At 59.3% G+C, this 92,009-nt stretch carries 84 protein-coding genes, 1 tRNA gene and 1 pseudogene; 48 read left to right on the plus strand and 38 right to left on the minus strand.

Going from position 1 to position 92,009, the window contains the following annotated elements; all coding sequences use genetic code 11:
* Window positions 1-68 precede the first annotated feature (68 nt).
* From H4684_RS12500 to H4684_RS21265, 3 genes are all read right to left on the minus strand, one after another.
* Window positions 69-1,457 carry a S8/S53 family peptidase gene (locus H4684_RS12500; RefSeq protein ID WP_192623987.1) on the minus strand — a complete coding sequence of 463 codons (1,389 nt, stop codon included), beginning with the start codon at window positions 1,455-1,457 and terminating at the stop codon, window positions 69-71.
* A gap of 4 nt (window positions 1,458-1,461) precedes the next feature.
* The gene (locus H4684_RS12505; RefSeq protein WP_192623988.1) at window positions 1,462-2,439 is read right to left on the minus strand and encodes an AAA family ATPase; all 978 of its coding nucleotides are present in this window, start codon (window positions 2,437-2,439) and stop codon (window positions 1,462-1,464) included.
* Between the two features lie 204 nt (window positions 2,440-2,643).
* Window positions 2,644-3,165, minus strand: a complete 522-nt coding sequence (locus H4684_RS21265; RefSeq protein ID WP_407644770.1) for a group II intron maturase-specific domain-containing protein — start codon at window positions 3,163-3,165, stop codon at window positions 2,644-2,646.
* 64 nt (window positions 3,166-3,229) lie between these two features.
* Here H4684_RS21265 and H4684_RS20655 point away from each other — a divergent pair.
* Window positions 3,230-3,387, plus strand: a pseudogene (locus H4684_RS20655) (integrase core domain-containing protein); the annotation flags it as partial.
* A 105-nt stretch (window positions 3,388-3,492) separates the two neighbouring features.
* Here the strand turns inward: H4684_RS20655 and H4684_RS12520 are convergent.
* The 3 genes from H4684_RS12520 to H4684_RS12530 form a co-directional block, all read right to left on the minus strand.
* Window positions 3,493-4,464, minus strand: a complete 972-nt coding sequence (locus tag H4684_RS12520; protein WP_192623990.1) for a Fic family protein — start codon at window positions 4,462-4,464, stop codon at window positions 3,493-3,495.
* Between the two features lie 111 nt (window positions 4,465-4,575).
* On the minus strand, window positions 4,576-5,418 hold the full coding sequence (locus H4684_RS12525) for a KilA-N domain-containing protein (RefSeq protein ID WP_192623991.1): 843 nt from the start codon (window positions 5,416-5,418) through the stop codon (window positions 4,576-4,578).
* Window positions 5,415-5,630, minus strand: a complete 216-nt coding sequence (locus tag H4684_RS12530; protein WP_192623992.1) for a hypothetical protein — start codon at window positions 5,628-5,630, stop codon at window positions 5,415-5,417. The genes H4684_RS12525 and H4684_RS12530 overlap by 4 nt, the downstream gene beginning before the upstream one ends.
* 647 nt (window positions 5,631-6,277) lie before the next feature.
* On the opposite strand from H4684_RS12530, the gene modB reads away from it, so the two are divergent.
* The 7 genes from modB to H4684_RS12565 all read left to right on the plus strand — a co-directional run bounded on the left by modB (window position 6,278) and on the right by H4684_RS12565 (window position 11,797).
* A complete protein-coding gene (gene modB / locus H4684_RS12535) occupies window positions 6,278-6,949 on the plus strand; it encodes a molybdate ABC transporter permease subunit (protein WP_192623993.1) in 672 nt (223 codons plus the stop codon).
* Window positions 6,950-6,996: 47 nt separating this feature from the next.
* Window positions 6,997-7,779, plus strand: a complete 783-nt coding sequence (locus H4684_RS12540) for an ABC transporter ATP-binding protein (protein WP_192624047.1) — start codon at window positions 6,997-6,999, stop codon at window positions 7,777-7,779.
* A 124-nt stretch (window positions 7,780-7,903) separates the two neighbouring features.
* Window positions 7,904-8,599 (plus strand): ATP-binding cassette domain-containing protein, encoded by a 696-nt coding sequence (locus tag H4684_RS12545; RefSeq protein ID WP_192623994.1) that lies wholly within the window; start codon window positions 7,904-7,906, stop codon window positions 8,597-8,599.
* An 8-nt stretch (window positions 8,600-8,607) separates the two neighbouring features.
* Window positions 8,608-9,321: a molybdate ABC transporter substrate-binding protein gene (gene modA, locus H4684_RS12550; protein ID WP_192623995.1), complete on the plus strand. Its 714-nt coding sequence runs from the start codon at window positions 8,608-8,610 to the stop codon at window positions 9,319-9,321.
* 3 nt (window positions 9,322-9,324) lie between these two features.
* Window positions 9,325-9,987, plus strand: a complete 663-nt coding sequence (locus tag H4684_RS12555) for a molybdate ABC transporter permease subunit (protein WP_192623996.1) — start codon at window positions 9,325-9,327, stop codon at window positions 9,985-9,987.
* A 19-nt stretch (window positions 9,988-10,006) separates the two neighbouring features.
* Complete coding sequence (locus H4684_RS12560) at window positions 10,007-10,729, plus strand: Rossmann-like domain-containing protein (protein WP_318779641.1); 723 nt, start codon at window positions 10,007-10,009, stop codon at window positions 10,727-10,729.
* 117 nt (window positions 10,730-10,846) lie between these two features.
* Window positions 10,847-11,797, plus strand: a complete 951-nt coding sequence (locus H4684_RS12565) for a transporter (RefSeq protein ID WP_192623998.1) — start codon at window positions 10,847-10,849, stop codon at window positions 11,795-11,797.
* A 58-nt stretch (window positions 11,798-11,855) separates the two neighbouring features.
* Here H4684_RS12565 and H4684_RS12570 read toward each other — a convergent pair whose 3' ends face one another.
* The gene (locus H4684_RS12570; protein WP_192623999.1) at window positions 11,856-12,992 is read right to left on the minus strand and encodes a TOBE domain-containing protein; all 1,137 of its coding nucleotides are present in this window, start codon (window positions 12,990-12,992) and stop codon (window positions 11,856-11,858) included.
* 171 nt (window positions 12,993-13,163) lie between these two features.
* On the opposite strand from H4684_RS12570, the gene modA (H4684_RS12575) reads away from it, so the two are divergent.
* Window positions 13,164-13,913 (plus strand): molybdate ABC transporter substrate-binding protein, encoded by a 750-nt coding sequence (modA, locus tag H4684_RS12575; RefSeq protein ID WP_192624000.1) that lies wholly within the window; start codon window positions 13,164-13,166, stop codon window positions 13,911-13,913.
* A 159-nt stretch (window positions 13,914-14,072) separates the two neighbouring features.
* Window positions 14,073-15,224 (plus strand): iron-containing alcohol dehydrogenase, encoded by a 1,152-nt coding sequence (locus H4684_RS12580; RefSeq protein ID WP_192624001.1) that lies wholly within the window; start codon window positions 14,073-14,075, stop codon window positions 15,222-15,224.
* A 130-nt stretch (window positions 15,225-15,354) separates the two neighbouring features.
* Here the strand turns inward: H4684_RS12580 and H4684_RS12585 are convergent, their stop codons facing one another.
* The 3 genes from H4684_RS12585 to hpsG form a co-directional block, all read right to left on the minus strand.
* Window positions 15,355-16,743 (minus strand): sigma-54 interaction domain-containing protein, encoded by a 1,389-nt coding sequence (locus H4684_RS12585; RefSeq protein ID WP_192624002.1) that lies wholly within the window; start codon window positions 16,741-16,743, stop codon window positions 15,355-15,357.
* A 163-nt stretch (window positions 16,744-16,906) separates the two neighbouring features.
* Complete coding sequence (gene hpsH / locus H4684_RS12590; RefSeq protein WP_192624003.1) at window positions 16,907-17,851, minus strand: (2S)-3-sulfopropanediol dehydratase activating enzyme; 945 nt, start codon at window positions 17,849-17,851, stop codon at window positions 16,907-16,909.
* 101 nt (window positions 17,852-17,952) lie between these two features.
* Window positions 17,953-20,445 carry a (2S)-3-sulfopropanediol dehydratase gene (gene hpsG / locus H4684_RS12595; protein WP_092191323.1) on the minus strand — a complete coding sequence of 831 codons (2,493 nt, stop codon included), beginning with the start codon at window positions 20,443-20,445 and terminating at the stop codon, window positions 17,953-17,955.
* A gap of 661 nt (window positions 20,446-21,106) precedes the next feature.
* Between hpsG and H4684_RS12600 the strand changes: the two genes are divergently transcribed.
* The 8 genes from H4684_RS12600 (at window position 21,107) to H4684_RS12635 (ending at window position 30,808) form a co-directional block, all read left to right on the plus strand.
* The gene (locus tag H4684_RS12600; RefSeq protein WP_192624004.1) at window positions 21,107-22,114 is read left to right on the plus strand and encodes a TRAP transporter substrate-binding protein; all 1,008 of its coding nucleotides are present in this window, start codon (window positions 21,107-21,109) and stop codon (window positions 22,112-22,114) included.
* Window positions 22,115-22,265: 151 nt separating this feature from the next.
* A complete protein-coding gene (locus H4684_RS12605) occupies window positions 22,266-24,164 on the plus strand; it encodes a TRAP transporter large permease (RefSeq protein WP_192624005.1) in 1,899 nt (632 codons plus the stop codon).
* A gap of 91 nt (window positions 24,165-24,255) precedes the next feature.
* The gene (locus H4684_RS12610) at window positions 24,256-25,095 is read left to right on the plus strand and encodes an amidohydrolase family protein (protein WP_192624006.1); all 840 of its coding nucleotides are present in this window, start codon (window positions 24,256-24,258) and stop codon (window positions 25,093-25,095) included.
* Window positions 25,096-25,423: 328 nt separating this feature from the next.
* Window positions 25,424-26,998, plus strand: a complete 1,575-nt coding sequence (locus H4684_RS12615) for a methyl-accepting chemotaxis protein (RefSeq protein WP_192624007.1) — start codon at window positions 25,424-25,426, stop codon at window positions 26,996-26,998.
* Window positions 26,999-27,093: 95 nt separating this feature from the next.
* Window positions 27,094-27,810, plus strand: a complete 717-nt coding sequence (locus H4684_RS12620) for a substrate-binding periplasmic protein (protein ID WP_192624008.1) — start codon at window positions 27,094-27,096, stop codon at window positions 27,808-27,810.
* 321 nt (window positions 27,811-28,131) lie between these two features.
* Window positions 28,132-28,845, plus strand: coding sequence for a substrate-binding periplasmic protein (locus H4684_RS12625; protein WP_192624009.1), 714 nt, complete (start codon window positions 28,132-28,134; stop codon window positions 28,843-28,845).
* An 89-nt stretch (window positions 28,846-28,934) separates the two neighbouring features.
* The gene (locus H4684_RS12630; protein WP_225940413.1) at window positions 28,935-29,681 is read left to right on the plus strand and encodes a sulfite exporter TauE/SafE family protein; all 747 of its coding nucleotides are present in this window, start codon (window positions 28,935-28,937) and stop codon (window positions 29,679-29,681) included.
* Window positions 29,682-29,788: 107 nt separating this feature from the next.
* Window positions 29,789-30,808: a nucleoside phosphorylase gene (locus tag H4684_RS12635; protein WP_192624010.1), complete on the plus strand. Its 1,020-nt coding sequence runs from the start codon at window positions 29,789-29,791 to the stop codon at window positions 30,806-30,808.
* A 258-nt stretch (window positions 30,809-31,066) separates the two neighbouring features.
* Here the strand turns inward: H4684_RS12635 and H4684_RS12640 are convergent, their stop codons facing one another.
* The 6 genes from H4684_RS12640 to H4684_RS12665 form a co-directional block, all read right to left on the minus strand.
* Complete coding sequence (locus H4684_RS12640; protein WP_092191313.1) at window positions 31,067-31,441, minus strand: iron-sulfur cluster assembly scaffold protein; 375 nt, start codon at window positions 31,439-31,441, stop codon at window positions 31,067-31,069.
* Entirely contained in the window at window positions 31,438-31,590 is a 153-nt protein-coding gene (locus tag H4684_RS12645) for a hypothetical protein (protein ID WP_153304608.1), read from the minus strand. The genes H4684_RS12640 and H4684_RS12645 overlap by 4 nt, the downstream gene beginning before the upstream one ends.
* Window positions 31,591-31,656: 66 nt before the next feature.
* Complete coding sequence (locus H4684_RS12650) at window positions 31,657-32,268, minus strand: response regulator transcription factor (RefSeq protein WP_192624011.1); 612 nt, start codon at window positions 32,266-32,268, stop codon at window positions 31,657-31,659.
* Window positions 32,253-33,506, minus strand: a complete 1,254-nt coding sequence (locus H4684_RS12655; RefSeq protein ID WP_143077861.1) for a PAS domain-containing sensor histidine kinase — start codon at window positions 33,504-33,506, stop codon at window positions 32,253-32,255. The genes H4684_RS12650 and H4684_RS12655 overlap by 16 nt, the downstream gene beginning before the upstream one ends.
* Window positions 33,507-33,511: 5 nt before the next feature.
* A complete protein-coding gene (gene rnk / locus H4684_RS12660) occupies window positions 33,512-33,934 on the minus strand; it encodes a nucleoside diphosphate kinase regulator (RefSeq protein ID WP_092191306.1) in 423 nt (140 codons plus the stop codon).
* Window positions 33,935-33,950: 16 nt separating this feature from the next.
* Entirely contained in the window at window positions 33,951-34,571 is a 621-nt protein-coding gene (locus H4684_RS12665; protein ID WP_192624012.1) for a hypothetical protein, read from the minus strand.
* Window positions 34,572-34,586: 15 nt separating this feature from the next.
* Here H4684_RS12665 and H4684_RS12670 point away from each other — a divergent pair, with 15 nt between their 5' ends.
* Window positions 34,587-35,660, plus strand: coding sequence for a lipid II:glycine glycyltransferase FemX (locus H4684_RS12670; protein ID WP_192624013.1), 1,074 nt, complete (start codon window positions 34,587-34,589; stop codon window positions 35,658-35,660).
* A gap of 187 nt (window positions 35,661-35,847) precedes the next feature.
* Here H4684_RS12670 and H4684_RS12675 read toward each other — a convergent pair whose 3' ends face one another.
* Entirely contained in the window at window positions 35,848-36,183 is a 336-nt protein-coding gene (locus H4684_RS12675) for a helix-turn-helix domain-containing protein (RefSeq protein WP_092191300.1), read from the minus strand.
* A gap of 291 nt (window positions 36,184-36,474) precedes the next feature.
* Window positions 36,475-36,960, minus strand: coding sequence for a FlxA-like family protein (locus tag H4684_RS12680; RefSeq protein ID WP_092191298.1), 486 nt, complete (start codon window positions 36,958-36,960; stop codon window positions 36,475-36,477).
* 308 nt (window positions 36,961-37,268) lie between these two features.
* Between H4684_RS12680 and H4684_RS12685 the strand changes: the two genes are divergently transcribed.
* On the plus strand, window positions 37,269-39,347 hold the full coding sequence (locus H4684_RS12685) for a methyl-accepting chemotaxis protein (protein WP_092191296.1): 2,079 nt from the start codon (window positions 37,269-37,271) through the stop codon (window positions 39,345-39,347).
* A gap of 202 nt (window positions 39,348-39,549) precedes the next feature.
* Here H4684_RS12685 and H4684_RS12690 read toward each other — a convergent pair whose 3' ends face one another.
* Entirely contained in the window at window positions 39,550-40,308 is a 759-nt protein-coding gene (locus tag H4684_RS12690; RefSeq protein ID WP_092191294.1) for a slipin family protein, read from the minus strand.
* Window positions 40,309-40,321: 13 nt separating this feature from the next.
* Window positions 40,322-41,779, minus strand: a complete 1,458-nt coding sequence (locus H4684_RS12695) for an NfeD family protein (protein ID WP_192624014.1) — start codon at window positions 41,777-41,779, stop codon at window positions 40,322-40,324.
* Window positions 41,780-41,925: 146 nt separating this feature from the next.
* On the opposite strand from H4684_RS12695, the gene H4684_RS12700 reads away from it, so the two are divergent.
* Window positions 41,926-42,588 (plus strand): class I SAM-dependent methyltransferase, encoded by a 663-nt coding sequence (locus tag H4684_RS12700; RefSeq protein ID WP_192624015.1) that lies wholly within the window; start codon window positions 41,926-41,928, stop codon window positions 42,586-42,588.
* 161 nt (window positions 42,589-42,749) lie between these two features.
* Here the strand turns inward: H4684_RS12700 and H4684_RS12705 are convergent.
* A tRNA-Leu gene (locus H4684_RS12705) sits at window positions 42,750-42,835 on the minus strand.
* A gap of 139 nt (window positions 42,836-42,974) precedes the next feature.
* Between H4684_RS12705 and H4684_RS12710 the strand changes: the two genes are divergently transcribed.
* Window positions 42,975-43,184: a hypothetical protein gene (locus H4684_RS12710; protein WP_092191288.1), complete on the plus strand. Its 210-nt coding sequence runs from the start codon at window positions 42,975-42,977 to the stop codon at window positions 43,182-43,184.
* On the opposite strand, the gene rsmG is transcribed toward H4684_RS12710, so the two are convergent.
* Window positions 43,155-43,799 carry a 16S rRNA (guanine(527)-N(7))-methyltransferase RsmG gene (gene rsmG / locus H4684_RS12715; RefSeq protein ID WP_192624016.1) on the minus strand — a complete coding sequence of 215 codons (645 nt, stop codon included), beginning with the start codon at window positions 43,797-43,799 and terminating at the stop codon, window positions 43,155-43,157. The genes H4684_RS12710 and rsmG overlap by 30 nt on opposite strands.
* A gap of 161 nt (window positions 43,800-43,960) precedes the next feature.
* On the opposite strand from rsmG, the gene H4684_RS12720 reads away from it, so the two are divergent.
* From H4684_RS12720 to htpX, 7 genes are all read left to right on the plus strand, one after another.
* Entirely contained in the window at window positions 43,961-44,884 is a 924-nt protein-coding gene (locus H4684_RS12720; RefSeq protein ID WP_192624017.1) for an ACP S-malonyltransferase, read from the plus strand.
* A gap of 12 nt (window positions 44,885-44,896) precedes the next feature.
* A complete protein-coding gene (argS, locus tag H4684_RS12725) occupies window positions 44,897-46,552 on the plus strand; it encodes an arginine--tRNA ligase (protein WP_192624018.1) in 1,656 nt (551 codons plus the stop codon).
* 21 nt (window positions 46,553-46,573) lie between these two features.
* Window positions 46,574-47,278 carry an SPOR domain-containing protein gene (locus tag H4684_RS12730; RefSeq protein ID WP_192624019.1) on the plus strand — a complete coding sequence of 235 codons (705 nt, stop codon included), beginning with the start codon at window positions 46,574-46,576 and terminating at the stop codon, window positions 47,276-47,278.
* A gap of 54 nt (window positions 47,279-47,332) precedes the next feature.
* Window positions 47,333-48,208 carry an agmatinase gene (gene speB / locus H4684_RS12735; protein ID WP_192624020.1) on the plus strand — a complete coding sequence of 292 codons (876 nt, stop codon included), beginning with the start codon at window positions 47,333-47,335 and terminating at the stop codon, window positions 48,206-48,208.
* Between the two features lie 2 nt (window positions 48,209-48,210).
* A complete protein-coding gene (locus tag H4684_RS12740) occupies window positions 48,211-49,380 on the plus strand; it encodes a class I SAM-dependent RNA methyltransferase (protein ID WP_192624021.1) in 1,170 nt (389 codons plus the stop codon).
* A gap of 91 nt (window positions 49,381-49,471) precedes the next feature.
* Window positions 49,472-51,226: a long-chain-fatty-acid--CoA ligase gene (locus H4684_RS12745; protein WP_092191274.1), complete on the plus strand. Its 1,755-nt coding sequence runs from the start codon at window positions 49,472-49,474 to the stop codon at window positions 51,224-51,226.
* A 264-nt stretch (window positions 51,227-51,490) separates the two neighbouring features.
* The gene (gene htpX / locus H4684_RS12750; RefSeq protein ID WP_192624022.1) at window positions 51,491-52,333 is read left to right on the plus strand and encodes a zinc metalloprotease HtpX; all 843 of its coding nucleotides are present in this window, start codon (window positions 51,491-51,493) and stop codon (window positions 52,331-52,333) included.
* A 77-nt stretch (window positions 52,334-52,410) separates the two neighbouring features.
* Here the strand turns inward: htpX and H4684_RS12755 are convergent, their stop codons facing one another.
* Entirely contained in the window at window positions 52,411-53,025 is a 615-nt protein-coding gene (locus tag H4684_RS12755) for a DUF3047 domain-containing protein (RefSeq protein WP_225940414.1), read from the minus strand.
* A gap of 94 nt (window positions 53,026-53,119) precedes the next feature.
* On the opposite strand from H4684_RS12755, the gene H4684_RS12760 reads away from it, so the two are divergent.
* Complete coding sequence (locus H4684_RS12760; protein WP_192624023.1) at window positions 53,120-54,661, plus strand: flagellar hook protein FlgE; 1,542 nt, start codon at window positions 53,120-53,122, stop codon at window positions 54,659-54,661.
* Here the strand turns inward: H4684_RS12760 and H4684_RS12765 are convergent, their stop codons facing one another.
* A complete protein-coding gene (locus H4684_RS12765) occupies window positions 54,662-55,477 on the minus strand; it encodes a diaminopimelate epimerase (RefSeq protein WP_318779642.1) in 816 nt (271 codons plus the stop codon). It abuts the gene before it with no gap.
* Between the two features lie 157 nt (window positions 55,478-55,634).
* On the opposite strand from H4684_RS12765, the gene H4684_RS12770 reads away from it, so the two are divergent.
* The 3 genes from H4684_RS12770 to H4684_RS12780 are packed head-to-tail and all read left to right on the plus strand — an operon-like array spanning window position 55,635 to window position 58,253.
* Window positions 55,635-56,426 (plus strand): undecaprenyl-diphosphate phosphatase, encoded by a 792-nt coding sequence (locus H4684_RS12770; protein ID WP_192624025.1) that lies wholly within the window; start codon window positions 55,635-55,637, stop codon window positions 56,424-56,426.
* A gap of 5 nt (window positions 56,427-56,431) precedes the next feature.
* Window positions 56,432-57,052, plus strand: a complete 621-nt coding sequence (locus tag H4684_RS12775; protein WP_192624026.1) for a class IV adenylate cyclase — start codon at window positions 56,432-56,434, stop codon at window positions 57,050-57,052.
* Window positions 57,042-58,253, plus strand: a complete 1,212-nt coding sequence (locus tag H4684_RS12780) for an aminopeptidase (protein WP_092191261.1) — start codon at window positions 57,042-57,044, stop codon at window positions 58,251-58,253. The genes H4684_RS12775 and H4684_RS12780 overlap by 11 nt, the downstream gene beginning before the upstream one ends.
* Before the next feature lie 21 nt (window positions 58,254-58,274).
* Here H4684_RS12780 and H4684_RS12785 read toward each other — a convergent pair whose 3' ends face one another.
* Window positions 58,275-58,625: an Hpt domain-containing protein gene (locus H4684_RS12785; RefSeq protein ID WP_192624027.1), complete on the minus strand. Its 351-nt coding sequence runs from the start codon at window positions 58,623-58,625 to the stop codon at window positions 58,275-58,277.
* 172 nt (window positions 58,626-58,797) lie between these two features.
* On the opposite strand from H4684_RS12785, the gene H4684_RS12790 reads away from it, so the two are divergent.
* From H4684_RS12790 to H4684_RS12830, 9 genes are all read left to right on the plus strand, one after another.
* Complete coding sequence (locus H4684_RS12790; RefSeq protein ID WP_192624028.1) at window positions 58,798-59,328, plus strand: metal-dependent transcriptional regulator; 531 nt, start codon at window positions 58,798-58,800, stop codon at window positions 59,326-59,328.
* Window positions 59,329-59,516: 188 nt separating this feature from the next.
* Entirely contained in the window at window positions 59,517-59,768 is a 252-nt protein-coding gene (locus tag H4684_RS12795) for a FeoA family protein (RefSeq protein ID WP_092191255.1), read from the plus strand.
* Window positions 59,752-61,929, plus strand: a complete 2,178-nt coding sequence (gene feoB, locus H4684_RS12800; RefSeq protein WP_192624029.1) for a ferrous iron transport protein B — start codon at window positions 59,752-59,754, stop codon at window positions 61,927-61,929. Before H4684_RS12795 ends, feoB begins: the two co-directional genes overlap by 17 nt.
* The gene (locus H4684_RS12805; protein WP_092191251.1) at window positions 61,929-62,183 is read left to right on the plus strand and encodes a FeoA family protein; all 255 of its coding nucleotides are present in this window, start codon (window positions 61,929-61,931) and stop codon (window positions 62,181-62,183) included. The genes feoB and H4684_RS12805 overlap by 1 nt, the downstream gene beginning before the upstream one ends.
* On the plus strand, window positions 62,180-62,881 hold the full coding sequence (locus tag H4684_RS12810; protein WP_192624030.1) for a TIGR04283 family arsenosugar biosynthesis glycosyltransferase: 702 nt from the start codon (window positions 62,180-62,182) through the stop codon (window positions 62,879-62,881). Before H4684_RS12805 ends, H4684_RS12810 begins: the two co-directional genes overlap by 4 nt.
* Window positions 62,882-62,884: 3 nt before the next feature.
* A complete protein-coding gene (locus tag H4684_RS12815) occupies window positions 62,885-63,547 on the plus strand; it encodes a TIGR04282 family arsenosugar biosynthesis glycosyltransferase (protein ID WP_192624031.1) in 663 nt (220 codons plus the stop codon).
* Window positions 63,535-64,491 (plus strand): phosphotransferase family protein, encoded by a 957-nt coding sequence (locus H4684_RS12820; RefSeq protein ID WP_192624032.1) that lies wholly within the window; start codon window positions 63,535-63,537, stop codon window positions 64,489-64,491. The genes H4684_RS12815 and H4684_RS12820 overlap by 13 nt, the downstream gene beginning before the upstream one ends.
* Window positions 64,492-64,616: 125 nt before the next feature.
* Complete coding sequence (locus H4684_RS12825) at window positions 64,617-64,958, plus strand: translation initiation factor (protein ID WP_092191243.1); 342 nt, start codon at window positions 64,617-64,619, stop codon at window positions 64,956-64,958.
* Window positions 64,958-68,152: a PAS domain S-box protein gene (locus H4684_RS12830; RefSeq protein WP_192624033.1), complete on the plus strand. Its 3,195-nt coding sequence runs from the start codon at window positions 64,958-64,960 to the stop codon at window positions 68,150-68,152. Before H4684_RS12825 ends, H4684_RS12830 begins: the two co-directional genes overlap by 1 nt.
* Before the next feature lie 76 nt (window positions 68,153-68,228).
* Here the strand turns inward: H4684_RS12830 and greA are convergent, their stop codons facing one another.
* The 3 genes from greA to ilvB all read right to left on the minus strand — a co-directional run bounded on the left by greA (window position 68,229) and on the right by ilvB (window position 70,884).
* The gene (greA, locus tag H4684_RS12835) at window positions 68,229-68,717 is read right to left on the minus strand and encodes a transcription elongation factor GreA (protein ID WP_092191239.1); all 489 of its coding nucleotides are present in this window, start codon (window positions 68,715-68,717) and stop codon (window positions 68,229-68,231) included.
* A 204-nt stretch (window positions 68,718-68,921) separates the two neighbouring features.
* Complete coding sequence (gene ilvN / locus H4684_RS12840; RefSeq protein WP_192624034.1) at window positions 68,922-69,212, minus strand: acetolactate synthase small subunit; 291 nt, start codon at window positions 69,210-69,212, stop codon at window positions 68,922-68,924.
* Window positions 69,205-70,884, minus strand: coding sequence for an acetolactate synthase large subunit (gene ilvB / locus H4684_RS12845; RefSeq protein ID WP_192624035.1), 1,680 nt, complete (start codon window positions 70,882-70,884; stop codon window positions 69,205-69,207). Before ilvB ends, ilvN begins: the two co-directional genes overlap by 8 nt.
* A 436-nt stretch (window positions 70,885-71,320) precedes the next feature.
* On the opposite strand from ilvB, the gene H4684_RS12850 reads away from it, so the two are divergent.
* Window positions 71,321-71,872, plus strand: a complete 552-nt coding sequence (locus H4684_RS12850) for a hypothetical protein (protein WP_092191233.1) — start codon at window positions 71,321-71,323, stop codon at window positions 71,870-71,872.
* Window positions 71,873-71,938: 66 nt separating this feature from the next.
* Here the strand turns inward: H4684_RS12850 and H4684_RS12855 are convergent, their stop codons facing one another.
* Together H4684_RS12855 and H4684_RS12860 are read right to left on the minus strand one after the other, a co-directional pair.
* Complete coding sequence (locus tag H4684_RS12855) at window positions 71,939-73,480, minus strand: NAD(P)/FAD-dependent oxidoreductase (RefSeq protein ID WP_192624036.1); 1,542 nt, start codon at window positions 73,478-73,480, stop codon at window positions 71,939-71,941.
* A gap of 25 nt (window positions 73,481-73,505) precedes the next feature.
* Window positions 73,506-74,171 (minus strand): HAD family hydrolase, encoded by a 666-nt coding sequence (locus tag H4684_RS12860; RefSeq protein WP_143077859.1) that lies wholly within the window; start codon window positions 74,169-74,171, stop codon window positions 73,506-73,508.
* A 156-nt stretch (window positions 74,172-74,327) separates the two neighbouring features.
* On the opposite strand from H4684_RS12860, the gene H4684_RS12865 reads away from it, so the two are divergent.
* The 4 genes from H4684_RS12865 to H4684_RS12880 all read left to right on the plus strand — a co-directional run bounded on the left by H4684_RS12865 (window position 74,328) and on the right by H4684_RS12880 (window position 79,171).
* Entirely contained in the window at window positions 74,328-74,639 is a 312-nt protein-coding gene (locus H4684_RS12865) for a J domain-containing protein (protein WP_192624037.1), read from the plus strand.
* 672 nt (window positions 74,640-75,311) lie between these two features.
* Complete coding sequence (locus H4684_RS12870; RefSeq protein WP_192624038.1) at window positions 75,312-75,863, plus strand: cytochrome c3 family protein; 552 nt, start codon at window positions 75,312-75,314, stop codon at window positions 75,861-75,863.
* Between the two features lie 34 nt (window positions 75,864-75,897).
* Window positions 75,898-77,283 carry a multiheme c-type cytochrome gene (locus tag H4684_RS12875; RefSeq protein WP_192624039.1) on the plus strand — a complete coding sequence of 462 codons (1,386 nt, stop codon included), beginning with the start codon at window positions 75,898-75,900 and terminating at the stop codon, window positions 77,281-77,283.
* Window positions 77,284-77,470: 187 nt separating this feature from the next.
* Window positions 77,471-79,171, plus strand: a complete 1,701-nt coding sequence (locus H4684_RS12880; protein ID WP_192624040.1) for a potassium channel family protein — start codon at window positions 77,471-77,473, stop codon at window positions 79,169-79,171.
* 53 nt (window positions 79,172-79,224) lie between these two features.
* On the opposite strand, the gene H4684_RS12885 is transcribed toward H4684_RS12880, so the two are convergent.
* The 4 genes from H4684_RS12885 to H4684_RS12900 all read right to left on the minus strand — a co-directional run bounded on the left by H4684_RS12885 (window position 79,225) and on the right by H4684_RS12900 (window position 82,764).
* Window positions 79,225-80,397 (minus strand): iron-containing alcohol dehydrogenase, encoded by a 1,173-nt coding sequence (locus H4684_RS12885; RefSeq protein WP_192624041.1) that lies wholly within the window; start codon window positions 80,395-80,397, stop codon window positions 79,225-79,227.
* Window positions 80,398-80,523: 126 nt separating this feature from the next.
* Entirely contained in the window at window positions 80,524-81,417 is an 894-nt protein-coding gene (gene epsC / locus H4684_RS12890) for a serine O-acetyltransferase EpsC (protein WP_092191217.1), read from the minus strand.
* Window positions 81,418-81,419: 2 nt separating this feature from the next.
* Window positions 81,420-82,349, minus strand: a complete 930-nt coding sequence (gene cysK / locus H4684_RS12895) for a cysteine synthase A (RefSeq protein ID WP_092191215.1) — start codon at window positions 82,347-82,349, stop codon at window positions 81,420-81,422.
* A 109-nt stretch (window positions 82,350-82,458) separates the two neighbouring features.
* Entirely contained in the window at window positions 82,459-82,764 is a 306-nt protein-coding gene (locus H4684_RS12900) for an HU family DNA-binding protein (RefSeq protein WP_092191213.1), read from the minus strand.
* Window positions 82,765-82,923: 159 nt separating this feature from the next.
* Here H4684_RS12900 and H4684_RS12905 point away from each other — a divergent pair, with 159 nt between their 5' ends.
* A complete protein-coding gene (locus tag H4684_RS12905; RefSeq protein ID WP_192624042.1) occupies window positions 82,924-87,489 on the plus strand; it encodes a glutamate synthase-related protein in 4,566 nt (1,521 codons plus the stop codon).
* An 82-nt stretch (window positions 87,490-87,571) separates the two neighbouring features.
* Here H4684_RS12905 and H4684_RS12910 read toward each other — a convergent pair whose 3' ends face one another.
* The 4 genes from H4684_RS12910 to H4684_RS12925 form a co-directional block, all read right to left on the minus strand.
* Window positions 87,572-87,886 (minus strand): hypothetical protein, encoded by a 315-nt coding sequence (locus tag H4684_RS12910; RefSeq protein ID WP_192624043.1) that lies wholly within the window; start codon window positions 87,884-87,886, stop codon window positions 87,572-87,574.
* On the minus strand, window positions 87,883-88,605 hold the full coding sequence (locus H4684_RS12915; RefSeq protein WP_192624044.1) for a GNAT family N-acetyltransferase: 723 nt from the start codon (window positions 88,603-88,605) through the stop codon (window positions 87,883-87,885). The genes H4684_RS12910 and H4684_RS12915 overlap by 4 nt, the downstream gene beginning before the upstream one ends.
* 200 nt (window positions 88,606-88,805) lie before the next feature.
* Window positions 88,806-89,534: a GNAT family N-acetyltransferase gene (locus tag H4684_RS12920; protein WP_225940415.1), complete on the minus strand. Its 729-nt coding sequence runs from the start codon at window positions 89,532-89,534 to the stop codon at window positions 88,806-88,808.
* Between the two features lie 924 nt (window positions 89,535-90,458).
* Entirely contained in the window at window positions 90,459-91,466 is a 1,008-nt protein-coding gene (locus H4684_RS12925; protein WP_192624045.1) for an MBL fold metallo-hydrolase, read from the minus strand.
* Window positions 91,467-92,009: the final 543 nt, after the last annotated feature.

Genomic DNA, 92,009 nt, shown 5'->3' on the forward strand with positions numbered 1-92,009 from the left:
GAAAAGCAAGTTCAATATACCGATATCATTGATTTATTTCAAGTGCAAAATGTTTCAAAACTGTATATTCAATGCAACTTTTTCACGGATTTAGGATTGTACTTAAATGATAGCCAATCCAACAACCTTGCCGTTGAACTCAAATATCTTATAAATGGTCGGGTAGGATCAGCTATTGACAAATTAATTATACGAATGGTCGGGGCAACAGGCGCCTCTCCATTTTCGCCTTCAAAAAGTCTTCGAACACAACTATGAATCAAATCTGTTAGTAATACATCTTCCGGAATATATTCTTCTGTCTCTCCTTTTAAAACATTCAGACGTGGCTTCATTATCGGACGCACATAAAGAGGACGCTTTAAAGATGAGCTTATACTATTTATGTCATCATTTAAAATGAGAGACGCCATAGATGTACCATGTTTGCAATCAACCGCACTATAATAATCGCCCCAGCCCATTGGATCGTCAACCAACAAACGCCCCTCAAGGCCAACATGCCCAACTAAAGGAAAACCATCAAATAAAGCTATCACTGGCTCAGTCAAGTAAGGCAAATAAGTATCTTTAACCAGAGGAATGGGTTGGCTCTCTGCGTTAGAGTTAAATGAAATGCTTTGTCCAACAGGCCTAAAAAACATTACTTGTTCACATTTAATTAATTTAAAATCCTCAAGATCACTCAAAATTTTTCTAGCTGCGGAGGCGGGCACATCCACAAGCAACGCGTGATACCTAATTTCTTGTATTGTAGAAATATTTCGAACTGTTCCGCCCTCCGACTCAACGATTAGTTGCAATTGGCGCTCAGCTAACTCCCGTGAAGTCCGGCTACTTCTGTACCAAAGCTCAATCTCAAATGGCAAATGTTCTTCCTTATGATCTAGGCGGAATTGAAGGTTCTCAAGAAAGCAAGTCTCTTTGATGCGATCTTGCACACTCCAACGGCGAATATCATATAAATATTTAAAAATATTTTTCCAAGAATTACGCCCGTATCCCAAATCAGCATCAGGATTATCACTGTACCTTTTCCATAAAGAAATCAGTGTTTGCATTGCACATTGGTTTGCCATTGAAAGGAAAAGTCGACCAGAAAGCAACTTTTCTTTATTTTTTTCGTCGTAAAAATCTTCATCAGGCTCTATTTCTACTTCATCAACATCAGATAGCCATTCAAGACCTTCTATATTATTACATGCGATTAGAAAAGTATCTACATTACCAATCGTTTCGAGTACGATCACATTTTCAGGAGAAATACCTCTAGTATCCTTTGATATTTCTGCTCGCTGTGTATTGAAGGCGCGATGAAGTTCATCAAGCTTGGGACCAATCCTTCGCGCTTGACGATGAGTGCTTGGAATATGTGGACTGGCTACAGGAAACCCTTTTGGAATTTCTCGGGCTGCTGAAGTCCGCTTGGGAAAAAAAAGAATCGGATATTCGGCCATATGTTTATTCGGACGTCAAATTTGTTAGAACTACCGAGCGATGTTTCCACTGCTCTAACCTCTTACCAACAATGGATTTTATATCACCTTGACAATTCGACAACACATATCGTCTACGTATATCAGAACAAAATTCTTCTATTTCAGCAAAGCTAAGATCTTGTAGAGTTCTTGCTAATGTGCTCAATTTAAATCCTAAAGGTTTATTGAATTCATCTTCAAACCTCTTTAACCATTCACTTATTTGACTAATTGTCGGATTAGGAAGGCTTAATCTGACTTGAAAACGCCTCCAGACAGCTTTGTCTAATAATTCCTGGTGATTGCTCGCAGCAATTACAACAACATAACTTGGGAGAGCATCTATTTGAAGTAATAGCGAGCTAACAACTCTCTTAATCTCCCCAGTCTCGTGTACATCCCCACGCTCTTTTCCAATTGTATCAAACTCATCAAAAAAGAGTACGCATTGGGTAGTTCGGGCATACTCAAATATTTGCTTCAGCCTGGAAGATGTTTCACCTAAAAAACTACCAATTAGCGACTCATATCGCACCACTAAAAAAGGCACCGCAAGTGAATAGGCAATCGCTTCTGCCAAACTTGTCTTCCCATTGCCGGGAGGTCCAGCTAAAAGCACTTTATGTCGAGGCTCAAGCCCGTAACTTCTTAATATTTCTCTCCTGTTCTGCTCTTCGACTAATTCATCACAGATCTGTCTGACTGTGTCAGACAGAATCATTTCACCAAGTTTTTTTTGTGGATTAATTTCAAAAAAAAGCCCTTTATTTTTGCTTTCACTAAAACCATTTCCTCTGGGTTGAGGAGAAATCTTCAAAGATTCTGCTAATCGATCTGCGAGAACAAAATGTTTATTAGCTTTTTCTTCAGCTATAATCGCTTCAGCAGCACTCCTAAAAGATGCTTGATCCCCTTTAACGCCAGCTATAATCAACTTGTTAAGCAAATCTGCACGTGCCATATATGTATTATCCAAATTCGACGGAGTGTTCTAACGCGTAAAAATTTATCCTAACCGCATACACATGGAGTTGGCAACTGTGAGCTTCTCTACGAAAAATCACCTCGCGTTTAGCGTAGGGTAGGAGCACCCTTTTTTCTCTTCCGGCCTTAAGCCTGCTGCACAATCAGATTCAGGATCATTCAGGGTGCTGCGAACAAGCTTTCAGCAAGCTGTCCCATGGGATGGAGTTAAGCGTTGCGGACTCGCCAGTCGAAAGACTTGGACTGCCAGATCGCAACGCGCGAGCACGAACCATCGCGCCAAGTCCATGAGCGGCTTGAAATCCCTATGCACGACACAGACATGGTTAGAGTAGGAAGCTGGCCCCATCGTTTTCCAGTGACTTCGCTTGACGCCTCGACGCACGCAGCTACTACGTGTCAAACAGGTCATCCGTGTCGCCAGCCTCCCCTCATCAAACCGTGCATGCAGTTTTTCCCGCACACCTTTCGTCCATCCGGCGGAGGTGGGCACTTTGTCCAATCCACACCTGCTGTAGAGCTCCCGATTGGGATATTCCTGGTAGCCTTCGGGCCGCTTCCGCTTGTGGCGCTTGCACAGATGTGTTCGCAACCGTTGTTCCATGTGCGCCCGAACAGGGGTCATGACGCGACTGCAATTCCGGAAGTGGAAGTAGTTCACCCAACCCCGCAGGGGGCATACGGCGTGAATTATCCCCTTCACCCCATCCGAAACCCAGGCTCTTGTCCGTTCCTTGCATAGTCTGCGCAACGAAACGATGGAATAGTTCCGGTGTCGGGCCGAGGCTAGGGTTGTGATTGAGGAATGGAGACGGCACTACAACTCCGTTCGTCCGCACTCAAGCCTCAACAACATGACGCCCGAACACTTCTGTCGGCAGTATGGAAAAAAAACTTGAACCGTGGGGAAACCCTCAAGAATTGAGTGGTCCGAAGTTTCCCGGCAGGTCATACCCATTTTTTCCGACTCAAATATGCATGACAAATTCATTTGCGACTCATTTTTTTGACAAAAGGAGTCGCAAAATCATTAAACCGCCCCTCTTTCTTCCATGCCTTCCGTAATGATGAGCAGCGCCTGGTATCCCAACACTGCCAGCTTACTCCCTACCTGTTCCTCCAAAATCATGAAGAAATCATTGTCACGCAGAACCTTCAGGATACGTATGGCCGTGGCTTTGGGGATGCCAGACTCGTTGTTGAAGGATGAGGAGGAGAAAATCGGTCGTGAAAAAATGAAGTCCATAGCTTTCTTGGCGTGCTGGGATCTGATGAGTTCCAGGGCACGATCCAAAGACTGCTCATACAGAACCAGAATCGCCTTGGCCTTGCGCAGGTTCTCCTCGGCCTGGGACTGCAAGGCCTCCAGGAAGAACTGGCACCAACCGGTCCAGTCTCCGACCCGAGAGACTGCCAGGAGTCGTTCGTAGTACTCGTCCCGCCGGGCCTCCAGGTAGGCGCTGATGTAAAACATGGGCCGCTGCAACAGATTGATGCTGCAAAGGTACAACGGCACGAACATCCGACCCAATCGCCCGTTGCCGTCCAGAAAAGGATGTAGAGCTTCGAACTCGGCATGCAATATGGCCAACTGCACCAGACGGTCCTGATAGTCCGCGTGGATGAACTGCTCCCACCGTCCCATGGCTTCAGGCAGCTTGTCCGCGGAAATAGGCACGTATTTGGCCTCTTCAATGGAACATCCATACGAACCAATCCAGTTTGGCACCTTGCGGTACTCACCCGGTGACTTGCTCTTCCCCCGCACCCCTTCCATGAGCACGGAATGGGCCTCCTTGAGCACCCGCTGGCAGAGAGGCAGATCGTCCATCAATTCCACAGCCCGGTGCATGGCCTTGCGGTAATTGAGCACTTCTTGAATGTCCGCCGTCCGCTCCGCCACTCGATCTTTGGGCTTGATCCCCGCCTCAAATTCCAGCACCGCCCCCATTGTCGCCTGCGTTCCCTCGATCCGCGAAGTCAGCACCGCCTCTTGGGTCATCGAATCTTGACCAATTCAAGAACCGCCAGCCCCACTCTCCCACTTCTGTTCTTGATCCGGCCCAGGCGCACAGAAAGTTTCATATTTTGCAACTTCCCGTAGCCCCGCCTGTCACTTTTGCCCTCTTCCCAACTGCTTTGCGATTCGTGCGGTGAGCGTTTGCATCTGGCGGATGGCAATTTGATTAAGCCGTTTCAAACGGTCGCCCTGAGGGAGTTCCATGTGGATAAACTCGGCGTTCATGTTTTCGAGGTTGGCGAGAACAAGAAGCTGTTCGAGGCTGGCGTGGTCGCGCATATTGCCGTCCTTGTCGGGATTGGCGTCCCGCCATTCGCGGGCGGTCTGGCCGAAGAGGGAAACATTGAGGAGGTCGGCCTCTTCGGCGTATGCGAAAGCGGCCTGTTTTGCGGTAACTTCCTTCGGGATGAGATGCGTCTGAATCGCGTCGGTATGGATGCGGTAGTTGATCTTGGCCAACGTGCGGTTGAGGTTCCAGGCAAGGGAAAGGCGACGATTTTCGTCCTCCTTGAGACGCTGGAATTCCTTGATGAGGTAAAGCTTGAATTCCACCGAGATCCAGGACGCAAATTCAAAAGCCACATCGGTATGGGCATAGGTTCCGCCGTAGCGTCCGGCTTTGGAAACAATCCCGATCGCGCCAGTTTGATCAATCCACTGTTTCGGAGTGAGCGTGAAACTGTTCAGTCCGGCCTGTTTTTTAATCCCGTCGAATTCGACGGGATTAAAACCATGATTGTGAAGTTGCTCCCATATGCCGAGAAACTCCAATGTATTGCGATTACGTAGCCAATTGCGAATGAGGTCGTCAGTGTGCTCCGGATTCTTCGACTTTGCGATGTCGGTGAGCGAGATGTAGTCCTCGTCCTGTCGACGAATCACGGTGATCTTGGTGCCCCGGACGTTGATTGTGGTGTCGGAGGTTTTCTTCTTCATTCCTTGGAACCCAAGTGTCCGAGAACACCCATCAGGGCCTCGTCAGTATGCCTGGCCGCCAGTTCAACGGCGTTTGAAACATGGTGCAGCACCAGCAAGAATGCTTCAGTATCCCCGTCTTCCAGACATGCATTGAGCATTCCCGCCGCCAAAGCGGGATCTTCCCGGTACATTCTGATGGCCACTTCATCAAAAGGCTTTGTAGCTCTCATTTCTTCCTCCGTTTATAGTCGGCCCTGTATTCCCTGGCCCGCTGATTTCGTGGCAAAAGGCTTCCCTCACGAGTCAAAACGCGCACCCTTTATCCACGGATTCCCGCAGGCACGGCATCCGTGACATTCCGTTGCATGGAGCGACTGGCGACCGCGATATTCATCTTCCACCTCCTCTGGCCAAAATTGCTCCGGTGAGCCGGAATGAAGTCCTGGATTTAATGAAGAAGCAAAGATATGGACATACGGCGCATCGTGTACCGCTGCGACACTGAAGCTACGAAGTTTGCGGTATGCGCAGGGCTGAAGTATGGGATACTTTGGAAGAGAATGACGCGGCATTGCAAAAATATTCGAAAATGCTCGATATCTGCAATCACAATATCTACGTTTATGTATCCTGCTGCAAATATGTAGCAATCCACATCGTATTCCGTCCAAAAATGAGCGGATATCATCGCATATCCCGGTCACGCTTTTCCGTGCTACCGTGACCGCCTTGTGGCCAACGGGCCGGAAAGCTAATGAATCCTATAGACTGATCAAGCGGCGCCGGGGACAACTCACCTGTCGGCCCGGTTGTTGCTTCAGAGCCGGCAAGCACCCACGGCGGAACACCGCCCAACCCTCGCCAACGGAACATGCGAATGGACATGACCTTTCTCTTCCCGGTGCAGCTCAGCCTGCGCGTGGCGGCTCTGGCCACCCTCACATCCCTGGTCTTCGGGGTGCTCTTGGGCTGGGTCTTCCACCGCTACCGTTTTCCGGGCAAGGAACTGCTCGATTCCATCCTGAGCCTGCCCATGGTGCTGCCGCCCACGGTGCTCGGCTATTACCTCATCGTGCTGCTCGGCCGGAACGGTTTCGTCGGGCGCTGGCTGGAATCGACTTTCGGCGTGACGCTGATCTTCACCTGGCAGGGCGCGGTGATCGCCGCCGCCGTGGTTTCCTTTCCGCTCATCTTCAAATCCTCCCGAGCCGCCCTTGGCGGCGTGGAACGCAAGTACGAGGACGCGGCCCGGACCATGGGATACCCTGAATGGCGCGTTTTCCTGCGCGTTTGCCTGCCGCTGGCCGCGCGCGGCATTCTGGCCGGGACCATGCTCGCCTTCGCCCGGGCCATGGGCGAGTTCGGAGCCACTCTCATGATCGCGGGCAACCTGCCCGGCCGCACCCAGACCCTGTCCCTGGCCGTGTACAGCGCCACCCAGGCAGGTCACGACGACCTGGCCGCGCAGCTCGTGCTGCTCATTTCCGTGCTCTGCACCCTCATCCTCTGGGTTTCGGGGCGGCTCCTGACACCACGATGGCAGGCCTGACCATGTTCGTGATCAGCCGCACCGCAAGCTCCCATCCCGAGGCATCCATGCACCCACGGACCGCACCGCAAGCAACGGCCCGGACCATCTCCTGCGACATCGACACGCGCGTGACCGCTCCCGGCGCCGAGTTTCGCCTGCGGGCCCGCTTCGAGGCGCCCGGACGACGCATCGCCCTCTTCGGCCCCTCGGGTTCCGGCAAGAGCCTGACCCTCATGGCCCTGGCCGGACTGCTGCGGCCCCAGCGCGGCCGCATCGAGGTCTGCGGCCGCACCTTCCTCGACACCGCCTCCGGCGTGAACGTCCCGGCCCGCAAGCGCAACATCGGCATGCTCTTTCAGGATTACGCCCTCTTCCCGCACCTGACCGTGCGCGACAACGTGTCCTTTGGCCTCAAGCCCATTTTCGGCCCCCTGAAGGCGGCGCACCGCGAGCGCGTGGACGAACTGCTGGAACTGTGCGGCCTGACGGCCCTGGAAGGCCGACGCCCCGCCCAGATCTCCGGCGGCCAGCGCCAGCGCACGGCCCTGGCCAGGGCCCTGGCTCCAAGCCCCGACCTGCTCCTGCTGGACGAACCCTTCACCGCGCTCGACCAACCCCTGCGCGAACGGATGCGCGCCGAACTCTTCGACATCCTGGAGCGATTCGACATCCCCATGGTCATGGTCAGCCACGACCTCGAAGACGTGAACCATTTCGCCCAGACCCTGGTCGCCTTCGGCCACGGCCGGGTGCTCTCCGTCATCGACTACGAATCCCGACGCAAATCGGAGTCCCCCCGCCAGATCCTCGACCCCCTTTTCCTGGCCGCCCAGACGCAGGCCGGCTGAGCGGTCACGTTTCCCTCCCCGTGCGTGACCTCGTTGCCGCGCGATCCCTTCTTGCCCTAAAGCACAGACAAACACGGTCCGCTTCCCTTTTCCGTCCTTCGGACCGCAAGCGCTGGAGCAATGCATGGGACTTCACATCAGTCTTCGCAAACGCCTGCCCCATTTCGACCTGCGCCTTGACCTGGGCTGCGCCCGGGGGGAGCTGACGGCCATCGTCGGCCCGTCCGGAGCGGGCAAGAGCACGCTCATCCGACTCGTCGCCGGACTGGAGACGCCGGACTGGGGCCGCATGGAGCTTGGCGCAAGGACCTTCTTCGACAAGGCGGCCGGAATCGACGTGCCCACCCGCGAGCGGCAAGTCGGCATGGTCTTTCAGGACTATCCCCTCTTCTCCCACCTCAGCCTGGCCAAAAACGTGGCCTTTTCCTGTGCGGACCAGGGCAAGGTGAACGCCCTGCTCGCACGCTTCGGCATCCGGCATCTGGCCCAGCGTAAACCAGGCACCGTCTCCGGCGGCGAACGGCAGCGCGCAGCCATGTGCCTGGCCCTGGCCCGCGACCCGGCCATCCTGCTGCTGGACGAACCGTTCTCGGCCCTGGACGCGCTCACGCGTTCCGATCTGCGCGGTGAGCTTCGGCAACTGACCAGGCAGCTGGGCATCCCCGTACTGCTCGTCACCCACGATCTGCACGAAGCCGCCGAGCTTGGCGACGCCATCTTCCCCATGACCGACGGCCGTCACGATCCGCAGTGGCTCAGCGATACCCTCTCGGGGGCGCGGCGCGCTTCCCAAAATCTTGCAACCCGCGTCTGCGCATAGGACCGACCATGAAAAAAACGCTGTTCACTCTTCTTCTCGTCTTCCTTGCCCTCCCCGCCCTGGCCGGAAACACCCTGCTCATCGCCTCGGGGGCGGGCTACAAAACCGTCGTCGAAGCCCTGTCCGAGGCGTACGCCAGGCAATCTGGCACCACGGTAGAGCGCATCTACGGCAACATGGGCCAGATCATCGGCCAGGCGCAAACCAGCGGGAAGGTCGACATGCTCATCGGCGAGGAGGGATTCCTGCGTTCTTCGGCCCTGCCCCTGGCCGAAAGCGCCCCTCTGGGCACGGGCAGGCTGGTCATGGCCTGGCCCAGCGGCAAGGAAGAACCGGCGGACCTGAAGTCCGCGACGGTCACGCGCATCGCCGTGCCGGACCCCAAACGGGCCATCTACGGCAAGGCCGCCAGGGAATATCTTGAAAACAGCGGGCAGGCAGACGCCCTGAAGGACAAACTCGTGGTCGTTGGCACCGTGCCGCAGGTCTTCACCTATCTGACGACGAACGAGGTGGACGCGGGGTTCATAAACCTCACCCAGGCCGTGGCGGTAAAGGACAAGATCGGCGGCTTCAGGGAGGTGGACCAAAGCCTCTACAATCCCATCGCGATCAGCTGCATCCGGCTTGAAACCTCCCCATCGCCCGACGCGGCCCGGGATTTCGCCAAATTTCTTGAAACCGGCACGGCCCGGAGCATCATCGCCGCCCATGGCCTGTAGGTCATGACGGAACTGTTGACCGATCCCAGGACCCTCGGCCCGCTCATTCTGTCCTTGAAGGTCCTGGCCCTGGCCGGCGGCATCCTGCTCCCTCTGGGGGTGCTGCTGGCGTATTTCCTGTGCGGCAGACCGTGCGCCGCGCGTTCGTTGGTCGATTTTCTGGTGACCGTGCCGCTGGTCTTCCCGCCCATCGCCACGGGCTTCATCCTGCTCATGCTGCTGGGACGAAACGGGCCTTTGGGGCGCGTGCTGCCCATCGACGTGGTCTTCTCCTTCCCCGGCCTGGTGCTGGCCTCGGTCATCGCCGGACTGCCCCTCATGGTCAAACCCGTGGAGGCCGCCTTGCGCAGCCAGGGCAAACGCCTCTCGGAAGTGGCGGCTGTTCTTGGAAAAACGCAATGGCAGACATTCGTCCTGGTCCTGCTCCCGGCCATACGCAGGCCCGTGCTGAGCAGCTGGCTCCTGGCCCTGTGCCGTTCCATGGGAGAGGTCGGCATCACGCTCATGCTCGGCGGCAACATCATCGGCAAAACCAACACCCTGTCGCTGGAAATCTACAATTGCGTCTTTACCGGAGAGCTGGATCGGGCCATGGTGCTGTGCGCCATCATCGCCACGCTGTCCGGCACGATGCTCTTCACCCTCAAACGCATGTCCGCAATCTGAACATGCCACGGAGAAAATGATGACTATTCTGGAACAGGTCCGCGCACGGGCAATCATTATATGGGACGCGGCCGGGCTCATGGATGAAAGCGTCGAGGTCACGGCCGCGCCGCTGACCGTCGAGCAGGCCATCGGCAAGCCGGAAGGACACGACTTTCCGATCCAGAAAGGCAAGGAAAAGCTCATGGAAGCATCCTTCAAGGGAGCAAAGGGACAGGCCTTCACCGACACCTACGGCGATTACCGGGGAAGTCTGCGCGACATCGCCAGTCTCGACCTTGCAAAACCCATGTCCCAGGCGATTTTCGTGGCCACCCTGAACGCGGTCATGCGCTGCGTGGGGCAAACCGAGTGCACCATCCACTGCAAGGACGCAGGCCCCGCCGAGTGTTCAAAGCTCATCGCCGGACACATTCGCGCCGCGCACGGCCAGCCGAAAATCGGGATGGTCGGATACCAGCCCGCCATGATCAAGGCCTTGAGCACCGAGTTTGAAATGCGCGTGCTCGACCTTGACCCGGACAACATCGGGCAGGTCAAACACGGGGCACTGGTCGAAGGCGGATGGGCCACCGAGGAAGTCATGCGCTGGGCGGACCTGCTGCTGGTCACGGGCACGACCCTGGCCAACGGATCCATCGACATGTTCCTGAATTCGAAACCGGTCATCTTTTACGGAACGACGATCGCCGGAGCGGCCAGCATCATGGGATGGGAACGTTACTGCCCGAAAAGCATGTAACGAAAACTGATGTGCATTTAAAAAACAGAATCACTCTTTCTCTTCAATTCGTGACGCAGTGGACTGAATCGACCTGAATGACGCATGTGTATCTCAACACTATAAAAGGAGATACACATGCGCATTTTTTTCCTGACACTGCTTTCATCTCTTCTCTTTTGCGGAACGAGCGCTCACGCCGCCAACGCAACATCGCCAAAGCCTCTTGCTCCGATCACACTTCAGGACGGCATCGTCTTCGCGCCCATGAAGTTCGCCGTTATCGGCAAATACAACTATTATGATCAGCATCGAATCTACACAGGCGCATCCCAGGACGATCCCGGTTTCGGAAAGCGCAGGCGTACGGCTCACGCCGGGCAACTGACCTTCCGCGCAGGACTTTTCGAGGGTTTCGAGGCGCTCCTGACGGCGACCGCCTTCAACAAGGAACTCAAACGCGAGAACGCCAAGGGGATGACCGACACGAGCGACGTCCAGGGTCTGGGCGACATCCAGATCATGGGGCGCTGGCAGGCCCTGTCGCAAAAGAAAGGCGATCCTCTGTCCCTGGCCCTGGGGCTGGGGCTTGAAATTCCCACCGGCGACAGCGACCACCGCAATTCATTCGGTCCCCAGCCGTACATGGGCCCTTTCCTGCAACTGAGCACTGGGTCATGGAACCCCAAGGCCACCGTGTCCGTGACGCGCGTCTTCGGCCGCTCCCGCGTTGACGGACAACTCATGTACACCCTCAACACGGAGGGAAGGCACGATCTGGAGAAGGGGGACCTGTTTCAATACAGTCTTGGCTACGGCTTCGCCCTGAACAGATACTTTACAGCCGGACTGGCCATGAACGGCGTACATCAGGAGAAAAACACACAGCAGGTTTCGCCCGGGGTGGTCAAGAAGGACTACAATTCAGGCTGTGACATGATTTTTCTTGGCCCGGAACTCAGCTGCAGGATCGAACCGCTGAACATGGTGCTGGGCCTGGCCGCGCCCATCCCGGTCTATGCCGACATGGGCGGAAGCCAGCCGGTGGAGGACTACCGCATCGTTGCCAAGATGGCGGTGCAATTCTGAAAAAAAGGGCCTGACGCCGCAAGACGTCAGGCCCACTCATCAAAAGGTGGCAGAGGTGTCATTCAAGAGTCAGGATAACCGAGAAGGCCTTGACCATGGCGCAGATGTCGTCGCCGACCTTGAGATCGAGATTGCTCACGGACTCGTCGGTGATGAGCGAAGTGATCTTGGTGCCGTCGGCAAGGTCCACCACCACCTCGGCCGCGATCTGCCCCGTGTTGACGGCCGAGATCCTGCCGCAGAACTTGTTGCGGGCGCTGGTCCTCAGCATGGAGTCCTCCTTGACCAGCACCACCCAGGGGGCCTTGACCGTCGCGATGACGGTCATGCCCATGGCCAGCCCCAGATTCTCGTAACTTTCCTTGGTGATGACGGACACGACCCTCAGACCCGAGGCGGTGGTCACCTCGACCTCGCTCAGAATCATTCCTTCGCGCACGGCGCTGATCTGACCCACGAACATGTTTCTGGCTGAAGTCTTCATCTTTTTTTCTTCCAAAATATAATGGTTCATGATGCGCCGGGTGTCGGCATCGGAAAAGCTGACGTACTGGGAGGACGGACTCTGGTGGCCGAGCATGGCGTCGACCACGACCAGCGGCACTCCGCCGCGCAGCAGCTCCACGGCCCTGGAATGACGGAGCACGCGAGGGTTCAAAAGCTCCCGGGGGATGCCAGTGCCAAGGCCACGTTCGGAGAACTTGCGACGCACGTACCCCTGGTCCATGCGAAAAATCTGCCCCCGCAGCTCCATGCTCATGGGATGCTCGAAAAAGAGGACCAGGGCGTCCACGACCTCGATCGGCAGGGGGATTTCGCGGGGCGCGTCGCCCCGGACCATGACCACGCCCCGGGCGAGGTCAAAGTCGGCGCAATCATCGAGGTCGAGGACCTCGCCAAGGCGCATGCCCGTGTAGCGCAAAAGAAGGAAAAGGAGCCAGATGCGAGTGCGCGCCTGACGGGTCCGCGAGTCGCGGGCCGCACGCAGCCATTCGCGAAAAGAGCGCGTCAGGGTTTCAAGCTGGCCGGGTTCGAGATACTTGACCGACTCGGGTACCTGAAAAATTCGGGCCGCCTTGGGAGCACGATTTACCACGCCCCCCGATTCGTCCAATCCCCGGCGCCTCATTTCCTCCTGCGCCAGAAAGGACAGCTGAATCAATGTATTCGGATCAAGTTGGTCCAATTTGTGCATTTCTTCTCCCGCCAACATATTTTTGCAAATCACAAAATATTACACATCGAGCGATGCACGAAACGCAGCGCCCTGATCAATACAGTCACGCTTTATCATGCTTGCGTGACCATATTGCCAAACAGGGGATCTTCAGGCCAGTAAAAATGCAATCAAAAAAAGGAGAGCCCCATGAATTTTAAATCGTTGCATACAATTTTGTCGCTTTGCATTGTCCTCATGTCCACTCCCGCCATGGCAGGGGATCTGCTGGTCTCGGCGGCCGCCAGCCTGACCAACGCCTTCACGGAAATGAAGGAACCCTTCGAAAAGGCTCATCCGGGAACCTCCCTGGTCCTGAATTTCGCCTCTTCCGGGGCGCTGCTCAAGCAGATGCAGCAGGGCGCGCCAGTGGATGTCTTCGCCTCGGCCGACCAGGCGACAATGGACAGGGCCGAAAAGCTCATCGACCCGGCCACCCGCGTCAATTTCGCGGGCAACGCCCTGGTCCTGATCGTGCCCGCCGAAGGTGGCCTGCCCCTGAACGACGCGGCCGAACTCAAGGGAAAAGAGGTCAAACTCGTGGCCATCGGCAACCCCGATTCCGTTCCGGCCGGGCGTTATGCCAAGGGCGCTCTGGAACATGCGGGCCTGTATGAGGCGCTGACCCCCAAATTTGTCCTGGCCGAGAGCGTGCGCCAGGCCCTCGACTACGTGGCCCGAGGAGAGGTCCAGGCCGGATTCGTCTACGCCACGGACGCAGCCCTGCGCGCCGACAAGGTCAAGGTTACGGCCGAGGTCGCCGGCCACAAGCCCATCACCTACCCCGTCGCCCTGCTTGGAACGTCCGGGGAAAAGGAAATGGGCCAGGCATTCATTGACTTCGTGAAGTCGGAGGAAGGCCAGGGCATCCTGAAGAAATTCGGGTTTAAAAGACCCTGAATTTCAGGATGAGCATACCCCCGCGCCAATGATCCGTTGCACCGGATCATTGGCGCGTCGTTTTTTTACGCGGCTCAATTCCTGAAAAATCTCAAATCCCCTGCGGCAGGCCTGAATCTTGCTTTGTCCTGAATCGATAAAAAACATTCTGGAGCAAGCATGATTCACACATTTCAAACGGTCGGCAAAATCATTCACGGCAGAGGTTCCTCGGCAAGAATCGGCGATGAGGTCATGCGCCAAGGAGCGTCACGCGTTTTCATCATAGCGGGCGGGAGCAGCATCCGAAACGACTGCCACAAACCGCTCGTCGAATCCCTGGCACGACACGACATCCCGGTAGAAATATTTTCTGGGGTCTCCAGCGAACCGACCCCGTCGCTGGTTGAAGAGTGCGCGGCCAGTCTCAGAAAGTTCGGCGCGGACGCCGTCATCGGACTGGGAGGGGGAAGCGTCCTCGACACCGCCAAGGCAGCCTCTTTGCTGGCCATAAACGGAGGGCCCCTTGAAAAATACTTCGGGGTCGATCTGATCCCCGCGCCGTGTCTGCCAACCTTCCTCGTTCCCACCACGGCCGGGACCGGGAGCGAAATGACCTCCATCAGCGTCGTGGCGGATGTCGCGTCGAATTCGAAAAAAGCCATCGTCAGCGACCATCTCTTCGCCAGGGCGGTGGTGCTCGATCCGGAGCTGACCGTCTCCATGCCGCCACGCATTACAGCCTCCACCGGCCTCGACGCCCTCGTCCACGCCATGGAGTCCTACGTCAATCTCAGCGCCAGCCCGTTCACGGACTGCCACAACGTGCAGGCCATGGGCATGATCGCGGCCAGCATCCGGGAAGCCTACTCAAACGGCGGCAACATCGAAGCCAGGGAAAGCATGCTCTACGCTTCGGCCCTGGCCGGGATGGGCTTTTCCAACACGCAGAACGGAGTCATCCACGCCATCGCCATGGCCGTCCCGGCGACGCATCACATCCCCCACGGCGTTCTCGTCGGCGCGTTGGCCCCCATGGGCATCGCCTTCAACTGCCTGGCCAGCCCCGAGAAATACGCCCGGATCGCCGAAACACTCGGCTGCGATGCCGCTGGAAAAAATCTGGACGAGCGCGCACAAAGCGCCGCCGACGGTTTCAAGAGGCTGCTCTTTGATCTTGGCGTCAAGCCTGGCCTTGAAGCCCATGGGGTGAAGCGTGAGGATATTCGGGGCATCGCGGAACGCGCGGCCGCGACGCGGCGACTGATGGGCAACAATCCCCGAAAGGGAACCGCCGATGAACTGGAGAAGCTTATCGAAAGGCATTTCTAGGCAGAAGCGCACTCCGCGCCGACCTTACGCGGCATCATCCGAATAACACGGACAAGGCAACAAGCCTGCCAACGGCGTGCGCCATGTCAGACAATGTCTGCGTCCGGATGCCGGGGCAAGCGCCCCGGCGTCACTTTTTCTGGACCTTCCTGAAAATAGTGCTGCGATCGACCTGGAAAAGATCGGCGACTTTCTGCACCGAACCGTGAACTTCAAGGGCCTGCTGCAGAAAATCCCGCTCGATGTCGGCCATGATGTTCTTCAGCGAGCGCCCGCCGGTCAGGATGTCGTCGGTGTAGCACCGCTCGCGCGCCAGGCCCTCGGAGACGGAGGCGGGAAGGTCGCGCGGGGACACGAGGGTTCCCTTGTGGGTTATGACCAGGCCATGGATCATGTTCTGCAGTTCCCGCACGTTTCCGGGCCATTGGTAGCGTGACAGGATGCCCATGGCGACCTCCATGACGGCCATGCTCTTGCCGTATTTGGAGGCATAATAGCGCAGAAAATGCTCGACCAGGGGCCGCACGTCGTCGGGCCGCTCGCGCAGCGCGGGGATGGTGACCGTGGCCACATTCAGGCGGTAGAAAAGATCGCGGCGAAAGGTCCCCGTCTCCACGCACTCGGCCAGATTCTTGTTGGTGGCGGCGATGATCCGGACGTCCACCTTGCTCGGACGGCTCCCGCCGACGCGCATGATCTCTCCGTCCTGCAAGACTCGCAACAGCCGGGTCTGCATGGACAGCGGCAGCTCGCCTATCTCGTCCAGAAAAACCGTGCCTCCGTCGGCCAGCTCGAAATAGCCGGCCTTGCCCTTGCTCGACGCGCCGGTGAAGGCGCCCGGCATGTAACCGAACATCTCGGACTCGGTCAGGGTTTCGGAGATGCCGCCACAGTCCACCTTGAGAAAGATCTTGTCCTTGCGCGAACTGTGGGCGTGCGTGAGGCGCGCGAAGACATCCTTGCCCACGCCGGTCTCGCCGAGCAACAGCACGGAGGCATCGGTGGGGGCGACGGTCTGAAGCATGTTCACCACGCCCTGCATCACCTCGCTCTCAAAAATCGGGGTCAGCGTCTTGCTGCGCTCCTGGGCGATATAGGCCATCTGCTCATGAAACTGTTCGATCAGATGGCGCTGTTCCTCCATCTGATCGTTGAGGCGCGTGATCATGGTGATATCGCGCACGAAGGTGACCACCAGACGCAGGGCCCCGGAATCATCGAATACGGGAAATCCCGACAGGACCAGCTTCTTCCCGTTCTGCAACTGCTGCACATGGGTGGCGGGCTTGCCGGTGCGAACTATTTCAGGATTCAGGATCTTGTCGAAGACTCCATTCTCGACAAGGGCGCGCACCTGCTTGCCCTGCACCTGCTCCTGCTTGAGCCCGGTGAGCTGCTCGTACATGCGGTTGACACGCAGGGTCACGCCCGAAACGTCCGAGATGAACACTCCATCGGGAAGAGCATCAAGTATGTATTCAAAGTTCTTTGAAAGAAAATCCATGGAACGGTTTGGCATGCAAAAAATCTCTCACGGCTTAAAAAAAAAGGCAACCCTGACGAGCTGCCTTTTCATACAATGCTATGTAAAATAAGAATATGACATCAAAATACCAACATAAATATCAATTTATGACGAAATGAATGATGCATAAATTCAAATCATAAATATTTCATCAATATTACTTAGTCACCTCAACCCTGTCTCCAAGAACGCTCCTGGCAGCATCAATCAGTCTCGGCATGACGGATTTATCCAGAGTGACTTCATCCATGGGCGGAACACGATCGAGAAAATGATATTTCTGTGTCCCAAGACGATGATAGGGAAGCATTTCATAGCGCACATTCGGGAATGGCTCCAGGAACCGCGCAATGGCGAGGATTGCTTCCTCCGAATCATTGAATCCGGGAATCACCGGAGTGCGGGCCAGAATCGTCTTGTTCGGGTCAAGCAGGGCGAGCTTCCTGAAATTGTCGAGAATCCACTCGTTGGAACATCCGGTCTGCGCTTCATGAATCCCGCTGTCCATATGCTTGATATCATACAAGACGTAATTCAGATATTCGGACGCGGCCTCCAGCGTCTTCCATGGAACCATGCCGCACGTCTCCACCGCCGTCTTGATCCTGCGACGACGCGCATCGCGCAGCAAAGCCAGGGCAAACTCGCCCTGCATGAGCGGCTCCCCTCCGGACAAGGTCAATCCGCCGCTGGATCTGGTGTAGAACGCCGCATCCTGCTCGACAACCCTCAGCACGTCATCGACGCTCCGCTCCTGCCCGTAGACGATAAGCCCCTGCGACGGACACGCTTCGGCGCAATTTTTCGGACATCCGTCACAAAGCGTGCGGTCTATGCGCAGCGTGTCGTCGGCCTCCCGTATGATCGCTCCGCGCAGGCAGGCCTGCAGACAGCGCGTGCATTTGGAGAACGTGAGGCAACGACCGGCATTGAAGGCCAACTCGGGTTCGCTTTTTTGCGACTCGGGATTGCTGCACCAGTTGCAGGACAGGGGACACCCCTTCAGAAACACGATGGTCCGAATCCCGGGGCCGTCGTGCACGGAATATTTCTGGATGTTGAACACCAGACCTTTCTTCTTTTTGTCTTCTAGCGCGCTCATGAGACTCCTCGATGGTTTACGCGATGGGGAGGACCGGCGGGCGGTCCCGGCGCCAATTCCTGGGGCGGAAAAAGGTCAGGGGGCCGAAGCCCCCTGTTTTTTTAGATGTCTCCATGCTCCGTACGGGCGATGAGGTCGTCCTGAAGGTCGGGGGAGAGATCCACGAAGTAGGCGCTGTAACCTGCGATGCGCACGATCAGGTTGCGGTACTTCTGCGGGTCCTTCTTGGCCGCGATGAGGGTGTCGCGGTTGATGACGTTGAACTGCACGTGCCATATCTTCAGGTCGCAGAAGGTGCGGATGAAGGATACGAGCTTTTCCGTGCCCTGCTCGCCCTCGATGCACTTGGGAGTGAACTTGATGTTGAGCATACGGGCCGCGCGGTCGCGCATGCCGTAGTTCTTGGTGTTGTAGTTCGAGAGCAGGATGGCGGTGGGCCCGTTCACATCCGCGCCGTGGGAGGCAGAGGAGCCGTCGGACAGCGGAGTGTACTGCTTGCGTCCGTTGGGAGTCGCGCTGACGACCTTGCCGAAGGGCACGTGGGAGGTGAAGGGCACGTAGCGCACGTCGTTGTGCATGCCCAGATCCTTGCTGTACTTGCCGCCGTATTCAACGGAAATCCTGTCGATTTCACGACCGATGCTGTCGGCATAGGGATCGTTGTTGCCGTAGCAGGGAGCGCTGCGCAGCAGGGCCTCGATATCCTCGTGCCCTTCGAAGTTGGCGTCGATGGCGTCGATGATCTGCTGCATGGTCAGCTTCTTGTCCTCGAAGACCAGCTTCTTGATGGCCGCGAGGGAGTCCACGACAGTGCCGAGTCCCATGTATTCGAAGTAGCCGAGGTTGATGCCCTCGGGGATCTGCTCCTGATGCAGGTCGATGCAATGCTTCATGCACAGGTCGTGCATGGCCGAGCCCATGGGCTGGGCGAAGCAGGTCGCGCGGATCTTGTTGATCTTGTACTGCTGCACGAAGGCGGCGCGCAGGAAAAGCAGGTGCTGCTGCACGTATGCGTTCCAGAACTCCTCCCAGGTGGCGAACGTGGTCGGATCGCCGGTCTTCAGGCCGAGCTCGGCATCGCCGTATTTCTTCATGCGGCCGTTGCGCAGCACCATTTCCACGGCGGCGGCGAAGTTGATGTACGCGCCGCCCGATGTGTAGGTGTCGCGGTTGGGCATACGCGCCTCGGTGCAGCCGGATACTGCGTAGTCATAGGCCTCGGCGAAGGTCGCGCCCTTGGAAACGTACAGCGGCACGATCTCCTCGTCGTTGATCAGCTTGGGGAAGCCCGAGCCGTCCTTGATGGTCTCGGCCACGTCCCACAGGTAGCTCTCGGGGGAGCGGCTGTGGATGCGGGCTGCAAGGTCAGGGTAATGCAGCGGGAATTCGCGCTTGGACTTCAGAATCAGGTGCGTCAGGTCGTTGGTGGCGTCACGTCCGTCCGGGGTCTGGCCGCCCACGGTCACCGCTTCCCAGTGCGCGTAGCCTTCGTTGAAGGCGCCGCCCGTGGGAGAGATGTACATGTCGATGAATTCGGCCATGCCGACCCACATGCACTCCAGAAGCTCCATGGCCTGCTCTTCGGTCAGCTTGCCCGCCTCGACATCCTGGGCGTAGTAGGGGTAAAAATACTGGTCCATGCGACCGTTGGAGATGGTCGTGCCGGTCTTCTGCTCGATGCGGGAGAACATCTGCGTGAACCACTGGCTCTGGCAGGCTTCCCAGAAATCACGGGCGGGCTCGCCGGGAACACGCTCGGCATTTTCGGCCATGCGGATCAGCTCCGCCTTGCGGGCCGGGTTGGTTTCCTTCTCCGCCACTTCACGGGCCAGCACGGCATGGCGCTTGGCCCAATGCACGATGGCATCGCAGACGATGACGATGGCTTCGAGGAAAGGCCTCTTCTCGCAGTTGTCCTTGGGGCTGAGCGGATCGAGGGCGTCCAGCTTCTCTTCGGCTTCGCGCTTGATGTCGTTGAAGCCGCGCTTCAGAATCTTCTCGAAGTCATGCACCCACTGGATGGAGGAACGGAACGAGGCGGTCTCGTTGACGATGAAGCGGGACATGAGCCCTTCCGGATCGTCGTAGGTCAGCTTGTGAACTTCCTCGGGCAGGGCGGCGTTGAGCTTCTCGTGGAAGGTCTTGCCCTTCCAGAAGGGAGCGATCTGCTCGACGACAATCTTTGCGTCCTCGGGAGTGATGGTCGCGGGAGACTGCTTACGAGTGGGCAGGTCGCGCACTGCGATATCCAGAAAGTCACCATCGAGTTCAGGATAGAGAATGCCGTAGCGGCCGTCGAAACCGGCGCGGCCCAGCAGAAGCTGATCTTCCTGAACGTAAACAGTCATGTTTTCGGCGATATGCTTCAGAGCCTTTGCCCAGCGCAGAACAAGAGGCTGTCCTTCAGTCTCTTGCATCGACTGCGTGAAATACAAGGCACGCTCAATATCGATGCGGGGTTTCTGTCCGTCAAATTTTTCCAGGAGCTTGAAGACACGACTGTGGGTCTTTCTGAATTTATCTTCCTTACCTTCAATCTGATTATAAAGGCGTTCTTCCTGAGGCGACATGCATCCACAAGTAAAGCGAGTCATGTTCTTACTCCTGATCTAAGTTTATTGATTGAATCTTATGAGAACTTAAATCCCGAAAAGTAGTCATCAGACTATTCTTAGCATCGTACTCAATTCTTCTTTTCACAGATATGCTTCGGGATTATTGAACTGTCTGCTCCTGAGCATTCTTTGTGCCAAACCTCATAACTAGATGAAAAGACACACTTTCCGGGATTATGGCGCCTTCCCGGTCTTTTGAGAAAAAAATAACGAAACGCACCTGTCGCAAATTTGCAACAATGCATGGAAAAACTTCTTTTGAGGTAAAAAAAGGGTTGCAAATTTGCGACGAGATGCTCAAAATTTACTACCAAAACGGTCGCAAAAACCCGAAGCCAACTTGAAGAGCTTACGAATGACACCGCTTTGTGATTTAATTCTCAAAAGCAGCGCATCTGACAAGAACCCTTCCCAGTAGTTGCAAATTTGCAACAACACCTCCCCAGCCCTGCCGCATTTATGCACTGCACAAACCCAAACACTTGAATTTAAATGATTTTAATGTGTCGCACTTTTATTTAACGGCTTTTTTCTTGGCATGCATTCTGCTTTTGGGTGTCCAATACCCGTGACCAGAGGGCGACAGCCGGAAACATTGCCAGGCAGTGCTGGTCAAAACTCAACACTTTCGGAGGAATACATGAAGAAGATCGTTTTAGCCGCGTTGGGCCTCATGGCCGCAGTAGCTTTGACCGGCCCCATCGACACGGCCCATGCCGGCAAACCCCTTACCTTGCGCATTGGCCATCCCATGGCCCCTGGCAACAATGTCACCCTGGGTCTCGAGAAGTTCAAGGAACTGGTAGAAGCCAAGAGCGACAAGAAGATAAAGATTCAGATCTTCGGCAGCGCCCAGCTCGGCAGCGACCGCGTGACCACGGAAGCGGCCCAGGCCGGCACTCTGGACATGTCCTCCTGCTCGTCCCCGAACATGGCCAGCTTCGGCAAGGCCTACATGGCTCTGGACCTGCCCTACATCACCTCTCCCAAATATCAGCAGAACCTCTACAAGGCGCTCGATGAAGGCGAGCTCGGCCAGGAACTGGAAAGAATTTCCAACGAAATCGGCCTGACCACCATAATGTACAGCCAGTACGGCTACCGCAACTTCGTCAGCACGAAAAAGCCCCTGAGAACCGTGGCCGACCTCGCCGGTCTCAAGGTCCGCACCACTGACTCCCCTGTCGAGGTCGAGGTGGCCAAGGCACTGGGCATGAACCCCGCTCCCGTGGCCTGGGGCGAAGTCTACACTGCCTTGCAGCAGGGCACCGTTGACGCGGAAGGCAACACCTTCTCCCTGCTCAATGACGCCAAGCACACCGAAGTGCTGAAGTACGCCATGGACTCCAACCACAACTACAGCATGCATATCCTGCTCATGAACAAGAAAAAGTACGACAGCATGACGCCGGAACAGCAGAAGATCATCCGCGAAGCCGCCCACGAAGCCCTCGTATGGCAGCGCGGCATCACCGACGAGCTCGAAAAGAAAGCCTGGGACGCCTTCAAGGAAAAGGGCATCGAAGTGACCATCCTGAGCGACGAGGAACGTGCCAAGCTGAAAGAACTGACCGCCCCCGTGCGCGACGAGTTCGCCAAGCAGGTGCCCGCAAACCTGCTGCAGTTGATCATGGACACCCAGAAGTAATTGAACCGTTCACCTGCCGCCGGACAACTCTCACTCTCCGGCGGCAGGCGGTTCCTGAATTTTTCAAAAGGAAAGAAGCATGCCTGTTCACCGCCTAGCCCAAGACTGGCCGATCGGTGCAGCCCGCTGCGGCAAGGCATAGGGAGATGACATGGAACAGAATATCAACTGCGGCACACTTCCGTTGAGCGTAGTGGACTCCGCCCCCGAAACCAGAAACATCTGGAACTGGATCGACGAGAATTTCGAAAAGATCTTTCTCGTAACCGGCCTGCTGGCGATCATACTTTTCATCACGTTCCAGACGACATACAGATACATTATCGTCCACTTTGCCAGCTCTGCGGGCGCTGCGGTATGGACCGAGGAACTGTCCAGGTTTGTCTTCATCTGGATCACCTACCTTGCCCTGGCCGTCGCCATCAGAAAACGCAGCTCCATCCGCATCGACATCATCTATGATCGGCTCCCGGCTCGGTTGCAGAATGCGAGCTGGATCGTCGTAGAGGTCTTCTTCCTGATCCTCACCCTGACCATCTGCTGGTTCGGCTGGACTCAGATCGAACGACTCAGGGAATTCCCGCAGGTTACCACCGCGCTGAGAATTCCTTACATCATTCCCTACATGATCCTGCCGCTGGGCTTCGGGCTCATGGCCCTGCGCCTGTTGCAGAACCTGGCCGCACAGGTGAAGATATGTGGTCCCCTGGACACTTTCCTCGCCCTGGTTTCCGCCGCCGCCGTCATCGCTCCCGCCGTGCTGGCCGAATACATCGAGCCCCTGCCGGCCCTGTTCGGCTACTTTGCAGTCCTTTGCTGCATAGGGGTTCCCATTGCCATCTCACTGGGCCTGTCCACCCTGGCCACGGTCATCTGCGCCGATACCCTGCCCATCGAATACCTGGCCCAGACGGCCTTTGCTTCCATCGACAGTTTTCCCATCATGGCCATCCCGTTCTTCATCGCCGCTGGCGTATTCATGGGTGCGGGCGGCTTGTCGCAACGGCTGCTCGCCCTGGCCGACGAAATGCTCGGAGGACTCTACGGCGGCATGGCCCTGGTCACCGTCGCCACCTGCATGTTTTTCGGAGCCATCAGCGGCTCCGGCCCAGCCACCGTCGCCGCCATCGGCGCGCTGACCATCCCGGCCATGGTCGAACGCGGTTACGACAAGTTCTTTGCCGGCGCCATCGTCGCGGCGTCGGGAGCCATCGGCGTGCTCATCCCCCCGAGCAACCCCTTTGTCGTCTACGGCATCTCCGCCCAGGTCTCCATCGGCGACCTCTTCATCGCAGGCATCGTGCCCGGCATACTGACGGGCCTGGTACTCATGGGGTATTCCTACTTCTACGCCAGGGCCCGCAACTGGCGCGGAGAAGCGCGCAAAAGAACCATGGCCTCCCTCTGGGCCGCCGTCTGGGACGCCAAGTGGGCGCTCATGGTTCCGGTCATCGTCCTGGGCGGCATCTACGGCGGCATCATGACCCCCACCGAAGCCGCCGCAGTAGCCGCATTCTACGGACTCATCGTCGGAGTCTTCGTCTACAGGGAAATCAACGTCCGCAGACTGGTGAACTGCTGCGTCGAAGCCTGCGAAACATCGGCGACCATCATCGTGCTCATGGCCATGGCCACGCTCTTCGGCAACATCATGACCCTGGAGGACGTGCCCGGCACCATCGCCCGAGCCATCCTCAGCTTCACCGAAAGCAAGATCGTCGTGCTGCTGCTCATCAACGTGCTGCTGCTCATCGTCGGCACCTTCATGGAGGCCCTGGCCGCCATCGTCATCCTCACGCCGATCCTGCTGCCCGTGGTCACGGGCGTGGGCGTCTCGCCCCTGCACTTCGGCGTCATCATCGTCGTCAACCTGGCCATCGGCTTCATCACCCCGCCCGTGGGCGTGAACCTCTTCGTGGCCAGCGGCATCTCCAAGGCCAAGCTGGAGTACCTGTCGCGAGCCGTCATGCCCATGCTGGCGCTCATGATCCTTGTGCTCCTCGTGGTGACCTACATCCCCGAAGTGCCGCTCTTCTTCATCTCGAAATAACGCACCCGCAACAAATGCCGCCGGACATTCCGGCGGCACTTTTCAAACCCGGCTGACGCACCCGTCAGGCCCGGATAAGGAGACTTTGTCCATGAAAATCATTGATTTCCGTTTCCGCCCCAACACTCCTGAAATAATCAACGGCATTAAAAACAGCGCCATGTTCAAGGCAGCCTGCAAGGCCATCGGGTTCGACGCCCGCCAGGCCCAGCCCCTGGACGAGATCGTGGCCGATCTTGACCGGCGCGGTGTCGAGCGCGCGGTCATCACCGGCCGCGACTGCGAAACCACCTACGGCTCCCCGGCCAACAACGGGAGCGTGCTGGAGTTCTGCAAGGCCTATCCCGAAAAATTCATCGGTTTCTGGGGCATCGATCCACACAAGAAAATGGCCGCCGTGCACGAAATTGTCAGGGCCGTCGAAGAGCTCGGCATGAAGGGCATCGCCATCGACCCCTACCTGGCCCACATCCCGGCCTGCGAGGCCCGGTACTATCCGCTGTACACCAAGTGCGCGGAACTGAACCTGCCCGTATTCGTGACCATGGCCCCTCCGCCGCAGGTTCCCGGCGCCATCATGGACTACGCCGATCCCCGTCACGTGGACCAGGTCGCCCGCGATTTCCCCGAACTGACCATTATCATGAGCCATGGCGGCTATCCGTACGTCAACGAAAGCGTCTACGCCTGCCTGCGCAACGCCAACGTCTACATGGATTTCTCGGAATACGAGCGCGCGCCCATGGCCGACGTTTTCGTGCAGGCCATGAGCACCATCATCCAGGACAAGGTCGTCTTCGCCAGCGCCCACCCGTTCATCGAACTCGAAGACGCGCTTGACGCCTACGCATCCTTCCCCCTGAGCGACGAAGTACGCCGCAAGGTCATGTACGAAAACGCAAGCCGCATCCTGGGCCTTCACCGCAGCTAGCCCCTTCCTGAAGCCCCCTGGGAATGACGCCACGGCGCTTCCCAGGGGCTCAAAGAGCGAACTGCCGGCGCAACCACAATCCTTTTGAGACCATCCGAACCTTCCTTAAAGTGCCATGAGCGTGGCGCTGTACTTCACTACGACTTTTTACAGGCGAAATGACTTAGACCAGAACCAACCATATAGAATATAAAAAGCACTGAAATAAATTGAAAAATACTTAAAAGAATAATAACTTAAAATTTATTATTTATTATAAGCACACAATTATAATAAGTTCAAAATGTTCTTGAAACACATAAACTTTAATACTCTTTAGGAACGTTCGATGAAAAAAAAACGCAGCTTGCAAATTCTTATGGTAGGCTTCACTGCAGCTATCGTTACTCTTGTTTTGAGCGGACTTGGAGCCATGGACTACATCCGTGAACGATCAGAACTGACATCATCACTGGATCAGGACATGCAAATCATCTCCGGAAGATTGGCTGTAAACCTGATTGCACCGCTCTGGGACATGAATGCGGATGGAGCCAAGGGCGTCCTGGAAAGTGAAATGACCAATCGGAATCTTTACGCCGCAACGATCATGCACAAGGACAAGCTCATTACCGGAGTGGTGCGGGATGAAGCCTGGAATACCGTCTCTCTTGAGAGTCTCGTGGAGCCTGGGAACTATGAAACAATCACGATTCCTCTGGTTTACGAGAAAAACGGCAAAAAGACCGACTTGGGCGAACTCACACTGTTCATGAGCAAAAGGTTCCTGAACGAGACGCTTCGCGAGACACTGCTGGCCACGATACTGCGCGTCATCGTGGTGGACGCCATACTGGTCCTTGGCATCGTGTTTTTCGTTCGGCGCACTATCACGCGCTCACTGCAGGGAATGATTGCCATGCTCAAGGATATCGCGGAGGGCGAAGGCGATCTGACCAGGCGCCTTGAAGACAAATCCGGAACGGAAATCCAGGAACTTGCGGACTGGTTCAACATATTCATCGATAAAATCCGAGCCATTATCGCCGAAGTGGTGGACAACGCCCAGCGCCTTGAAAAGTCTGCCCAAAACCTTCTGCAACTCTCCTCCACCCTTTCAACATCCGCCGAGGCAATGACCGGACAATCGAATAGCGCCTCGACATCATTGAACTCCATGAGCGGCAACATGAATTCCGTGGCTTCCGCGATGGAAGAGTTCGCGGTCAATATCGGCACGGTGGCCGCTTCTTCCGAGGAAATGAGTTCAACCATTCATGAAATTTCGCAAAACACCGCCAAGGCCAAGGACATCACGGGAAATGCGGTGCTCAAATCCACCGAGGCTTCAGCCAGAGTCAACGAACTCGGCAACGCCGCGCAGGAGATCAGCAAGGTCACCGAAACCATCACGGCCATATCCTCCCAGACCAATCTCCTGGCCTTGAACGCAACCATCGAAGCCGCCCGGGCCGGAGAGGCAGGGCGCGGCTTTGCTGTTGTGGCAAATGAAATCAAGGAATTGGCCATGCAAACCGCTCGGGCCACCGAGGAAATCCGGGAGAAAATCCAGGGCATTCAGAGCGCAACCGGAACCACTGTCGGCGAAATACATCATATCAGCCAGATCGTCGGCGACGTCGACCAGATCGTGGCCACCATTGCAGCGGCTGTCGAAGAACAATCCGTGACGACCCGCGATATCGCCGACAACGTTGGGCAAGCGTCCCAGGGCGTCAAGGAGGTGAACGAAAATGTTGCCCACGCGGACACTGTTACTCGTCAAATTGCACGAAGCGTTGACGATGTCAGCGGCACTTCAGGGGACATCTCCAACATGGCCGGGACAGTGCAGGAAAATTCCGAAGCATTGAGCGCTCTGGCGAAAAGCCTGAACTCTCTTGTCGGCAAGTTCAAAATCTGAAGGCCAAGGAGATCTCCATACCAAGGGGAATCCCAGGCATGATGATAAATCCAGTTTATCCATTCAACACGTTAACGTAACAACATGGAGGAAGAATGAAAAAGATCGCATTATTATTTCTTGCGGCGTGCATGCTCATCCCGGCAATAGGCATGGCAGCTCCGGAGTACACATTTGTCCGCATTGAAAACCTTCCAGAACAGGAGATCGGCGAACGCCTTCTCAAGGAAGTCTACAAACGCGCCGGAATTGAGATCGAAGTCGAAGCCATGTCCGGGGTCCGCGCCCTGGAAGCTGCGAGCTCCGGGGAAAAAGACGGCGAGGCCCTGCGCATCTGGAGCGTCGGCGAAAAATATCCTTCGCTGATTCGCGTTCCAACGCCACTGTCCGCGCTCACGACCCAGGCATTTGTCAGGAAAGACAGCAACATCACAATTTCAAGTCCTGACGAGCTCAAAAAATTCTCCATTGCCATCACGCGTGGCGTAGCCCACACCAAGGACATCACAGCCGGCCTGGAAAATGTGCACGAGGTGCCAAGCGAAGATTTGCTCATGCCTTTCGTCCAGGCAGGCCGCGCCGAAGTGGCCCTCACCAGCCTTGAAAACGGCATGGTCATCCTCAAAAATGCAGGGATCAATGACGTGATTCCCGTGGAAAAACCGCTCAAGGTTCATCCGCTCTACCATTATGTCCATGAAAAGAATAAGAATCTGGTGGAAAAGATCGATGCAGTAATCAAGGAAATGACTGCTTCCGGCGAACTTGAAAAACTTCAGAAACAGTACGCCGCAGACATTCTCAATAATTAGAAAGCTAAAAAGGGAGGCACCATGGCGGATAAGCCTGAAGCCTCCCTTTTTTACATCCGAAAATAAACCAAACATCACGTGTAATAATTTATAAATATTACAATACGACGCTACAAAAAAAAGAATAAGCCCCATTATTCAAGGAAATGACGACTTCTTCGTAATTATCTATTTCAAGATATTTCAGTATAAAGATTAAAATCAGACCGCATAAATATAAGAATTACAACATTAACATTCACTCATTACGACACAATAAAACATAAAAAAATAATAATAAAGTCAATTTATTGCTTTCAAATTATTAAATAAGGACTCTGTGTGAGAATGATAATTTCTCTTGCCTTGTTTATTTTATGCCATAATTTTGCACTTGCCGGGGGAAATTATACATTTGTTCGAATAGAATCACTCGCGGAACAGGACATTGCTGAAAATATTCTGAAACATATTTACAAAAAATCAGGGATGGACATCAATATAATTTCATTTCCAGGAAAGAGAGCGAACCTGGAAGTGACAACAGGGCGTGCAGATGGAGAGACCTCGCGCATATATAATTACGGCGAAATCAACACAGCCCTTATCAGAGTACCTACGCCATACGGAACTCTCAAAACTACCGCTTTTGCTCCACGTGAAAAAAAATTGGTCATCAAATCGATTGACGACCTGAAAAATTTCAGAATAGCCATCGTTCGCGGAGTCCAGCACACTGCGGACATTACCAAAGGCATGCAGAACATTGCGATCTTGAACGATATTTGCGCAATGATGATGTTCGTCAAAGTGGGCCGCGCCGACATTGCGTTGACCAACACCCTGGCAGGAATCGGCGCCCTGAAAAAACTGAAGATGGACGACATCGTCGCTGTAGGCACGTTGGAAGAACTGGATCTGTATCACTATCTCATCCCAAAACACCGAAACATGGTCCCGGTTGTCGATGCGGCAATCCGCGAAATGATCGCGACCGGAGAACTCGAAGAACTTGAGCAGCGGTATGAAAGGCAATATCTGGAAAATATCAGATAGCCCCGAGGCACGACCTGGAACAGCGCCTTCCCGTTCCCGGTTGAGAGACTGCACAAGCCCTAACACCCGAACCGAGCAGAGCTCCTCACATGAATATCGACTTTTCACACGCCTTTCTCACCACCATGTTCGGCTGGCTCCTTGGCGGCTTCGTCAACGGCATCGTCGGCTTCGGCGCGGCCCTGGTGGCCATGCCCATCGTGGCGGCTGGACTCGACATGCAGCTGGCCGTCTCCACCTGCGGGCTGGTGGTCCTTTCGCTCAACGTCCAGATGGCCTGGAATTACCGGCAACACCTTGACTCCTGCGGCATCCGCGCCCTGTTTCTGGGCGGACTGCCCGGCGCCGTCAGCGGCGTGCTGATACTGAAAAACGTCCCGGAATCCGGATTGAAACTCGGGCTTGGCGCCCTGCTCGTGGCCTATTCGATCTGGGGCCTGAGCGGCACGCAAGTGAACAAGCGGAAGCTGGCCGCGCCTTGGGGCATGCTGGCCGGATTCCTCTCCACGGGCCTCGGCACGGCCTTCGGATTCAACGGCCCGCCCCTGGCCGTGTATCTGTCCCTGCGCGGCGGCACGCAGCAGCAGATCAAGGCCGCCCTTGGCGCGTTCTTCATCGTCAGCGGCCTCTTCATCGTCGCGGCCCACGCCTTGGCGGGGCTGTACAGCGCGCACTCATTGACGCTCCTCGCGGTGGCCCTGCCTTCGGTATCCATCGGCGCGTGGGCGGGGATGCGCGTTTCCGGACGGATGCGGGATCTTATTTTTCAGCGGATACTTTTCCTGATGATCCTCATCATGGGTTTGAACATGGCCGTGAAGGCGCTTGGCGCATAATTCACGCCTGCGTGACCTGCCGTGCCCATGGCCTGCCGTGTCCTTGCCCTTCCGTTTCAATGGACGCGACACTGGCCAGCCGAAAAAAACTTGGATAGATGCCGGCCATGAACACGAAACCCGGTCTTTTCCCCGCCTCGCCCTGCTCCGCCGCCGACCTGCCCATCGATGCCGATGGTCGCATCTATCATCTTCAGATCACACCCGAGCAGCTCGCGCCGGACATCCTGCTGGTCGGCGACCCTGGTCGGGCCGAATTCATCGCCCGGACCTTCCTGCACGACCTGGAGGTCGAGCGGGAGCACCGGGGCCTGGTCACGGCCACGGGCACGTCCCGCGCCACAGGGGGCCGGGCCACGATCATCTCACCCTTGCGGACCACCGTTGCGACTTCGGGCATGGGCACCCCTTCCCTTGAAATCGTGCTCAACGAGCTGGTGGCGCTCTGCGAAATCGACTTCGCCACGCGCACGCCCAAGCCGCTCTTCCCCAGGCTGCACATCATCCGGGTCGGAACTTCCGGGGGCCTGCAGGCGTCGACGCGGCTCGGCACATCCATCATCACCGCCTACGCGTTAGGCATGGACAACACAGGCCTCTTCTACGAAACGCCCTGCCCGGACCAGACCTGCGCGCGCCTGGAACAGGAACTGGCGCACGTGATCGAGAAGGCGGCCAGGCCGGACTCGCGGTTCCGGGGAAAAATCCACCCCTACGTCTCCCGCGCCGAACCGGCTGTGGTCCGAGCGCTGACACAAGCCGCACAGGAACTTGGAGTTGCCGCCAGAACAGGCCTCACGGTCTCAAACAGCGGTTTTTTCGTGCCTCAAGGCCGCGACATCTCACGGCTGCGCCCAAGCACGCCGGAGCTGGACAGAATTTTCAGCGAATTCGATCCCGGTCTGGACGGAATGCGGGTCGAGAACATGGAAATGGAAGCAAGCTTTCTGCTGCACTTTCTCGGCGGGCTGGGGCACTGGGGAGGGGCAATCTGTCCGGTCATCGCAAACAGGCGCCACAACACCTTCGATCACGATTACCTGACCGCCATCGAGGGCGCGACAAAGACGGCGCTATTGGCCCTGGCCGCGCTTTCAACGCGTCGGGATTCAGCATTGCGGGACTAGAATGACGGAGTGGATCCCCGCCTGCGCGGGGATGACTTGCGGGCAGGCGGGGAGCGCGAATCAAGAGCGGTCCATGTCTGAATTTGGCTCAAAACGAACCAAAACATTACGAACAGCCTGTCAGGGTACACCGCAAACAAAAGTCGTCAGCCCCTTGAAGAAGGGGATCCATGAATTTTTAAGTATCTGAAAATAAAGAATTATCCTGATGGATAAATGATGTCTGCGGGGCTCTTGCGACTTTTGAAGTGGCCTTGGCTACGGCTCGGGCGAACAGGCCGTGATCGACCTCACGCCCGCGTCGACGCAGATTCTGAGGATGTCCTGCAAGGCGGCATCCTCACGCTTGGGGGAGGGAAAAAGGGCCAGGATGTCCTGCTCCCGCAGAGCCTGGGCTTCCTCCACGGTTTTTTGCAGCACCTCGTCGCAATAGGCCGATGCGCAGACAAGGCCGTCGCCGGGGATGTTGGTCAGAAAACCCACATCAATGATCCTGCCGTCGCGCACGGCCACGAAGATCTCCACGAACCGGCCGCAATCCTCCCAGCGCCCGGCCTGACAGGCCCAGCCGGGCATTCCCAGATGCGGGGGATCGAAGGCGCGCAGTTCAAGATCTTCAAGGCTCAAGCTCATCGTCGATTCTCGGAGTTTTTGCGGTTTATGAAGTCAAAATTGTCCGGCAGCGATCGGCTCGGGCTGCGCTTCCTTCCGCCCAGCATGAACAGCGACAACACCAATCCCAGAAAGCCTGCCAGTAAAAACAGTGTGCCAATCTCTTCCATGATTATCCTTGATTTGTAGCCTGTCCGGCGGGCCTTACGCAACCTTGTCGGATTTCTCCGACATGATCACATGCCTGCCGGACCATGTTCGAGCATGAAGCGAATGAGCCCGGAGGTGGTGCCGATGCCAAGTTTGCGCATGGCCCGGGTGCGATAGGTGCTGGCGGTCTTGACGCTGACGCCCATGGCTTGGGCGATGGCGGTCATGGTTTCGCCTTGTGCGAGCCTGCGCGCCACGTCGCGTTCCTGACGGGACAGGGTGTCCATGATCGTGGCCGGCCTGCGCGAGTCGAGCAGCGAGGGGTTGACGTAGATGCCCCCGTCCAGGATGGCGGTCATGGCCTCTTCGAGCTCTTCGGGGGCGGAATTCTTGCTCAGATATCCGCGCGCGCCCATGCTCAGGCACCTTTGGGCGTATTCGATCTCATGATGCATGCTGAGCATGATCACGGGCAATCCGGGATCATGCTCTCGTGCGAACTCCAAAAAATCGAGACCGCTTCCGTCGGGCAGTGAAATGTCCAGAATGACGAGATCAAAACGCGTGTCCCCGAGGACCAGACGCGCCTCATGCAGGGTGCCGGCTTCCGAGAATTCACAGTCCGGAAAACGGTCGATGATGATGTTCATGGTGCCGCGCCGCACCACCGCATGGTCGTCCACTATGAGCAGTCGCATGAGCCACTCTCCCCGGTCAGGGGCACCCTGACCAAAATTTCCGTTCCACCCTTGGGCAGCCGCGCGATGGCAAGACTGCCGCCCGCCAGCCGGACCCGCTCGCGCATCCCCAGCAGCCCCAACGACCCGGACGACTCGGCCTGGTCCGAAGTTATGCCCCGGCCATTGTCAGCCACGCGCATCACGAACTCGCCATCCCCGGCCTGCACGCTCACATGCAGGCGGCTGCAACCCGAGTGCCGCGCGGCATTGGTCAGGCACTCCTGCAGCACCCGGTACATGGCGGTGGCCAGATCGCCTGGCAGGTCGGGGAGATGGCCGAGCTGCTGGTCAACGCGAAGCCCGGAGGCCTGCGCGAAGGTCCGGATCTGCCAGGCCACGGCTTCGACGAAACCCAACTCGTCGAGCATGGGCGGACGCAGCTCCCGCGAAATGCGGCGCACCGTTTCAAGGGTCCCGGCCACCAGGGCGCGCAACTCCGCGAGCTGGGCGAGCCGCCCGTCGTCCGGGTCATGAAAGGAGCGTTCGAGGCGATGCAGGCCCATGTTCATGGCGGTCAGATCCTGCCCCAGAATATCGTGTATCTCGCGCGAGATGTGCGCACGCTCCTTCTCGATGCGGTCCTGCAGGTATCCGGAGAGGGCGCGGTATCTCTCGCGGGAAAGTTCCAGCTCGGCCGTGCGCTCGCGGACCCGCTCCGCAAGGTTCTGCCTGGCCTGGTCCAGGCAGATGCGGGTCTGCACCCGTTCCGTCACGTCCCGCAAGGACAGGCGCCAGCCCTGAAAACGACCGCGCGGATCAAAGACCCGGGTCGTTTCCTGGGACAGCCAGATACGGGTTCCATCCCGGCGGCAAATGCGAAAATCCATGGCCGGGATATCCTGTGCATGGCCGGTATCCATGGCCTGTCGCCATTTCACAAAATCATCGGCGTCGATGATCCGCGCGAAAAAATCCGCATCGCGCAGCGCTTCCCCGGCCGGATAGCCCGTCACCCGCAGACAGGACGGAGAGACATAGCGCAGCGGGCCGCCAGCCTCCATCCAGATCTCCAGATCATAGGTGAAATCTGCCACCGTGCGATACATGTGCAGCAGCGTTCGTTGGCGGGACCTGAGGCGCGGAATCAAAAGGCGGGATTTCATGGGTACCGTATGGATCAGAAGCGGCCGGGAAGCAAGCCCGGCCGCTTCCAAATCGCGGCGGCAAAAGCGCACCGGGCCTTGGCGATCGGTCACGGTGCTCAAAGATCGAATTCCCCGGCTCGTTCGGGCTGATAGACAATCTCCTCGATCCGCACCCGCAGCATTCCTCCGCCGGGTCTTGGCCACTGGATTTCATCGCCGATGGACAGCCCGAGCAGTGCGCTGCCCACCGGGGCCAGGATCGAAATCGTCGAGCCCGGCGCGTCGGCGGGACCGCTGGAACCGGGATAGACGAGCGTAAGACAGAACTCCTCTCCGGCGGGCATGAGCTTGAATTTGACGGTGGAGTTCATGGTCACCACGGTGGGCGGCACATTTTTCGGGTCGACGATGATGGCGCGGTCCAGCTCGTCCTCAAGATCGGCTTTGCCCGCAAATCCCCCCTTCGGCAGGGAGTCGAGAAGTATTTCAAGACGCTCGGCGTCAAGAGAGGTTATGGTGATACTTGGTTTTCTGTTCATGATTGTCCTTATGCACTCATTCTTTTTTTTGGCGCGTAGCGCATGCAGTCAACACAGATAAATCCGTGTTCATGCGACAGGCAGCGCGCGAAAGAAGACATTCGTCCGGAAAGATGAAAATCGTCAAGCTTGACAGAATATTCTTACAAATCGATTTCATTTTCTTGAAAAAAAAGCACTCGAATAAAAAATATGACGCACATATAATTTCATGTTGAAATAATTTTTCCGACAAATAATTCATCTCATTTTTTTTACTTTGCAATAAAACACGCATTTCTTTGAGAAAGGTTCTTGAAAACTGATTTTTGATAAAAAACGTCCAAGACAAAACAACCAGACTTGCATGAATGTAAAAATGCGTATAGTAGATCGCCATCTTTTGAATCCGGCATTCCCTGGGGGAGGCTTCCGCGCGGAAGCCTCCCCTTCGCTTTGCCCCTAACGGCTTGCCCGACGCCGAATCCCTGCCGAGGAGGAAACCATGGCCTTTCGAATCACAAACAGCCCCACTGCCAAAACCCGGCAGTTTCATCAGCGCATCTGAATCTGAATACCCTTGCAGCAATTGCCTTGGGGGGGGGATGCGTCGATGGCGCATCCCCCTTTTTGTTGCCCGAAAATCAACTAAAAACATCGACAGGAGCCTGAAATGCTGGATCTTTCCGTAAAAAAACCGGAGGCGCTTCTGCCTACCGACATCTTCTTCCAGACCCCCTACTGGGCGCAGGTCAAATCCCGGCAGGGATTCAAGCCCCTGGCATTCGACCTGGAATCCAGGAAATGCGGAGATGTCCTGGTGCTCTTGCAGCCCTTGGGCGACAAGAAGGTCGCCGTGGTCCCCCAGGGGCCGGAGTACGCTCCCGATGAGGAAAACTACGGCCCGTTTCTCGAGGATTTCTCCCTGGCTCTGGGCAAGGAACTGGGGCCTGAGGTGGCCTTCATCCGCTACGACCTGCCATGGAAGTCTCTCTATGCCGACGAGATGAGAAAGCGGGAATGGACCGCGTTTCCGGAGCCCAGAATCAGGGAGATGCGCATGAACATGGGCACCCGGCACTGGAATATCCGCAAAGCGTTCACGGATCTGACCGTGGCCAGCTCACTGGTGGTGGATCTCGACGGAAACGACGATGCGCTCCTTGCGCGCATGAAGGCCAAGACCCGCTACAACATAGGCCTGGCACAGCGCAAAGGCGTAACGGCACGCACGGTCAGCGCGGAGAACCTTCCGGAATTTCACGCCCTGTACTGCCAAACCGCGCAACGCAACGGGTTTGCGCCGTGCAGCTTCGAGAACTTCGCGGCCCTTTTCAAATGCCGACTGGCCGCAAGGGGCAATTCGGAGCTTGTCTTTCTGCTGGCCGGCCACGGGAAGGACAATCTGGCCGGGGCCATCATTGGCATCTCGGGCAAGGCGGCCAATTTTCTCTACGGAGCGTCTTCAAACCAGAAACGCGGCCTCATGGCTCCCTATCTCATGCACTGGACAGCCATGACCCTGGCCCGCGATCGCGGTTGCCTGACCTATGAGATGGGCGCGGTCTCCCCCGGCCTTGACCCCGCACACCCGTTTCACGGCATGTACCGCTTCAAGACCGGATTCGGCGGCAGGATCGAACTCAGAAGCGGCTCCTGGGACTTCCCCCTGGACCAGGATGCATACCGCAGCTTCTGCAACGCCGAGGGCCTGACCCGCTACCGGTCCACGCAACGCGCGTCCTGACACGGGCCGGGGCTTCAGGCACCTTGTTTTTGGATTTGTGTGGGGATGCGGATAAAATGGATCGCTGCGGAAGCAGGAATTGCTCAGGCTTTCATGACAACTGAAGGATTTGGCGGGAGCGATTCCGGGCGCGTTACCGACAGGCTCACAAGGGGCGCCGGAGAGAAATCCGGCCCCCTGTCTTTCGTCAGTCCAGAAACACTTTCCAGTTCATGTCCAGAGCTTCACCCAGTTTTTTGGCCATGCCCTTGCCTATGGGACGGGCGCCGCGCTCCATTCCGGAGATATGCGACTTGTGCACACCGATGACGGCGGCCAGGGCAGCCTGGGTCATCCCGCGCAAACCTCGGGCCCCGGCCAGCACCCTGCCCGCAGTGGACTCGGGGAACACCTCGTCGGCCGGAACATTGGCCTCTGCCGCGTCCACGATGGCCCTGGCCACGGCATCGACGCGATCAGCGGAGATGGCGGCACTGATGACCACCAAACCGTCAGTACGGAGCGTTTTCGTGAGTTCCAACATACATGATCTCCACAAGGACAGCTACTTTGTTGCGCACCTGCCACACAACCACATAAGAAGGGTTTGATTCGATTTTTCTTCTGGAATTATTGATGAGGCCCGGGAATATACCAAAAACGGATAATAATCTGTAAGAAACAGGCGTGTTATGGAAAAACCAATAGAATTATGTATCCGTTGCAACACCATGCGTACGGACTCACAGGCCAGCGATTTCATCCGTCACGCCCTGTCACCGAGAAGGGACGCCATCCCCTCCTCGGTGGCGAAACGCCGTTATTGGGCAGGCGGCTAGGCGTCCTGCAACTGCTCCGTCATGAGCTGCTGCAGCTGTTGCTGCAACTCCTGGATCTGCTGCAAATACGGGGCGGCCGCGCTTTGCTTCTGTTCGGGAGGCAGGTCGCTGTCCATGATGTGCTTGACCTTGTCCATGAGGGCCTTGATGCGCTTTTCGATATCCTCGACCTGGCTGCCCGACCCCGAATTGCTCGCTGCTCCGGAGCTTTCGCCGGCGTCGACGCCCTTGACCGACGTACTGGTCGTGCCATCAGATCCCTTGCCCACAGGCGCCGTTGCCGCGACGGAGGACGTCCCTTGCGAGTCATCCCGGTCCATGGCGCTGACCTGCTTGCTTCGGAAATACTCAAGCAGGCGCTTGGCCTCCGATGAAAGACTGACCGTATCCCCCTGACTTGCCTGTTTGTTTCCGGTTACGCGCTCCCGAGCCGGATAGCCTGTGCGCATGGTCATGACTGATTCCGTGCCGCCGATCTCCATGTTCCCTCCTTGCCGGCAGGAATATACTGCCGCATTGCGAACCAAATTGTCAGTTGAAGCAAAAATCGTGCATGAAGGCACAGGCCAGCAGCCTCGGTCGCGGCAATTTACCGGCGACTGCTCCGAAATCGCGGTTTGAGTTACAAGCGTATCTAAATATGGATTTTTTTATGACTACGTGTTTTATGTAGAACGCGCCGGACGCATCCATCGGCATCCCGCGTTCCGAAGACCCCGGCCATCAGGCCTGAAAACACCCGCCGCTCGTGGCTACCCAATTATCATCATGCTGAAACAAGGAGAAACGCATGCTGAACCGATTCAAACTGCGCTACAAAATTCTTATTCCCGTGGGCGTGGTTTCCGTCATGATTTTCGGTCTGATCATGTTTCTGGTGCAAATGCAGATCAAGGAAAAGGCCGTCCAGGACATCCGCAATCTTTCACTGGAGATCAGTCAGCGTTACGCGAACATGGTCAAGGGGGAACTCGACGCCGCCATCGGGGCCGCCAAGGCCATGGCGGCGGCGGTTGCCAACGAGCGCAGCCAGAACATCCCCGAGCGGCCGGTGGTGACGGGATTGCTGCGCAAAACCCTGGAGGCCTTCCCCGGAATTTTCGGGACATGGACGGCCTGGGACCCCAACGCGTTTGACGGCCGGGATCATGCGCACGTGAGTGCCGACGCCCTGCACGAGGAGTCGGGACGATTTCTCCCCTATTTCATCCGGGGACAAAAGGGGATCGAAGAGACCCACACCACCGCGTCCGCCTCTTCGAGTCGCGACGACGCCGACAAATGGTACTGGTATCCCTTGCAGAACGGAAAAATGCTCGTGACCGAACCTACGGTATATGAAGTCGCGGGCATGGACCGCATGATGATAAGCGTATGCGTGCCCCTGACCGAAGAGGGAACGGGCGTGGTCGGCCTGGACTTGAGCCTTGAGAACCTGCAGGACGTCGCCTCCCGCATCAAGGTTTTCGATGACGGATACGGCCTGCTGCTGTCGGACACGGGAATGATCGTGGCCCACCCGGACAAGGCCAGGATCGGCCAAAACTTCTCCGAATTTCTGGTCGGCGCCAACAAGGAAAGCGTCGCCAAGGCCCTCAAGGAAGGCTCCCAGGCCTTCTTTTCCCAGAAGTCCGAATCCTCCGGCCTGGACATGCTCTACTGCATGACTCCCGTGGCCCTGGAAGGAGCCGAGGGCGCCTGGAGTTTCGTGGTCGGCATTCCCGAGGACAAGATGTTCGAAAACGCCCGCAATGTGCAGCTTCTGCTATTGGGGCTGAGCCTGGGCGGCCTGGCCCTGCTGATCGGCGCCGTTTTCGTCATCACCAGGCAGATAGTCCTGCCGATTGGCCGCATGGTGACCATGCTCAAGGATATTTCCGAAGGCGAAGGTGACCTGACCAAACGACTGGAGGCCGACAGCAAGGACGAAATCGGCGAAATGGCCCGTTATTTCAACGCATTCGTCAGCAAGCTTCAAGGCATCATCGGTTCAATCAGCGATAATGCCGGAACCTTGACCTCGTCCGCCGCGGGCTTGTCGAACATCAGCGAAAAATCCTCCCGGGGCGTCCAGGACCTGGCATCCCGCACCACCACCGTGGCGGCAGCAGCCGAGGAATTGAGCGCCAACACCATCTCCGTGTCCTCCAACATGGAAGAGACCTCGACAAACCTGAGTTCCGTGGCTTCGGCCACCGAAGAGATGAGCACGACCATCAACGAGATTGCCGACAACACGGAACGCGCGCGCTCGACTACGGACACAGCTTCCAAGAAGATCGACACCTTCTCCGGAATGCTCCAGGATCTGGGCACTTCCGCCAACGAAATCGGCAAGGTCACCGAAGCCATCAACGACATCTCGGCCCAGACCAACCTGCTGGCCCTGAACGCCACCATAGAGGCGGCCAGAGCTGGTGAAGCGGGTCGGGGTTTTGCCGTTGTCGCCAATGAAATCAAGGAGCTGGCGCAGAAAACAGCTGCCGCCACCGACGACATCAGATCAAAGATCAGCGGCATCCAGACGGCAACGGGCACCGCCGTCAACGATATCCAGAGCATCGTGCAGGTCATTCAGGACGTGAACGACATCGTGACCACAATCGCCGCCGCCATCGAGGAGCAGGCCATGGCAACTCGCGAAGTGGCCACCAACATCGCCCAGGCCACGACCGGCGTTCAGGACGCCAATTCGCTCATCGCCCAGATGTCCACCGCATCGTCCGACATCGCGCAGGACATCACCAATGTGGATAATGTCACCAGCGAACTGCGCCAGGGCGGAGAACTCGTCCAGGAAAGAGCGCTGGAGCTGGCCCAATTGTCGGAGCAGCTCAAGATGCTGGTGGGGCAATTCAAGGTGCGCTGAGGCAATGACCCTGGCGGTGCCGGGATTTCCCGGCCCGCCCCTGCTTGAAGCGGACCAGGAGCCTGCCGTCAGAAAGAGGCCGGAACAAAAAGCCCTGCGACGATCAATTCCGGATCATCGCAGGGCCTTTTTCATGTTCGATCGCGAGTCGTCTCTGCCTCGCGCCCGCGTCCTCGGGACGGCAGTTCTGCCCGGAGAGGAGCTAGGACTTTCCGCCAAACAGGGACTTGAGCGTGTCGATGGGGACCGGGAAGACGATGGTCGAGTTCTTCTCTCCGGCTATTTCCCCAAGAGTCTGGAGGTATCTGAGCTGGATCGCGCTTGGGCTCTCGGAGAGCTTTTCCGCCGCCTCCACCAGCTTCTGCGCGGCCTGCTGCTCGCCTTCGGCGTGGATGACCTTGGCGCGCCGCTGCCGTTCCGCCTCGGCCTGCTTGGCGATGGCCCGGATCATGGATTCGTCGAGATCGACATGCTTGATCTCCACGTTGGAGACCTTGATTCCCCAGCCATCGGTCTGGCGGTCGAGAATCTTCTGGATGTCCTCGTTGAGCTTGTCGCGCTCGGCCAGGATCTCGTCGAGCTCATGTTTTCCGAGCACCGAACGCAAGGTTGTCTGGGCCAGCTGGCTGGTGGCGTCCATGAAGTGCTCGACCGCGATGATGGCCTTTTCCGGATCGATGACCCGGTAATAGACCACGGCGTTGACCCGCACGGAGACGTTGTCGTGGGAGATGACGTCCTGGGTCGGGACATCCATGACCACGGTGCGCAGATCCACCCGGACCATCTGCTGCACGAAGGGGATGAGGATGATCATGCCCGGCCCCTTGACCTTGTCGAACCGGCCCAGGGTGAACACGACTCCGCGCTCGTACTCGCGCAGAATCTTGATGGTATAGTAAAGTAGGACGACCAGCAGGATGACGCTGAAGGTCACGAATTGCAGAAAATAGGGATTCATGCGGTTCTCCTTGTCATTGGTTGCCGTTGCCGGTTGGCGCCGGGGTGACGGAAAGGACGAGCCCCTCGTCCTCCATGGCCACGATGCGCACCTTGTCGCCCTGGCGGATCGGATGCCCTGACCGGGCCGACCAGTTCTCGCCCTGCAGATGCACCCGTCCGAATCCGTCAATGAAATCCTGGATGGCTTCAGCCTCAAGGCCCACCATGGCCTCGCGGCTGCTCAGGCGCGGCTTGCGCAAGGTGCGCGCCGCGACCCAGACGATACCGCCGAAGACCAGGGCCGAACCAGCGCCCATGCCGGCGATGACGCCCGTGTTGATGCGGAATTCGGGAATATCGCCCTCGAACAGGATGACCGATCCGAACACCACGGCAACAATGCCGCCAATGCCCAGAATCCCGAAGGCCGGGATGAAAAGCTCCACCCCGATCAGCGCGAGCCCCAGCAGAATGAGGGCCAGCCCGGCATAGTTCACGGGCAGAATCTGGAACGCATACAGGGCCAGCAGCAGGCAGATGCCGCCGATGACGCCGGGCACCATGGCGCCCGGATTGTAGCCTTCGAGGATGAGGCCGTAGATGCCGATCATCAGCAGCATGTAGGCCAGGGTTGGGTTGGTGATGATGGCCAGCAGCTCGGTGCGCCAGTCCGTCTCGATCTCGACCACCGTCAGGCCAGCCGTATCGAGGGTGCGCGTGCCGTCTGCCATGCGCACCTCGCGCCCATTCATGGCTTCAAGAAGTTCGGGCAGGTCCGCGGCTATCAAATCGATGACGCCCTGCTCCAGCGCCTCGGACGAGGTCAGGCTGACGGCTGCCCGCACCGCGCGCTCGGCCCATTCGGCATTGCGTCCATGCCGCTCGGCCAAGCCCTTGATGTAGGCCACTGCGTCGTTGACGACCTTGCGGCCCATGGCGTCGTCCGGCAGGTTTTCGGGTTCCTCCGTGGCGTTCGAGCCCTCTGTGCCGTTCTTGTCCGCGCTCTTTCTCAAGGCATCCCTTGCGCGCTCCCAGGCCGATGGCGACTTGTCGGAATCACCGCCCCCGATCTGAACCGGTGTGGCCGAGCCGAGGTTGGTGGCCGGGGCCATGGCCGCGATGTGACTGGCGTACATGATATATGTTCCCGCGCTGGCCGCACGGGACCCTGACGGCGCGACCCAGGTCGCCACCGGCACCTCGGAGGCCAGGATCTTGCGGATGATGTCTCGCATGGAAGCGTCGAGCCCGCCGGGAGTGTTGAGACGCACCACGATCACCTCCGCGCCGTCCCGCTCCGCACGGGTTATGTTGCGCACGATGTGATCGCGGGTGGCGGGTCCGATGGCGTCGTCGATGGTCAGGACATAGGCTTTCCTTTGCCCCGTATCCGCCCACGGCGACATGACAGACCCTGCCAGCGCAAGAAGAATGATCCCCGCCAGCAAGGCGCCTGATCGCAAGAGATATGGGTGTATATAATTGCGCATGGTTTACTGATAAGGCTATTTCGACTTGGATTCAAGGCTGAAGGTATTTTTTCGGACGTCTGCGAAGCCCGTCACGCGGCGCTTTGAGATTCAGGCGTTTTGTACTAGCGAATTCAGGGCAACCGACAATCATAATGAGGAGCAGCATGGGCAACCCGAAAACCGAGACAATCCGCCTGGCCGAAACCTACGCCGCCAAGGGCGACCCCGATGGCTGGTTCGAGGAGTTCTATGACCGGGCAGGTGGCGACATCAACCGAGTGTACTGGGCAGATCTGGAACCCAATCCCCTGCTCCTCGACTGGGTCGACGCGCATCCCGTTCCGGCAGGCAGGCGGGCCGTGGTGGTCGGGTGCGGGCTGGGCGACGACGCGGAGGCGCTGCGGGAGCGCGGCTACTCGGTCGTGGGCTTCGACATCTCCCCTTCGGCCATCGACATGTGCCGCAGGCGCTACCCAGGCAGTTCCGTGGAGTACGTCACGGCCGACCTGTTCGACCATCCGGCTTCGTGGCGGCGCGGCTTCGACCTTGTCTACGAGTGCAACACCATCCAGATCCTCACGGGAGCCAACCGGGTCAGGGCGCTCAGCGCCATCGCCGAACTGGTCGCACCCGGCGGCGAGGTCGTCGTCTCATGCCGCAGCCGCGCAATTGACGACCACTCGCAAACCTTCCCCATCGCCCTGGACCGCCACGAAATCGACGGCTTCGTGCGCGCGGGCCTGACCGAGACGCATTTTCTGGCCTACGACGACCACCAGGACCCACCCGTCCCGCATTTTTTCGCGGTTTACAGACGTTTGGTCTGAGTGTTGGTTCAAAGACGCCGGGGCAATGCGATGAACGATCGTTCCTCGGACTATGGCAACTGGTTAGGATCCCATATCCATTCCAAGTGGGAGAAATGACTGGGAATTGAGCGTAAAAAAAGGGTCCGCGATCTTGTTGATCGCGAACCCTTGTTTTTGCGTGGTACCGGAGGCGAGACTCGAACTCGCAAGGGGTTGCCCCCGGAGGATTTTGAGTCCTCTGCGTCTACCATTCCACCACTCCGGCGTGAGGAGTCGTTCTTATTGAAGCCGATGTTCAAAGTCAACCGGATTCTTGATAAAAATCCATGGCCGCCAGCTTTGACCATGCGGGGCTCTTGTGGCAGGTAAGGCCGGTTGAACCTCGCAAGCCCAAGGATGCCCCAATGCTAAGTGAAAAATTCCTGAACGAATTCGAAGAATACCTGACCTCCGGCCAACTGGAGGAGGATTACGGCTATTCCGCCGAGGATCGCAAGATCGAGATTCTTGAATATCTCGAACGCTTCATGGACCTGGCCGAGGAGGTCGACAAGGTTGCGACGCGCCTGCTCATGCCCCATCTCTCAGAAGTCATGCCCCCCAAGGGCGAATAGCCGGAAATATCGCTTTTTCCCGGCCACCGGATACTCCCGAACCAGCTCCAGGCTGTAGCCATCCACCGTATCGGTGGACGACTCGTTGCTCATCACCAGCACCCGGCCCTGCGGGGCGAGGCAGCTTCTGACCTCGGCGAGGAGTTTCTGCCATGGCATGAACGCGCGGCTGACAATGAGATCCGCCTCGCGCCGCGCCGGGGGCAGGGCCTCCATGCGGGCGCAGATGACCTTGGTCAGCGGCAGCTTCATGTGCGCCACGGCCTGTTCCATGAAGATGGCGCGTTTTTGCCGTGGCTCCACCAGATAATATTCACCCGACTGCCAGAAGACGCGCAGCGGGATGCCCGGCAGGCCTGCTCCCGCGCCCAGATCCAGGGTCTGGGCGGGCTGGGTCCGCAAGGTGTGCAGCAGGTCGGCCAGATGCCAGGAGTCCTGGATCAGGGTGTCCAGGATCTCTGTCCAGGTCGAGGGGCCGACCAGGTTCATGCGGGCGTTCCACTTGACGAGCAGGCCAAGATAGACGCTCAAAAGGCGGGCCTGGTCATCGGTCAGGACCCGTCCCAGACCCTGGGCCCGGAGGGCGACTTCACGGGCTTCCGGATGAGAATTCATATGCATTCCTTACGTTCACGGCAGGATCGGGTTGCGCTGGGCGTCACCTCTTGGGGCTTCTCCCGGGGACACAGCCCGGAAGGCGCGGCCCCGGGGGATTTTCCCTTTACCTGCGTGGGGGCTGCGGATACAAGCAGCTCAGTTTTTTGATTGGAGGAACAATGAGTACACAGAGCATCATTTTTCCGGGCCAGGGTTCGCAAGAGCCCGGAATGGGCCGGGATCTGGCGGAACACTGGTCCGAGGCCATGGACTTGTGGAAAAAAGCCGAACGCCTGAGCGGCCTGCCGCTGCGCGAAATATATTGGGACGGCGACGAAAACGCCATGGCGGTGACGCGGAATCTGCAACCCGCCCTGACAGTTGTCAACATGAACCTGTGGTGTTTTCTGGCCGAAAAGCTGAGCCCCGCCGGAGTCGCCGGACACAGTCTGGGTGAGTTCGCGGCCCTGTTTGCGGCCCGGGTCCTGTCCGTCGACGAAATTCTGGAGCTGGTCTGCCTGCGCGGCAAGCTCATGGACGAGGCCACGAACCAGGACGGACGCATGGCCGCCATCCTGAAGCTCAAGCAGGCCGTGGTCGAGGAACTGGTCGCGGCAGCCGCCAGCCTGACCGGACAGGAGATCCGCATCGCCAACTACAACACCCCGGGCCAGTTCGTGATCAGCGGACACGCCCAGGCCGTGGACCATGTCTGCGCGAACGCCAAGCCCCACAAGGGCCGGGCCCTGGTGCTGCCGGTCAGCAACGCCTTCCATTCCCCGTACATGAGCGAAGCCGGAGACGAACTGGCCAAATTCATGGACCGGCTGGACTGGCACGACCCGAAGATTCCGGTCTATCTGAATGTCACGGCCAGACCCGAAGCTGACGCACGGGCCCTGAAAGAGACCGTGAAGCGCCAGATGACCTCTTCCGTCCACTGGACCCAGACCATCGAAAACCAGTATGCCGACGGCATGCGCTCCTTTGTGGAGCTGGGTCCCAAGGGGGCCCTGTCGCGCATGATTTCGCAGATACTTAAAGACCGGGACGGGGTCGAAACCCTGTCCGTCAGCACTCTTGAACAAGCCGCTAGCCTTTGAGGAGACTCTGGCATGAAAGCCAAAAACTATATTCTTGAAAAATTGACCGCGCTCATGGCCGCCAAGGGCGCAGCCCTGCCTGTCAAGACCACCATCGAGGCCCCCAAAAGCGAACAGCACGGCGACATGGCCACCAACATCGCCATGGTCATGCCCCGCGAGAAGGGACAGAATCCCCGCGCCGTGGCCGAGGAGCTCAAAGCCGAGCTGCTGGCCATGTGCCCCGAGATCGAGGACATCGAGATCGCCGGGCCGGGCTTCATCAATTTCACCTTCAAGCCCGTCTTCTGGCAGGAAGTGGCGCTGGCGGCGCTTGAAGGCAACGGGAATTTCGGACGGATCAATGTCGGCCAGGGCCGCAAGGTGCAGGTCGAATACGTGTCCGCCAACCCCACCGGCCCGCTGCATATCGGGCACGGACGCGGCGCGGCCGTGGGCGACAGCCTGACCCGCATCCTGCGCTTCACCGGACACGAGGTCGAGACTGAGTACTATCTCAATGATGCCGGTCGCCAGATGCGCCTTCTGGGTCTGGCCGTGTGGGTGCGCTACCAGCAGGCCTGCGGTATCGAGATCCCCTTCCCCGAGGACTGCTACCGGGGCGATTACATAAGGGACATCTCGAACGCGTTGCTGGCCGAACGCGGCAAGGCGCTTCTCGACCTGCCCGAGGAAGAAGCCCTGGACCTTTGCTATGAGCGCGGCATGACGGACATCCTGAACGGCATCAAGCAGGACCTCATCGATTTTCGTGTCGAACATCAGCACTGGTTCTCGGAAAAGAGCCTGGTCGACGGCGGTCAGGTCGAGGCATCGCTGAACCGTCTTTTGGCCGAGGGCCGGGCCTATGAAAAGGACGGTGCCCTGTGGTTCAGATCCACCGACCACGGCGACGACAAGGACCGCGTCCTCAGAAAGTCCGACGGCCTCTTGACCTATTTCGCCTCCGACATCGCCTACCACGACAACAAGATCGCGCGCGGCTTCGACATGATGGTAGACATCTGGGGCGCGGACCATCACGGCTACGTGCCGCGCATGAAGGCGGCCATCGAGGCCCTCGGCAAGGACCGCGAATCCCTGCAGGTCATCCTGGTGCAGCTTGTGAACCTGATCCAGGGCGGCGAACAGATCGCCATGTCCACCCGCGCCGGCAAGTTCGAGACCCTGGCCGATGTCTGCGCCGAGGTGGGCGTGGATGCGGCGCGCTTCATCTTCCTGTCGCGCAAGAGCGATTCGCATCTGGACTTCGACCTGGATGTGGTCAAGCAGCAGTCCATGGACAACCCGGTCTACTACGTCCAGTACGCCCATGCCCGCATCAGCTCGCTCATGCGCAAGGCCGAGGAGCAGGGCGTGGCCCTGCCCGAGCCGTCCGGCGCGCTCATGGCCCTCTTGACCACACCCGAGGACAAGGCGCTTTTCAAGGCCCTCGACGCCTTCGAGGACACCCTCGAACTTGCGGCCCGGACCCTCTCGCCGCATCATGTCAGCTATTACCTGATGGAACTTGCAGGGCTGCTGCACCGCTATTATACTGTGCATCACATTCTGTCCGGCGACGACCAGGCTCTGCTGCAGGCCCGCATCCTTCTCTTCCAGGCCGTGGCCGGAGTGCTCAAGGCCGGACTTGACCTGCTGGGAGTAAGCGCCCCCGAGCGCATGTAGCCCGATCGGACTCACGGAACCATGATCACACGCAAATCAAGCACCACCAAGAAAAAGGACAAGAACAAGCTCAGCTTCCAGCTGGGCCTGTCGGGTTTCCTGTCCCTGGCCGTGCTCGTGGTTATCGGCATGGCCTGGTCGTTCATTCTCGGCGTCATCGTGGGGCGTGGCTACCAGCCCGAAAAGATGGCCATGGAGATGGCCCAGAAGGTGCTTCCCGAAGACTTCCCCCTGCTGACCGAAAAGAACGAGGAAGTCCTGAAGGGAGAGGAGCTCGAATTCTTCGACAAACTGAAGCAGGGGCCCACTTCCGTGGCCCCGGCTCCGGCTCCGCAGGCCAAGGCTCCGACGCCTCCGCAACCCAAGCCTCAGGCCGCCGCCGCGTCCAAGCCGGAACAGTCGCCCATCGACGCGGCCCTGCAATCCGCGGCCGCGGTAGCCGGTCAGAGCCCCGCAACGGCGGCAAAGCCAGCCAAGGAAGAGGTCTTTGTCTTCAACTATCAGGTCGCGGCCCTGGCTTCCATGGAGCAGGCCCAGACCTTCCTGAAAAAACTCGACCCGGCGAAATTCAAGACGTCCGTGGTCACGGCCACCCACGAAGGCAAGACCTGGTTCCGGGTCTATGTGCATCATCAGGGCACCGTGGATTCGGCCCTGGCCCTGAAGGAACAGCTCAAGGGCAGCGGCATTGGCGGTGTTCTGCTGCGCTCCCGCACTCCGCTCTGATCCCTCGTTTTTCCAGAGCCTTACGGCACACCATCCTCTTTGACGGAGACAACCATGCATCACGAATTCTTTGACCTCGGCCCCCGGCAGGGACGAAACATCCACGTGCTGCCCGTCCCTTACGAAGGCACGGTCAGCTACGGCACGGGCACGCGTCTTGGCCCCGAGGCCCTGTTCCGGGCCAGCGTGCAGATAGAATCCTACGATGCTGAATTGGACCTCGATCTGACCGATCTGGCCCACTTCACCCCGCTGCCCGTGGTCCATCCCCCGGCCACCGGCCCCGAAGGGCTGCATCAGGCCATGCGCGAACAGCTCGCGGAACTCGACGCAACCAAGGATTTCGTCCTGACGCTGGGCGGCGAGCACTCGGTGCCCCTGCCCCTTTTCGAATTCTACCACGCGGCCCATCCCGATCTGGTCCTGCTGCACATCGACGCCCACGCCGACCTGCGCGCAAGCTACGAGGACAGCCCGTATTCCCACGCCTGCATCATGGCCCGGGCCCGGCAAATGGGCATCCCCCTGGCCCAGATCGGCATCCGCTCCCTGTGCCGGGAGCAGAGGGACTACATGCGCGCGCAGAGCCCGGCGGAGCTCACGACCCTCTTCGCCTGGGACCTTCCCGCTCCCGGCGAGGCGGCCGAACGCATCCGGGCCTTTGTCGGGAACAGGCCCATGTACATCTCCTTCGACGTTGACGGCATGGACCCCAGCGTCATTCCCGGCACCGGCACGCCCGAACCCGGCGGGATCCCCTACGCCTGGATGAACCGCTTCTGGAAGGAGCTGTGGCTCGACGGCCTGGGCCCGAAGCTGGTCGGCATGGACATGTGCGAACTCGCGCCCATCCACGGCTCCCAGGCTTCGGAAACGGCCGCTGTCAAACTCATCCAGCGCATCCTGACCGCCTGGCTCGGACTCGCCTAGACATGAACAGCATGGGCGATGTGCTGACCCTCACGATCGAAAAAATCCTCTGGCGCGGACGTGGTCTGGCCCGCCTGGACTCCGGACAGGTGGTCATGATCGAACCCGGCGTGCTCCCGGAAGAGGTCGTGAGCGTGCGCGTGACCAAGGCCGCAAAGGACTTCCTGCAGGCCGAGGCCGTGAGAATCCTGACCCCTTCGCCGCTGCGCGGAGTTCATCCCTGTCCTCACGCAGCGGATTGCGGGGGGTCGCGCTTCGGCATGGTCGCCCCGGAAACGGGCACACAGCTTAAAGCGGACATCCTGCGCGACGCCCTGCCCCGCGCCCTTGGCCGGGATCATGGCCTGCACATCCCCGAGCTTCGCGTCGTGCCCAGTCCGAAAGGCTGGCGCTACCGCCTGCGCGGCCAGATCCATGTCCGCTCGGGCCGTCCCCACGCCATGGGCCACGCCAGCAACGACCTCGTACCCCTGACCGACTGCCTGCTCCTGTGCGAGCCGCTGGCCAAGGCCATGCCCGACCTTGCGAAAACCCTGCCTGACGGCCGCTTCACCATCGCGGCCAGCCCGGACACAGGGCAGACCGCGACGGAACAGGGCGACGTGCTGCTGCCCTTCTCCTTTCCCGAGTTCGGCCTGACCCTGCAACTGCCGCCCGGCACGTTCTTCCAGGCCAACTGGGCGCTGAACCAGCACCTGGTGCGCAGCACCGTGGACGCTCTGGACGGCTTCGAACGCATCGCCGACCTCTTCTGCGGAGCGGGAAACTTCGCCCTGCCACTGGCCAGTCGCGGCAAGACCGTGCTGGCCGTGGAAGGCTCCCTCCCGGCCGTCACCACCGGCACGCGCAACGCCAAGCGCCTGAACCTTGACTCGGTCACCTTCCGCGACGCGAACCTGGCGCGGCCCGCCGCCTGGAAGATGGTCGGCGACTTCGCCCCCCGCGCCGCCATCCTGGATCCGCCCCGCACCGGAGCCAAGGGCATCGGCAGCACCCTCCTCGGCATGCCGAGCCTTGAACGCCTGGCCTGGGTCTCCTGCGACGTGGTCAACACCATCCGCGACGCAAAACCGCTGCTTGCGGCCGGATGGCGCATATCCTCCCTGACCCTCTTCGACATGTTCCCCGGCACCTGGCACATGGAAGTGCTCATGATCCTGGAGCGCCCCTGAAATCCTCGCGCCGTCCCCGACCTGCGAGACTTGCGCCAATACGCGGAGAACTGTAGGACATCCCTCACAATTCACAGCCGACGGGGGGCACATGATTGAAGAGGGGATAAACAGGCTCTGGCTCAAACACTACGATCAGGAAGTCAGTCCGAACCTGGACTATGAAACCGTTCCGCTTTTTGAAATCCTGGAGCATGCGGCGGCCAGCTACCCGGACCGCCAAGCCATCGTTTTCAACAACTGGAGCGTGAGCTACAAAAAGCTCAAGCGCCTCGTGGATCTTGCCGCCGCCAACCTGAAGAAGGCCGGGGTCAAGCCCGGTGAACGGGTGGCCATCATGCTGCCCAACTGCCCGCAGACGGTCATCAGCTACTGGGCCTGCCTCAAGATCGGGGCCGTGGTGGTCATGACCAACCCGCTCTACATGGAAAAGGAGCTGCTCCACCACTTCAACGATTCCGAAGCCAAGACACTCATCACCCTGAACCTGCTCTGGAAACGCGTGGACGCCCTGCGCTCAAGGCTGCATCTGCGACGCATCTTCGTGACTTCCATCGCCGACTGCCTGAATTTTCCACTGAACACGCTCTACACCTTCAAGTCCAAACGCGAATACAAGCTCGGACCCATCCCCTACGACAATTCGCACGTGCTGCCCTGGAAAGGCCTGCTGAAAAGGGCCACCATCGAAGCGCCGCATCCGGTCGATCCGGTCACGGACCTGGCCGCGCTGCAGTACACGGGCGGCACCACGGGCGTGTCCAAGGGCGTCATGCTGACCCACGCCAACCTTGGCTACAACGCCCAGCAGGCCAGGGCCATCCTGCATAGCATCAAGGACTCGGGCGAAGTCATGCTCGGCCTTTTGCCCTTTTTCCACATCTACGGACTGACCGTCTGCGTCAATTTCGGCACCCTCATTGGCGCGACGCTGGTACCCATGGCCAAGTTCGTGCCTCTGGACGTGCTCAAGACCATCCATAAAAAAAGGCCGACCATCTTTCCCTGCGCGCCCTCGATCTTCATCGCGCTACTCCAGCAGAAGAACCTGCACAAATACGACCTGTCCTCGGTGCGCTATTGTATCTCCGGCTCCGCGCCCATGCCCGTGCCGGTCATGGAGAAATTCAACACCCTGAGCAACGGGGCCAACATCATCGAGGGCTTCGGTCTGACCGAAGCCTCGCCCATCACGCATCTGAACCCCCTGCGCGGCAACAGCAAGAACGGCTCCATCGGCCTGCCCTTTCCCGACACCGACGCCGCCATCGTGGACATGGAAGTGGGCTCCCTGCCCCTGCCCGTGGGCAAGATCGGCGAGCTCGTCATACGCGGCCCGCAGGTCATGCAGGGCTACTGGAAACGCCCCGACGAGACGGCCAGCGTGCTGCGCAACGGCTGGCTCTATACCGGCGACATCGCCTACATGGACGAGGAAGGCTATTTCTTCATCGTCGACCGCAAGAAGGATCTGATCATCACCGGCGGATACAACGTCTATCCGCGCGAGATCGACGAAGTCCTGCACGAGCACCCGGCCATCAAGGAGGCGGTCAGCGTCGGCATCACGCACAAGACCCGTGGCGAGATCATCAAGGCCTACATCGTGCTGCACGAAGGCCAGACCCTGACCAAGGCCGAAGTTGTCGCCTTCTGCAAGGAAAAACTGGCCAACTTCAAGGTCCCGAAACAGGTCGAATTCCGGGACGAGCTGCCCAAGAGCATTGTCGGCAAGGTTCTGCGCCGGGTCATCCGAGAAGAGGAGGACCGCAAGGCCCACGACCACTGCGAGTGCAACGGGGACAACGACGACATCGAAACAAACGGGGATGAAAAGAATCAATAGCGCCTCGGTCATGACTTTCTCGCGCCCTGTAAAGCATCGCCCTGCGGCTCTTGACACCCTTTGGCCCGGTACTTAATTTACGCTCTTCAAAGGGGAGTAGCTAGCGGTTCCCGGGCCATCCCGGCAGCCGCCCCGTGGTTCGTCAGTACGGCTTCAAGGCCCGGACCCGGGAATCCGACACAGTTCGAGATCAGCCAGACCTTTATCCACATGAACACGGGTAAAGGTCTTTTTCTTTACCCCGGATTTAAACGGAGAAAAAAAATGAACCTTCTCAAGACCACGTTTCTCTTGACCCTGCTGACGTTGCTGCTTGTCGCCATGGGCGGCGCCATCGGCGGCAAGTCCGGGATGATGATCGCCTTTCTCATTGCCGGCGGCATGAACTTCTTTGCCTACTGGAATTCGGACAAGATCGTCCTCAAGATTTACAAGGCCCGCGAAGTGACCCGTGCCGACAGCCCGGATTTCTACGGCATCGTGGAAAACCTGGCACGCAAGGCTGGCATGCCCATGCCCAAGGTCTACGTCATCCCCTCGGACAGCCCCAACGCCTTCGCTACCGGGCGCAATCCGCAAAATGCCGCCGTGGCCGCCACCACGGGCATCATGCGCATCCTCTCGCGCGAGGAGCTTGAAGGGGTCATGGCCCATGAACTGACTCACGTCATGAACCGCGACACCCTCATCGCGACCATCGCTGCGACCATCGCCGGAGCCATCTCCATGCTCGGCAGCATGCTCCAGTGGGCGGCCATCTTCGGCATGGGCCGCAGCGACGACGAGGAAGGCGGCGGCAGCGTGCTCGGCAGCCTGGCCATGGCCATCATCGCCCCCATCGCGGCCATGCTCATCCAGATGGCCGTGTCACGCTCGCGTGAATTCATGGCCGACGAGGGCGGCGCGAAAATGTGCGGCAATCCCAAGGCCCTGGCCCGCGCGCTCGTGAAGCTGCAGCAGGCCGCATCCGGCGCGCCCATGCAGGAAGCCACCCAGGCCACCTCGCACATGTTCATCGTCAATCCGCTCAGCGCGTCAAAGATGGCCAGCCTCTTTTCCACCCACCCCGCGACCGAGGACCGGGTGGCGCGCCTCATGGCCATGTAGGCCCGCGTTCATATCTCAAAAAAAAAGAGCCCTCTCCACGGCATGCGGAGAAGGCTCTTTTTTTGTTTCGTCCCGGACTAGCGCGCCGAAAACCGGGGCTGCCCGTACCAGGCACGGGCCCACTGCCCGGAATTGTCCGTATCGGTCATGATGGCCACGGCGTCGATTTCTTCGATATCCTCGCCGAAAGCCAGTTTCCAATCGTCGCGGATGTTGCGTTTCTCGGTCATCATTCCGCCCAGAGCGCTTTCGCCGCTGCGCACCGCGATCATGTGCGCGTTCGAGGTGAAGGCGTTGGGCCACATGCTGCCCCTGGGCTCGGTGCTGGACCAGACGTAGGTCAGCGCCTTTGTTTTCCAGAAGGCAAGGCCCCCCTTGGCCACCACGTAGATTCTGGCCGGATAGTCATCGCCGTCTTTCTCGCGCTCGTTGATGCCCGGAAGTACGTTGTCCACCTTCCAGGACCAGTTCAGCCACGGCGTAGCGCGAAGATCGACGGACTGCTCGAAAAAAAGCCCCGAGGCCGTGCCGTTGCTCTCGGCCAGCAGCAGCTTCTCCTTTTGCAGCGGCGTGTAGACGGTGCGCCCCGCGAATTCCTTCTCCTTCCAGCCCGGATGTCCCGGCGCATACAGGGCAGGCAGGTCGCCCGCAAAGGCCACGCAAGCCCAGGCAAGGATCATTGCCCCGAGCAAGAGCCGCGTCCATGGAACTATTCCTGCACTCTGCAAGGCAGGCGGGAAAAATCTGCCTGATCGGTCACGCATTCTTTCAGTCCCGGAGGCATTCATGGGTATCTCCTCTTCCCTTTATATCGGCACCACGGGGATCATGGCCCAGCAGAAGAACATGGCTGTCATTTCCGACAACATAGCCAACGTGAACACGGTTGGTTTCAAATCTTCGCACATGATCTTCAACACCCTCATGAGCAAGCAGATGGGCTCGGCCAGCGTCGGCAATCAGGTCGGCCAAGGCGTCGGAGTCAGCTCGATTCTGTACGACATGTCCCTGGGGTCGCTGGAGCCGACCAACACGGCCACGGACATCTCCATCAGCGGCAGGGGATTTTTCATCGTCTCGGCCGACGGAAGCAGCGATCAGCGATACACAAGGGCCGGCAACTTCCGCTTCGACGCTGAAGGCTACCTGCGCGACCCGCAGGGAAACATCCTGCAGGGCTACCGGATGCCTGCCGAATCGATCCTGGACACCGCCCCGGTCATCCCGCCCGCGACAGGCGCTCCCATCACGGACATCCGCCTGGACATGCAGGACGGCGGAGGCCCCGTCTCGGAACCCGAGGCGACCACGGAAATGCGCATGATGATCAACCTGGATTCTTCCTCGCTGGAGCGAAGCGCCAGTTCCACCAGCCCGTTCACGGCCCTGTTCGACAGCTGGGATGCCACGCAGCTTGAGCCTCTGGACTCCGGGGCCTACTCGTACGAGTCAGCCATGAAGGTCTTCGATTCCGACGGCAACGCGCATGTGGTCAGGGCCTTCTTCGACCCCGTCGAGGACGGCACGAGCGTCGCCAACGGCAACCGCATGTGGGAATTTCTGGTCACCGTCCCACCCGCCGAGGACGCCTCCGGTCTGGACACCAAGAAAGGCGTGCTCATGGCCGGAACCCTGACCTTCACTGCATCGGGCGAGCTTTTGAACATGAGCGCCTTCGAGGGCTCCTCCGACGACAAGAGCAGCTGGGTCCCCGTAGGCCTTTCCGAAGACGGCTACCCTGTCCTGAACGCAAGCCTGGTGGGGGCGGAGCCCATCTCGAGCGCTTTCGACATGGGGCTGCGCTCGAATTCAGGCTGGAATCTTCCGGCGGGAGTGAGCACCATGGCCGATCTGGGCACGGCGGCCTCGGACGTACCATCCCTGCTGAACGCGGACAGACAGATCCTCGCCACCACCAATTTCAACTCCGGTTCGAGTACTCTTTATCAATCCCAGAACGGGTACGAACGCGGATTCCTGCAGTCGGTCAGCGTGGACACCGAAGGGGTGCTCGTCGGCTATTTCTCCAATGGCCAGAATCAGAGCCTCTACAAGATCCCCATGGCCGATTTCATCAATCCGCAGGGGCTCTTTCGCGAAGGCGGAAACCTTTTTTCCGCCACCAAGGACTCCGGAGCCGTCTCTCTTGGCTGGGCCGGTGAAGGCAGGCTCGGCAGCGTCATCACCAGCAGTCTGGAAAGTTCCAACGTCGATCTGGGAACCGAATTTGTGAACATGATCATCACCCAGAAAGGCTTCGACGCCAACAGCAAGGTCATCACCACGGGTGATCAGGTCGTGCAGACGGCCATCCAGATGAAGAGATAGCTAGAGGAAGGCCTCGCCCCTGGCGACCAGGGCCACGGGGCCGAAAATCCAGGCACCGGGGCCGTCAACGCCCACACGTACTCCGATCTCGCCGCCGCTGGGCTGCGTGACCCGCAGGTCGGTGGGAAAATTTTGCCCACGCCCCAGCCACAGGGCAAGGGCCAGGCTTCCGGAACCGCAACCCGTCTCGTAATGCGTGGATGCGGTGGACCGCACCCAGACCACGGGCTTGATGGCGCACACCGGACAGGTCCGGTACCAGATGCAGCCCACGGCTTCCGCATCCAGACCGTAGCGCGCCCGCAGGGCAGCGCAGGCATACTCGAAATTCTCGGCAAACGGATGCAGCTCCTCGTCAAGACACAGATGCGTTATACCCGGCAGACGCACCAGCCCGATGCCCGGCTCCAGCTCCGAAACCCCGCCCTTGCCGTCTTCGGCACATATTTCCGGCAGCGGCATCTCGACCCAACACTCGCCCCCGTCAGCATCGACCCGCAGCGCCACAGGCCGGTCAACTCCCGACACCATGAGCTCCCCGCACAAATCATCCTTGCTCCGGGTCAGCCCCACCTGTTCACGGGCCATGACCGCCGCGGCCGCCCGACAGGCGTTGCCGCAAAATTCGCCGCCCATCATGTCGAGGCGCACCGGATCGGCCGCAAGATCCAGAAATCCGACCTGTTCGGCCTGTATGTGCCCGGCGCCCATGAGGGTGCGGGCCACCGAAGCACGTTCCAGCGGGTCCACGGAATCAAGGATCAGGATGGTCGGGTTGCCGCCCGGAACGGCCTTGTAGAATCGCAATGCGCGCACGTCTGTCTCCATTGCGGTCGAAAAATTGATCAGGGCGGGAATAGCCCCGGCAGCAAGGCAAAAAGGATAGCCGATGGATTCCCTCCGGGCAAGGCGGTATTGACCCCTCTGTCGCCCGTGAGTAGGACTGCCTTTTCACTTTCATCCCCGAAATCACATGACATCATACCTGAACGCCATCATCCTGGGCATCGTCGAAGGCCTGACCGAATTTCTGCCCGTCTCCTCCACCGGCCATCTGATCATCGCGGGCCACCTGCTCGATTTCACCGGCCCCAAGGCCGAGACCTTCAGCATCGTCATCCAGCTTGGCGCGATACTGGCCGTGGTCGCCCACTACTGGCCGACCTTCTGGGGCCTTGTGCGCCCCAACGAGCGCCCTTTCAGCGGCATGCGCGGCCTGGTCCTGCTTTTTATGACCTCTTTGCCGGCGGCTCTGCTCGGACTTTTTGCCCACTCGACCATCAAGGAGCATCTTTTTTCCCCGGTCACCGTGGCCTTTGCCCTGGCGGTCGGGGCCGTGGCCATTCTCTTGGTTGAAAGAATGCCCGCCAAAAACCAGGTCAAAGGGCTCGACGCGATAACCCCCACACTGGCCCTGGGCATCGGCTGCTTTCAGTGCCTGTCCCTGTGGCCCGGTTTTTCGCGTTCCGCCGCGACGATCATGGGCGGCATGATCCTGGGCGCCGAGCGCCGCACCGCCGCCGAGTACTCTTTTGTAGCCGCCGTGCCCATCATGTTCGCGGCCACGGGCTACGACATGCTCAAAAGCTGGCGTCTGTTCAGCCCTGACGATTTTCTGATCCTGGGCGTCGGCTTTGTCGTGTCCTTCGTCTCGGCCTGGCTCGCGGTCAAAGTCTTCATCGCGTTGCTGGGGCGCCTGACCCTGCGTTCCTTCGCCTGGTATCGCCTGGCCCTGGCTCCGGTGGTGCTCTGGATCTTCTGGTGAACGGCGTGAGCATCGAGCACGAGGCCAAATTCAGGCTCGGCGACTGCCGGGACATGGAGCCCCGCCTGCGGGAGCTTGGCCGCCTGCGCACGCCATGGCATTTCGAGTCCAACACCGTTTACGACCGAGGCGGCGAACTGGCCGCATCCGGACGCCTGCTGCGCCTGCGCCGCGCCCTGACCTCGACCCTGACCTTCAAGGAGCCCGCCCCCGGCCCCAAGACAAACGGAATCAAAAGCCGCATCGAGCGCGAGAGCTTAGTCCAGGACCCGCTTGCCATGGACGCCATACTGCGCGGGCTTGGCTATGCGCCGCGCCTGCGCTACGAAAAATTCCGCTCCGTGTGGGAACTCCCGCAGGGTCTTGTCTTTCTGGACATCATGCCCTTCGGCCATTTTCTTGAAATCGAGGCGCATCCCGAGTCCATCGGAACCATCGCGCAGGAGATGGGCCTCGATCCCGGCCACGCCATCGACAAGAGCTATCACAGCCTGCACCAGTCCTGGCGCAGACAGCAAGGCCTTCCACCCATGGACGATTTCGTCTTCGACGAAACCGAACACCACCGACTGACCACCAGCCTGGGCTGCATCGCCCGGCCTCAAGGAGAATACCATGCTGAATGATATCCAGCTCGAAAAATACGCGAAAGTCCTTTTCTGGGGCATGCAGAAAGCCCGTGTCACACCATTTGCCCCGGGAGACATAGTTCTTGTGCGTACGGACCTTGCGGCCCTGCCCCTGGCTGAAAAGATGCAGGCCCTGATCCTTGCGCAGGGGCTCAATCCCGTACTGCGCATGAGCCCCCCGAGCGCTCTGGAGAAAGGCTATTTCAGCCTCGCCGAACAGGAGCAGCTCTCCTTTGTCGTCCCAGGAGACCGCGAACTCTATGAACGCCTCGGCGGCCTGGTTTCCCTGCTTGCCCCGGACTCCATCACGCACCTCCGGGACATCCCGCCGACCAAGATCGCCACCTTCTCCCTGGCCCGCAAATATCTGCGCGACATCCTGGACAAACGCGAGGCCACCCGCCAGTTCGGCTGGACGCTCTGCCTCATGCCCACCCCGGCCCTGGCCGAAAACGCAGGGCTCACCCCGGAGGATTACGCGGCCCAGATCATCCGCGCCTCCTACCTGGACGAGGCCGATCCCGTGGCCACCTGGGAGGGGATTTTCCGTCAGGCCCACGGCGTCAAGGCGTGGCTGAACGGCATGGACGTGGACCACTACCACGTGCAGTCCGCATCCACGGACCTCAAGGTCCATCCCGGCGAGTCCCGCTGCTGGATCGGCATCTCGGGGCACAACATCCCAAGCTTCGAACTGTTCATCTCCCCGGACTGCCGCCTGACCGAAGGCACCTACCACGCCGACCAGCCCTCCTACCGCAGCGGCAACCTGGTCAGCGGCGTGACCCTGGAATTTTCCCAGGGCATGGCCCGGGTGATCAAGGCGGATCAAGGTGAAGAGTTCGTTCGCTCGCAGCTGGAAATGGACCCCGGCGCGTGCAGGCTTGGGGAATTTTCACTGACCGACAAACGCTTTTCACCCATCAACGCCTTCATGGCGCACACGCTTTTTGATGAAAATTTCGGCGGAGAGCACGGCAACTGCCATGTCGCGGTGGGAGCATCCTATGCCGACACCTACGCCGGAGATCCGGCGGAACTGACGGATGAACGCAAGAAAGAACTAGGCTTCAACGATTCGGCCCTGCATTGGGATCTGGTCAACACCGAACCCAAAAAAGTGACCGCTTTCCTGCGGGATGGCAAGAAAACGGTCATTTATGAAGACGGCATGTTCACCATGCCCGACTTGGCCTGAGGTCAGGCGGCTAGATCCGGATCAGGATCCGGCGCAGAACTCGCGCATGGATTCAAGGGTCTGGTCGCAGGCCAGGCCCAGCTCTGAACGCAAAAGATCCATACTCGCCTGCGATCCGGCCTTGGCGGCCTGCTCCAGTTCGGCGGCGAGCTGACAGAGCCGGGCCGCCCCCACGGTGGCCGAAGCGCCCTTCAGGGAATGCGCGGTGCGCTCCACCTGATAGAAGTCGCCTTGACTTGCGTACTCGTCCAGGCTGTGGAGTTTTCGGGGGGCGTCATCCATGTAGAGCTGAAAAAGACTGGTCAGAAGGTCCCGATCCCCGGACATGCGCTCCAGCGTCTCTTCAATGGAAAGCAGCGGTATGTTTGACAAATTTCTCTCCTGGATGTTCAAGCCGTATCGATCCCTGCAGGTTACTTTTTTTTTGATTATCTGAAAAGAGCTTTGGTTCCACGTCTTTTTCCGACCCATCTTCTCCTTGCCTCTTGCGCGCAAAATTTGTAGTCTTATCTAACATTTTTCGCAACAGCAAAAGGACTACACCATGGACCACATGTCCTCCAATCTGGAAGACTATCTCAAAGTCATATTTTCCCTGGAATCCCTCAATTCCGAGGCCCGTGCCAAGGATATCGCGGACGCCATGGGTGTGCAGAGGGCTTCCGTCACCAACGCGCTGCAAAAACTTTCCCAGCGCGGGCTGATCAATTACCAGCCGTATAGTTCGGTAACCCTTACTCCTGAAGGATTCCGCACCGCCACACGCATCGTGCACCGCCACAAGGTACTCTACGACTTCCTGCACACCTTCCTGCAGATCCGTCCCGAAGTGGCGGAGGACACGGCCTGCAAGCTCGAACACCACATCGACGATGAGAGCCTGGAGACCCTGACCAAGTTCGCCCGCTTCATCATGACCTGCCCGCGCACGGGCAAGGACTGGCTGGAGGCATTCACCCGATCCTGCAACGAACGCGGGACATGCACCAACTGCTCCGAGTGCATCAAGTCCTGTCTTGAACGACTGGACGACAAATGTCTGGACAGTTCCGAGCCGCGTTCGAAAACATCCTGAAATCCTCATGCATGCGATGCAAAGTCCCATGGAACACACGACCGGGCTTCCAAAATCCCTCGCGATTACCGGCTGTTGAACTCATTTCACGGCTCAGGGACGCCCTGCAACGCTTGACAAATTAGACGTACTAAATATTGTCTCTCGGTCTCGAACACGAGCCCGAAAGACCGCATCAAGGAGAGCCTGTGCCTACCATTGTCAATTTGCGTGAAATGCGCGTGGATCAACACGGCATCATAAGGACCATCGGCGCGCAAGGAGAGCTTGGCCGCCGTATCCGCGACATGGGCCTTGTACCCGGCACGGAAATCACCGTCATCGGCCGGGCTCCGCTCAAAGATCCCGTGGCCCTGCGGCTCAAGGGCTTCACCCTGACCCTGCGCAACAGCGAAGCCGATTTCATCACCGTCGAACTCCCGGATGCCGAACTTGTCTGAACCCGTCATTGCAACCATCGCCCTGGCCGGCAACCCCAATGCAGGCAAGACCACCCTTTTCAACGCCCTGACCGGCTCGCGGCAACATGTCGGCAATTATCCGGGCATCACCGTGGAAAAGAAGGAAGGGTACGTCGACACCCCGCACGGCCTGACCCGCGTGGTGGACCTGCCCGGCACCTACTCCCTGACCGCCTATTCCCAGGAAGAGCTTGTGGCCCGGGACTTTCTCATTCACGAGCGGCCCCAGGGCGTCATCAACGTCCTCGACGCCACCAGCCTGGAGCGCAACCTGTACCTGACCGTGCAGTTCCTGGAGATCGGCATCCCCGTGACCGTGGCCCTGAACATGGTCGACGCCCTGGAAGCCAAGGGCATGCGCATCGACTCGGACCGTCTGGCCAGCCTCATGAACGTGCCTGTCGTGCGCACCGTGGCGCGCTCCGACAAGGGTGTCCGCGAAGCCCTGGACGCGGCCATGAACCACCCGCAAAAAGCCTGGCAACCGCTGCACATCTCCTACGGACCGGACCTCGATCCCGTGCTCAAGGAAATGACGGATCTGATCGAAGCCCGGGATTTTCTGACCAAGACCTATCCCCCACGCTGGCTGGCTCTCAAGTTTCTGGAAAACGACCTGGTCGTGCGCCAGCTTTTCGAGGCCGATTTCGAGTTGCACCGCGACATGCGCGACATGGCCGATAATGTCGCCCGGCACTGCGAGAAGACGCTCAAGACCCAGCCCGAATTCATCGTCGCCGACTACCGCTACGGCTATATTTCATCCATCCTGCGCCAGGGCGTGCTGACCATCCAGCCCGACCTGCAGGGCCGCGCCGACCTGTCGGACAAGATCGACAGCGTGCTAACCCATCAACTGGCGGGGCCGATCATCATGCTCGGCATCCTTTACGGCCTCTTCAGCCTGACCTTCGCCATCGGCCAGGTTCCCATGGGCTGGGTCGAATCCTTTTTCGAGTGGCTCTCCGCCCTGGCCATGCAGATGCCCCCGGGTCTGACCAGATCGCTGGTCGTGGACGGAATCATTGCCGGCGTCGGCGGCGTGCTGGGTTTTGTCCCGCTCATCCTGATCATGTTCCTTGGCATCACTTTTCTTGAGGATTCCGGATACATGGCGCGCATGGCCTACATGCTGGACCGGGTCTTTCGCATCTTCGGACTGCACGGCAGCTCGGTGGTGCCCTTCATCATCTCCGGGGGCATCCCCGGAGGCTGCGCCGTGCCCGGCGTCATGGCCGCGCGCACCCTCAGGAGCCCCAAGGAGAAATTGGCCACGCTCCTGACCGCCCCCTTCATGGTCTGCGGCGCCAAGGTGCCCGTCTTCATCCTGCTCGCGGCGGCCTTCTTTCCGGGTCACGGAGCCAGGGTCATGTTCCTGATCACCCTGGTCGGCTGGGCAGCGGCCCTCGTGGTGGCCAAGATGCTGCGCTCGTCCGTCATTCGCGGACCGTCCACGCCCTTTGTCATGGAGCTTCCGCCCTACCGCATGCCCACGACCATGGGCATGGTCCTGCACACTTGGGAGCGCGGCTGGCAGTACATCAAAAAGGCCGGTACGGTGATTCTGGCCATATCGGTCCTGATCTGGGCCATGATGACCTTTCCGGCCCTCTCCCCTGAAGCGGCCGCACCCATCGAGTCCCAGATCCAGACCCTGGAGCGGCGTCTGGCTACGGAACCGATTGAGGAAATCCGTCTGGCACTGCAAAACGACATCTCGGAAATGAACCTGCATCTCAAGGAAGAGACCCTGGCCAACTCCCTGGCCGGACGACTGGGACGCGCCATCGAGCCCGTCACGGCCTGGGCCGGGTTCGACTGGCGGACCAATATCGCCCTTGTGGGAGGGATCGCGGCCAAGGAGGTCATCGTCTCCACCCTGGCCACGGCCCACGCCCTGAGCGATGACGAGGCGCAGGCCTTCTCCGCGCGCATCGCCTCTGCCCCCGGCTGGAACACCAGCGTGGCGGTGAGCCTCATGATCTTCGTGCTGCTTTATTCCCCCTGCTTCGTGACCGTGGTCGCCATCGCCCGCGAGGCTTCGTGGGGCTGGGCCGCTTTCAGCGTCGTTTTCAACACGGGCTTTGCATTTGTCCTGGCTGTGGCCGCGTATCAGCTCGGCATGAGGATGGGGTGGTAATGTTTTTCTGCAAACTCAAAGACACGGCAAATGGGGTGCGCACCCTCTGCGACCTCAAGGACGGCGAAAAGGCGGTGGTCCGCTGCCTGGTCAAGTCGCAGGGCTGTCACCTCAGCAAGCTCGCGGCCATGGGCATCACTCCGGGCACGCAGATCGAGATGATCTCCAACGCCAGCGGCCCTCTCATGGTGCTGGTCCGCTCATCGCGCCTGTGCCTGTGCCGCAGCCTGGGCAAGTCCATCGTGGTGGAATGAAGATCTCCGTCGTCATCCCGGTCTACCGTGAGCAGGGCATCGTGGCCCTGCTGGAAGACCTCCTGCGACGGATCCAGATCGAACGGGCAAGCGGTGAAGTCGAAATAACGGTCGTCGACGGAGCGCCCGAAGCCGACACCCTGGCCCGCATCGGCGGCATGGCCGTATCACGGCTGTCCTCCCCGCCCGGCCGGGGGGTGCAGCTCAACCTCGGGGCTTTAGCCTCCGGGGGCGAGATCCTGCTTTTTCTGCACGCCGACACCATCCTGCCCGAAAACGCCTTCAGCCTCATCCGCCAGACCCTGCACGACAAGTCCGTCTCCGGCGGAGCCTTCAGCCTGAGCTACGAACCCCGCACGCCTGGACTGTCCTTCATCACCGCGCTGGCCAACCTGCGCTCACGGCACACCCGCGTGCCCTACGGGGATCAGGCCATCTTCGTGCGCCGCGACGTCTTCGAAGAGCTGGGCGGATTCCAGCCCGTGCCGATCATGGAAGACCTCGAATTCATGACCCGTCTGCGCAGACACGGACACAAGATCCGCATCCTGGCCATGCCGGTGCGCACCTCGGCCCGGCGTCAGCTGCATGAAGGCATCCTGCGCTGCACCCTGCGCAACCTCTGCCTGCGCCTGCTCTACCACTGCGGAATTCCGCCGCGAATCCTGGCCGGTCTGTACCGCAGACACGGAGGCTGAGCCTTGCGCGTACTCGTCTTCACCAAATATCCGCAGCCAGGCCTGGTCAAGACCAGACTGGGCCGGACAGTGGGCCCAAGGCTGGCCGCGAGCCTGCAGGAAGCGTTCATCCGTGATGAACTGCACATGCTGGCCGAGCTTGGCGCAAGCGTGACCCTTTGCTGCGACCCCTTTCGCCCCCTTGCCGACTACGAGCGCCTGTTCGGCGCGGATTTGCGCTACACGGCGCAGCAGGGCGCGGATCTTGGGGAACGCATGCTCCACGCCCTGCACGAGGCGTTGCAGGAAGGCGGCAGCGCGGTGCTCCTCGGCACCGACCTGCCGGACCTGCCGGGGTCCTGCCTGTCGGAGGCCTTTACGGCCCTTGAGACCGCCCAGGTCTGCCTGGGCCCGGCCACCGACGGGGGGTTCTACCTTCTCGGCCTGAGCGAACCTCTGTCCAAGGACATTTTTAACGGGGTGGCCTGGGGCGGTGAGCTGGTCCTGAAGCGCACCCTCGGCAACTGCCGCGCCCACGGACTTGTCCACCATCTCCTGCCGCCATGGCCGGACGTGGACACAGCCCACGATCTGGCCGCCTATGCCACCCGCAATCGGGACAAAGATACCCGCTCCATGGACCTCATCCGCGGCCTTGGATTACTGGAGGACGCATGGAAGACCTGATCCGCTCCTTTCTTGTCGAACGCAACTGGGTGCAGGGCGCGCCGAAAATCAGTTTCCTCGCCGCCGGTGAGTACAATCAGAATTTTCTGGTGCAAAGCGGGGACACGCGTCTCGTCTTTCGCATCAATCATGGCAGCCAGCTCGGCCTTGCCGATCAGATTGGATATGAATTCAAGGTATTGCAATGCGTCGAACCCTCCAAGGTGACGCCGCGCCCCCTGCGCGTGCACACTGATCCCCGGCCTTTCGGGGGCGGCGTCATGCTCATGCAGCATCTGCCCGGGGAAGCGCTGGTTTATGAACGCGACCTCGCGCGCGCGGCGGACATCTTCGCCCGCATCCACGCCCTGCCGCCCTGCCCGGAGTTGCTGGTCCAGAAGGATCCCATCGCGGCCATCGCCTTGGAGAGCCTGACGCTCATAAACCGCTATCCCGATCACGCCCTGACGCGGCAGCGCGGCAGACTGCTGGACTATCACCAGCACATCGTGCGTCTGGGCCAGGACAACCGCGCCCTCTTCGCGGCCGATCGCCTCTGCGTGGTCAACACGGAAGTCAACTCCGGAAATTTCCTGATCACCCCGGGGAGCGCGTATCTGGTGGACTGGGAAAAGGCCGTGGTCTCCAGCCGCTATCAGGATCTGGGCCATTTTCTGTCGCCCACGACCACCCTGTGGAGAACCGAGACGATCCTCGCCCAGGAACAAAAAGACGAGTTCCTGAAAGCCTATCACCGCCGCCTGCCTGATCCTCCGGCACTCAAGGAACTCATGCGCCTGAGCCGGATCATGGAGCAGGTCATCATCCTGCGCGGCCTGTCCTGGTGCTTCATGGCGCACCACGAATACACCCATGCCGTCAAGCCGCTGACCGATCCTCTCACCCGAAAAAAAATCGAGCTCTACATGCGCGACCTCGATCGAATCATCGCTTCCGCTCCTTGAGCCGATCCTTGCAGCCCGGCCGCTGTATGACGAACATCTTGTCATCAGACCGACTTTGACGCATTGTCCTACGTCGGCGTCAAAGCCGCCTCGATTTTCTCCATGAACATGCAAAGGATGCCTTCATGTCCCGCGATTCCTTCAAAACCGTCTACTCCACAGAAAAACCAACATGCCGCAAGTGCGGACGTGTGGACTGCATCTGCGGCCAAACCCGCCCCCCGGCCCGGGGTCCGGTACGGGTCGGCAGGGAAACAAAGGGCCGCAAGGGCGCGGGAGTCACGGTCGTGACCGGACTGGCCCTGCCTGAAACAGAGCTCAAGGCGCTGCTGACGGACTGCAAGAAACGCCTGGGCTGCGGCGGCACCCTGCGGGACGGGGTCCTGGAATTCCAGGGAGAGCACCGCGACACCCTGCTGACCTTTTTGAAAGACCGTGGCATCACCGCCAAGAAGTCGGGGAGCTGATGACGGCAAGCATCTCCCTGCAACGACAACTCGACCACCTGAACCGCGCCCAGCGTCACGCGGGCATCGGCTCCTTCGAGCACGACATGGACACCGGCGCGACCTTCTGGTCCGACGAACAATACTGCCTGCTCGGATTCGAGCCGGGCACGGTGACCCCATCCCTGGACAAGTTTCTTAACCTCCTCGAATCCGGCAGCCGGGCACGCTTCCTGCGCAGGGTAAGCGTCTGTTTCGCCACAAGACGCGAACTGCGCACCGAACTGCGCTACACCCCTGAAAACGGCTCCCCGCGCGTAGCCCAGATCCGCGCCGAATTCGAACCCGACGAAAGCGGTCATCTGCGCATCATCCGGGGCACCTTCCAGGACGTGACCGAGCGCAGGGCCGTGCAGTCCGCGCTGCGCCAGAGCGAGTCGCGCTACCGGTCCATTTTTGAAAACGCCCTTGAAGGAATTTATCAGACCACTCCCGAAGGCGTATTCCTGAGCGCGAACGCCTCCATGGCCAAAATCCTGCGCTACGACGACCCCGCCGACATGATGGCAGGCATACGGGACATCGGCCGCGATCTCTACGCCGACCCCGCCGACCGCAAGCGCTACATGGAACTTCTGGAAGAGCACGTCCGGGTCATGGGCTTCGAGACGCAGGTGCGGCGCAAGGACGGCAGCCTGATCTGGGTGACCCTCAACTCCACCTTGATCCAGGATGCGGGCACCGGCCGACCCTGCCTGATCGGAACCATGGAAGACATCAGTACACGCAAACGCTACGAACTGTCGCTGATCGAATCGGACCAGCGCTTTCGGAACCTGCTGCAGCAGATAAGCTGCATCGCCGTGTCCCTCGACAATCAAAACCGGATCATCTTCTCCAATCCCTTTCTGCAACAGCTGACCGGGTGGAACGCGACGGAACTTGGCGGCCGCGACTGGTTCGAGGTCTGCATCCCCCCGGACCAGCGCGAAGCCATGACCAGGGTCCTCGCGGACACGCAAGAACCGGAAGGCACGGACACCGAAATCCTGACCCGACTGGGGGCGCGGCGCCTCATCCGCTGGAACACCGTGCCCGACATCAATGTGCAGGGCGAAACCACGGGCGTGACCTGCATGGGCGTGGACATCACCGCGATCAAAATGGCCCGGGACACCTTGAGCAAAAGCGCGCTGCTTCAGTCCATGCGGCTGCGCATCGACGACGCGGCCCATTCGACCTCGAATTTTGCCAGCCTCATGCGGACCGTGCATCAAATCCTGGGCGAAACCATCGACGCCAAGAACCTGATCACCGCCCTCATCAACACGGACAAGAACTCGCTTGAATTTCCCTATTGGGTAGATGAAATGACCGATGTCAGCGAAGCGGCCCCGCGCATCGACGATCTGAACGATCCGGAAAACCGGCGCCTGACCCTGGAGCTTCTGCGCGGCAACGTCCCCAACATCCTGAGCGCCACCGACATGGCCGCCCTGGCAAAGACCGGAAAAATCCGGCTGGTGGGCGTGATCCCTCAAAGCTGGATAGGCGTCCCGCTCAAAGTGCGCGGCAAGGGCATCGGCGCCCTCATCGTGCAAAACTACGCAACACCCGTGCAATACACCCGGGACGACCTGGACATCCTGCTCGAAGTCTCGGAGCAGATCGCCCTGGCCATCGAACGCCAGCGCCACGACGAACTCTCCCAGACCGCCGAGGAGATTTTCCACGACATCCCCTCTGGGCTTTTCATCTACAAATGCCTCGAACCCGGCCAGTTGGTCCTCGAAACCGCCAACCCGGCCGCCCTGCGTCTCATCCACAAGCGCCTCGAAGAGGCCAGGGGCATGCTCTTCACGGACATCTGGCCGCGCGGCACCCTGCTTGAGAGATACCTGCACTGCCTGCGCACGAAAGAGCATTTCGACAAGGAAGCGCATCTCTACGAAGACGACCGCATCCGGGGCTATTTCCGCATCCACGCCTTTGCCCTGCCCGGAGAAAAGCTGGCCGTGGCCTTCGAGGACGTCACCGAACGCGAGCTTGTCCAGCAGGCCCTCATCCGGGCCAAGGAGGCCGCCGAATCGGCCAACAGGGCCAAGAGCGAGTTCCTGGCCAACATCAGCCACGAAGTGCGCACGCCCCTGAACGGAATCATGGGCATGCTGCAACTGGCCCTGCAGTCCGAGGCCTCCCCGGAGCTTGCCGAATACATGCGCACGGCTCTGGCGTCGTCCCGCAACCTTTTGCGGGTCCTGAACGACGTGCTCGACTTCACCAAGGTGGATGCGGGAAAAATGGAACTACTGGAGCGGGAATTCGACCTGGATGAACTGCTGAGCCAGGCCGTAAACTTTTTCAAGGCCCTGGCCCTGGATAAGAAAATCAGCCTCGCGCTTTCGACCCCGGCCAATCTGGGAAGATTTGTCGGTGACGAGGGACGCCTGCGCCAGATCCTCTTCAACCTGATGGGCAACGCCCTCAAGTTCACCGACACGGGCAGCGTGACCCTTGAAGCCTGGCCCGTGGGCGAACAGGCCGACAAGACGCGCATCCTGTTCACCGTGCAGGACAAGGGAATCGGCATCCCGACGGACAAGCTGAATTATGTCTTCGAATCCTTCACCCAGGTCGACGGAACCTATTCAAGGCGCTATCAGGGAACGGGACTCGGCCTGCCCATCGTCAAGCGCCTGGTGACGCTCATGGGCGGCAACATCTCGGTGGAGAGCATGGAAGGCGAGGGCACGACCATCTTCTTCGTCCTCCCCCTGCGGGCGGCACCGCCGCTGAAGGCACATGTACCGGCGCGGCCAAAGCCCGTCAGCACCGATGTCGGCCCGCTTGGCATTCTGCTGGTGGAAGACGACATGGTGAACATGACCATGGCCAAACGCATGCTCGAAAAGCTGGGACACGGCGTCATCTGCGCCCGCAACGGCCTGGAAGCCCTGGACTGCCTGCATGTCCCCGGCGTGGACGTGGTGCTCATGGACATCCAGATGCCGGAAATGGACGGGATCGAGGCCACGGAAATCATCCGCAGCGATCCACGTTTCGTCCACTGCGCCCAGATCCCCATCATCGCCCTGACCGCCCACGCCATGGCCGGCGACGAGGACAAATTCCTGTCGCGCGGCATGAACGCCTATCTCTCCAAACCTTTCGATCACGTCCGCCTGCAGGAACTGCTGCATCGCTTTTTCGGCTGATCGATAGCGCGAGCCGAAAAAAAAACCTCCGCAGGAAATCCCGCGGAGGCCGTGCATCGGTATGTCCTTGAAAAGGCTATTTCAGTCCGGCCGTACCGTTGAAGCTGACGGAGATGACCTCGTAATCCACGCGCCCTTTCGGGACCTGGACGGAGATTTCATCGCCTTCCTGTCTGCCAAGCAAGGCCCGTCCCACCGGCGACTCGATAGAGATGGTGCCCTTGGTGTGATCGGCCTCATCGGGCCCGAGCAGGGTGTAGGTCTTGCGCTCTTCGGTCTCCAGATCCTCGACGGTCACCGTGGCTCCAAATACCGCGCGGTCGCTCTGCAGCGTATTGATGTCGATGACTTCAAAACGAATCATGCGCGATTCGATATGGCTGATCCGGGCCTCCAGCATGCCCTGGCGTTCACGCGCGGCGTCGTATCCCGCGTTCTCGCGCAGGTCGCCCTCTTCCCGGGCTTCCTTGATGGCCTGAATAATGGCCGGGCGCTCTTTCTTGAGGTCTTCCAGTTCCTTTTCCAAACGCTTGAAGCCTTCGACTGAAATGGGAATCCTGTTCATCATCATCCTTTGTGTGCAAAAATAGCATTGAGCCAATAAAAAAAAAGATGCTTTGCCCACCAATTGGCTTGTGGCGGGCAAAGCGAAAGCGACATTTTCAAAAGCAAACCAAGAACCTGACTAGTGCATCCACGGTTGCGGGTCAAGGGGCTTGGCAAACCATTCCGGCATCGCGGCCCGGCAAGAGGCCGGGGGGCCGGATTTTCATTCCCTCATGACCTGGCCGAGCCGGGCAAAGGTCTCCTCGGCGGCGGGCCGCAGCCGCACATCGTGCACGTCCTGCAACTTGCGCATCTGCCGGATCATCTGCTCCAGCCGGTCATCCTCGTTGACCAGAAGCCAGATGCGGCTCTCCTCGCCGCCGTCCGTGGGCAGGCAGAGAATGGCTTCGACGTTGAACGCGCGGCGGGAAAAAAGACCGCAGACATGGGACATGACCCCGGGATGGTTCTTGACCAGCACATCGAGGACGGTGCGTGACGTGTTGCTATGCATGGCATTCACCTCCGAGCATGGTTCTGTTGGCGGCCCCGGGAGGGACCATGGGCCAGACTTTCTCGTCGCGGTCCACCGGGACATGGATCAGGGTCGGTCCCCTGTGGGCCAGGGCCTCGCTCAACACGGCATCGGGATCGGCGGCTCCGGCCAGGTCCCAGGTCTTCCATCTGAACCCTGTGGCAATGAGCGGAAAATCGACGCTCACGTCGTAAATGGATGAAAAATAATTGGCCTTGAAAAAAAGCTCCTGCTGCTGGTGCACAAGGCCGAGGCAGGCGTTGTTCATGAGGATGATAGTCACGTCCACGCCCTGTTCGGCGGCCGTGGCCATCTCCTGGATGTTCATGAGCAGGCTGCCGTCGCCGCTGAAGCAGACGACCTTGCGCTCGGGAGCGGCCAGGGCCGCGCCGATGGCCGTGGGCAGGCCAAAACCCATGGTGCCGAGCCCGCCCGAGGTCAGCCAGCCGGTCCCGGGCATGAAAGGATAGCTCTGGGCCGTCCACATCTGATGCTTGCCCACGTCCGTGACCACGATGGCGTTTTCTCCGGCCAGTTCCCCGACCCGGCGGATCAGTTCCTGCGGGGTGTCGTGCCCGCCCTGCTCCGGGACCTGGGAGGGAAAGGCCAGCTTCAGGGCCTCGATGTACCCGATCCATTCCTGGCGCTCGGCCGGTGCGATCCTGGGCAAAAGAGCGCCGACGACTTCGCGCACGTCGCCAAGGATCGCCACGGAGGCGGCCCTGAGCTTGTCCAGTTCGCTGTGGTCGATGTCGATATGAATGACCTTGGCCTGGGGGCAGAACTCCTGCACCTTGCCCGTGGCGCGGTCGTCGAAGCGCACCCCGGCAGCCAGGATCAGGTCGCAGGCTTCAAGCGCCATGTTGGTGTGACGCTGGGCGTGCATTCCAAGCATGCCCATGTTCAGCGGATGGTCATGCGGCATGGCTGTCAGTCCCATCAGCGTCGATGTCACGGGCATGGAGGCGCGTTCGGCGAGGGTCAGCATCTCCTGGCCCGCGCCCGAGGCGACCACCCCTCCGCCGAGCCACAGAATGGGCCGCCGGGCGGAGTTGAGCATTTCCACGGCCGCGTCCAGATCCCCGTCGAAACAGGACGGAACGGGTTCGCGCTCGCCTATCTCGGGCCAGTGAGTAAAATCGGCCGTCTCCAGCTGGACGTCGCGCGGGATGTCGATCAGCACCGGTCCGGGACGGCCGCTGGTGGCGATGGCGAAGGCCTCGGGGATGATGTGCAGCAGGTCGCGGGCCTCGCGCACCAGAAAATTGTGCTTGGTGATGGGGATGCTCATCCCGTAGGTGTCCACCTCCTGGAAGGCGTCGGTGCCGATCATGGCCCGGGGGACCTGGCCGGTGATGCAGATGACGGGGATCGAATCGAGCTTGGCGTCGGCGATGGCGGTCAGGATGTTGGTCGCGCCGGGCCCGGAGGTGGCGAAACAGACCGCGGGCAAGCCGGTGACCCGGGCCATGCCCTGGGCCAGAAAGCCCGCGCCCTGCTCGTGCCGGGTCAGGACGTGACGGATGCGTGTGCTGCGGGAAAGTGCGTCGTAGAGGGGGAGATTTGCGCCGCCGGGGATGCCCGCGATGGTGCGGATGCCCTGACGTTCAAGAAGGCTGATGGTCAGCTGCGCGCCGGTCATGGAAAACATCGTGCACTCCTTTTTCAGCTCGTCTGTAGACCGGCGGAGGGTGAGCTGAAAAAGGAAAACCCCCGCCGGCGCCTGCGCTGGCGGGGGAAGAATTCGTCCGTATCCCGTTACAGCGTCAGGGCGTCCATAACGACGCATACTACTACGACTACTACTAGGCTTACGGAGACGTCGGTAGTGATGCGGTTCATGGGGCTCTTCCTTGGGATTTGGATAATCGAGTATCGAAAGATTTTTTTAGGCTGTTCAAAAAAAACTGTCAAGCAGGCGCTTGACCTCGAAGACTCCGGCAGGACAGAAAAAGCTTGCCCGGCCACGCCGGTCCATGACACTCGAAAACAATGCCAGACCTTGATTCAGAAACGGTTTGCGGGCATGGTGCTCTTGCGGCCGACAGATTCATCGTATCGAACTTCAACCACTCACAGGAGGGCTCATGCCCACATCGGAATACACGCTTTTCAGCGGCGGCGCCCAGGGTACTGAAACGGAATTTGGCCGTCTGGCCGAACAATACGGCATTCAGGAAGTGACCTACACCTTTGAAGGCCACAAGATCGAGCGGACCCGAGGGCTGCGCGTGCTGACCCCCGAAGAGTTGATGCGCAAGGATGTGAGCCTGAGCTATGTCTCCAAGCTCCTGAACCGGACCTTTACCAACGCCCCCATGATGCGCAGCATCCTGCAGACCGTCATGTACCAGATCGAATCCGGTTACGAGATCTTCGTGGTCGGAAGCATCATGGAAGACGGCACGGTCAAGGGCGGAACGGGCTGGGGCACGGAGTTCGCCAAGATCTGCAACAAACCCCTGTACTGCTTCGGCCAGGTCCGCAATTCCTGGCACAAATGGACCGGTGAGATCTGGGAACGCTGCGAAACCCCGACCATCACCAGCCACCATTTCTGCGGCACGGGCACCCGTTTCCTGGAAGACAACGGCCGCCAGGCCATCGCCGACCTGTTCGCAAAATCTTTCGCAAAATAGCTCGGCAGCGCAGTAGCGCAGCCTGCCTTTTCATAGGTCCTATAGGTCCCATAAGACCCATAGGACCTATTTTTTCAGCTTGCGCACCACTGCCTTGGCCACCGCCACCCCATCCATGGCAGCCGAAACAATGCCGCCCGCATGCCCGGCCCCTTCGCCGCACGGAAAAAGGCCGCGCACCTGCGGGTGCATGAGCGTCTCGCGATCACGCGGGATGCGTACCGGGGAGCTGGTTCGTGATTCAACGGCCAGAAGCGTCGCCTCGGCGCTGTCGAATCCCTTGTGTTTCCCGCCCAGAATGGTCAGTCCCTCCTGCAGGGCCCGGACCACGAAGCCCGGCAGCAGGTCGTGCAGCGGCGCGCTGTGGATGCCGGGAATGTACGATGTCGCGCCCAGATTCTCAGACACCCTGCCCTGCAGAAAATCATCGGCCCGCTGGGCCGGAGCGCGCTGAGTCCGGCCGTCTCCGGCGCGGAACATGGTCTGCTCGACCTCGGACTGAAAGCGCAGCAGCGCCAGCGGATCGTCGCCCGGCACGTCGGAAGGACGGATCTCGGCCACCAGTCCCGCGTTGGCGAAGGGAGCCTTGCGGCTGGCCAGGCTCATGCCGTTCAGGACCAACTCGCCCGGAGCGGTTGACGCCGGAACCACGAATCCGCCGGGGCACATGCAGAACGAAAAGACGCCCCGCTCGCCCGTCTGGCAGGACAGGCGATAGCTGGCCGCGGGCAGGGCAGGATGACGCGGGCTGTGATGATAGAACATCCGGTCGACCAGCTCCTGCGGATGTTCGATGCGCACGCCCAGGGCGAAGGGCTTGGCCTCGATGAGCACCCCGCGTTTGAGCAACAGATCGTAGATGTCGCGGGCCGAATGCCCGGTGGCCAGGATCACGGCGTCGCCCTCCACCGTCTCTCCCCCGGCCAGGCGCACGCCGCGAACCTCCCCGGAGTCCAGGACCAGATCGGTCACATGCGCCTCGAAATGAATCTCTCCGCCGGCGGCGATGATGGCATCGCGCATGTTGCGTACCAGCTTCGGCAGCACGTTGGACCCAAGATGCGGGTGCGCGTCCACGCCGATATCCGGGGACGCCCCGTGGGCCACGAAAAGATCGAGAATTCGGTCCACATCGCCATGCTTCTTGGACCGGGTGTAAAGCTTGCCGTCGGAAGAGGTGCCCGCCCCACCTTCGCCGAAGCAGTAGTTGGAGTGCGGGTTGACCAGTCCTTCGGAGTAGATCTTCTTCACGTCCTTGAGCCGGGCGCGAACGTCGCGTCCGCGCTCCAGCAGCACGGGCTTTATGCCTGCCTCAAGCAGGGTCATGGCCGCGAAATATCCGCCCGGACCGGCTCCGACCACGACCACCCGCTCCCCGCCCAGGGGCCTTGGCGTGAACACAGAGGGGGCCGTGTCGTTCCCGCCCACGGCGATGCGCAGCAGAAAACGGGGCATCTTGGCCCGCGCATCCACCGAGCGGCGCACCACACGCACCCTGACGCCGCCGTCATCATCCATTCCGGCCTTGGCCAGGGCCTGGGCCCGTATGTACGCCGCGTCATCGATATTGTCGGGCTCCACGAGCAGATCGACGTGAATGAGTTCCATGAGGTGTCTCCGTATTGAAATATTTTTAAAACCATTCTTCGCGGCTGGCCAAAGCCTGCGTCAGCGAAGGATAAATTCGGGCCGCGCCCTCGCGCACGTCCGGCTCCGGCGTGGACAGATCGGGAATCATCATGGCGCGCGCCCCGGAGGCGATGGCCGCGCGCATGCCGGGATTGGAATCCTCGAAGATGACGCAATCCCCCGGCTGCACCTTGAGCGCGGCGCAGGTGCGCAGATAGATGTCCGGGTCCGGCTTGGGCCGCTCGATCTGCTCAATGGTCATGATCGACGCGAAACGGAACAGTTCCGGCCAGGCCTCGCGATTGCGCTCGACCATCTCGCGCCGGGACGATGTGGCCAGGGCCAGCGGCACTCCCTGCCCGTCAAGCCAGGTCACAAGCTCGACCGCTCCAGGCATGGGCGGTATGGCGCATGCGCGGCGTTCCTCTTCGCGCACCGCTTTCCAGTTCGCCCGAAATTCAGCCAAAGGAAAGTCTTTAAACCAGCACTTGAGCTTTTCCTCGCAGAGCACATTGGGAACCCCTACCAGGTGGGCATACAGGCCGTCATTCAAGTCAAAGCCCAAACGGGCCGACTCGCGCTGCCAGATCCGCTTCAGGGTGGCCTCGGTATCCAGGAGCAGCCCGTCCATGTCAAAAAGGACGGCCGCGGGTCGTTGCGCTTTCTTCATGGCGTTGGAGCTAAGCGCGAACCGGGGAAGTGGCAAGGGGAATTGCGTCGCAGCCTCCGGCGGATCGTCTTTACAGGCGGATTCGCCGGGGATACTCGTTGTGCATGTTCACGGTCAAAACCGCCCAGACCGCTCGGAGCAAGCAGGAAAATCAAAATGGCCACCTACAAGGAACTCATCGCGGCAAAAGCCGTGCTGGAATTGCCCGATCGCGCCTCATTGGGGGAAATCAGAACCTCCTACATAAGCCTGCTCAAGCGCTGGCATCCCGACACGTGCACAGAAGGCAAAGAAAAATGCAGTGAAATGACCCAGAGAATCGTGTCAGCCTACAGGACGGTTTGCGCCTACTGCGAAGCCTACGAATATTCCTTCGATGATCAGGAACTCAGGCGCCATCTCTCCAATGAGGAATGGTGGCTGGAAAAATTCGGCGAAGACCCCTTGTGGTCAAAAAATCATAAATGACAGACTATTAAATCACTCCCAGCCTTCCCCCACCTTCACAGACAAGACTTTTTGGCGGCACTCCGAAACCGAACGCTGCAACGGCAAAGTCTTCTTCATCAAAGCTCCGGTCGAAAGCTCCTTGCGCCTGGCAATCTCTCCAATCCAAAAGACTCCTCCTCACACGCACTCTTCCGTATTTTAAAGACATACCAATGCTCTTTTGAAATTGCGGTAAAAACATCAATTATTTTATTTATAAAATCATTTGATTCTTATATTATATTTGATATGATTCTTTTAAAAATCCATAATTATAGTTCATCGTATTGAAATTTAAATATTTTTTAATTCAATAATATTTTTTTTGGAATCTTTGAATGATAGATTAATTCTTGACAAAATCAATCAACAAAAAAACAAACTTCGACCCAGCAATGCAAATCATAACATTTCAACTCTTGAAATAAAGCACGCACAATGCACACAACCAGAAAAGAAAATCTGAAATAAAGTAGGCTATTGTACAAAAAAATAAGACATTTTTTTGAAATGGACATTTCGAAGAAAAATCAAAACGCAGGAAAACGGGAAAGACAATCATAAGTACAGCCGCATTCGCCCCCAGATCAGGATAAAAACAGACTGAACGTCCAAACTTGATTCTTGCCGGGTATGCAAAAGGGGAAGTCCATGAAAAAATTCCTGAAGCCGACCCTTCTCATTGTTTTTGGAATCGTCATCGCTTTTCCACTCTTCAGCATGACCTATTACACGATGGTCAGGACCAGCACGCCGCAGTTCTGCGCTTCATGTCATGAAATCCAGTGGGCGTACAACACCTGGAAGACATCGACCCATGTCAACAACATGCAGGGTTTCGTGGCCGATTGCATGGACTGTCATCTTCCTGCACCGCATGACACGGCAAACTTCTTCTACATGAAAACTATGCACGGCCTCAAAGACGTGATCGCCCACTTCATGATGGATTCCCCCGACGATTACGATCATGCCAAGAATCGCAGAAATGCTTACGCGTCCTTCAAAAACGACCAGTGTCTCAAATGCCACCGCAATATCGAAAACATTCCCTACAAGCGCGGCGCCATGCTCGCACACAAGCAGGTTCTGCATCCGATGCCTGGAATGGAAAAGCGCTGCGTCGAATGCCACTACGACCTCGTGCACAACGATCGCACATATTATGACTACAACAACCTGGATTTGCTTGCGAAAAAATAATCATTTCGGGGAGTCCACCTCAAGGAGGAAACGAATGAAACACCGTTACGCTTTTTTCATCATCTCCACCCTGCTCATCCTCGGCCTTGGCGCATGGGCAGGAGCGGACATGAACAAGGTCAAGGAGTTCCGCATCGAGCGGGGCATGTCCGAACAGGCCAGGGCCTGCATTGAATGTCACAAAGCCGAAACTCCCGGCCTGTTCGCGGACTGGGCGAACAGCAGACACGCAAGCGCCAATATCGGCTGCCTGGACTGCCATCAGGCCGAGGCGCATGACGCCGATGTGTCCGAACCCCACTACAAGCAGTATCAGCGGACGGACAACAAATGGGGCAAGCAGGAGTACCGCATGCCCATCGCCGCAGCCGTCACGCCCAAGGACTGCTCGCGCTGCCATCCGGACGAGGTCAAGCAGTACGCCAAGAGCAAGCACGCCAACACCATCGAGATCATGTGGAAGATCGATCCCTGGCTCAACAACGGCATGAACAGCGACTGGGAGCGCACCGCCGGATGCTACTACTGCCACGGCACGGTGCTCAAAAAGGACAAGGACGGCAATCTCGACGCCTCGACCTGGCCCAACGTCGGCGTCGGACGGGCGAATCTGGACGGCTCGCTCGGAAGCTGCACATCCTGCCACACCCGGCACCGCTTTTCCGTGGCCGAAGCCCGCAAGCCCGAAGCCTGCGGCCAGTGCCATCTTGGTCCGGACCACCCGCAGATCGAAATCTACACCGAGTCCAAGCACGGAGCCATCACGGAAGCCAACAAGCATGAATATCGCTGGGATTCCGCGCCCGGAACCTGGACGGCAGGCGTGGACTACCGCACGCCGAGCTGCGCTGGCTGCCACATGTCCGGCTCGGGAGCCGTCATCGGCACCCATGACGTGACGGAGCGCCTGGGCTGGGAACTGCAAGCCCCGCTGACCGTCCGGCCGCAGGATTTCGCACCTTTCCCGGCCCAGACCAGCTGGCAGGACGAACAGGAGAAGATGAAGACGATCTGCGTGCAGTGTCACGCAAGAAGCTGGGTTGACGCCCATTACGTCAAGACGGACAACTCCGTGACCGAATACAACGAGGTCTATTTCAAGCCCGCCAAGGCCATGCTCGACCAACTTTACGAGAAGGGTCTTCTGGATAAAACCCGGTTCTTCGACGAAAAGCTGGAGGTCGAATTCTACGAACTCTGGCACCACGAAGGACGTCGGGCCCGCATGGGCACGGCCATGATGGCTCCGGACTACACGTGGTGGCACGGCTTCTACGAGTGCAAGCACCGCTTCAACAATTTCATGGCCGAAGCGCGCCACCTCATCGCCACCAACCAGAAGGCCGAGATCTTCAAGGATTTCCCCAACGCCAACGGCGACACCACCAAGCCGGAGGTCATTTTCGGCCCGAAACAGTGAGCGTCCCCTGAACAACTCGATAAGGCGGCGGGGTCCTGGGCACAATGTCCAAAACCCCGCCGCCTTTTTGCAACTTTCATCTCCGGCCCACCCCAATCCACTTCGCCAGGCTCCTGAAGTCGCCTTGATCCCCCCTGCCCGTTAAGCTAGGGTCCTATAATCCCACCGAAAAACAGTGAGCGCAGCAATGAAATTTCTCGTTTCTCAAATGGCGGCCCTGGTCAAAAGCGGCCAACAAAAGGCCAATACGCGACTGATGATCCGTTTTCTGTTCATCCTGCTCAGCTTCTTTGCCGCCTTCACCGTTCTGTTCCACTTCCTGATGGCCTACGAAGGTCAGACACACTCCTGGATCACCGGTCTGTACTGGACCCTGACGGTCATGAGCACCCTGGGCTTCGGAGATATCACCTTCACCTCGGATCCTGGGCGCCTCTTCTCCATTTTCGTGATGCTGAGCGGCGTCGTGTTCATGCTCATCGTCCTGCCCTTCACCTTCATCCAGTTTTTCTACGCGCCCTGGCTTGAAGAACAGAACAAGGCCAGGGCCCCGCGCAAGGTTCCCGAGACCATGTCGAACCACGTCATCCTGACCTTCTGCGACGCGGTCACCCTCAATCTGGTGGAAAAGCTCAACCAGTACGGCATCCGGAGCGTGATCCTGGTTTCGGACCTGCAGGAGGCCCTCAATCTGCATGAGACGGGCCTGAACGTGGTCCTCGGCGAACTTGACGACCCGGAAACATATCTGCGGCTGCGTGTGCGCGAAGCGGCCATGGTCGTGGTCATGAACGATGACGTGGCCAGCACCAACATCATCTTCACCATCCGCGAGGTCGCGGACAAGATCCCCGTCATCACCAACGCCGATCAGGAGGACTCCGTGGATATCCTGGACCTCGCGGGCAGCACGCACACCTACCAGTTCACCAAGATGCTGGGACAGGTACTGGCGCGGCGGGTCATGGGGGTCAGCATGAAGGCCAACATCATCGGCAATTTCGATGAACTGCTCATCGCCGAGGCGCCCGCCATGCATTCCGCCCTCCAGGGACGTACCCTGGCCGAAAGCAGGCTACGCGAACTGACCGGCGTAAACGTGGTCGGCATCTGGGAGCAAGGCCGCTTTCAGCTGCCCGACCCCATGACCATGATCGGCGCTTCCACGGTGCTGGTTCTGGCGGGTTCCGAGGCGCAGCTCGACACCTATGACGCGCTCATGGGCGCGACAAAGCTCAGCAAGGAACACAGCGGGCCGGTGGTGGTTCTGGGTGGGGGCAGGGTCGGCATGTCCGTGGCCAGGACCTTGACCGAAAGGGGCGTCGACTATCGCGTGGTTGAAAAGAAGACACTCAGGAACACGGAGGATTCGAGAATCATCCAGGGCAGCGCGGCCGATCTGGACATCCTTGTCCTGGCCGGAATCAACGAGACGCCGTCCATCATCATCACCACCCACGACGATGACCTGAACATCTTCCTGACCATCTACTGCCGCCGCCTGCGGCCCGACGTCCAGATCATCAGCCGGGCCAGTCTGGACCGCAACATCAACACCCTGCACCGCGCCGGGGCCAATCTGGTCATGTCCTTTTCATCCCTGTTCTCGACCACCATCCTGAACCTGCTCAATCCGCACAAACTGCTCATGCTCTCCGAAGGGCTGAACATCTTCCGCTCGGAACCGAGCCCGGCCATCGTGGGCAAGCCCCTGCGCGAACAGAAGATCCGCCAGTCCACCGGGTGCAGCATCATCGCCATCAAGCGGGGCGAGGAAATGCTCCTGAATCCCGAGCCGGATACCATCGTGTCCAAGGATGACGAGCTCATCCTGATCGGAACGGCGCAGGCGGAGAAGAACTTCATGGAGCAGTACCCGGCCTCCTAGAAAAACGGCCCGGGCGCACGTTCACGAACCGGCGCGCGCAGTGCCCTGCTCCGTCACTGCGTGGAGGAGCCACTGTCCATGGCCCGGCGCAGGATGGCCAGCAGTTCGCCCTTGTCCAGCACGATCGGATTTCCGTGCATGCTCGATGCCCGAGCAGCCTTTTCGACCGCCTCCTCCATGACCTCCCCGGTCAGCCCCAGCGCCCCGAGCCCCCGGATGCCAAGCTCGGAGCAAAGCGCCCGCACGAATTCCAGTCCGTCCTCGGCCCGGGCGTCCTGAGTACCGGTCAGCAGCCTTCCGACCTCGTCGTATCTGGCAAGCGCCGGATGTTCCGGGGCCACGTGACGCAAAACACGGATATTGGCCTCCATGACATGGGGCAGCAGGGCCGCGCAGATCTCGCCATGCGCCGCGCCGAGCATGCCTCCCAGGGGAGCGGCGAAGCCGTGCACTGCTCCGAGCTTGGCGTTGGCCAGGGCCATGCCAGAAAACAGGCTGGCCAGGGCCATGTCCGAACGCGCGCGCATGTTTGCCCCGTCCTGCACCGCGACGCGCAGCGAACGCGCCGCCCGCGTCAGACCGTCGCGACAGAGCGGATCGGTCAACGGACTGGCCGCATGGGACACGAAGCACTCCATGAGCTGGGTCAGGGCGTCCATGCCGGAGGCGGCGGTCTGCGCGGGGGGCAGGGACACGGCCAGCTCGGGATCGACGACGGCCAGGGTAGGGATCAGATCCGACGCGCGCAGACTGGCCTTGACCCCGTGCGCGGGGGAAAGGAGCACGGCGTTGGCCGTGACCTCGGACCCGGTCCCGGCCGTGGTCGGCACCGCGACCATGGGCAGGGGCTCATGCTCAAGGGGCGCGCCGCGTCCGACCACCTCCAGGTAATCGAACAGGTCGCCCGTATTGGCGGCCAGGGCGGCCAGGGCCTTGCCCGCGTCGATGACGCTCCCGCCCCCGACGGCCACGACCACATCGCAACGCGCCCGCCGCGCGGATTCGGCCTGCGCGGAGATAAACCCGGTTTCGGGCTCGCCGCCGACGGCAACACAGAGCACGTCATCCATGACGGCCTTCAAATCCTCAAGCAGCCAGTCATAGCGCTCGGGGCGGCTCCCGGTCACAAGCAGGCAGCGTCTGCCCATGTGGGAGGCGTGCGTGGCTACGCCCGCCCTTGAACCAATGCCGAAAACCACGCGCGCGGTGGAAAAGGAATATATCATGTCGCCTCCAGAACTCCCCTTTTATGCCCTCGCGCAGCCGTCCACAAGCAGGAGCGTTCCGACCGGCGCAAAAAAAAACCGCAATCTCTTGCGAGTGCGGTTTTTAAAATTGGAAAGCAGCCGGTTCTAGAGGTTGCGATAAACCCTGCTCCCGGGAGCCACGTCGTCCACGACCCAGACATTGCCGCCGATGACCGCGCCCTCTCCGATGGTGATGCGCCCGAGAATGGTCGCGCCGGAATAGATGGTCGCGTTGTCCTCGACGATGGGATGACGGGCGATGCCCTTGACCAGATGTCCGTTCTCGCCCTTGGGGAAGCTCTTGGCGCCCAGGGTCACGCCCTGGTAGAGGCGCACGTTCCGACCGATGATGCAGGTCTCGCCGATGACCGTGCCCGTGCCGTGATCGATGAAGAAGGACTCGCCGATGGTCGCGCCGGGATGGATGTCGATGCCGGTGGCCGAATGGGCCATCTCGGTGATGATGCGCGGGATGAGCGGCACGCCCAGAAGATAGAGCTCGTGGGCGATGCGGTAGTTGGTCACGGCCCTGATGGACGGATAGCAGAAAATGGTCTCACCCGGATTCTTGGCCGCCGGATCGCCGGCAAAGGCGGCCTGCACGTCCGTGGCCAGCATGTGTCGGATGCGCGGCAGGGTCTTCAGGAATTCATTGGAAAGATTTTCGGCCCTCACCTCGCATTCCACGGAACATGAGTTCTCGTCCTTCTCGCAGGCGAAGCAAAAACCGCGCTCCACCTGCTGGGTCAGTTCGCGGCGCACCTTCTCAAGCTTCGAGCCCACGAAATAGGCCATGTTCTGGGGCGTGATGAAGGATTCCTTGAAAAAACCCGGAAAAAGCACGGAGCGCAGCCGTTCCACGATCTCCGAAAGGAGCTCCACCGAAGGCATGGGCGAACCAAAAGACGGCTGGTGGTAGACGCCTCTGTAGGATTCCGGGGCGCACAGGCTTTCCACCACCCCGCTCAGGACATTGTCGATCTTCAAATATTTGGCCATGCTCAGCTCTTGGATGCAAAAAGTTCAGTGGACAGATAGCGCTCGCCTGTGTCGCAGATGATGGCGACGATGAGCTTGCCTTCCATTTCCGGTTCCCGGGCAAGCTGCAAGGCAGCCCAGACATTGGCTCCCGAAGAAATCCCGCACAGGATTCCCTCTTCGCGGGCAAGGCGGCGGGCCATGATCATGGCGTCCTCGTTGGAAACGGCGACTATGCGGTCAATGGTGCCGCGATCAAGCACTTCGGGAATGAAATTGGCGCCGATGCCCTGGATCTTGTGCGGTCCGGCCTTCCCGCCGCCAAGGAGCGGAGAGGCTGCCGGCTCCACGGCCACGGCCATGAAACCCTGCTTGCGGCGCTTCAGGGTGCGGCCAACCCCGGTGATGGTCCCGCCCGTGCCCACCCCGGCCACCAATACGTCGATGCGGCCGTCGGTGTCGTGCCAGAGCTCTTCGGCCGTGGTGCGTTCGTGCGCGGCCGGATTGGCCGGGTTGACGAACTGCCCGGGCATGAACCCGTCCTCAAGGGACGCCAGGATCTTTTCCGCCTCGGCCACGGCTCCGGCCATGCCCGCCGACGCAGGCGTGAGCACGAGCTCCGCGCCCATGGCGGCAAGGAGCATGCGTCGCTCAACGCTCATGGACTCGGGCATGGTCAAAATGAGATGATAGCCGCGCACGGCGCAGACAAAGGCCAGACCCACGCCGGTGTTGCCGCTGGTGGGCTCGACAATGACCGAACCGGGACGAAGCCTGCCGCTGCGTTCGGCCTCGTCGATCATACTCAGCGCGATGCGGTCCTTGATCGAGGACAGGGGGTTGAAAAATTCGAGCTTGACCACAACATCGGCCAGACAGCCGGTGGCCATGCGGTTCAGGCGAACCAGGGGGGTATTGCCGACCAGGTCGGTCATGGAATTTGCGATCTTCATAAAGCCTCCTGAAAAGGACTGACGGCGCGAAAATGAACCAGGACGCGGGGTAAGTCCAGGCAAAAAAAATCCGGCCCTGAGGCCGGACGGGTGCTTGAAAAAATTGTTTTTACTCCAATCCCTTGGTTATAAAATCAAGAGAAGTGAGAGCATCTTTCAGGCGCTTGCCGGGAGAAAATTTGATGTCTTTTCCCGGATGCGGATCCTCGCCCTTGCGCGGGGCGCGCTCGACCACGGCCATGGTCCCGATGCCAGGCAGGTTGATCTTGTCCCCCTTGCTCAAGGACTCGGTGATGCTCTCCATCATGGCGTCCACGACCCGTTCGGCCTCCTCCTCGGAGTAGCCCATTTCGGCCTTCAGGCGTTCGATGAGATCGGCTTTTTCAACTTGAATCTCGGCGTTGTCCGCTACCATAAACGTCACCTCGCATTGGTATGGCTCATTAGATAGACAAAACCGGCCATGCGGTAAAGAGCTTCACAAAGCTTTGTGAAATATTTATTGAAATGGCCCCCAATACCACTTCAGGCTATGGGGATTTATCCTTGCCTTGTCAATCCCGGGAGATCCGTAATGAATAGACCACACCTGCTCGTGGAAGAACGTGACGCCTGCGCCATAATCGCCTTCGTGGACAAGCGCGGTCGCGCCACCCACGCCAATATCGTCAAGACCATCGACGCCTTGAAAAAAATGGCTCACCGCTCCGGCGACATCAACAGCGAAGGCGACGGCTGCGGCATCCTGACCGACATTCCACGCTCCATCTGGGGGCAACGGCTGGAAGATGCGGGACTGAGCCGCCACCTGAGCGAAAGCCGGGGCTTTTTCGTCGGCCACTTTTTCCTGCCCATGGATGCGCCGGCGCAAACCGGGGAACTCAAGGAGCGGCTGCGGGCCATCCTGACCGCATCCGGCGCGGAAACTCTCCTGGAGGTGGACGACCAGATGCACCCCTCCGAGCTCGGGCCCATGGCCCGGACCGAAGCGCCCCTTTTCCTGCAGATCTGCGGCCTGGTCCGCGACGACACCCGACAGGAAGGCGGCAAGCGCCTCTTCAACATCCAGATGGAACTGGAACGCGACCTGCCCGAAGCGCACGTCTGCTCGCTCAGCCTCGACAGCGTCATCTACAAACTGCGCGGCACTCCCGATCTTCTGATCCGGGTCTACCCGGACCTGCAGAACCCGGACAGCAAGGCCCTGATCACCCTCGGCCACAGCCGCTACTCCACCAACACCCTGCCCACGGCCCACCGCGCCCAGCCCTTCTCGCTGCTGGGGCACAACGGGGAGATCAACACCATCGAGAAGCTGCGCAGCTCGGCCCGCGCGCTCGGCATCATGCCCACGCCCGGAGGCAGCGACTCCCAGGACCTGAACCGCATCCTCGAAGGGCTCATTCATGTGCACGGCTTTGAATTCATGGAAGCGCTGGAGATGGTCTTCCCGGCCATCCATACCGAAGTCGAGCGCATGCCCGCCGATCTGCGCCGCATGTACGGCTTCTACCGCTGGTTCTTCGCCCCTTCCGCCCAGGGCCCGGCGGCCGTGGTTTCGAGGTTCGGGGACATGTGCATGGGCAGCGTCGACGCCCTGGGCCTTCGCCCGCTCTGGTTCGGGGAGAGCGACTACGACTATTTCCTGTCCTCGGAGAAGGGTGTGGTCGATCTGCAGAGCACCATCCACGATCCGCGCCCGCTGGCTCCGGGCGAGAAAATCGCCATCATTTCCGGCGCGGGCAAGCGCGGCGAGGTGCTTGACTATTGCGCCCTGCAGGAGCGCCTGAAGCGCCTGTTCGAGCAGGGACGCCTGACCCCGCTGGCCGACAACCTGCACGGCAAGATCCCCGAATCCATCCTGAACTGCCCGGAAGGGGCCTGCCACGAGCTGCGCCGCTTCTTCCTGGACCGGCCCGTGTTCGACGACGGGGCGTGCCCGGCCGTCTCGGCCCTGCTGGCGGCTTTCGGCTGGCACAAGTACGACCAGAACATGCGCAAACACGTCGCGGCCACAGGCAAGGGGCCCATCGGCTCCATGGGTCATCAGGGCCCGCTGTCCTGCATGGACGACAAGAGCCTGTCCAACGTGAGCGACTATTTCAAGGAGAACGTGGCCGTGGTCACCAACCCGGCCATCGACCGCGAGCGCGAGGCCGAGCATTTCTCCACGGCCGTCATCCTCGGCGACCGCCCGGACAACCCGGATCGCCCGCCCGTTGGCCTGCGCCTGAGGACCCCCATCCTGCTCGGCGGCGAGTTCAGCCCGGCCCTGTCCTCCCTCGATATCCTGTCCGTATGCCGGGAGCACGGCACGCACACCCTGGAGCAGGTCCTGGATTTCTTCACCGCCCAGCAACGCGACCCCTCGCGCATGGCCATCCTCGACGCCACCTATGTCCCGGACCAGGGACTGGCCGGGCGGCTGGACGAGCTTGAGGACGAAGCCTCCCAGGCCGTCGGGCGCGGAGCCGCCATCCTCGTTCTGGACGACAGCGCGAGCTTTGTGGACGGACGGGTCTACATCGATCCGGGCCTGACCGTGGCCCGGCTGCACCGCGCCGCCGAAACGGGCCGCATCCCCCGCCTGCCCTCGCTCATCGTGCGCAGCGGAGCCATCCGCAACCTGCACGACATCATGTTCATGCTCGGTCTCGGCGCCGCCGCCGTGAACCCCTACATGCTCTGGAAACAGGCCTACGCCCAGGCCGAGAGCGCCGAAGGTCTCCAGCGCACCCTCTCCCACACCCTGACCGCGCTGCAGACGGGCGTGGAAAAGATCATGTCCACCATGGGCATCCACGAGCTGTGCGGGTATGGCCGGATCTTCTCCTCCATCGGCCTCAAACGGGAGCTTGAGGAAGTTTTCGGATGCGCCAATTTCTGCTCTTCCGCATCCGCGGGTCTTGGCTACACAGAGCTTGAAGCGCAGGGCCGCAAACGCGCGGAACTGGTCCGCCAGGGCCTTGAACGCAAGCTCGCCGGCGACCCCAAACGCAACGCCAGGACCGGAAAAATCCTGCGCTCCGTGGCCGTGGGCAAGACAGGCTACCTGCAAATGGCCGAGGCCCTGGACGAGGTTGACCGGGACAACCCCGTCGGACTGCGGCATCTGCTGGACATCGCCACCCGCGACACCGCGCCCCTGCCTCTTGAGAACGTGGACATCTCCATCGGCCGGCACTCCATGCCGATTCTGATCTGCGCCATGTCCTTCGGCTCCCAGGGGGAAAGCTCCTTTCGGGCCTATGCCGAGGCCGCGCGCAAGACGAACATCGTGTGCATGAACGGCGAGGGCGGCGAAATCCCGGACATGCTCGGCAAATATCGGGAAAATCGCGGCCAGCAGGTTGCCTCGGGACGCTTTGGCGTGTCCATGGAACTTCTGAACTCCGCCCGCTACCTCGAAATCAAGGTCGGACAGGGCGCCAAGCCCGGCGAGGGCGGACACCTGCCCGGCTCCAAGGTGACCGAGATGGTGGCCCAGGCCCGGCACTGCAAGCCCGGCATCGCACTCATTTCGCCCTCCAACCATCACGACATCTACTCCATCGAAGATCTCTGCCAGATCATCACCGAACTCAAGACCGCAAACCCCGAGGCGCGCATATCCGTCAAGATCCCGGTCACCAGCGGCGTGGCCACCATCGCAGTGGGCGTGGCCAAGGCCGGGGCGCACATCGTCAACATCAGCGGCTTCGAGGGCGGCACGGGGGCGGCACGCGAACACGCCAAGAAATATGTCGGCCTGCCCGTGGAGATCGGCGTCACCCAGGCCCACCGGGGGCTGGTCGAGGCGGGACTTCGGCATCAGGTCGAGCTGTGGTGCGACGGCGGCGTGCGTTCCGGGGCGGACGTGGTCAAGCTCATCTGTCTAGGCGCGGACCGGGTCGGGGTGGGCACGGTCGCGCTCATGGGCGTGGGCTGCATCAGCTGCGAGCAATGCCACCTGGACACCTGCCCGCGCGGAATCTCCACCCAGATCCGTACCGTGGAAGAGGCCAAGGCTCGCGGCGTGAAGCTCTTCAAGCCCCTGCAGAGCGAGGTCGAGGCCGAGAACCTGGCCCGCCTGCTGCGCGCTTTCGGCGACCAGATCCGTCACATCCTGGCCGGACTCGGCGAAAGGAGACTGGCCGACCTGGTCGGACGCACGGACCTTCTGGTCCAGGCCAGGGGCCGTGATCAGGTCGACCTGACCGACCTCCTCGTGCCCGCGCCCATGGACTCCGTGAAATCATACTGCCCGGTGCCGCGCATCGTGCGCAGGCCGCTGGACAACCTGACCCGGCTCATCTCCGACATGGCCCTCTCGACCCTCGGCCAGGAGTGCGGATTCGTGCAGTACAAGGAAGAGAACGTGCGCTCCGTGGACCGCGCCGTGGGCACCTATCTTGCGGGAGCCATGGTGCGGGAGCGCGCGGCGGGCGACCGGGGCAAGGTGGAGCTGCTCCTGACCTCCTCGGTTCCCGGCAACGGCCTGTGCGCCTTCAATATCGACGGGATCGGCACCGTGGTCGAGGGCGGCGGCCAGGACGGCATTGCCAAGGGGGCGCGCGGCGGAGAGGTCTGCATCCTCAAAGGCGTGAACATCCTCGGCCAGCGCGTGGACGGATCCGTAGGCAAGTCCCTGGCCTACGGCGCGCTTTCCGGCACGATCATGGTCCAGAACCAGGCCGACTCGCGCGCCTGCGTGCGCATGTCCGGAGCCGACGCCATCTTCGGAGGACGCATCACCGCGTCCGTGCGCGACGAACTCGGGAACATCGCCTCAAGAGCGCACCTGAAGGGCTTTGCCTTCGAATACATGACCGGCGGCCGCGCCGTGGTCCTGGGCGATCCGGGCCCATGGATGTGCGCAGGCATGACCGGCGGCGTCATCTACCAGTGCCTCTACCCGGAATGGAACTTCGGACGCGAAAATCTGCAGCGCCGCTTTTCGAGCGGATCGCACGTGGTCATCAAAAACCTGGACGAAGACGACATCGTGCAGGTGCGGGAATTGCTGGGCAAATATGTGAGCACCCTGGAGCAGAGCTTCCAGAAGGAGGAGGCGGTGATCGTGCAGGGATTGGCGGACGAGGCCCAGGGGCGCTTCGTCAAGATCGTGCCGGGGAAAGGCACGGGCATCAAGCCGGAATAAAAAGGCACATGGCGCCGGGACATCCAATCCGGCGCCATGCCGCCATACATTGACGGACGGCGTGCGACGCAACCGCTGGGAGTCAAATCAGGCTGAAACCGCCGTACATGATCCCGGCGAAAATGCCGAAATTGAAGGCGCTGATCCAGGTCGTCCACGTGTAGCGACTCTTGTATATGGCCACTGCAATGACCCCAACGGTGATGAGTATGACGACCAGCCATTCCAGGCTGCCCCCACCCCATTCCAGCAGATCCCTGGCGACGTAGATCTGCCCATACCCGAGCAACCCGCCATGCAACGCCGAAACCACACCGAAATGACTCAAGAAATCGTCGATAGCCTGGATGAACAGACAGATGATCACGGCGCCTACGACCAAGATGAATTGCGTCATGCTCCTCTCCTGAACTGCGCATAAGGCTTGACGGAAATTCCAGACAAAACCTCTGCAATAAACAGGTTACACCAATCAACTTTTTTCAAAAGCGGCGCCTTGAGCCGCATCCTGGAAAAATCCGCCTCCAGTACCGGGACTCCCAAGACAAATCTGTTCCGAACTTGCATGGCGGCTTGCGGGCGGGGAACGTATTCACAGCAGGCGTGGGGCAATCTTTCCAGGACGCACTCCCCGCTTGAATCAGAGCGTGTCAGATCCAGGGTGAGAACAACGTGTTCTCGCTCATCCTCGAAGCCCTTCTTGGCGAAGAACCTGATGGCCGCCGCATTGCCGGCATCCGTATCCACGACGAACTGGCAGGCTCCGGCGTTGACCATGCGCTCTTGCAACTCATCGTAGAGTTTGTGGGCCACGCCCATGGACTGAAATTCCCTTTCCACTCCCACCCAGACAATATAGCCGTACGCCCATGAATCCTTGCAGGTGAGGGTGCCGATGATGAATCCGGCCAGGGTGTCGCCCGCATGGGCCACGAGGCTGAGTTCGGGTTCCGTGCTGAAGTGTCCGACCACCTCCCGCTTGTCCCAGGTACTGTACAGGAAGGGGTAGAGCTCTTTTGTGAAAAGACGCTCGCCCATGTGATAGACCTCGGCCAGATCGTCCAGCTCCATCTCACGGATGCAGATTTTACTGGCAGAGTGATTTTTTGTGCCCATGATTCAGCTCACTTCCTGTTTACGGTTGCACAACCATTTTATGAAATATTCACGATCCGCTTCACTTCCTGCACCATCAAACCAGATAATGCTCCCTTACCGTTGAACGATTGCATCGAACTTTCGCTCAGGCCCTGTTTATCCTTATCTTCGAACTGCTACAAAGAGTACATCTTGAGCATGATGCATATACAGCGATCTCATTTGATGTTTCTTGAATCTGCATTCAAGGTTGCGTCATCCTGCCCGAACAAAGCGCCATGAACCTGGCTGGTCAATGTGGCAATCCTGTTCCATGATCGCAGTCCGGCGGAAAAATTCTTCCATGATCGCCCGGCGGCCTTGGAGCGCGGTTCGCATTCGGGGCAGTCCTTGTCGCCTTTACCCGCAGCGGCATTCTTGGCAGCGCCCAGACTCAAGGTCAGGACCACATGCTCCCGCTCATCCCTGAAGCCCTTCTTGGAAAAGAACCGGATGGCGCCGGTGTTGCTGGCGTCCGTATCCACGACAATCTGGTGCGCCCCGGACTCGGCCATGCGCAGGGCCACTCTGCCGTAGAGCTCATGGGCCACGCCGAGCGACTGAAACCTGCTGTCCACACCCAGCCAGATAATATAGCCGTAGATACGTGATGTCTTGGTAATGAGGGAGCCGATGATGAACCCGGCCAGCTCGCCGTCCACATCGGCCACGAGACTGAGCCCTGGTTCGGTGTTGAAGTGCCCGACCACCTCCCGCTTGTCCCAGCTGCTGTACAGGAAAGGATAGAGCTCCTTGGTGAAGAGTCGCTCGCCCAGGTGATAGACTTGGGCCAGGTCGTCCAGCGCCATCTCGCGAATGGAGATCGGGGGAACTGTTCGAGGCGTTGTGCTCGTGATTTTTGCATCCCACTGCTTCACCATGGCGGACCAATTTCGCGAGGGTTCCATGCTTTCCTCCGTTGTCTGCATGATTCGTTCACCTGATTTTGCTCATTATTTGTTCCCTAATATTTTACTCTTACGCCAAAGTAATCTTATGCCCATACTTCTACCGATCGCATTCCGCGAATGTAATGCATAACAATATTAAAATATGAATGCCCATAATACGTATCTGTACGTATTATGGGCATTCAACACCTTGGGTATCTAACCCATCAATCGAAAATCATACTGAAATAATTGTATTTTATTTTTCAGAAGACTGTCACCTGAGCGCCAAACGGCGTACTACTCAAACAATAACCGGAAAAAGATGTAGCATATCGAAATAAAAGAAAAATTTAACAAGAACACTAGGTAGTACGTAGTATCGAGCGGGACCACTCTTTCTCGGTCCGTCAAAGCAGGCTCCCTGCCGGCTTGGTTGCCCCGGGATTCACCGGCAGAAAAAATGAGCCTTCGGTCGCAGGCAAGCGCCTGTTTGGACGGAATTATGTCAGTCCATCCAAGAGGACCAAAGGCTCATCTTCCCAAAATCACAAAGGCAGGCCCAAGGCGATAACGGCCACGGCGACACAAACCGGAGTAACCAGAAAGGCGGCCACGAAACGCCGCAGTCGTCTCTCCTTGATACAGACGGCACACATCCCCTTGCTGTCATCTGCAAAGTACAACCCGCATTTTGGACACGCATAAATAGTCATGAGAAAATCCTCCATTAATTTCCCAAATGACTATCATTTTTACTCTGTTTTACCATCAGTTATAGGTAAAAACTGTTATAAATATATATAAGTAAGAAGGCAAAAAAATACGCAAGTACTTATAAAAATAAATACCACATCGCATTCACTACGTATCTACACTTACGAAGCTGAAATAGGACAAAAGCATCGGAGCGGAATCCGGTCCCGCTGTCCTCAAGTGTCGCTATTCGCCCTGAAAACCCGGCCGGGTATTTACCGTTGCAAAGCCTTCATTTCGAGAGCGACGGACGCGATCGCCGGACAGCCGCTCAAAGTCAAAGTACGCACGCACGTCCGTCTCTGCGCTTGCATACCGAGTGTGCCATTCCGCCGGAACAGGCATTTCCTCGTAAAGCTCCACTCGCCTGGCCTCAAGCAGCCGCACGGGACGTCCCATCCATTCGGCGGCGCAGTACACGCGTCTTCCCGCATGTTCCGACAGAGCCTTCAGCCACTCCAGACCTTCCACGCAGCGCAGCAAATGATGGTCAAGGATGACGTTCCTGACGTTTTCGACTAGGCGAACGGCATTGCGCCAAGCCTGCTCGCGCTCCGCCGCGCCCAGCTGGGCGCGATACAGGGGCGGACCAGCGGCGAACACGGTTGTCGGCCGCCACTCGATGATGTGGTCCACGGCGCGATCGTCCAGGAGCTGAATGTCGGAGGCATGCACGAAAACATGGCCGTGATCCGTGACCTTGGTCATCATGACCTTGCCTCCACGACTTTCGCAAGCGCCGTGGGGATAAAGGGGCGAAAAGGAGATTTCCCCGAGGTCCAAGCCTTGCGCAACGCGCAGTTTCAGACCGAATACGCGCATGAGATTGTCGAAACGATTGCGCATGCCGGGCAAAAGCGAGGTCGCGGATGGACACCAGCAGCGCCGCGAGCCTGTGCCCGGTGGCAGATGGCGGATATCCAGCTGGTAGGGATTGGCGTTTGCCAAGGGGATATGGTCGCCGTGAAAATGGCTGAAGACAACGTCCGTCGCCGTTTTGAGCGCAGCCAGGATCCGCCTTCTGACCATGATTCCCATGGCGATCTGCATGGGATGAGGCAGCAGGCCGTGGCGAACATAGCCGAGGGCTATGCCGGGATCGATGACGATGCGCCGCTCCGACGTTTTGGCCAGGCAACACAGTCCGCGAACCCCAAGGGATTCGGTGCCAAGGATGTCGATGGTCATGCCCATGGTCAGACTCCGCCGTAGTGCCCATATGCCTGATGAACGGCCTTGAGCGGCCCCGCCGTATTTTCGATCATGAAACCCCGCGCCCTTGGGCTCGCAAAAAAAGATAAGACATCCGCAGCCAAAGCCCAGGCAAGCCGCGACTCAGCCTTGCGATCCTTCTCAGCGAACTTGCGACGCCCGCTACAAGCAGAAAAACTCCAATTCTGGACCGCCTGCCCCCAAACAAACTTAACGTATTGTAATCAAAGCAAATTTATCAACATTAACTGCCACACAAGCGAACAGCGCGACGATCGTGATCGAAGCCGAGCCCCATCGATGAGAGATTTCAGACAGTTTCAGATCTTTAATATATTGAAATTTCATCATGGAAACGACTGTAACAATTATCGACGCGAGGAGCCTGCAGCGAATGTAGTCGGGGCAAATTCAAACACTGATTCAAAGAGTTATTAATCCGAGCATAAAATAGTTAACATTCGTGGAAGAATTGTGTACATTCGGATCCATGCAAACCACCGATGCACGCAAGCTTCCGCCCAA

It is taken from the genome of Desulfomicrobium macestii (assembly GCF_014873765.1).
Classification (GTDB): domain Bacteria; phylum Desulfobacterota; class Desulfovibrionia; order Desulfovibrionales; family Desulfomicrobiaceae; genus Desulfomicrobium; species Desulfomicrobium macestii.

Coding starts and splice junctions, on each gene's coding strand:
- H4684_RS12500 (WP_192623987.1), bottom strand. CDS start 1,457: ATGGCCGAATATCCGATTCTTTTTTTTCCCAAGCGGACTTCAGCAGCC.
- H4684_RS12505 (WP_192623988.1), bottom strand. CDS start 2,439: ATGGCACGTGCAGATTTGCTTAACAAGTTGATTATAGCTGGCGTTAAA.
- H4684_RS12520 (WP_192623990.1), bottom strand. CDS start 4,464: ATGACCCAAGAGGCGGTGCTGACTTCGCGGATCGAGGGAACGCAGGCG.
- H4684_RS12525 (WP_192623991.1), bottom strand. CDS start 5,418: ATGAAGAAGAAAACCTCCGACACCACAATCAACGTCCGGGGCACCAAG.
- H4684_RS12530 (WP_192623992.1), bottom strand. CDS start 5,630: ATGAGAGCTACAAAGCCTTTTGATGAAGTGGCCATCAGAATGTACCGG.
- modB (WP_192623993.1), top strand. CDS start 6,278: ATGGACATGACCTTTCTCTTCCCGGTGCAGCTCAGCCTGCGCGTGGCG.
- H4684_RS12540 (WP_192624047.1), top strand. CDS start 6,997: ATGCACCCACGGACCGCACCGCAAGCAACGGCCCGGACCATCTCCTGC.
- H4684_RS12545 (WP_192623994.1), top strand. CDS start 7,904: ATGGGACTTCACATCAGTCTTCGCAAACGCCTGCCCCATTTCGACCTG.
- modA (WP_192623995.1), top strand. CDS start 8,608: ATGAAAAAAACGCTGTTCACTCTTCTTCTCGTCTTCCTTGCCCTCCCC.
- H4684_RS12555 (WP_192623996.1), top strand. CDS start 9,325: ATGACGGAACTGTTGACCGATCCCAGGACCCTCGGCCCGCTCATTCTG.
- H4684_RS12560 (WP_318779641.1), top strand. CDS start 10,007: ATGACTATTCTGGAACAGGTCCGCGCACGGGCAATCATTATATGGGAC.
- H4684_RS12565 (WP_192623998.1), top strand. CDS start 10,847: ATGCGCATTTTTTTCCTGACACTGCTTTCATCTCTTCTCTTTTGCGGA.
- H4684_RS12570 (WP_192623999.1), bottom strand. CDS start 12,992: ATGCACAAATTGGACCAACTTGATCCGAATACATTGATTCAGCTGTCC.
- modA (WP_192624000.1), top strand. CDS start 13,164: ATGAATTTTAAATCGTTGCATACAATTTTGTCGCTTTGCATTGTCCTC.
- H4684_RS12580 (WP_192624001.1), top strand. CDS start 14,073: ATGATTCACACATTTCAAACGGTCGGCAAAATCATTCACGGCAGAGGT.
- H4684_RS12585 (WP_192624002.1), bottom strand. CDS start 16,743: ATGCCAAACCGTTCCATGGATTTTCTTTCAAAGAACTTTGAATACATA.
- hpsH (WP_192624003.1), bottom strand. CDS start 17,851: ATGAGCGCGCTAGAAGACAAAAAGAAGAAAGGTCTGGTGTTCAACATC.
- hpsG (WP_092191323.1), bottom strand. CDS start 20,445: ATGACTCGCTTTACTTGTGGATGCATGTCGCCTCAGGAAGAACGCCTT.
- H4684_RS12600 (WP_192624004.1), top strand. CDS start 21,107: ATGAAGAAGATCGTTTTAGCCGCGTTGGGCCTCATGGCCGCAGTAGCT.
- H4684_RS12605 (WP_192624005.1), top strand. CDS start 22,266: ATGGAACAGAATATCAACTGCGGCACACTTCCGTTGAGCGTAGTGGAC.
- H4684_RS12610 (WP_192624006.1), top strand. CDS start 24,256: ATGAAAATCATTGATTTCCGTTTCCGCCCCAACACTCCTGAAATAATC.
- H4684_RS12615 (WP_192624007.1), top strand. CDS start 25,424: ATGAAAAAAAAACGCAGCTTGCAAATTCTTATGGTAGGCTTCACTGCA.
- H4684_RS12620 (WP_192624008.1), top strand. CDS start 27,094: ATGAAAAAGATCGCATTATTATTTCTTGCGGCGTGCATGCTCATCCCG.
- H4684_RS12630 (WP_225940413.1), top strand. CDS start 28,935: ATGAATATCGACTTTTCACACGCCTTTCTCACCACCATGTTCGGCTGG.
- H4684_RS12635 (WP_192624010.1), top strand. CDS start 29,789: ATGAACACGAAACCCGGTCTTTTCCCCGCCTCGCCCTGCTCCGCCGCC.
- H4684_RS12640 (WP_092191313.1), bottom strand. CDS start 31,441: ATGAGCTTGAGCCTTGAAGATCTTGAACTGCGCGCCTTCGATCCCCCG.
- H4684_RS12645 (WP_153304608.1), bottom strand. CDS start 31,590: ATGGAAGAGATTGGCACACTGTTTTTACTGGCAGGCTTTCTGGGATTG.
- H4684_RS12650 (WP_192624011.1), bottom strand. CDS start 32,268: ATGCGACTGCTCATAGTGGACGACCATGCGGTGGTGCGGCGCGGCACC.
- rnk (WP_092191306.1), bottom strand. CDS start 33,934: ATGAACAGAAAACCAAGTATCACCATAACCTCTCTTGACGCCGAGCGT.
- H4684_RS12665 (WP_192624012.1), bottom strand. CDS start 34,571: ATGTTTTTAGTTGATTTTCGGGCAACAAAAAGGGGGATGCGCCATCGA.
- H4684_RS12670 (WP_192624013.1), top strand. CDS start 34,587: ATGCTGGATCTTTCCGTAAAAAAACCGGAGGCGCTTCTGCCTACCGAC.
- H4684_RS12675 (WP_092191300.1), bottom strand. CDS start 36,183: ATGTTGGAACTCACGAAAACGCTCCGTACTGACGGTTTGGTGGTCATC.
- H4684_RS12680 (WP_092191298.1), bottom strand. CDS start 36,960: ATGGAGATCGGCGGCACGGAATCAGTCATGACCATGCGCACAGGCTAT.
- H4684_RS12685 (WP_092191296.1), top strand. CDS start 37,269: ATGCTGAACCGATTCAAACTGCGCTACAAAATTCTTATTCCCGTGGGC.
- H4684_RS12690 (WP_092191294.1), bottom strand. CDS start 40,308: ATGAATCCCTATTTTCTGCAATTCGTGACCTTCAGCGTCATCCTGCTG.
- H4684_RS12695 (WP_192624014.1), bottom strand. CDS start 41,779: ATGCGCAATTATATACACCCATATCTCTTGCGATCAGGCGCCTTGCTG.
- H4684_RS12700 (WP_192624015.1), top strand. CDS start 41,926: ATGGGCAACCCGAAAACCGAGACAATCCGCCTGGCCGAAACCTACGCC.
- H4684_RS12710 (WP_092191288.1), top strand. CDS start 42,975: ATGCTAAGTGAAAAATTCCTGAACGAATTCGAAGAATACCTGACCTCC.
- rsmG (WP_192624016.1), bottom strand. CDS start 43,799: ATGAATTCTCATCCGGAAGCCCGTGAAGTCGCCCTCCGGGCCCAGGGT.
- H4684_RS12720 (WP_192624017.1), top strand. CDS start 43,961: ATGAGTACACAGAGCATCATTTTTCCGGGCCAGGGTTCGCAAGAGCCC.
- argS (WP_192624018.1), top strand. CDS start 44,897: ATGAAAGCCAAAAACTATATTCTTGAAAAATTGACCGCGCTCATGGCC.
- H4684_RS12730 (WP_192624019.1), top strand. CDS start 46,574: ATGATCACACGCAAATCAAGCACCACCAAGAAAAAGGACAAGAACAAG.
- speB (WP_192624020.1), top strand. CDS start 47,333: ATGCATCACGAATTCTTTGACCTCGGCCCCCGGCAGGGACGAAACATC.
- H4684_RS12740 (WP_192624021.1), top strand. CDS start 48,211: ATGAACAGCATGGGCGATGTGCTGACCCTCACGATCGAAAAAATCCTC.
- H4684_RS12745 (WP_092191274.1), top strand. CDS start 49,472: ATGATTGAAGAGGGGATAAACAGGCTCTGGCTCAAACACTACGATCAG.
- htpX (WP_192624022.1), top strand. CDS start 51,491: ATGAACCTTCTCAAGACCACGTTTCTCTTGACCCTGCTGACGTTGCTG.
- H4684_RS12760 (WP_192624023.1), top strand. CDS start 53,120: ATGGGTATCTCCTCTTCCCTTTATATCGGCACCACGGGGATCATGGCC.
- H4684_RS12770 (WP_192624025.1), top strand. CDS start 55,635: ATGACATCATACCTGAACGCCATCATCCTGGGCATCGTCGAAGGCCTG.
- H4684_RS12780 (WP_092191261.1), top strand. CDS start 57,042: ATGCTGAATGATATCCAGCTCGAAAAATACGCGAAAGTCCTTTTCTGG.
- H4684_RS12790 (WP_192624028.1), top strand. CDS start 58,798: ATGGACCACATGTCCTCCAATCTGGAAGACTATCTCAAAGTCATATTT.
- feoB (WP_192624029.1), top strand. CDS start 59,752: ATGCCGAACTTGTCTGAACCCGTCATTGCAACCATCGCCCTGGCCGGC.
- H4684_RS12805 (WP_092191251.1), top strand. CDS start 61,929: ATGTTTTTCTGCAAACTCAAAGACACGGCAAATGGGGTGCGCACCCTC.
- H4684_RS12810 (WP_192624030.1), top strand. CDS start 62,180: ATGAAGATCTCCGTCGTCATCCCGGTCTACCGTGAGCAGGGCATCGTG.
- H4684_RS12820 (WP_192624032.1), top strand. CDS start 63,535: ATGGAAGACCTGATCCGCTCCTTTCTTGTCGAACGCAACTGGGTGCAG.
- H4684_RS12825 (WP_092191243.1), top strand. CDS start 64,617: ATGTCCCGCGATTCCTTCAAAACCGTCTACTCCACAGAAAAACCAACA.
- H4684_RS12830 (WP_192624033.1), top strand. CDS start 64,958: ATGACGGCAAGCATCTCCCTGCAACGACAACTCGACCACCTGAACCGC.
- greA (WP_092191239.1), bottom strand. CDS start 68,717: ATGAACAGGATTCCCATTTCAGTCGAAGGCTTCAAGCGTTTGGAAAAG.
- ilvN (WP_192624034.1), bottom strand. CDS start 69,212: ATGCATAGCAACACGTCACGCACCGTCCTCGATGTGCTGGTCAAGAAC.
- ilvB (WP_192624035.1), bottom strand. CDS start 70,884: ATGTTTTCCATGACCGGCGCGCAGCTGACCATCAGCCTTCTTGAACGT.
- H4684_RS12850 (WP_092191233.1), top strand. CDS start 71,321: ATGCCCACATCGGAATACACGCTTTTCAGCGGCGGCGCCCAGGGTACT.
- H4684_RS12855 (WP_192624036.1), bottom strand. CDS start 73,480: ATGGAACTCATTCACGTCGATCTGCTCGTGGAGCCCGACAATATCGAT.
- H4684_RS12860 (WP_143077859.1), bottom strand. CDS start 74,171: ATGAAGAAAGCGCAACGACCCGCGGCCGTCCTTTTTGACATGGACGGG.
- H4684_RS12865 (WP_192624037.1), top strand. CDS start 74,328: ATGGCCACCTACAAGGAACTCATCGCGGCAAAAGCCGTGCTGGAATTG.
- H4684_RS12870 (WP_192624038.1), top strand. CDS start 75,312: ATGAAAAAATTCCTGAAGCCGACCCTTCTCATTGTTTTTGGAATCGTC.
- H4684_RS12875 (WP_192624039.1), top strand. CDS start 75,898: ATGAAACACCGTTACGCTTTTTTCATCATCTCCACCCTGCTCATCCTC.
- H4684_RS12880 (WP_192624040.1), top strand. CDS start 77,471: ATGAAATTTCTCGTTTCTCAAATGGCGGCCCTGGTCAAAAGCGGCCAA.
- H4684_RS12885 (WP_192624041.1), bottom strand. CDS start 80,397: ATGATATATTCCTTTTCCACCGCGCGCGTGGTTTTCGGCATTGGTTCA.
- epsC (WP_092191217.1), bottom strand. CDS start 81,417: ATGGCCAAATATTTGAAGATCGACAATGTCCTGAGCGGGGTGGTGGAA.
- cysK (WP_092191215.1), bottom strand. CDS start 82,349: ATGAAGATCGCAAATTCCATGACCGACCTGGTCGGCAATACCCCCCTG.
- H4684_RS12900 (WP_092191213.1), bottom strand. CDS start 82,764: ATGGTAGCGGACAACGCCGAGATTCAAGTTGAAAAAGCCGATCTCATC.
- H4684_RS12905 (WP_192624042.1), top strand. CDS start 82,924: ATGAATAGACCACACCTGCTCGTGGAAGAACGTGACGCCTGCGCCATA.
- H4684_RS12910 (WP_192624043.1), bottom strand. CDS start 87,886: ATGACGCAATTCATCTTGGTCGTAGGCGCCGTGATCATCTGTCTGTTC.
- H4684_RS12915 (WP_192624044.1), bottom strand. CDS start 88,605: ATGGGCACAAAAAATCACTCTGCCAGTAAAATCTGCATCCGTGAGATG.
- H4684_RS12920 (WP_225940415.1), bottom strand. CDS start 89,534: ATGGAACCCTCGCGAAATTGGTCCGCCATGGTGAAGCAGTGGGATGCA.
- H4684_RS12925 (WP_192624045.1), bottom strand. CDS start 91,466: ATGGGCATGACCATCGACATCCTTGGCACCGAATCCCTTGGGGTTCGC.